This is a genomic window from Phyllobacterium sp. 22552 (genome assembly GCF_052044585.1).
Taxonomy (GTDB): Bacteria; Pseudomonadota; Alphaproteobacteria; order Rhizobiales; family Rhizobiaceae; genus Phyllobacterium; species Phyllobacterium ifriqiyense.
Window position 1 is genome coordinate 226,968 of the sequence record NZ_JBQENG010000002.1, and the last position, 112,306, is coordinate 339,273.

At 53.1% G+C, this 112,306-nt stretch carries 122 protein-coding genes and 2 tRNA genes (2 of these 124 only partly in view); 64 read left to right on the forward strand and 60 right to left on the reverse strand.

The annotated features are described in order from the left end of the window. On the forward strand, positions 1 to 177 hold the 3' portion of the coding sequence (locus ACTJI9_RS05215) for an MFS transporter (protein ID WP_440806468.1). It extends 1,038 nt beyond the left edge of the window; 177 of the gene's 1,215 nt are visible here — the last part of the coding sequence; the start codon falls outside the window, past its left edge; the stop codon is at positions 175 to 177. A gap of 6 nt (positions 178 to 183) precedes the next feature. Here ACTJI9_RS05215 and ppx read toward each other — a convergent pair whose 3' ends face one another. After that, a complete protein-coding gene (ppx, locus tag ACTJI9_RS05220) occupies positions 184 to 1,695 on the reverse strand; it encodes an exopolyphosphatase (RefSeq protein ID WP_115051744.1) in 1,512 nt (503 codons plus the stop codon). A 58-nt stretch (positions 1,696 to 1,753) separates the two neighbouring features. Then, on the reverse strand, positions 1,754 to 3,946 hold the full coding sequence (locus ACTJI9_RS05225; RefSeq protein ID WP_115051745.1) for an RNA degradosome polyphosphate kinase: 2,193 nt from the start codon (positions 3,944 to 3,946) through the stop codon (positions 1,754 to 1,756). A 181-nt stretch (positions 3,947 to 4,127) separates the two neighbouring features. Between ACTJI9_RS05225 and ACTJI9_RS05230 the strand changes: the two genes are divergently transcribed. Together ACTJI9_RS05230 and ACTJI9_RS05235 are read left to right on the forward strand one after the other, a co-directional pair. After that, positions 4,128 to 4,373 carry a zinc-finger domain-containing protein gene (locus ACTJI9_RS05230; RefSeq protein WP_115051746.1) on the forward strand — a complete coding sequence of 82 codons (246 nt, stop codon included), beginning with the start codon at positions 4,128 to 4,130 and terminating at the stop codon, positions 4,371 to 4,373. Next, a complete protein-coding gene (locus ACTJI9_RS05235) occupies positions 4,370 to 5,632 on the forward strand; it encodes an FAD-dependent monooxygenase (RefSeq protein ID WP_440806471.1) in 1,263 nt (420 codons plus the stop codon). Before ACTJI9_RS05230 ends, ACTJI9_RS05235 begins: the two co-directional genes overlap by 4 nt. A gap of 133 nt (positions 5,633 to 5,765) precedes the next feature. Here the strand turns inward: ACTJI9_RS05235 and ACTJI9_RS05240 are convergent, their stop codons facing one another. The 5 genes from ACTJI9_RS05240 to ACTJI9_RS05260 all read right to left on the reverse strand — a co-directional run bounded on the left by ACTJI9_RS05240 (position 5,766) and on the right by ACTJI9_RS05260 (position 11,228). Continuing rightward, positions 5,766 to 6,569: an amino acid ABC transporter ATP-binding protein gene (locus ACTJI9_RS05240; protein ID WP_115051748.1), complete on the reverse strand. Its 804-nt coding sequence runs from the start codon at positions 6,567 to 6,569 to the stop codon at positions 5,766 to 5,768. Positions 6,570 to 6,581: 12 nt separating this feature from the next. After that, positions 6,582 to 7,739, reverse strand: coding sequence for an amino acid ABC transporter permease (locus ACTJI9_RS05245; protein WP_115051749.1), 1,158 nt, complete (start codon positions 7,737 to 7,739; stop codon positions 6,582 to 6,584). Positions 7,740 to 7,741: 2 nt separating this feature from the next. Then, on the reverse strand, positions 7,742 to 8,935 hold the full coding sequence (locus ACTJI9_RS05250; protein WP_307284121.1) for an amino acid ABC transporter permease: 1,194 nt from the start codon (positions 8,933 to 8,935) through the stop codon (positions 7,742 to 7,744). A 106-nt stretch (positions 8,936 to 9,041) separates the two neighbouring features. Continuing rightward, positions 9,042 to 10,070, reverse strand: a complete 1,029-nt coding sequence (locus tag ACTJI9_RS05255) for an amino acid ABC transporter substrate-binding protein (protein WP_115051751.1) — start codon at positions 10,068 to 10,070, stop codon at positions 9,042 to 9,044. A 393-nt stretch (positions 10,071 to 10,463) separates the two neighbouring features. Then, entirely contained in the window at positions 10,464 to 11,228 is a 765-nt protein-coding gene (locus ACTJI9_RS05260) for a phosphatase PAP2 family protein (protein WP_440806475.1), read from the reverse strand. Between the two features lie 95 nt (positions 11,229 to 11,323). Here ACTJI9_RS05260 and ACTJI9_RS05265 point away from each other — a divergent pair, with 95 nt between their 5' ends. Beyond that, a complete protein-coding gene (locus ACTJI9_RS05265) occupies positions 11,324 to 12,493 on the forward strand; it encodes a cystathionine beta-lyase (protein ID WP_115051754.1) in 1,170 nt (389 codons plus the stop codon). A 77-nt stretch (positions 12,494 to 12,570) separates the two neighbouring features. Then, positions 12,571 to 12,957 (forward strand): CopM family metallochaperone, encoded by a 387-nt coding sequence (copM, locus tag ACTJI9_RS05270; RefSeq protein ID WP_354344873.1) that lies wholly within the window; start codon positions 12,571 to 12,573, stop codon positions 12,955 to 12,957. An 83-nt stretch (positions 12,958 to 13,040) separates the two neighbouring features. Here the strand turns inward: copM and ACTJI9_RS05275 are convergent, their stop codons facing one another. After that, a complete protein-coding gene (locus tag ACTJI9_RS05275; protein WP_115051756.1) occupies positions 13,041 to 13,379 on the reverse strand; it encodes a hypothetical protein in 339 nt (112 codons plus the stop codon). Between the two features lie 499 nt (positions 13,380 to 13,878). Here ACTJI9_RS05275 and ACTJI9_RS05280 point away from each other — a divergent pair, with 499 nt between their 5' ends. Continuing rightward, a complete protein-coding gene (locus ACTJI9_RS05280) occupies positions 13,879 to 14,211 on the forward strand; it encodes a hypothetical protein (RefSeq protein WP_162802409.1) in 333 nt (110 codons plus the stop codon). Between the two features lie 505 nt (positions 14,212 to 14,716). Beyond that, positions 14,717 to 14,869 (forward strand): hypothetical protein, encoded by a 153-nt coding sequence (locus ACTJI9_RS05285; RefSeq protein WP_162802410.1) that lies wholly within the window; start codon positions 14,717 to 14,719, stop codon positions 14,867 to 14,869. A gap of 8 nt (positions 14,870 to 14,877) precedes the next feature. Here ACTJI9_RS05285 and ACTJI9_RS05290 read toward each other — a convergent pair whose 3' ends face one another. Both ACTJI9_RS05290 and ACTJI9_RS05295 read right to left on the reverse strand, forming a co-directional pair. Next, on the reverse strand, positions 14,878 to 15,864 hold the full coding sequence (locus ACTJI9_RS05290) for an MlaD family protein (RefSeq protein WP_307284109.1): 987 nt from the start codon (positions 15,862 to 15,864) through the stop codon (positions 14,878 to 14,880). A gap of 19 nt (positions 15,865 to 15,883) precedes the next feature. After that, positions 15,884 to 16,150 carry a hypothetical protein gene (locus ACTJI9_RS05295; RefSeq protein WP_440806479.1) on the reverse strand — a complete coding sequence of 89 codons (267 nt, stop codon included), beginning with the start codon at positions 16,148 to 16,150 and terminating at the stop codon, positions 15,884 to 15,886. Here ACTJI9_RS05295 and ACTJI9_RS05300 point away from each other — a divergent pair. Together ACTJI9_RS05300 and ACTJI9_RS05305 are read left to right on the forward strand one after the other, a co-directional pair. Continuing rightward, positions 16,144 to 16,776 (forward strand): LysE family transporter, encoded by a 633-nt coding sequence (locus ACTJI9_RS05300; RefSeq protein WP_115051759.1) that lies wholly within the window; start codon positions 16,144 to 16,146, stop codon positions 16,774 to 16,776. The genes ACTJI9_RS05295 and ACTJI9_RS05300 overlap by 7 nt on opposite strands. Before the next feature lie 314 nt (positions 16,777 to 17,090). After that, a complete protein-coding gene (locus tag ACTJI9_RS05305; protein WP_115051760.1) occupies positions 17,091 to 17,333 on the forward strand; it encodes a hypothetical protein in 243 nt (80 codons plus the stop codon). A gap of 29 nt (positions 17,334 to 17,362) precedes the next feature. Here ACTJI9_RS05305 and ACTJI9_RS05310 read toward each other — a convergent pair. The 5 genes from ACTJI9_RS05310 to ACTJI9_RS05330 form a co-directional block, all read right to left on the reverse strand. Continuing rightward, a tRNA-Arg gene (locus ACTJI9_RS05310) sits at positions 17,363 to 17,439 on the reverse strand. Positions 17,440 to 17,452: 13 nt separating this feature from the next. Then, positions 17,453 to 17,758, reverse strand: a complete 306-nt coding sequence (locus ACTJI9_RS05315) for an ETC complex I subunit (protein WP_440806481.1) — start codon at positions 17,756 to 17,758, stop codon at positions 17,453 to 17,455. A 75-nt stretch (positions 17,759 to 17,833) separates the two neighbouring features. Next, positions 17,834 to 17,910: transfer RNA gene (locus tag ACTJI9_RS05320), tRNA-Pro, on the reverse strand. Between the two features lie 124 nt (positions 17,911 to 18,034). Continuing rightward, positions 18,035 to 18,727, reverse strand: coding sequence for a DnaA regulatory inactivator HdaA (gene hdaA, locus ACTJI9_RS05325; protein ID WP_115051762.1), 693 nt, complete (start codon positions 18,725 to 18,727; stop codon positions 18,035 to 18,037). A gap of 34 nt (positions 18,728 to 18,761) precedes the next feature. Then, a complete protein-coding gene (locus ACTJI9_RS05330) occupies positions 18,762 to 19,967 on the reverse strand; it encodes an AI-2E family transporter (RefSeq protein WP_440806483.1) in 1,206 nt (401 codons plus the stop codon). Positions 19,968 to 20,119: 152 nt separating this feature from the next. Here ACTJI9_RS05330 and purM point away from each other — a divergent pair, with 152 nt between their 5' ends. Both purM and purN read left to right on the forward strand, forming a co-directional pair. Further along, a complete protein-coding gene (purM, locus tag ACTJI9_RS05335; RefSeq protein ID WP_440806485.1) occupies positions 20,120 to 21,196 on the forward strand; it encodes a phosphoribosylformylglycinamidine cyclo-ligase in 1,077 nt (358 codons plus the stop codon). Positions 21,197 to 21,207: 11 nt separating this feature from the next. Further along, positions 21,208 to 21,819 (forward strand): phosphoribosylglycinamide formyltransferase, encoded by a 612-nt coding sequence (gene purN / locus ACTJI9_RS05340; RefSeq protein WP_440806488.1) that lies wholly within the window; start codon positions 21,208 to 21,210, stop codon positions 21,817 to 21,819. 25 nt (positions 21,820 to 21,844) lie between these two features. Here purN and ACTJI9_RS05345 read toward each other — a convergent pair whose 3' ends face one another. Further along, on the reverse strand, positions 21,845 to 23,953 hold the full coding sequence (locus tag ACTJI9_RS05345) for a molybdopterin oxidoreductase family protein (protein ID WP_440806490.1): 2,109 nt from the start codon (positions 23,951 to 23,953) through the stop codon (positions 21,845 to 21,847). Positions 23,954 to 24,046: 93 nt separating this feature from the next. Next, a complete protein-coding gene (locus tag ACTJI9_RS05350; protein WP_440806930.1) occupies positions 24,047 to 24,889 on the reverse strand; it encodes an EamA family transporter in 843 nt (280 codons plus the stop codon). 144 nt (positions 24,890 to 25,033) lie between these two features. On the opposite strand from ACTJI9_RS05350, the gene ACTJI9_RS05355 reads away from it, so the two are divergent. The 4 genes from ACTJI9_RS05355 to ACTJI9_RS05370 all read left to right on the forward strand — a co-directional run bounded on the left by ACTJI9_RS05355 (position 25,034) and on the right by ACTJI9_RS05370 (position 27,913). After that, positions 25,034 to 25,894 carry a 23S rRNA (adenine(2030)-N(6))-methyltransferase RlmJ gene (locus ACTJI9_RS05355; RefSeq protein ID WP_440806492.1) on the forward strand — a complete coding sequence of 287 codons (861 nt, stop codon included), beginning with the start codon at positions 25,034 to 25,036 and terminating at the stop codon, positions 25,892 to 25,894. A gap of 58 nt (positions 25,895 to 25,952) precedes the next feature. Further along, entirely contained in the window at positions 25,953 to 26,399 is a 447-nt protein-coding gene (locus tag ACTJI9_RS05360) for a hypothetical protein (protein WP_307286481.1), read from the forward strand. A 13-nt stretch (positions 26,400 to 26,412) separates the two neighbouring features. Then, a complete protein-coding gene (locus ACTJI9_RS05365) occupies positions 26,413 to 27,159 on the forward strand; it encodes a ribonuclease T2 family protein (protein ID WP_336441907.1) in 747 nt (248 codons plus the stop codon). A 157-nt stretch (positions 27,160 to 27,316) separates the two neighbouring features. Next, entirely contained in the window at positions 27,317 to 27,913 is a 597-nt protein-coding gene (locus tag ACTJI9_RS05370; protein WP_440806495.1) for a glutathione S-transferase N-terminal domain-containing protein, read from the forward strand. A gap of 73 nt (positions 27,914 to 27,986) precedes the next feature. On the opposite strand, the gene ACTJI9_RS05375 is transcribed toward ACTJI9_RS05370, so the two are convergent. Next, positions 27,987 to 28,631, reverse strand: a complete 645-nt coding sequence (locus ACTJI9_RS05375; protein ID WP_307284073.1) for an outer membrane protein — start codon at positions 28,629 to 28,631, stop codon at positions 27,987 to 27,989. A gap of 474 nt (positions 28,632 to 29,105) precedes the next feature. Between ACTJI9_RS05375 and ACTJI9_RS05380 the strand changes: the two genes are divergently transcribed. The 5 genes from ACTJI9_RS05380 (at position 29,106) to ACTJI9_RS05400 (ending at position 33,404) form a co-directional block, all read left to right on the forward strand. Continuing rightward, a complete protein-coding gene (locus ACTJI9_RS05380; protein ID WP_440806496.1) occupies positions 29,106 to 29,888 on the forward strand; it encodes an SDR family oxidoreductase in 783 nt (260 codons plus the stop codon). Further along, the gene (uvrC, locus tag ACTJI9_RS05385) at positions 29,885 to 31,963 is read left to right on the forward strand and encodes an excinuclease ABC subunit UvrC (protein WP_440806498.1); all 2,079 of its coding nucleotides are present in this window, start codon (positions 29,885 to 29,887) and stop codon (positions 31,961 to 31,963) included. Before ACTJI9_RS05380 ends, uvrC begins: the two co-directional genes overlap by 4 nt. A gap of 126 nt (positions 31,964 to 32,089) precedes the next feature. Next, positions 32,090 to 32,674, forward strand: coding sequence for a CDP-diacylglycerol--glycerol-3-phosphate 3-phosphatidyltransferase (pgsA, locus tag ACTJI9_RS05390; protein ID WP_115051772.1), 585 nt, complete (start codon positions 32,090 to 32,092; stop codon positions 32,672 to 32,674). A gap of 3 nt (positions 32,675 to 32,677) precedes the next feature. Continuing rightward, positions 32,678 to 32,932 carry a molybdopterin converting factor subunit 1 gene (moaD, locus tag ACTJI9_RS05395; protein WP_440806502.1) on the forward strand — a complete coding sequence of 85 codons (255 nt, stop codon included), beginning with the start codon at positions 32,678 to 32,680 and terminating at the stop codon, positions 32,930 to 32,932. Between the two features lies 1 nt (position 32,933). After that, positions 32,934 to 33,404 carry a molybdenum cofactor biosynthesis protein MoaE gene (locus ACTJI9_RS05400; RefSeq protein ID WP_307284064.1) on the forward strand — a complete coding sequence of 157 codons (471 nt, stop codon included), beginning with the start codon at positions 32,934 to 32,936 and terminating at the stop codon, positions 33,402 to 33,404. 131 nt (positions 33,405 to 33,535) lie between these two features. Here ACTJI9_RS05400 and ndk read toward each other — a convergent pair whose 3' ends face one another. Together ndk and ACTJI9_RS05410 are read right to left on the reverse strand one after the other, a co-directional pair. Then, entirely contained in the window at positions 33,536 to 33,958 is a 423-nt protein-coding gene (gene ndk, locus ACTJI9_RS05405; RefSeq protein ID WP_115051775.1) for a nucleoside-diphosphate kinase, read from the reverse strand. A 117-nt stretch (positions 33,959 to 34,075) separates the two neighbouring features. Next, complete coding sequence (locus ACTJI9_RS05410; RefSeq protein ID WP_440806504.1) at positions 34,076 to 34,768, reverse strand: glutathione S-transferase family protein; 693 nt, start codon at positions 34,766 to 34,768, stop codon at positions 34,076 to 34,078. Positions 34,769 to 34,833: 65 nt separating this feature from the next. Here ACTJI9_RS05410 and ACTJI9_RS05415 point away from each other — a divergent pair, with 65 nt between their 5' ends. Together ACTJI9_RS05415 and ACTJI9_RS05420 are read left to right on the forward strand one after the other, a co-directional pair. Continuing rightward, positions 34,834 to 35,346 (forward strand): DinB family protein, encoded by a 513-nt coding sequence (locus tag ACTJI9_RS05415; protein ID WP_115051777.1) that lies wholly within the window; start codon positions 34,834 to 34,836, stop codon positions 35,344 to 35,346. Positions 35,347 to 35,599: 253 nt separating this feature from the next. Next, entirely contained in the window at positions 35,600 to 37,495 is a 1,896-nt protein-coding gene (locus ACTJI9_RS05420) for an ABC-F family ATP-binding cassette domain-containing protein (RefSeq protein ID WP_115051778.1), read from the forward strand. Positions 37,496 to 37,595: 100 nt separating this feature from the next. Here ACTJI9_RS05420 and ACTJI9_RS05425 read toward each other — a convergent pair whose 3' ends face one another. Continuing rightward, positions 37,596 to 39,026, reverse strand: coding sequence for an MFS transporter (locus tag ACTJI9_RS05425; RefSeq protein ID WP_440806507.1), 1,431 nt, complete (start codon positions 39,024 to 39,026; stop codon positions 37,596 to 37,598). Positions 39,027 to 39,143: 117 nt separating this feature from the next. Here ACTJI9_RS05425 and ACTJI9_RS05430 point away from each other — a divergent pair, with 117 nt between their 5' ends. Then, positions 39,144 to 39,779: a helix-turn-helix transcriptional regulator gene (locus ACTJI9_RS05430; RefSeq protein ID WP_307284048.1), complete on the forward strand. Its 636-nt coding sequence runs from the start codon at positions 39,144 to 39,146 to the stop codon at positions 39,777 to 39,779. On the opposite strand, the gene ACTJI9_RS05435 is transcribed toward ACTJI9_RS05430, so the two are convergent. The 5 genes from ACTJI9_RS05435 to ACTJI9_RS05455 form a co-directional block, all read right to left on the reverse strand. Further along, positions 39,758 to 40,309 (reverse strand): GNAT family N-acetyltransferase, encoded by a 552-nt coding sequence (locus ACTJI9_RS05435; RefSeq protein WP_354344901.1) that lies wholly within the window; start codon positions 40,307 to 40,309, stop codon positions 39,758 to 39,760. The genes ACTJI9_RS05430 and ACTJI9_RS05435 overlap by 22 nt on opposite strands. Further along, the gene (locus tag ACTJI9_RS05440; protein WP_440806511.1) at positions 40,306 to 40,899 is read right to left on the reverse strand and encodes a hypothetical protein; all 594 of its coding nucleotides are present in this window, start codon (positions 40,897 to 40,899) and stop codon (positions 40,306 to 40,308) included. The genes ACTJI9_RS05435 and ACTJI9_RS05440 overlap by 4 nt, the downstream gene beginning before the upstream one ends. 77 nt (positions 40,900 to 40,976) lie before the next feature. Then, on the reverse strand, positions 40,977 to 41,426 hold the full coding sequence (locus ACTJI9_RS05445) for a DNA polymerase III subunit chi (protein ID WP_115051783.1): 450 nt from the start codon (positions 41,424 to 41,426) through the stop codon (positions 40,977 to 40,979). Between the two features lie 13 nt (positions 41,427 to 41,439). Beyond that, on the reverse strand, positions 41,440 to 42,066 hold the full coding sequence (locus ACTJI9_RS05450) for a glutathione S-transferase family protein (protein WP_336441927.1): 627 nt from the start codon (positions 42,064 to 42,066) through the stop codon (positions 41,440 to 41,442). Positions 42,067 to 42,068: 2 nt separating this feature from the next. Next, positions 42,069 to 43,559 (reverse strand): leucyl aminopeptidase, encoded by a 1,491-nt coding sequence (locus ACTJI9_RS05455; protein WP_440806513.1) that lies wholly within the window; start codon positions 43,557 to 43,559, stop codon positions 42,069 to 42,071. Positions 43,560 to 43,829: 270 nt separating this feature from the next. On the opposite strand from ACTJI9_RS05455, the gene lptF reads away from it, so the two are divergent. The 6 genes from lptF (at position 43,830) to rsmA (ending at position 51,463) form a co-directional block, all read left to right on the forward strand. Next, positions 43,830 to 45,035: an LPS export ABC transporter permease LptF gene (gene lptF / locus ACTJI9_RS05460; RefSeq protein WP_115051786.1), complete on the forward strand. Its 1,206-nt coding sequence runs from the start codon at positions 43,830 to 43,832 to the stop codon at positions 45,033 to 45,035. Further along, on the forward strand, positions 45,032 to 46,120 hold the full coding sequence (lptG, locus tag ACTJI9_RS05465; RefSeq protein ID WP_115051787.1) for an LPS export ABC transporter permease LptG: 1,089 nt from the start codon (positions 45,032 to 45,034) through the stop codon (positions 46,118 to 46,120). The genes lptF and lptG overlap by 4 nt, the downstream gene beginning before the upstream one ends. A 1-nt stretch (position 46,121) precedes the next feature. After that, positions 46,122 to 48,488: an LPS-assembly protein LptD gene (locus ACTJI9_RS05470; RefSeq protein WP_440806515.1), complete on the forward strand. Its 2,367-nt coding sequence runs from the start codon at positions 46,122 to 46,124 to the stop codon at positions 48,486 to 48,488. A gap of 135 nt (positions 48,489 to 48,623) precedes the next feature. After that, on the forward strand, positions 48,624 to 49,553 hold the full coding sequence (locus ACTJI9_RS05475; protein WP_307284024.1) for a peptidylprolyl isomerase: 930 nt from the start codon (positions 48,624 to 48,626) through the stop codon (positions 49,551 to 49,553). Positions 49,554 to 49,628: 75 nt separating this feature from the next. Continuing rightward, positions 49,629 to 50,645 (forward strand): 4-hydroxythreonine-4-phosphate dehydrogenase PdxA, encoded by a 1,017-nt coding sequence (gene pdxA / locus ACTJI9_RS05480; RefSeq protein WP_440806518.1) that lies wholly within the window; start codon positions 49,629 to 49,631, stop codon positions 50,643 to 50,645. Next, entirely contained in the window at positions 50,642 to 51,463 is an 822-nt protein-coding gene (rsmA, locus tag ACTJI9_RS05485; protein ID WP_115051791.1) for a 16S rRNA (adenine(1518)-N(6)/adenine(1519)-N(6))-dimethyltransferase RsmA, read from the forward strand. The genes pdxA and rsmA overlap by 4 nt, the downstream gene beginning before the upstream one ends. Here the strand turns inward: rsmA and gmk are convergent. From gmk to fabD, 7 genes are all read right to left on the reverse strand, one after another. Next, positions 51,460 to 52,077: a guanylate kinase gene (gmk, locus tag ACTJI9_RS05490; protein ID WP_307286473.1), complete on the reverse strand. Its 618-nt coding sequence runs from the start codon at positions 52,075 to 52,077 to the stop codon at positions 51,460 to 51,462. The genes rsmA and gmk overlap by 4 nt on opposite strands. Positions 52,078 to 52,109: 32 nt before the next feature. Beyond that, positions 52,110 to 53,000: a YicC/YloC family endoribonuclease gene (locus tag ACTJI9_RS05495; RefSeq protein ID WP_440806521.1), complete on the reverse strand. Its 891-nt coding sequence runs from the start codon at positions 52,998 to 53,000 to the stop codon at positions 52,110 to 52,112. 32 nt (positions 53,001 to 53,032) lie between these two features. Continuing rightward, on the reverse strand, positions 53,033 to 54,268 hold the full coding sequence (mltG, locus tag ACTJI9_RS05500; RefSeq protein ID WP_440806935.1) for an endolytic transglycosylase MltG: 1,236 nt from the start codon (positions 54,266 to 54,268) through the stop codon (positions 53,033 to 53,035). Between the two features lie 143 nt (positions 54,269 to 54,411). Further along, the gene (gene fabF / locus ACTJI9_RS05505) at positions 54,412 to 55,674 is read right to left on the reverse strand and encodes a beta-ketoacyl-ACP synthase II (protein ID WP_440806523.1); all 1,263 of its coding nucleotides are present in this window, start codon (positions 55,672 to 55,674) and stop codon (positions 54,412 to 54,414) included. Positions 55,675 to 55,782: 108 nt separating this feature from the next. Then, positions 55,783 to 56,019: an acyl carrier protein gene (locus ACTJI9_RS05510; protein ID WP_008128530.1), complete on the reverse strand. Its 237-nt coding sequence runs from the start codon at positions 56,017 to 56,019 to the stop codon at positions 55,783 to 55,785. Between the two features lie 278 nt (positions 56,020 to 56,297). After that, the gene (gene fabG / locus ACTJI9_RS05515) at positions 56,298 to 57,035 is read right to left on the reverse strand and encodes a 3-oxoacyl-[acyl-carrier-protein] reductase (protein WP_440806527.1); all 738 of its coding nucleotides are present in this window, start codon (positions 57,033 to 57,035) and stop codon (positions 56,298 to 56,300) included. Between the two features lie 26 nt (positions 57,036 to 57,061). Then, the gene (gene fabD, locus ACTJI9_RS05520; RefSeq protein ID WP_115052187.1) at positions 57,062 to 58,006 is read right to left on the reverse strand and encodes an ACP S-malonyltransferase; all 945 of its coding nucleotides are present in this window, start codon (positions 58,004 to 58,006) and stop codon (positions 57,062 to 57,064) included. Positions 58,007 to 58,522: 516 nt separating this feature from the next. On the opposite strand from fabD, the gene ACTJI9_RS05525 reads away from it, so the two are divergent. From ACTJI9_RS05525 to ACTJI9_RS05580, 12 genes are all read left to right on the forward strand, one after another. Next, complete coding sequence (locus ACTJI9_RS05525) at positions 58,523 to 59,263, forward strand: glycosyl transferase family 90 (protein ID WP_440806530.1); 741 nt, start codon at positions 58,523 to 58,525, stop codon at positions 59,261 to 59,263. A gap of 279 nt (positions 59,264 to 59,542) precedes the next feature. After that, complete coding sequence (gene rpsF / locus ACTJI9_RS05530; protein WP_106664746.1) at positions 59,543 to 59,968, forward strand: 30S ribosomal protein S6; 426 nt, start codon at positions 59,543 to 59,545, stop codon at positions 59,966 to 59,968. Beyond that, positions 59,968 to 60,216: a 30S ribosomal protein S18 gene (gene rpsR / locus ACTJI9_RS05535; RefSeq protein WP_008128538.1), complete on the forward strand. Its 249-nt coding sequence runs from the start codon at positions 59,968 to 59,970 to the stop codon at positions 60,214 to 60,216. The genes rpsF and rpsR overlap by 1 nt, the downstream gene beginning before the upstream one ends. 153 nt (positions 60,217 to 60,369) lie before the next feature. Next, positions 60,370 to 61,341, forward strand: coding sequence for a DUF2232 domain-containing protein (locus ACTJI9_RS05540; RefSeq protein WP_115051797.1), 972 nt, complete (start codon positions 60,370 to 60,372; stop codon positions 61,339 to 61,341). Between the two features lie 28 nt (positions 61,342 to 61,369). Further along, on the forward strand, positions 61,370 to 61,939 hold the full coding sequence (gene rplI, locus ACTJI9_RS05545; RefSeq protein ID WP_115051798.1) for a 50S ribosomal protein L9: 570 nt from the start codon (positions 61,370 to 61,372) through the stop codon (positions 61,937 to 61,939). 191 nt (positions 61,940 to 62,130) lie between these two features. Then, positions 62,131 to 63,411 carry a cyclopropane-fatty-acyl-phospholipid synthase family protein gene (locus ACTJI9_RS05550; protein WP_337353804.1) on the forward strand — a complete coding sequence of 427 codons (1,281 nt, stop codon included), beginning with the start codon at positions 62,131 to 62,133 and terminating at the stop codon, positions 63,409 to 63,411. 291 nt (positions 63,412 to 63,702) lie between these two features. Then, positions 63,703 to 65,196, forward strand: coding sequence for a replicative DNA helicase (locus ACTJI9_RS05555; RefSeq protein WP_115051800.1), 1,494 nt, complete (start codon positions 63,703 to 63,705; stop codon positions 65,194 to 65,196). Between the two features lie 14 nt (positions 65,197 to 65,210). Further along, entirely contained in the window at positions 65,211 to 66,368 is a 1,158-nt protein-coding gene (gene alr / locus ACTJI9_RS05560; protein ID WP_307283961.1) for an alanine racemase, read from the forward strand. Beyond that, on the forward strand, positions 66,368 to 67,768 hold the full coding sequence (radA, locus tag ACTJI9_RS05565) for a DNA repair protein RadA (protein WP_307283959.1): 1,401 nt from the start codon (positions 66,368 to 66,370) through the stop codon (positions 67,766 to 67,768). The genes alr and radA overlap by 1 nt, the downstream gene beginning before the upstream one ends. A gap of 35 nt (positions 67,769 to 67,803) precedes the next feature. Then, positions 67,804 to 68,403: a CvpA family protein gene (locus ACTJI9_RS05570; protein WP_115051803.1), complete on the forward strand. Its 600-nt coding sequence runs from the start codon at positions 67,804 to 67,806 to the stop codon at positions 68,401 to 68,403. A gap of 132 nt (positions 68,404 to 68,535) precedes the next feature. Then, complete coding sequence (gene purF / locus ACTJI9_RS05575) at positions 68,536 to 70,029, forward strand: amidophosphoribosyltransferase (RefSeq protein ID WP_115051804.1); 1,494 nt, start codon at positions 68,536 to 68,538, stop codon at positions 70,027 to 70,029. 9 nt (positions 70,030 to 70,038) lie between these two features. After that, positions 70,039 to 70,791: an SDR family NAD(P)-dependent oxidoreductase gene (locus tag ACTJI9_RS05580; RefSeq protein ID WP_115051805.1), complete on the forward strand. Its 753-nt coding sequence runs from the start codon at positions 70,039 to 70,041 to the stop codon at positions 70,789 to 70,791. Here the strand turns inward: ACTJI9_RS05580 and ACTJI9_RS05585 are convergent. Further along, positions 70,788 to 71,873, reverse strand: coding sequence for a helix-turn-helix domain-containing protein (locus ACTJI9_RS05585; RefSeq protein ID WP_440806539.1), 1,086 nt, complete (start codon positions 71,871 to 71,873; stop codon positions 70,788 to 70,790). The genes ACTJI9_RS05580 and ACTJI9_RS05585 overlap by 4 nt on opposite strands. 117 nt (positions 71,874 to 71,990) lie before the next feature. Between ACTJI9_RS05585 and ACTJI9_RS05590 the strand changes: the two genes are divergently transcribed. Next, entirely contained in the window at positions 71,991 to 72,698 is a 708-nt protein-coding gene (locus ACTJI9_RS05590) for a hypothetical protein (RefSeq protein ID WP_440806542.1), read from the forward strand. Continuing rightward, a complete protein-coding gene (locus tag ACTJI9_RS05595) occupies positions 72,643 to 73,788 on the forward strand; it encodes an alpha/beta hydrolase family protein (protein ID WP_440806545.1) in 1,146 nt (381 codons plus the stop codon). Before ACTJI9_RS05590 ends, ACTJI9_RS05595 begins: the two co-directional genes overlap by 56 nt. 18 nt (positions 73,789 to 73,806) lie before the next feature. Here ACTJI9_RS05595 and pssA read toward each other — a convergent pair whose 3' ends face one another. From pssA to ACTJI9_RS05620, 5 genes are all read right to left on the reverse strand, one after another. Beyond that, positions 73,807 to 74,655, reverse strand: coding sequence for a CDP-diacylglycerol--serine O-phosphatidyltransferase (pssA, locus tag ACTJI9_RS05600; RefSeq protein WP_115051808.1), 849 nt, complete (start codon positions 74,653 to 74,655; stop codon positions 73,807 to 73,809). Between the two features lie 3 nt (positions 74,656 to 74,658). After that, positions 74,659 to 75,357: a phosphatidylserine decarboxylase gene (locus ACTJI9_RS05605; protein WP_115051809.1), complete on the reverse strand. Its 699-nt coding sequence runs from the start codon at positions 75,355 to 75,357 to the stop codon at positions 74,659 to 74,661. 125 nt (positions 75,358 to 75,482) lie between these two features. Then, positions 75,483 to 77,300, reverse strand: coding sequence for an ABCB family ABC transporter ATP-binding protein/permease (locus ACTJI9_RS05610; RefSeq protein ID WP_370878861.1), 1,818 nt, complete (start codon positions 77,298 to 77,300; stop codon positions 75,483 to 75,485). Between the two features lie 71 nt (positions 77,301 to 77,371). Next, positions 77,372 to 77,731, reverse strand: a complete 360-nt coding sequence (locus ACTJI9_RS05615; RefSeq protein WP_115051811.1) for an ArsR/SmtB family transcription factor — start codon at positions 77,729 to 77,731, stop codon at positions 77,372 to 77,374. An 89-nt stretch (positions 77,732 to 77,820) separates the two neighbouring features. Then, a complete protein-coding gene (locus tag ACTJI9_RS05620) occupies positions 77,821 to 79,053 on the reverse strand; it encodes a LysM peptidoglycan-binding domain-containing protein (protein WP_337353800.1) in 1,233 nt (410 codons plus the stop codon). 162 nt (positions 79,054 to 79,215) lie between these two features. Between ACTJI9_RS05620 and ACTJI9_RS05625 the strand changes: the two genes are divergently transcribed. Then, positions 79,216 to 79,821, forward strand: coding sequence for a TIGR00730 family Rossman fold protein (locus ACTJI9_RS05625; RefSeq protein ID WP_115051813.1), 606 nt, complete (start codon positions 79,216 to 79,218; stop codon positions 79,819 to 79,821). Between the two features lie 120 nt (positions 79,822 to 79,941). After that, positions 79,942 to 80,832, forward strand: a complete 891-nt coding sequence (locus ACTJI9_RS05630) for a CorA family divalent cation transporter (RefSeq protein ID WP_162802415.1) — start codon at positions 79,942 to 79,944, stop codon at positions 80,830 to 80,832. Here the strand turns inward: ACTJI9_RS05630 and rarD are convergent. The 4 genes from rarD to cysS all read right to left on the reverse strand — a co-directional run bounded on the left by rarD (position 80,829) and on the right by cysS (position 85,436). Beyond that, a complete protein-coding gene (gene rarD / locus ACTJI9_RS05635) occupies positions 80,829 to 81,779 on the reverse strand; it encodes an EamA family transporter RarD (RefSeq protein WP_440806551.1) in 951 nt (316 codons plus the stop codon). The two genes, ACTJI9_RS05630 and rarD, sit on opposite strands and share 4 nt — an antisense overlap. A 101-nt stretch (positions 81,780 to 81,880) precedes the next feature. After that, positions 81,881 to 83,494 (reverse strand): citramalate synthase, encoded by a 1,614-nt coding sequence (cimA, locus tag ACTJI9_RS05640; protein WP_354344938.1) that lies wholly within the window; start codon positions 83,492 to 83,494, stop codon positions 81,881 to 81,883. Further along, complete coding sequence (locus ACTJI9_RS05645; protein WP_115051817.1) at positions 83,491 to 83,985, reverse strand: GFA family protein; 495 nt, start codon at positions 83,983 to 83,985, stop codon at positions 83,491 to 83,493. The genes cimA and ACTJI9_RS05645 overlap by 4 nt, the downstream gene beginning before the upstream one ends. Next, on the reverse strand, positions 83,982 to 85,436 hold the full coding sequence (gene cysS / locus ACTJI9_RS05650; RefSeq protein ID WP_115051818.1) for a cysteine--tRNA ligase: 1,455 nt from the start codon (positions 85,434 to 85,436) through the stop codon (positions 83,982 to 83,984). Before cysS ends, ACTJI9_RS05645 begins: the two co-directional genes overlap by 4 nt. A gap of 381 nt (positions 85,437 to 85,817) precedes the next feature. Here cysS and ACTJI9_RS05655 point away from each other — a divergent pair, with 381 nt between their 5' ends. Continuing rightward, positions 85,818 to 85,985: a hypothetical protein gene (locus tag ACTJI9_RS05655; protein ID WP_162802416.1), complete on the forward strand. Its 168-nt coding sequence runs from the start codon at positions 85,818 to 85,820 to the stop codon at positions 85,983 to 85,985. On the opposite strand, the gene ACTJI9_RS05660 is transcribed toward ACTJI9_RS05655, so the two are convergent. Beyond that, complete coding sequence (locus tag ACTJI9_RS05660) at positions 85,962 to 86,576, reverse strand: LysE/ArgO family amino acid transporter (protein ID WP_115051819.1); 615 nt, start codon at positions 86,574 to 86,576, stop codon at positions 85,962 to 85,964. The two genes, ACTJI9_RS05655 and ACTJI9_RS05660, sit on opposite strands and share 24 nt — an antisense overlap. Before the next feature lie 29 nt (positions 86,577 to 86,605). Continuing rightward, positions 86,606 to 87,370 (reverse strand): SOS response-associated peptidase, encoded by a 765-nt coding sequence (locus ACTJI9_RS05665; protein ID WP_440806555.1) that lies wholly within the window; start codon positions 87,368 to 87,370, stop codon positions 86,606 to 86,608. Positions 87,371 to 87,468: 98 nt separating this feature from the next. Here ACTJI9_RS05665 and ACTJI9_RS05670 point away from each other — a divergent pair, with 98 nt between their 5' ends. From ACTJI9_RS05670 to ACTJI9_RS05700, 7 genes are all read left to right on the forward strand, one after another. Next, positions 87,469 to 87,900 carry an NUDIX hydrolase gene (locus ACTJI9_RS05670; protein ID WP_440806938.1) on the forward strand — a complete coding sequence of 144 codons (432 nt, stop codon included), beginning with the start codon at positions 87,469 to 87,471 and terminating at the stop codon, positions 87,898 to 87,900. A 112-nt stretch (positions 87,901 to 88,012) separates the two neighbouring features. Further along, positions 88,013 to 88,348, forward strand: coding sequence for a TIGR02301 family protein (locus ACTJI9_RS05675; protein ID WP_337353946.1), 336 nt, complete (start codon positions 88,013 to 88,015; stop codon positions 88,346 to 88,348). Positions 88,349 to 88,450: 102 nt separating this feature from the next. After that, on the forward strand, positions 88,451 to 88,708 hold the full coding sequence (locus ACTJI9_RS05680; RefSeq protein ID WP_115051821.1) for a hypothetical protein: 258 nt from the start codon (positions 88,451 to 88,453) through the stop codon (positions 88,706 to 88,708). A 20-nt stretch (positions 88,709 to 88,728) separates the two neighbouring features. Next, positions 88,729 to 89,523 (forward strand): hypothetical protein, encoded by a 795-nt coding sequence (locus ACTJI9_RS05685; RefSeq protein ID WP_440806557.1) that lies wholly within the window; start codon positions 88,729 to 88,731, stop codon positions 89,521 to 89,523. Positions 89,524 to 89,613: 90 nt separating this feature from the next. Then, positions 89,614 to 90,069 (forward strand): carboxymuconolactone decarboxylase family protein, encoded by a 456-nt coding sequence (locus ACTJI9_RS05690; RefSeq protein WP_440806940.1) that lies wholly within the window; start codon positions 89,614 to 89,616, stop codon positions 90,067 to 90,069. Then, complete coding sequence (locus ACTJI9_RS05695) at positions 90,056 to 90,946, forward strand: sigma-70 family RNA polymerase sigma factor (RefSeq protein ID WP_440806560.1); 891 nt, start codon at positions 90,056 to 90,058, stop codon at positions 90,944 to 90,946. The genes ACTJI9_RS05690 and ACTJI9_RS05695 overlap by 14 nt, the downstream gene beginning before the upstream one ends. A gap of 30 nt (positions 90,947 to 90,976) precedes the next feature. Then, a complete protein-coding gene (locus ACTJI9_RS05700; RefSeq protein ID WP_336440991.1) occupies positions 90,977 to 91,765 on the forward strand; it encodes a PhzF family phenazine biosynthesis protein in 789 nt (262 codons plus the stop codon). Here the strand turns inward: ACTJI9_RS05700 and ACTJI9_RS05705 are convergent. Continuing rightward, positions 91,753 to 93,087 (reverse strand): dihydroorotase, encoded by a 1,335-nt coding sequence (locus ACTJI9_RS05705; RefSeq protein ID WP_440806562.1) that lies wholly within the window; start codon positions 93,085 to 93,087, stop codon positions 91,753 to 91,755. The genes ACTJI9_RS05700 and ACTJI9_RS05705 overlap by 13 nt on opposite strands. Before the next feature lie 74 nt (positions 93,088 to 93,161). Here ACTJI9_RS05705 and ygfZ point away from each other — a divergent pair, with 74 nt between their 5' ends. The 5 genes from ygfZ to ACTJI9_RS05730 are packed head-to-tail and all read left to right on the forward strand — an operon-like array spanning position 93,162 to position 96,659. After that, positions 93,162 to 94,010 (forward strand): CAF17-like 4Fe-4S cluster assembly/insertion protein YgfZ, encoded by an 849-nt coding sequence (ygfZ, locus tag ACTJI9_RS05710; protein WP_440806564.1) that lies wholly within the window; start codon positions 93,162 to 93,164, stop codon positions 94,008 to 94,010. Positions 94,011 to 94,023: 13 nt separating this feature from the next. After that, complete coding sequence (locus ACTJI9_RS05715) at positions 94,024 to 94,662, forward strand: HD family hydrolase (protein WP_307283892.1); 639 nt, start codon at positions 94,024 to 94,026, stop codon at positions 94,660 to 94,662. A gap of 3 nt (positions 94,663 to 94,665) precedes the next feature. Then, positions 94,666 to 95,187: a tyrosine phosphatase family protein gene (locus tag ACTJI9_RS05720; RefSeq protein WP_337353790.1), complete on the forward strand. Its 522-nt coding sequence runs from the start codon at positions 94,666 to 94,668 to the stop codon at positions 95,185 to 95,187. Then, positions 95,184 to 96,143 carry an NUDIX hydrolase gene (locus ACTJI9_RS05725; protein WP_336440987.1) on the forward strand — a complete coding sequence of 320 codons (960 nt, stop codon included), beginning with the start codon at positions 95,184 to 95,186 and terminating at the stop codon, positions 96,141 to 96,143. The genes ACTJI9_RS05720 and ACTJI9_RS05725 overlap by 4 nt, the downstream gene beginning before the upstream one ends. A gap of 9 nt (positions 96,144 to 96,152) precedes the next feature. Next, positions 96,153 to 96,659, forward strand: coding sequence for a cupin domain-containing protein (locus ACTJI9_RS05730; protein ID WP_336440986.1), 507 nt, complete (start codon positions 96,153 to 96,155; stop codon positions 96,657 to 96,659). Here ACTJI9_RS05730 and ACTJI9_RS05735 read toward each other — a convergent pair. After that, positions 96,656 to 97,540 (reverse strand): VOC family protein, encoded by an 885-nt coding sequence (locus tag ACTJI9_RS05735; RefSeq protein ID WP_435530185.1) that lies wholly within the window; start codon positions 97,538 to 97,540, stop codon positions 96,656 to 96,658. The two genes, ACTJI9_RS05730 and ACTJI9_RS05735, sit on opposite strands and share 4 nt — an antisense overlap. Before the next feature lie 186 nt (positions 97,541 to 97,726). Here ACTJI9_RS05735 and ACTJI9_RS05740 point away from each other — a divergent pair, with 186 nt between their 5' ends. Next, entirely contained in the window at positions 97,727 to 98,275 is a 549-nt protein-coding gene (locus ACTJI9_RS05740) for an RBBP9/YdeN family alpha/beta hydrolase (protein ID WP_440806568.1), read from the forward strand. A gap of 23 nt (positions 98,276 to 98,298) precedes the next feature. Here the strand turns inward: ACTJI9_RS05740 and ACTJI9_RS05745 are convergent, their stop codons facing one another. From ACTJI9_RS05745 to ACTJI9_RS05755, 3 genes are all read right to left on the reverse strand, one after another. Further along, positions 98,299 to 98,748, reverse strand: a complete 450-nt coding sequence (locus ACTJI9_RS05745; protein WP_440806570.1) for a thiol-disulfide oxidoreductase DCC family protein — start codon at positions 98,746 to 98,748, stop codon at positions 98,299 to 98,301. Positions 98,749 to 98,756: 8 nt separating this feature from the next. Then, positions 98,757 to 99,521, reverse strand: coding sequence for an aldolase/citrate lyase family protein (locus ACTJI9_RS05750; protein WP_115051834.1), 765 nt, complete (start codon positions 99,519 to 99,521; stop codon positions 98,757 to 98,759). 158 nt (positions 99,522 to 99,679) lie between these two features. Then, positions 99,680 to 100,000, reverse strand: a complete 321-nt coding sequence (locus tag ACTJI9_RS05755) for a DUF1476 domain-containing protein (RefSeq protein ID WP_115051835.1) — start codon at positions 99,998 to 100,000, stop codon at positions 99,680 to 99,682. A 292-nt stretch (positions 100,001 to 100,292) separates the two neighbouring features. Here ACTJI9_RS05755 and purC point away from each other — a divergent pair, with 292 nt between their 5' ends. The 5 genes from purC to ACTJI9_RS05780 all read left to right on the forward strand — a co-directional run bounded on the left by purC (position 100,293) and on the right by ACTJI9_RS05780 (position 103,213). Further along, complete coding sequence (gene purC / locus ACTJI9_RS05760) at positions 100,293 to 101,057, forward strand: phosphoribosylaminoimidazolesuccinocarboxamide synthase (protein ID WP_307283868.1); 765 nt, start codon at positions 100,293 to 100,295, stop codon at positions 101,055 to 101,057. A gap of 21 nt (positions 101,058 to 101,078) precedes the next feature. Then, positions 101,079 to 101,318, forward strand: coding sequence for a phosphoribosylformylglycinamidine synthase subunit PurS (gene purS, locus ACTJI9_RS05765; protein WP_115051837.1), 240 nt, complete (start codon positions 101,079 to 101,081; stop codon positions 101,316 to 101,318). Next, positions 101,318 to 101,986 (forward strand): phosphoribosylformylglycinamidine synthase subunit PurQ, encoded by a 669-nt coding sequence (purQ, locus tag ACTJI9_RS05770; RefSeq protein WP_115051838.1) that lies wholly within the window; start codon positions 101,318 to 101,320, stop codon positions 101,984 to 101,986. The genes purS and purQ overlap by 1 nt, the downstream gene beginning before the upstream one ends. A 78-nt stretch (positions 101,987 to 102,064) precedes the next feature. After that, positions 102,065 to 102,724, forward strand: coding sequence for a glutathione S-transferase family protein (locus ACTJI9_RS05775; RefSeq protein ID WP_440806575.1), 660 nt, complete (start codon positions 102,065 to 102,067; stop codon positions 102,722 to 102,724). Between the two features lie 72 nt (positions 102,725 to 102,796). After that, a complete protein-coding gene (locus tag ACTJI9_RS05780) occupies positions 102,797 to 103,213 on the forward strand; it encodes a hypothetical protein (RefSeq protein WP_440806577.1) in 417 nt (138 codons plus the stop codon). Between the two features lie 5 nt (positions 103,214 to 103,218). On the opposite strand, the gene panB is transcribed toward ACTJI9_RS05780, so the two are convergent. The 10 genes from panB to ACTJI9_RS05830 form a co-directional block, all read right to left on the reverse strand. Then, positions 103,219 to 104,034 carry a 3-methyl-2-oxobutanoate hydroxymethyltransferase gene (gene panB, locus ACTJI9_RS05785; RefSeq protein WP_354344959.1) on the reverse strand — a complete coding sequence of 272 codons (816 nt, stop codon included), beginning with the start codon at positions 104,032 to 104,034 and terminating at the stop codon, positions 103,219 to 103,221. A 21-nt stretch (positions 104,035 to 104,055) separates the two neighbouring features. Beyond that, positions 104,056 to 104,901, reverse strand: coding sequence for a pantoate--beta-alanine ligase (gene panC, locus ACTJI9_RS05790; protein WP_336440980.1), 846 nt, complete (start codon positions 104,899 to 104,901; stop codon positions 104,056 to 104,058). Beyond that, positions 104,898 to 105,767: a carboxylating nicotinate-nucleotide diphosphorylase gene (gene nadC, locus ACTJI9_RS05795; protein WP_115051843.1), complete on the reverse strand. Its 870-nt coding sequence runs from the start codon at positions 105,765 to 105,767 to the stop codon at positions 104,898 to 104,900. Before nadC ends, panC begins: the two co-directional genes overlap by 4 nt. Then, the gene (locus tag ACTJI9_RS05800; protein WP_440806580.1) at positions 105,767 to 107,326 is read right to left on the reverse strand and encodes an L-aspartate oxidase; all 1,560 of its coding nucleotides are present in this window, start codon (positions 107,324 to 107,326) and stop codon (positions 105,767 to 105,769) included. The genes nadC and ACTJI9_RS05800 overlap by 1 nt, the downstream gene beginning before the upstream one ends. Positions 107,327 to 107,343: 17 nt before the next feature. Then, positions 107,344 to 108,423, reverse strand: a complete 1,080-nt coding sequence (gene nadA, locus ACTJI9_RS05805; RefSeq protein ID WP_440806582.1) for a quinolinate synthase NadA — start codon at positions 108,421 to 108,423, stop codon at positions 107,344 to 107,346. Positions 108,424 to 108,649: 226 nt separating this feature from the next. Next, on the reverse strand, positions 108,650 to 108,871 hold the full coding sequence (locus tag ACTJI9_RS05810; protein ID WP_162802417.1) for a hypothetical protein: 222 nt from the start codon (positions 108,869 to 108,871) through the stop codon (positions 108,650 to 108,652). A 108-nt stretch (positions 108,872 to 108,979) separates the two neighbouring features. Beyond that, positions 108,980 to 110,158 carry a glycoside hydrolase family 5 protein gene (locus tag ACTJI9_RS05815; protein ID WP_440806584.1) on the reverse strand — a complete coding sequence of 393 codons (1,179 nt, stop codon included), beginning with the start codon at positions 110,156 to 110,158 and terminating at the stop codon, positions 108,980 to 108,982. Positions 110,159 to 110,279: 121 nt separating this feature from the next. Then, entirely contained in the window at positions 110,280 to 110,567 is a 288-nt protein-coding gene (locus ACTJI9_RS05820; RefSeq protein WP_115051846.1) for a PTS sugar transporter subunit IIB, read from the reverse strand. Positions 110,568 to 110,595: 28 nt separating this feature from the next. Then, complete coding sequence (locus ACTJI9_RS05825) at positions 110,596 to 111,057, reverse strand: PTS sugar transporter subunit IIA (protein ID WP_115051847.1); 462 nt, start codon at positions 111,055 to 111,057, stop codon at positions 110,596 to 110,598. A gap of 23 nt (positions 111,058 to 111,080) precedes the next feature. Further along, on the reverse strand, positions 111,081 to 112,306 hold the 3' portion of the coding sequence (locus ACTJI9_RS05830; protein ID WP_440806587.1) for a PTS galactitol transporter subunit IIC. 178 nt of this gene lie beyond the right edge of the window; the window shows 1,226 of its 1,404 coding nt (coding positions 179-1,404); its start codon lies beyond the right edge, outside the window; its stop codon occupies positions 111,081 to 111,083.

The window sequence follows — 112,306 nt, forward strand, 5'->3', positions numbered from 1 at the left end:
TTGATCGCATCCGGATCGAGCCTTATTGCCACCCTGTTCGCCATCGCTATAGGGAGCTTCTATGATGGTATGACAATGTATCTGGCGGCAGGATTCTTTATCGCTGGTATCAGTTCGCTCGCTTTGGCGCATTTCGCTATGAAAAGCGACGCTTCGCCGGTAGAGGCGGCGCGTTGAACAAGATTACTTGCCGACTTCCATTTTAAGCGGCTTGCCGATGAGCTTTGCCAATTGTTGCAAGCGTCCTTCGGTGACATCGCCGATGAGATCAGCTTTCGATTTATCCACCACAAGGCTGATGCCATCAGAGGTGTTTTTCCACGAAAGATACGGCACGACGCCGGACATGGAAGCCGAAAATGGATAGGTAATCCGCATGATGGCGGCCAGAAGACGCGAGAACTCCAAAAGTCGCGGGCTGGCAATCGCCGCAAGCTCCGGGTCCGGTACGCTATTGGCAACCCCTTCATGACGGAAGAAATTGGCAAGCGCTATATAGGCGCGGCCAGGATGATCAATGCCGACAAAAGCGGCATTGGAGATCATGTTCAGCGCCTGACTGCCGCGATAATCGGGATGCGCCCGCCAGCTTATATCTGCAATCAGGCAGGCCGCGCGCCGGTAGCGCTTCTCATCATCAGTCTCTTTATAACCCAGCGCCGCGAAAGCATCGCCGCTCCAGTCGGCAAGTTCACGCGCATAGGCAGGCGAACGTGCACGCAGTGTCGCCAGTTCCTCGGCGGCAGAAATGAGCGGGTCATTCAACTGCTCGCTCTCGGGCAAGAGCGAATAGAGAAAGCCCTCACGCACGCCAAGTGCCGAAAAGACTACTTTCGACGGCTTCATGATCTTGATTGTTTCAAGCAATGCAATGGCGCCGTAGGACAAGAGCGCCCGGCGGTTTTTTGAGACATCCTCAATGCCGCGCATATTGTCCACATCACCGACAGCAACGCGCTTGAGGAAGCGCTGGGCTTCTTCGAACGGAATTTCATAATGATGCATGACGTGGAGCGGATAATGTTCCGCACTCATATGCAGCTTGGCAAGGTTTCGCCACGTTCCTCCAACCGCATAAAAGGCCCTGCCCTTGCCATTGGCAAGAAGCTTGGCTGTGCCCAGGGTTTTTTGAGCGATGCTCAGCGCTTCGGTCAAATCGCCTTCAGACATATCCTGCAGGCGCAGACCACCAAGGGGCAAGGTTATGCCATCACCGATCTTACGGCCTTTGACGTCGACAAGTTCCAGACTGCCGCCGCCAAGATCGCCCGCAATGCCGTCAGGATCATGAAAACCGGAAATGATGCCAAGCGCCGAATAATAGGCTTCTTCCCGGCCCGACAGAACCTTGATGGGTTCTTCAAGGATGGCTTCCGCTTCGCGGATAAATTGCGAGCCATTTTCCGCCTCACGTGCGGCGGCAGTGGCAAGCACATCCAGCGACACGGCACCAGCCTGCTCGGCAAGCGCGCGAAACCGGCGGAGCGCGCGCAAGGCGCTCTGCACGGCTTTGGCATTCAGCTTTTTGGTTTTGACCAGTCCCTTGCCAAGTCCACACAATATCTTTTCATTGAAAAGAACCGTGGGCGAGCGCGTAACACCTTCATAAACCACAAGACGCACGGAATTCGAGCCGATGTCGATGACAGCGGCCGGTCGGCGTCCCTGCACACGTCCCTGTGCTGCCGATATCATAAAGTCTGGGTTCCCAAACCGGTATATCGGCAGTCACCAGAGAAAGTCGCAATTAAATTCATTTTTCTTTCGCCGCTTTCCGCTTGCGATGGGCAATCAATCGAGGCGCAGAAGATTTCAGCGACTTGCCACGGCCTGAAAGGCTAGGATTGGTCATGAAATATTCCTGCGCATTAAAAGCATCCTCCCCATCGGCGGGAGCGATCCGCCGCGAGGTTCCATCTGCAAGTAGCTCATAACTCTGCTGGTTGTCGAGAAGGTTTGCCAGCATAATCTGTGAAAGAACCTGTTGATGCACAGTTGGATTGGTGATGGGCACCAAAGTTTCAACACGGCGGTCAAGATTACGGGTCATCATATCGGCTGACCCGAAATAGACCAGAGCGTTTTCCGATGGGAGCGGCTTGCCATTGCCAAAACAGAAAATGCGGCTGTGTTCAAGGAAGCGGCCCACGATGGACTTTGCGCGAATATTCTCCGAAAGCCCCGGCACCTGCGGACGCAGGCAGCAAATGCCACGCACGACGAGATCAATTTCCACACCGGCACTGCTGGCTTCATAAAGCGCATCGATAATCTTCGCATCGACCAGCGAATTCATTTTCATCCAGATTGCGGCAGGACGGCCAGCTTTCGCATGGGCGATTTCCTCGGCAATATGCTGAAGAATGCGAGGACGCAGCGTGATCGGGGAAACGGCAAGCTGCATTTCGCCGGAAGGCGGCGTATAGCCTGTGATGTAGTTGAAGATTTGCGCCACGTCGCGGCCAATTGAAGGCTCGCATGTGAAGAACGACAGATCCGTATAAATCTTTGCGGTGATGGGGTGATAATTACCGGTGCCCAGATGCACATAGCTGCGCAACTTGTTTTCTTCGCGGCGCACGACCAGCGACATTTTCGCATGGGTTTTCAACTCGATAAAGCCGAACACGACCTGTACGCCAGCGCGCTCCAGATCGCGGGCCCAGCGAATATTGGCCTCTTCATCGAAACGCGCCTTCAATTCGATCAAGGCAGTGACGGACTTACCGGCATCTGCGGCATCAATCAGCGCACGCACGATCGGGCTATCATTTGAAGTACGGTAAAGTGTCTGCTTGATTGCAACGACATCCGGATCGGCAGCGGCCTGACGCAGGAATTGCACCACGACATCGAAGGATTCGTAAGGGTGATGGACGATGATGTCTTTCTCGCGAATCGCTGCGAAGCAGTCGCCACCATGTTCCCGCACACGTTCAGGAAAACGCGGATTGTAAGGAACAAACTTCAGGTCCGGGCGTGCAATGCTGACAATTTCCGAAATCATATTGAGCGCAAGCAGACCGCCAAGCACGCTGATGCGATTATCCGGCACACCCAGCTCCGTAGCCACAAAGCTGCGCAGGGATTCAGGCATTTCATCATCAAATTCGATGCGGATCACCTGACCGCGGCGACGGCGCTTCAGGGCACTTTCGAACAGGCGAACCAGATCTTCCGCCTCTTCCTCGACTTCAATATCGCTGTCACGGATGATGCGGAACGTGCCGGCACCCTTGACCTCATAGCCAGGGAAAAGCCGCCCGGTGAAAAGGCTGATCGCATCTTCAAGAGATAAGAAGCGGTAGCGACCGCTATCATCCGGTATCTGGATAAAGCGCTTGAGCGCCTGCGGCAGGCGCAGGAGCGCCGTCATTGGGCGGTTATCCGTGCTGCGGTTCAGCAGCATGGCAATGGTGAAGCCGAGATTCGGGATAAATGGAAAAGGATGCGCCGGATCAATGGCCAAGGGTGTTAGCACAGGATAGATGGTTTCGAGAAAATGATCCTCCAGCCATTCCTGCTCAGCTTTGGTCAAACGATCAGGCCGAACAATTTCGATATTCTCCCTGATCAATTCCTCGCGCAAGGCACTCAGACGCAGCTGCTGGGCGGCTTGAAGTTTGCCGACTTCCTCGAGAACGAATTCCAGCTGTTCCTGCGGCGTGCGTCCATCATCACTGCGACTGGAGACGTTTTCGCGCACCTGCCCGGCCAGACCGGCAATGCGCACCATGAAGAACTCATCCAGATTGGCAGCCGAAATAGACAGAAAGCGCAGGCGCTCAAGCAAGGGCTGATGGGTATTTTGCGCTTCTTCAAGCACGCGGCGATTAAATTGCAGCCAGGAGAATTCGCGGTTGACGAAGCGATCAACGCTGGTGTGCAGATCCGGCAGAGAGACATTCTCAACAGGCTGCGGAATGGTGGGCGATTGGTCGTTCATCAATATTCTCCAGCTAAAAAAATTTCCCGCAAAATGCGGACTTAAGAGCGCACCATAGACAAGTCTTTTGACAGTTTGATAGCAATCGTCTTGAAATCGTAATCAGGATGATACAAACCGAAGCGAAAGAGAAGTCAAATGCCAAATATGCGTATTTGACGAGACGATTCAGGAGCGAAAAATGGCTGGCCACAGCATCCCTCATTTCCAGAACAGCGCAGGACATGCGACCATTGCCATCGGCGTGAAGGAATTCATGTGCGTGGGTGCCAACCCGCCTTTCGACCATCCGCATGTGTTTCTCGATCTGGGCGATGACAATGAAAAAGTTTGCCCCTATTGCTCCACGCTTTACCGCTATGACGCTTCGCTGCATGCCGATGAGACCGTCCCAGCGGGTTGCACCTATGTGGACAGGGCCGCTTGAACGCATCGCTCATCGATTTAAAGACCGAACGAAACAGGCGCGATCCCAATCCTGACCAGATTATTATCGCCGGCGCTGGCATTGCCGGATTGACGCTGGCGCTTGCCTTGAGCACCAAGGGTTTTCCAGTTCAGATATTTGAGAAAAGCGCGACCCTGGCCGAAGCCGGTGCCGGAGTGCAGCTTTCACCCAATGCCACGCGGATATTGCAGCGGCTCGGTGTTCTCGAGCAATTAACGCCATCCTCGGTTGAACCGCAGGCAATTTGTCTTGCAGATGGTTCGAGCGGCGAAATGTTGCTTTCGCTTGATGTTGGTCATGTGGCCCGCACGAGATGGGGCTCACCCTATATTGTCTGCCACCGGGCCGATCTGCAAAATGCCTTGCTGGAACAGGCGCGAAGCCAGCCCAATATAGCTATCCAGCTGCAATCAGCGGTGACACAGTACAAGCCTGGCGCAGATGGCATTATCGTTCGCGTTCAATATCACGATCGTATCGAGGAACATCGCGGGGCTTTGCTCGTAGGTGCCGACGGCGTCTGGTCGAATATGCGCACTGCCATGTCCGACATGGAGCGCGCGCGCTATACATCGACGATTGCCTGGCGTTCGACCATCGCCGCTGACCAGTTGCCAAAGAGCTTCACGTCCCTGCTGCCTCAGGGCATCAATGTTGTTGCCTGGGTTGGTTCAAACGCTCATCTGGTCGCCTACCCGATACGTTCCGGTGAAATGTTCAATTTCATTGCTGTTGCCCCGGATCGCCAAGGCGGACGGCGATGGGACGCTGGGGCTGTGCCGGAAACGCCAAGCCAAAATTTTATCCGGGAATTCAATCTTTGGCATCCCGGTATTCGCGACATCATGCTGGCGGGAAGACCTTGGACTTCATGGCCATTGTTTGAGCAGCGTAAATGCCGATACCGGATAAAGGATCGCCTGGTGCTGATCGGGGATGCTGCCCACGCGATGACGCCATATGCAGCGCAGGGAGCGGCCATGGCCATCGAGGATGCGTGGGCGCTGGCATCTGCCTTGGGGGAAAATATCGCAGCATGGCCATCGGCTTTAGACGCGTTTGACAAGACCCGCAGCAAACGTATCAAAGCAGTGGTGCGGCGCGGCGCGATGAACCAGCTCGCCTATCATGCCAAGGGGCCAATCGCCATGGCGCGCAATATGGTTATGCGCAAACGCCCTGCCGAAAAGTTTATCGAAGGGCTGGATTGGCTCTATGGATATGATGGCCAGATTTGAATGCAAAAACCCTCGCCGAAGCGAGGGTCATGAGCGCCCAAAAGGGCTTGCAGGCCAAATATAAGAAAAATGGATTGCAGTATCAAACAGGCGGCCATAAGGCCGCCGTTTGGTAACATTGCAGAAAACTATCTCAATGAAGAATCTGGCTGAGGAATAGCTTCGTGCGTTCGTGCTGCGGATTATCAAAGAACTCGGCAGGGGCGTTCTGTTCAACGATCTGGCCCTGATCCATGAAGATAACGCGATTTGCAACCTGGCGCGCAAAGCCCATTTCGTGGGTTACGCAAACCATGGTCATGCCTTCTTCAGCAAGCTGCACCATTGTGTCGAGCACTTCCTTGATCATTTCCGGATCAAGGGCCGACGTCGGCTCATCAAACAGCATGATGCGTGGATTCATGCAGAGCGAACGGGCAATGGCTACGCGTTGCTGCTGACCACCGGAAAGCTGACCCGGATATTTATTGGCCTGTTCGGGGATTTTGACGCGCTCAAGAAAGTGCATCGCAATTTCGTCCGCCTTCTTCTTCGGCATCTTGCGTACCCAGATTGGGGCCAGCGTGCAGTTTTCCAGGATAGTCAAATGTGGGAATAGATTGAAATGCTGGAACACCATGCCGACTTCGCGCCGAACTTCGTCGATCTTTTTCAGATCGTTGGTAAGTTCGATACCGTCAACGAGAATCTTACCGCTCTGATGCTCTTCCAAACGGTTGATGCAGCGGATCATGGTCGACTTACCTGAACCGGACGGACCAGCAATGACGATGCGCTCGCCGCGCATCACCTTGAGATTGATGTCCTTCAGAACATGAAAATCCCCGTACCATTTGTTCATATTGATGATCTCAACGGCAACGTCTGTCGTGGAGACTTGCAGGAGCGAATGGTCGACGTGGATTTCTTCCGGGTCGATAATGTTTTCAGTTGTCATATACGTATGCTCCTAACGTTTGTGGCCAGTGTCGAGACGATTTTCCATGAAGATGGAATAGCGCGACATGCCGAAGCAGAAAATCCAGAAGACGAAACCGGCAAAAACCAGACCGGACATGGGGGTTTGCGGCGATGACCAATTTGTATCGTTGAAGTGCTGACGCACCGTCCCGAGCAAATCGAACATGCTGATGATCGAAACAAGCGATGTATCCTTGAACAGACCGATAAAGGTGTTGACGATACCTGGGATTACCAGTTTCAACGCCTGTGGCAGAATGATGAGGCCAGTTTTCTGCCAGTAACCGAGTCCAAGCGAATCCGCACCTTCATATTGCCCTTTCGGGATGGCTTGCAGACCACCACGCACCACCTCCGCCATATAGGCCGAAGCGAACAGCGCAACACCGATCAGCGCCCGCAGGAACTTATCGAATGAAACGCCCGGCGGCAGGAACAATGGCAGCATATAGCTGGCCATGAACAGGACCGTCACCAGCGGAATACCACGCACCATTTCGATAAAAATGACGCACAGCATCTTGATGACCGGCATTTTCGAGCGCCGTCCAAGTGCCAGTGCTATGCCGAGAGGAAGCGAGACGGAAATACCAACGAAGGAAATAACCAGCGTAACCAGCAGGCCACCCCAAACGGAGGTTTCGACATAGGGAAGGCCGAACCAGCCACCGACCAGCAGGAAGAATGCGACGATCGGGAATACGAAAAAGAAGACGATCGCATTCAGTACCTTGTAGGGCGCTTTTGGAATCAGAAGTGGAATCAGGAGGGCAACGAACATGATGCCCACAAGATTGACCCGCCAACGTTGGTCAATGGGGTAAGGACCATACATGAACTGGCCGAATTTGGCGTTCACGAAGGCCCAGCATGCGCCGGACCAGCCATCTGGCTGCAAACCTCCCTGTGCCACGGTCGCACATACCGACCTGTTCGGCCCGACCCACGCAGCTTGAATAAATAGCCAGTTGATCAGTGGCGGTAAAAACCATGCCAGAACGAGAAGTGCCAAGACGGTCAGAACAGCATCGACCGGCGTTGCAAGCAAATTAACCCGCACCCATCGCACAATGCCGCGTTCACCCAAGGGCGGAGTTTGACCCTGCAGCATTTCCTGACGAACGAAACTAATATTGGTGTCTGTCATGATCAGCGCTCCACCAGTGCCATTTTGGCGTTGTACCAATTCATGAACAGCGACGTCAGAATACTGAGGCTCAAGTAAACGATCATGAAAATAACGACCACTTCAAGCGAGCGGCCCGTCTGGTTCAGGATCGTTCCCCCGACGGCAAAGAGATCCGGATAACCGGCTGCAATCGCGAGTGAGGAGTTCTTGGTCAGATTCAGATATTGGCTGGCCAGCGGCGGCGTGATGATGCGCATTGCCTGTGGCACAACAACAAGCCGTGTTGTCGTGCCTGCACGTAAGCCGAGAGCATGGGCAGCTTCACTCTGTCCCTTGCCAACACCACGAATGCCAGCCCGGACGATTTCGGCGATAAAGGCCGCCGTATAGAACGACAGAGCCAGATAGAGCGAGATAAACTCAGGTCCGACCTGCGAGCCACCTTTCAGATTGAAGGCGCCAAGGATTGGATAGTCCAACGTCATAGGAAAGCCTTTGACGGCCAGCGCCAACAACGGCAGACCGACAATGAGGGCAATCGCTGTCAGACCAACCGGAAACGGCTGACCTGTTGCCATCTGACGCTTATGGGCCCAGCGTCGAACCAGCAAAGTCGCCACGACAGCTATCAGGAAAGCGACACCCGCCAGCCAGGCACCCTCACCCATAATCAATGACGGAACATAAAATCCGCGATTGTTCAGATATGTCCCAAAAGGCAGAGCTATGCTTTGGCGTGCCTGCGGTAACACAGCGAGCACACCAGAATACCAGAAGAAAATAACCAGAAGCGGCGGAACATTGCGGAAAAGCTCCACATAAACCGTACAAATCTTGCGGATAAGCCAGTTATGCGAAAGCCGGCCAATACCGATAATGAAGCCGATAATGGTTGCAGTGATGATACCCGCAATCGCCACAGTCAGCGTATTCAGAATGCCGACCAGAAGCGCCTTGGCAAAAGTGGAATCACTGGAATAGGAGACATACGGACTGCTGCTGATATCAAAACCAGCGCGGCCATCGAGAAAGCCGAAACCCGTAGCGAGCCGCGCGCGCTGAAGATTGGCGATGGTGTTGTTAACGATCCAGTACCCCAGCACAACGATGATAAGCAGTGCTAAAGCCTGAAAAAGATAACCACGGAATTTTGGGTCGTTTAAAAGCGAAACTTTGCCGCTATCTGTGCCAGGCGAAATATCCTGCGATGCCATTGGCCCCTCATTTCTGCTAAGTTCTTGTTCTTATTATTTTTATTATTATAGTAAATTGAGAGGAGGCCAGCGCCCCCTCTCCGATTTCATCATTAGCTATATGCGATTAGCGAATTGGCATCGCGTATTGCAAGCCACCCTTGGTCCACTGAGCATTGATGCCGCGAGCAATCTTGAGCGGGCTACCGGAACCGAGATTCTTTTCGAAAATCTCGCCGTAATTGCCAACTGCCTTGACGATGTTGATAACCCAATCATTGGTCAAACCGAGGTCTGTACCGAGCTTGGTATTGGCTTCCTGACCAAGGATACGCTTGACTTCAGGGTTTTCACCATTCTTCAACTCTTCGACATTGGCCTGGGTGATACCGAATTCTTCAGCAGTCAACAGGGCGTAATGAGTCCAGCGAATGATATCGGCCCATTGTGGATCGCCCTGACGGACAACCGGTCCAAGTGGCTCCTTGGAAATGATTTCCGGCAGAACAACATGGTCATCAGGAGCAGTCAGCGCCAGACGATAGGCATAAAGACCAGACTGGTCGGTCGTGTAAGCATCGCAACGACCCGAATCGTAAGCCGCGTTAACCTCTTCAACCTTTTCGAACACAACAGGATTGTATTCCATCTTATTGGTACGGAAGTAATCAGCAAGGTTAAGCTCGGTCGTTGTGCCGGCCTGAACACATACCGATGCGCCCGATAGTTGAAGCGCGGAGTTGATTCCCGAAAGCTTCTTCGCATTGATCATGAAGCCCTGGCCGTCATAATAATTGACGCCCGGGAAATCAAAACCCTGTGTATCGCGGCTGAGTGTCCATGTGGTGTTGCGAATCAACACGTCGATTTCGCCGGACTGCAGAGCAGGAAGACGATCCTTTGCAGACAAGGGCGTATATTTAACCTTGCTTGCATCGCCAAACACAGCAGCAGCAACAGCCTTACAATAGTCAACGTCAAAACCAGACCATTCGCCCTTGTCATTCGGCGCTGCAAAGCCAGGAAGACCTGTGTTAACGCCGCACTGCAAGAAGCCCTTCTTCTTTACATCTTCAAGCACTGTTGCTGAAGCGACGTTGGCAAGAAGGACCAACGCCGAAGCCGCCAGTACGCCCTTCAAAACAAGATTTTTCATAATTAATTTGCCCTTTGGTTGTTGTAGTCGTTCCCAGAGAGGTAAGTTTACATCGGTTTATTTACCCCAGCCCCGAAAAGGGCCCCAATGCCTCTCCCATTCACCTATCTATCGAAGGGCATTCTGAGGGTTTGGTCAAGGGAGAATATTTGCTCAATTTTGAAGCAAGAACGTCAAAATTGCTGCACGCGAAGCGAAAAACCGCTGATTTTCTACTCAGTTTTTCTTTTTTCGATGAAAACGGGCGCAAAATTTTCAAATTCGCGGCCAAAGCCGGAAATTCGGACTCAGTAGATCAGCACTGGATATTGCAAGCTCTCATTGGACCGCAAAGCACTCATGCCACGATGTATTTCCATGATGTTGTATGGAATCACTACTGCCGCAAAGTATTCACGAGCCTATAACCGGGAAAAATCGACCCCGTTCACAACGAAAAATAACGTGGCGGCGAGCAAGAAATCTGGCCAGCGTTATCGCGACGAGGAAGCCAATACTATAGCCCGCCACGGTATCGGTCGGATAATGCGCCTGTGCAACGATTCGGGTAAAAGCGATGAACATGGTGGCAAGGATGATCGGAAGCCGCCAGCGGGGAAACCATAAAGCCAGTATCGCCCCGACAGCCCCCATGGTGGTTGAATGGCCGGAAGGAAAGCTGGCAAGATCATCACCACCTGCAAATGGAGAAAAATGACCCGTGCCAAGCGTATCAATGAAGGGTGGGCGGGCTCTACCAATAAAGAATTTGGCGATAGCGGTACATGTTCCGGCCAGAGAGATTGCCCAAAAGGCATAGGTTGCCTGCGTGTAAGCGAGATGCAGCCGCTTTCGCCGAGGGACTGGCAAATGCTGCCAATCAATCGCGATCAGGCAGACAATGATAATGAAGGCCGGAATTACGTACCATTTTGACAGTCCGATATCTGTAATCAAGCGCAGATTGCGTAGATCACTGTCCGGCGATGTGAACATGCGCGACAAATATTCGTCATAAGGATGCAGTGACAGTACAAGAAAGACGATCAACGCGACCGCCATGGACATCGATCTCGTCCAAGCCGCCGCTCCATCCGGATGTGGACGCGCGGTGACGACATGCAAATAGCGGGCAAGAGAACGATTCAATCGTTGCGCGATGGACGATGTATCAGCCAATCAAAAATCCTTCTCCTGTTGCAACCGTCATGCAGTGCGATTATCGACGTAACCCTACAAGCCTAAAATTAAGCCGATAATTTGGAGGACCTGTCATGGATAAGCAATCTCGTTCAAAACTTGGGATAAATACGAGACTTGCACATGGCGGCTATGATCCCACCGACTATCATGGTTTCGTCAACCCGCCGGTCGTGCATGCTTCAACCGTGCTGTTTCCGGACGCGCAGACCATGGCAACGGGCAATCAGCCCTACACATATGCCACCCACGGAACACCGACCACAGACGCGCTTTGCCGCGCTATCGACGAGCTTGAGGGATCGGCTGGCACGCTGCTCGTTCCATCCGGCCTATTGGCGGTAACGCTGCCACTTTTGGCCTTCCTTTCGCCGGGTGATCATCTTCTGATGGTCGATAGTTGCTACGGCAATACACATTATTTTTGCAACACAACGTTGAAAAGACTGGGTGTTGAAGTCGAATATTACGATCCGCTCATCGGTGCCGGCATTGAAAAGCTGATTAAGCCAAACACCAAAGTGGTCTTCACCGAATCGCCCGGCTCAAACACGTTCGAGATGCAGGATATTCCGGCAATTGCCGAAAAGGCACACGCAGCCGGGGCCGTGGTTATGATGGACAATACCTGGGCAACACCGATTCATTTCAAGGCCTTGGACTATGGCGTTGATATTTCGATTCACGCCGTGACCAAATATCCCTCCGGCCATGCGGATATTTTAATGGGCACAGTCTCCGCCAATGAAAAACACTTCAAGACATTGGAGCAGACCTATACGGCGCTGGGTCTATGCGTCAGTGGTGATGATGCCTATCAGGTTCTGCGCGGCTTGCGGACCATGGGGCTGCGGATGGAACGGCACGCAGAAAATGCGCTGGCAATTGCCGAATGGCTGGAAAAGCAGGATGGCGTTCTGGAAGTTCTGCATCCGGCCCTGCCAAGTCATGCGGGACACGAAATTTACAAGCGCGACTTTACGGGCGGCGGCGGCGTTTTTTCGATTGTCATTGAGGGCGGCAAGGCACAGGCGCACGCTTTTCTGGATGCGCTTGAGATATTCGGCCTGGGCTATTCATGGGGCGGTTTTGCAAGTCTGGCTGTTCATGTCCGGCTCAACGACAGGCAGATCACCGGCAAGAACTATGCAGGGACCGTTATCCGGTTGCAGATCGGATTGGAAGACAAGGAAGATTTGATTGCCGATATTGCCAAAGGATTAGCAGCCGCGCGCGCCGCATAACCCGAAGTTGATTTCAATGTGATGAGTAACGGCTGTTATCAAACAGCGCCACTATCATTTAGATGAAAGACTGAATCATGACTTTGAAACTCATCCGAAATGCTGCCCTCATCTGCCTCGTCGCTTTTGCCTCGCCTGCTTTGGCGCAGGAGCATAGCGGGCACGAGGCCATGAAACAGGATTCCATGAAGGCGCAGAAGGGTGATCAGTCCCCCTCCTCAAAAGCGTTCGTGGAAGCCAATACGAAAATGCACAAGGATATGGCCATCGAGTTCACAGGCAATGCCGATAAGGATTTCGTTCGCGGAATGATTGCCCACCACCAAGGTGCGATCGACATGGCAAAGGTTGAACTCGAATATGGCAAGGACGCCGAAATCCGCAAGCTGGCCGAAACGATCATCGCCGCTCAAGAAGGCGAAATCAAAGATATGAAGGCCTGGCTGGAGAAAAATGGCGGCTAATAGCTGATCCTTTCAGCGACATAAGAAAACACCCGCTGGTCTGGATTGACCGGCGGGTGTTTTTACGCAAACTGTCGGTTAGCCTATTGGCGTATTTCATTGCTTGCAGCGCGCTTCTGCAGGCAGAGTTCCCAAAGGCTGTAGGCGGCATCGGCATAAGTCGATGTACCGGCTTTGAATTCGGCTGAACGCAAAGGCAAAAGATCCTCCACGACAGCCAGTGTGCGCGCTGGGAGTATATCCGTACAGGTTCCCAAACGCCGGAACACAGTGCTGATAGCAACCTGTCTCTCATTGACGTCTATTACGGGTTCGTCCCTGCCGAGTTCCCAGTCTTCCAAGGCGTCAATCGCGTCCTGAAAGGCGTTATGCAAGATGATAGGCGCATGGCCTTCATGAAGTGGGTGCAGCAAACCAGGCATTCCTGTCTCCTCACTTTTGTGTTGCACTGCCGGGGGCTCCCGGAAACAGAATCATACGTGCGACATGCCATGGACCGCAAGCCAAAACTGTTAATCCATACTTATTCAATCGAGTTTTTTAATTAAATCAAACGATAGCACTGGGCTTACTGTTCATTATTAATCTGCACTCTTATTTAATTTTGCCAAAAGCCTAATATTATTGAGTTTTCCTTCTCGACCCGCCAAATAATTCAATCGTTTAGACTGAGTGTGACGATGTTTAAAGAAATGCGGGGGCTTTATACTCTTGAGTTGACGGGTAAGCATCTGACCCAGCGAAGGATCAACCAGTGGCTTTCCGCTGCGGGATCGATTTATGCACCAAGCGAAGATGGTGTTTCCGGCACATACGCAACCATAACTGGTAATTTGATGCAGATTACCCGCGTTTCGCCTTGCCAAAACAAACTCATTGCCCCATTCATGTCCCGCTGCCCACCATCGAGGATATTGGCATATGAGAACGAGGCTCTTTCCAGTAATCATGTTCACCGCCCTGCTTGCAGGTTGCGGGAATATCCAGGGACAGCTTGATAACGAGAAAATTTCGTCGCTGCGCTATGACACGGTTCAATGCCCGGCCCTGATTGCACAGCGCAGCCAGGCCATGGCGGAAGTCAGCCGCCTTACCAATGGCCAAGGCTATCAGGACCCGGACGTGATTGTCGGTCTTGGTCCCGTCCTGCCGGATTATCGTACCGAAAATCAGAAAAAGGCCGGAGCGCTGCAAGGTCAGATTGAGTCGATGAGCCGTTCGATTGATCGCAGAAAGTGCGGAGCGCCAGCCTAAAGCTTCCCAGCCGTGTCTGCCTATACCGCTATCACAGCATGTTGAATGTATCGGCAGGCGCTGATCGATCCCTTATGTCAAAATTTATTGTGCCAATAATTAATTGGGCGTATTCTGCTTCTTCGGGTGGAGAGTACCGGCTTAAACCGGCTAATATTTACTCTTCTTCAGGGAGTGACAAACATGGGAGAAGTGACCCTTCATACGCCCCATAATGCAAGCTGCGCGACCCCACAAATATTGCAGAAGGTTCGCTCGGAAATGCCTACCAAGCCGGCTAGCAGCAATAAGCTGTCGGATATATTGAAACGCGCCAAAGGTGGTTTCACTCACCGGCGTTTCAAGCAGCATTCTAAATAATTATAGGTGCTTGTGGCGCATACGCTTCAAGGAGCATTGTGATATATTATAGAAGCGTGCGCTGTGCGGCTTGGTTTGCGCGGCGCATCTTTCTATTTCGACGTATTTGTTAGCTGTAATACCTACGGATAGGCAGCTTGAAGCCATGATGGACGAGGGTGACAAAGAAAAAGACGATTATGCGCCCTACCTGACGCCGGTTTGGGGCTATCTCATTCTTTTTCTTATTATCATCCCCATCGTATTATATCTGGGCCACCAATATGGCGGATACTGGAATTCTTTTAATCAGCCCTAACCTTTCGGTCAGCGCTTTGGTGTATATTCCGGAACGGTATCGTCCTCGCCAAAAAGCAACTTTTGCGGATCGTCCTGGAAGTTTGTAACGCCCCTCTCAATACGCTCAACAGCACGACGGCTTTCAGAAATTACTTTCTGGGCGTTGCGGAGCTTGTCACCGGTCAGAGTGTCAAGATTGCCTGCAATCGCTTGCAGGCGCGCATCCAGTTCCTTTGCCTGTTTCTGATAATCCTCAAGTTTGCCGCGTATTTCGCTGACCATGCTGTCCTTGTCATTGGAAAGCTGTTTATCAACCTTTAGCAAAGTCTCATCGACCTTCGTCGAAGCCTTGTTGACGCGCGAAATTACATCGCGTGCATCATGCATTGTTGTTTCCAGCTTTTGCGCCTTGCGGCCATATTCATCAATGGTTTCAGTGCTGCTGGCCAAATCTTCGGAAAAAGCCTTGGCGCTGCGAACGCTTTCAAGTAATGGGCCCCTCGCCTGTTCTATGTAGCGCTCGGTAACGTCAGTTGCCTTGTCCACACGCTCGATCCAGTCCTGCGCGGTCTGGACAAGCGTTTTCAACGAACTTGGATCGACATCGACGCGTGCAACCGTGTCCTCCTTGGCAGCTTCTTCAAGCAGCTTTGGCTCATAGGACTTGCCTCCGGTTAGCTCGATACGTGCAGCGCCAGCAAGTATTTCGAAAGCCAAGGTTGCCACTGTCGAGCGGGTGATCGGCGTCGTGGAAGCAATTTCAGTCTGAACGATAACCGCATCAGGATTTTCCTGATCAATAAAAAGCCTGCTTACCCCACCAACTTTCAGGCCATTGAAGAAAACCGGGCTTTTGACGGTAAGACCAGTCACAGAGCCTGGAACTCTGATTTCAAGCGTGCTCGTATCGCGCCGCTCGCCATAACGGCCGATCCAGTAAAAGAACCCCGCCGCCAGAAGCGCCACCACGACCGTAAAGACCGCCACGATAAAGTAATTGGCTTTGGTTTCCATGGATTATCTGGCAACTCCGTCATTCATCGGTCAGCATTACCGCTTTAAGCCGCGGCAAATCAATGGCGAAGGACCACCGAGCGCTTTCTTGCTCAAATAGAATCGTTCTGCCGGAGAGCTTGCGCACCCTGTTGAAGACTTCAATTCTCCCGATACCGATAAGTTCCGACATGGCAACGCTGGTGGTTTTGCGAACAGGAAGCGTTGTGGCTGGCTCAATTTTATGTTGATGGCGGGCAAGAATGAGGTCACCATGTTCTGACGTATGGGGGATAGATGATGACAAGTTTGACGATTTTGGCTTTCGCATTGGTGGCGTTCATAGGCATAGCCACGCCGGGGCCGACAGTATTACTGGCACTGACCAACGGTTCGCGCTACGGCCTTCGAACGGCAAGCGTGGGCATGGTGGGAGCAGTTCTTTCAGACTTCGTGCTCATCGGGGCAGTGGCCCTTGGCTTGGGCGCGCTTTTGGCTGCATCCGAGTTCTGGTTTTCCGTGGTCAAATGGATAGGCGTTGGATACCTGACCTTCCTCGGGATCATGCTTTTGCGGTCTAGAGGAACGCTCGAGGTTACGAATTCGCATAGGGAGGCTGGCGGAGGCCCCTCTTCCCGCTCGGTACTCCTCAAGAGCTTCTTTGTCGCTATTACCAATCCCAAGGGTTACCTGTTCTTTTCGGCGTTCCTGCCTCAATTCGTTGTGCTTGATCAGCCCCAATTTCCACAATATCTGGCGCTGGCACTGACCTTTGCAATGATCGACGCCATTGTCATGTTTGGCTATGCACTGCTTGGGTCACGCGCGGTCAAGCTGTTGAAGCAATCAGGCGCATTGTGGCTGGACCGGATTTGTGGCGGCGCATTGCTGGCCCTTGCCGGGTCTCTCGCCTTCTACCGACGCGCAAGCTGACGCGAAACGCCGTTTTCATGGTACTTCATAAAGGCGATTCCTGGGGAATGCGCTCTATAGCGCAGCAAGGCAAGGCGGCAGGACATTGTGAAAATGGGGTCAAATAAACCTCGACATGGAATGCATACAATTTTAAGTATTATGACAACAGCTTTCACCTCGCCTTGATATTCATCAAGGTACCCAGGAGGAAATTGTCATATCGAGGTGGGCGGGAGATCTGCGTTCGCAGGCAGACCGGTGCAATGACATCAATATCCGTGTCATGCGCAGAATCGATTATATTGGATAATGGATTTTCTCGGAGCCGTTATATGGGAATTATGCATAGCGAGTTTGTTGAAAGACTGAGAAAAGCCGTCCGGGAACACGAGGAGCGGATTATCCGTTTGGAAAGCGGCCAAGAAAAAGTATTTCGATCGTCTCGCGACGGGCAAAAAGAAGATATATCTTTACAGACAGCAGATCATTATCGGCGGCTATCGCATCATTTACGAGAAATAATATCGCGGCACGATCAGAAAAACGGCCTTATTGCCGAGCCCAAAGAAACCTGAACATCCATAAATATTGAATTTTGAAGAAGTGGCGATCCCGACTGGATTCGAACCAGTGACCGTCGGCTTAGAAGGCCGGTGCTCTATCCAGCTGAGCTACGGGACCAATCTGTTGTAAATCAATGCGTCCAAGGCTGCATGCGGTCGAATCGGAAGTTCTCCGAATAGGATACAACGCGACGGCGTGCTTCCTTCGGTTCCTGCACCGAATAGGCAATGCCATTCTTTTGGGCGTAAGCTATTGCCTCATCCTTGGTTTCAAAGGAAAGGCGGATCTGGCTCTTCATATCGCCCGATGAGGTATAACCCATAAGCGGCTCAACCTTACGTGGTTGTTCCGGCTCAAACTCAAGCATCCAGGCCTCGGTTTTGGCCTTGCCGGACTGCATTGCGGTTTTTGCGGGGCGATAAATGCGCGCGGCCATTGAAGAAATCCTTTTGTCTGCAATTCCGATATATTACAGGCTTTGCTTCAGTTCCAGCAGCAATCGTCGTTGAAGTGGTCGGAGCGGAGAGATTCGAACTCCCGACCCTCTGGTCCCAAACCAGATGCGCTACCAGGCTGCGCTACGCTCCGTGTTCTTCAACGGTTGCCTGACTAGAGTTTCCGGAGACGAGAAGCAAGCTATAAATTCAACAAATCCAATAAAAAACTGAACCGTGCCGGAACGTCGCAGGTTTGACAGCGGTTTTGGCAGCGCTCAGAGGTCGAAAGCCGCCTGCCCTTCGTCCAATGCTGTAACGACCCCCGCCGCCAGAGCGCGGGTTATCTTGGATTTTTTCTCAAGGGCGGCACGGTCGAGTCGCTCCACCACCCGATTCGCGGTCGAGAGCGACCGTTCAATGTGGCTGACCAGGAAACCAATGACATTCGGGTCCACGGCAATCTGGCGATCTGCGAAAAGCTTATAGAGTACGCCGGAGAGCAGCAGATCATCCGGCTCGCCAATCTCGACGGTGGTAGCAGCCTTCAGGCGCGATGCAAGATCCGGCAGGGTTACTGGCCAATTTGCCGGCCAGATGCGCGAGGTCATCAAAAGACTGCTGCCGCTTTGTCGGACATTATTGATCAAATGGAACAAAGCGGACTCATCGATTGGTCCTGTTCCTATATCATCGATCAAAAAAGGCCCGGTTTGACCAGCGGCGGCAGCGATATTGCGCGCATCGATGACCATTGCGTTCGATTCCGCCTTCCAGACAGCTGCAAGATGGGTTTTACCGGAGCCTGTCGGGCCCGCCAGTATGACGACCGGTGAAATCCAGTTTGGCCATCGATCCACAATGTCGACAGCGGCCATGTTGGTGCCGGAAACAATGAGATCGTCGCGGGAGTAGCCTGGCTCGTGACCAAGGTCCAGCGGCAGTTGGCGGGGCTTTGTCGTGTCATTCATGGCGCGAACAAATACAACCTAGCTCGGCGCACTGTCACCTGATTTGTTTTGTCTCGTCGGTTTTGCGGAAATCGCCTGTGTAGAGCGGGGATTGCTGATAACGATTGATGACAAACCGCACCAGCACACCAATAGCGGCGGCAGTTGGTACGGCAATCAGCATGCCTGTGAACCCCATGAGCGAGCCGAAGGCAAAAAGCGCAAACATCAGCCAGACAGGATGCAAACCAACAGACTGACCAACCAGCTTTGGCTGCAGGATATTGCCTTCGATGAACTGGCCGATACCAAATGCGATCGCGACACCGACGATACCGCCCCATTCCGGCCAGAACTGCACCAAGGCCACGCAGAGGGCCAATACCAGGCCAACCAGCGATCCAACATAGGGTATGAAGCTGATGAGGCCTGCGAAAAGCCCGATGAGCAGGCCGAAATTAAGACCAACAACAGTAAGGCCGACTGCGTAAATCATCCCGAGCAGCAGACAGACGGTGCCCTGCCCGCGCACAAAACCGGCAATAGCCTTGTTCATGTCAGTGGCGATGCCGCGCACTGTATAGAGGTGATCGCGGGGCACCAGCTGGTCGATCTTCGAAACCATGCGATCCCAGTCAAGCAGCATGTAAAACGCCACCACAGGCGTCACCACGAAGAGTGCAACAACATCAATGAGCGTCTTGCCCGAACTCCAGATCGATTGCAGCAAGGTAGTGAGGAAGCCAGCACCCTGCTGAAGCAGCGAATCGAGGCTGTTGCGAATAACGGAAGCATCAACGCCTATGAAATCCTTGAGCCACTGCGAATCCCGGCTGGCGATCAGCTCCTGGAGCCGCGAGACATAACTTGGCAGCCGCGCGATGAAATCGCTCATCTGCGATGCCAGGACGGGCACGAGAATGATCAGCAATACCGTGAACGTGACAATGAAGAGGACAAGGATAACAACGGTTGCAAGCAGACGCGACAGACCGAGGCGCTGTAACCTGTCAGCGACGGGATCAAGAAAGTAAGCCAACACCATGCCAGCAACGAACGGCAACAGGATTGAGGAAAATACAAATAGGAACAGCGCAAACACGACCATCGCAGCAGTCCAGAAAACGGCCTGACGACGGAAACTGCTGGTAAGTGAATTTAGCTGCACCTCGACATGGATATCCTTGTCGGGAATCTCCACGGGAACGGGAGGTTTTTTTGTCGTTACAGCCTTGCCCGGAGTCTTGCTCATAACCGCCATTCTCGTTGTTCAGTCTGGAGATAGGCAGTCAGTAGAGGTGCGGTCAAGGCTCTAACTGTCAATAAGTGGCGTTTTATAGCCCCTTGCGGCACTCAGACCTTGCAGCTTGGGCAGAGTCGTGTCATTTCGCGGGCAATAATCTGGAGTTGACCATGAGCACCGAAGAACAGCCCGGCAAGAATGGCCTTACCTATGCGCAGGCCGGTGTCGACATCGATGCAGGCAATTTGCTTGTCGAAAAAATCAAGCCGCTGGTGCGTTCAACACGCCGCCCGGGCGCAGATGGCGAAATCGGCGGCTTTGGCGGTCTTTTCGATCTAAAGGCCGCGGGTTTCAAGGACCCTGTACTGGTTGCAGCCAATGATGGCGTGGGCACGAAGCTCAAGATCGCCATTGATGCGGGTGTTCATGACACTGTGGGGATAGATCTCGTCGCAATGTGCGTCAACGATCTGGTCGTACAGGGAGCCGAACCGCTTTTCTTCCTCGACTATTTTGCCACGGGCAAGCTCGATCCCGATCAGGGCGCAGCCATTGTTGGCGGTATAGCTGAAGGCTGCCTGCAAGCTGGATGCGCGTTGATTGGTGGTGAAACGGCGGAAATGCCGGGCATGTACCGCGATGGCGACTATGATCTTGCAGGCTTTGCTGTTGGCGCGGCCGAGCGCAACCAGCTTTTGCCGACCGGCGATATAGAAGAAGGCGATATTATACTCGGCCTCGCCTCTTCCGGCGTTCACTCCAACGGCTTTTCCCTGGTGCGGCGCATTGTTGAGCTTTCCGGTCTTGGTTGGGATGCAGATGCACCATTCGAAACCGGCAAGACGCTGGGACAGGCACTGCTGACGCCAACGCGCATCTACGTGAAAGCGCTGCTTGCAGCGATCCGCGAGACCAATGCGATCAAGGCGCTGGCGCATATTACCGGTGGCGGTTTTCCAGATAATATCCCACGCGTGCTGCCGAAGAATCTGACGGCGAGCATCGATCTTTCTGCGATTAACGTGCCTGCGGTATTTTCATGGCTGGCAAAGACCGGCGGCGTGGAACGCGATGAGATGCTGCGCACATTCAATTGTGGCATCGGCATGATAGTCGTGGTTTCGCCGGAACATGCCGATACTGTATTGGCCGCATTGAACGCACAAGGCGAAAAGACAGTACGGCTAGGCACAATGATTGCACGCACTGATAGCGGCGTTGTTTATCAGGGCTCATTGGCGTTGTGATCCAGGGCGCTGTGACCAAGAAACGCGTTGCAGTGCTGATTTCCGGGCGTGGCTCCAATATGAGCGCGCTTATGGAGGCAGCCAAACATGACGACTATCCGGCGGAAATCGTTGCGGTCATCGCCAACAAGGCGGATGCTGGTGGGCTGGAAACGGCCCGGGCAGAAGGCATCCCTGCAATTGCCATTCCTCACCGCGACTATGCGTCCAAGAGCGAGCATGAAGCAGCTGTCTGCGCAGCGCTTGTCGAAGCCAAAGCGGATATTGTCTGTCTGGCAGGCTATATGCGGATTATCTCACCCGAATTTGTCGCGCAATGGGAAGGGAAGATGCTCAACATTCACCCTTCTTTGCTGCCACTCTTCAAGGGCCTGCATACGCATGAGCAGGCGCTTGAAGCAGGCGTGCGCGTGCATGGCTGTACGGTGCATTTCGTCACTGCCGGTATGGATGACGGCCCAATCATTGCCCAGACCGCAGTGCCTGTGAAAACCGGCGATACACCGGATATGCTTGCTAAGCGTGTGCTTTCCGTAGAGCACGAGACCTATACCCGCGCGTTGGCGCTGGTTGCACAAGGCAAGGCCGTGATGAAAGATGGGCGGACGGTTTTTAGCGATTAGAAGACCAAAGCTCTGTAGCAGGGCCTTATGTCGCCGCCTTCACCCAAACTTTGTTGTCATGAAACGCCGCGCCGCCATAGGGTGCTGGTGCATCGGCGCCAGTGAGCACATTGATCCCTTCGCCGCGCTCAAAGGACGAATTGGCGAAGATTCCTTCTGAAATCACCACGCCGCGTTTTGTCAAAGGTTGAACACGCGCGTGAAGAATGACTTCACCGCGAACATTGCCAACTTCCACACGGTCGCCCTCATGAATGCCGAGCATTTCCGCATCTTCCGGATGGATCAATAATTCAGGCCTGCGTTCCTTTTGAAGGGATGTCGGCGTTTCGGCAAAAGTCGAGTTGAGAAAATTATGCGCGGGCGATGTCGCCAGGCGGAACGGATGTTTCTCGTCGGCCAGCTCGATAGATTGGAAATAATCGGGCCATTGCGGCAAGGTTTGATATGGCCCTTGCGGTCCCATGGATTGGGGTGGCCTGTTTGGCGATAGCGTTCCGGTCCAGTCAGGCTTGAAGCGGAATTTCCCATCGGGCCAGCTGAAACCATTCTGATAATGCGCCGTTTCAAAATCCGGCTGCATATCGAGCCAGCGCAATTTCTCGAGCATATCAAAGCCCGGCAGATTGCTGGAATGCATCATATTATCGATCAACGTCTTTTCGTCGAGGCCAAAGCCGGGGAGATCGCCAACGCCAAGACGATTAGCCAATTCATTGATAACAAACAGATTTGGGCGCGCTTCACCGGGTCCGTCAATCAGCTTTGGGCCAAGCACAATGTGCTGCTGGCCGCCGCCGCGATAAATATCGTCATGCTCCATGAACATGGTCGCAGGCAGTACAACATCCGCCAGCTTCGCAGTGTCGGTCATGAATTGCTCATGCACAGCCATGAAGAAATCGTCGCGCAGCATGCCTTGACGTACCAGACGCTGCTCCGGGGCGACATTGGCCGGATTGGTATTTTGGACAAGCATCGCCATGACGGGCGGACCACCATAAAGCGCGCTCGGATCGCCGGTCAGCGCAGCGCCAATACGGCTTTGATCAATATGGCGGATGGAAGGGTCGGCAAAGGCGCGGCCTTCAATCTCCCGCTTGTCCATGCTGTAAATGCCGCCATTCGAATAAAATGCGCCGCCGCCTTCATATTTCCATGCGCCAGTAACAACCGGAATTGACAAGGCAGCATGCATGTTAACGGAACCGTTACGTTGCCGGGTGAAGCCAAAGCCTAGCCGGAAGAAGGTCTTCTTGGTCGTTCCAACAAGTCTGGCAAATTCTTCAATTTCAGCGACTGCAAGCCCTGTGATGGCTGCCGCCCATTCGGGCCCGCGGCTTTGCAAATGACGCTCCAGACCTTTTGGATCATCTGTATAAGCGTTTAGATAGTCCCAATCCGCCATGCCATCGCGGAACAGAATGTGCATGACTGCGCATGCCAAGGCACCATCTGTGCCGGGTTTCAGCACAAGACCAAGATCAGCCTGCCGAACCGTTGCAGTTTCATAAATATCGATGGCAACGATCTTCGCACCGCGATCCTTGCGGGCACGGACGGCATGGGTCATGACATTGACCTGCGTTGCCGCAGCGTTCGTACCCCATATAACCACGCAATCGGATTTCGCCATCTCGCGCGGATCGACACCGGCTAGCTTCCCCGTTCCGGCATAAAATCCGGTCGTCGCGAGATTGGTGCAAATACTGTCGAATGTGTTGGTGTATTTCTTGGCGTGGCGAAGCCGGTGTACACTGTCGCGTTGTACCAGCCCCATTGTTCCAGCATAAATATAGGGCCAGATGCTTTCCGAGCCGTATTCGGTTTCAGCTTTGAGGAAGCGCTCCGCAATCAGATCAAGCGCTGCTTCCCAACTTGCCTCTTTCCAGATGCCCTCACCTTTTGCACCGCTGCGAACCAGCGGCTTCAACAGGCGATCCGGATGATGAATGCGCTCGGCATAACGTGCAACCTTGGCGCAGATTACGCCAGCCGTATAGCTGTTGTCCTTTGCACCGCGCACACGTCCAATCATGCCTGAATCGAGTATCTCGATATCAAGAGCGCAGGTTGACGGGCAATCATGAGGGCATGCGGAATGCCCTGTACGAAGAAGGACTGGTTTGTTCATAGCCCTAGGCATAGCGCAAAAATTCAACGACAGAAATGCAGCTTTTTGTCTTGGTGACAAACTTGCAATCACAGTGCGCGGATTTGGTGTAAATCAGGCAATCCGCATTACGGCGGCACCCGCAGCGATGAACGCCACTGCGGCGAGACGCTTGGAGCCGATTCGCTCTTTCAGGATAAATGCAGAAATGGCGACTGCGAAGAGAATCGAGGTTTCCCGCAATGCCGCCACCGCAGCAACCGGGGCCATGGTCATTGCCCAAAGAGCGAGGCCATAAGAACCGAGTGTACCGACACCGCCGATTGTTGCCAGGCGGGTACGTTTGACAAAATGCGGCCAGAGCTCGCCGCGCCGCATGATAAGCGTCCAAACCAGAAGTGGAACAGCATTCAACACGAATACCCACATTGTATAGGCGGCGGGCGCACCGGAATGGCGTACGCCCAAGCCATCAATCAACGTATAGGACGCAATGACGACTGCGTTGACCAAGGCGAGAATAGTTGTGGCGCGATTTGCCCCTACGCGACGGCGCGACTCCAATGCGAGCGCAAGAACACCGGCGCAAATCAGGGCTATTCCTATCCATTTTTGCAAGGAAAGAACTTCCCCAACCAAAGGTCCGCTGGCAAGTGCAACGATCAAGGGAGCGGTGCCACGCATGATAGGATAGGCCTGGCTCATATCACCGCTGCGATAGGCAGCGGCAACCAGCGCAAGATAAATAACCTGTGCAACGCCTGACGCCGCCAAAAATGGCCAGCTTTCCGGTGCGGGGGCAGGCAAAAACGGCAGGCAGACAGCTGCTATCAATCCTGCCGAGGTGACAACCACGACTGTATTGAGAAATTTGTCGCCCTCGGATTTGACGACGGCGTTCCAGCTTGCATGCATGAGCGCTGCAAAAAGCACAACGAGGACTACAGTTCCGGACATTGATGCATCTACCTGCCGGCATGCTGCGGAATGGAGCATGCTGATCTGCTCTATGACAGAACCATGAAGGCCAGCAAGTCGTATAATTTCAACTTTAACATCAACCATCTTGCGAGAGCGCGAACATCATGAAACAAGCGGCGCATGAACTATCGTCACGCCTATCATGCCGGCAATTTCGCCGATGTGGTCAAACACGTCATCCTGACGCGGATTGTCCTTTATCTGCAACGCAAGGAACAGGCGTTTCGTGTGATGGACACGCATGCGGGCATTGGCCGATATGATTTGAAGGGCACGGAAGCTGGCAAGACCAGCGAATGGGTAAACGGTGTCGGGCGGCTTATGGGAGCCAAGCTCGATCCACAGGTAGCCGAATTGCTGGCGCCCTATCTTGATATTATCCGCGCCGAGAATGTCGATGGCCAGATGCGCCATTATCCCGGCAGTCCGCTTATTGTACGGCATTTGCTGCGCAAACAGGACAGGCTTTCAGCACTGGAGCTGCACCCTCAGGATGCAAAACTGCTGGCAGAGGTTTTTGAAGGCGATTTTCAAACCCGTGTCACCGAGCTTGATGGCTGGCTGGCGCTTGGAGCCCATCTTCCGCCCAAGGAAAAGCGAGGATTGGTGCTGATCGACCCTCCCTTCGAGGTTGGCGGCGAATTCGACCGCCTGGTTGAGGGGCTGGCGCGGGCGCATAAGCGCTTTTCGGGCGGCACATTTGCATTGTGGTATCCTGTAAAAGATATCCAGCAGCTGCGACGCTTTACGGACATGCTGGCGGATACTGGTATTCCCAAGATATTGCGAACCGAGCTGATGATTCGAGCGCCGTCAGCAGAACCGCGACTCGACGGAACGGGGATGATCATCGTCAATCCGCCCTTTACACTGGAAGCTGAGTTGCAAACCATCCTTCCGGCGTTGTCAAAAATCCTCAGTGATGAACCGAATGCGGGGTTCAGGGTCGATTGGATAAGGGGTGAGCAAGTTGACGCTTGACCTGACGCTATCCCTGGTTGAAATTGCACACATAAAATATGTCCCGGAGAATATATCCATGTCACGCTTCTCGTCATTGATTGCTGCAAGCTTCGCCGTTGGTGTTGCCCTGTCATCTGCCGCCCCTGCCATGGCCGCAGATTACGTCGAAGGCCCGGCTCAAAGCTATGACGAGACCTGCGGACAGGCCCGCGTGCTTAACCGCATCGTCAACAAATTTTCTTATCAGGTAAGGCATGTTCCAAACCTGCCGCAGGTTGGTATCGACAATTTTACCGATGTGCAGCAGACACGCCACGAACCCAGTGCTGATCCTGAAATGGATGCAGTTGAACGGCATTATTGCCGCGCTACGGCTCATCTTTCCGACGGAAGCCAGCAGCCTGTCTGGTATCTCGTGGAGCACGGTCAAGGGTTTGTCGGGGTTGGAGACAATGTCGAATTCTGTCTTGCCGGTTTTGATCGCTGGCATGTTTATAGCGGAAGCTGCCGTACACTGCGCTGATTGAATTCAGCTGATGCCAGCTGGAAAGATTGCCCGCTATCTTCTGTTTGCGGCGCTGATCGGCATCAGTATTCTGACCTATTTGCGAGAACAGGACGTTCCGGCACCTCGCCCTGCAACGCAGGATAGGGAGAATGTGCCAGCCAGCCAGTTGCCCAAACAGCCTTCGGGCGAGAAATTGGCGACGGGAAGCGGATTTGATTTTTATGTTCTCGCGCTCTCCTGGTCTCCAAGCTATTGCGCGGCAGAAGGCGACCGCGCTAATGGGCAGCAATGCGCCTCCGGCAGACCTTATGGTTTTGTAGTTCACGGACTTTGGCCGCAATATGAACAGGGGTTTCCGCAGGATTGCGATAACTCGCAACCTCGCAATGTACCTTTTGCCCAAGCCAAGCAGCTCTCCGATATAATGCCTTCGACAGGCCTCGTCACTTATCAGTGGCGCAAGCACGGCTCTTGCAGCGGTCTGACGCAACGCGATTATTTTGCAACGATGCGTCAGGCAATGCAGCGGGTTTCCATTCCCTCCGCATATCGCCAACCAAGCCAGCGCAGCCCGATTAACCCGCTAGTGCTTGAACAGGCTTTTACAGCCGCCAATCCGGGTATGCAGAAAGATGGCATAGCAGTGACCTGCGATCGTGATTATTTGCGGGAGGTGCGCATCTGCCTGACAAGGGATCTGAATTTCCGTTCCTGCCCGCAGGTCGATAGGTCCTCGTGCCGTAGACGCGCTGTTGATATGCCGGGAGCGTTTTAGCTTGCACTAATGTTCTTGCATGGTTCGCCCTTCGACAAGGTATGTTTTGAAAAGAAAACACGCTTGCCGTCTTGCAACTCACTTTATCAATGCGCGCTTTTCATAATCCCACACGAAGTTTACCGTTTCACATCGAGTCGCAAAATCGGAGTTCATCGTGACTAAAGTTCTTTATTCACCCGCATCGCCCTATAGTACCAAGGTGCGTATGGCGGCGCATTATGCGGATATTCCGCTTGAAACCGTTCTCGTTGACAGCAATGCTCAACCGCCGGAATTGGTCAATGCCAATCCGCTTGGTAAAATTCCAACCCTGATCCTCGATGATGGCAAGGCGATTTTCGATAGCCGCGTCATTACGCAATATCTCAATCGCCTTTCCGGCAACAAGCTCTTCCCGCGCAACGCGGAAAAACGCCTTGAGGCAGAGCAGCTTGAGTCTATCGCCGATGGACTTTGTGATGTTTTGCTGGCGCATGTTTATGAGCGCCGTTTCCGCCCAGAAGAAAAAATCTACGAGCCGTGGCTGGATCGCCAATGGGTCAAGGCAGTGCGTGTGCTTGATGTTTTGAACGCGGCACCTCCCCGTCTTGGCAAGAAACTGCATGGCGGCCATATCGCGTTGGCGGCAGCCCTCGCCTATGCAAGCTTGCGGTTCGAAGGAAAATGGGAAAAGGGGCGCTCTAAACTGACACGCTGGCAAAAGCGATTCGAGGAATTGCATCCCGAACTGGCGGCATTGTTGCCGAAGTAATTTTGCGGAAGGCCTGAAACGAAAAAAGCCGGACAGTCTCCTGTCCGGCTTTTTTCGTTAAATCACCCTGGTATTAGAACTTGTAGCCAACACCCAGACGAATTTCATTCGTTGTGATCTTGTTCGATACATCGTCGATACCACCGAGATCGTAGTTCTTCTTGCCGAAATCGGTGTAACGATATTCAGCACGGCCAACGATATTTTCAGTGATTTTGGCTTCTGCACCAACACCGGCTGTCCAGCCGACATGTGTCTTGGAATCGCTGCCATCAGGACCGCTAAGCTTGCCTTCAGTCATGGCAACACCGCCTGTACCGTAAAGCAGGACCGGATCAAGAGCGACACCGGCGCGGGCACGTACTGAACCCTCTACGCCCTGCTTGGCTCTATAACCAAAACTGCGTTCCTTGGCACCGGAGTAACCAACGTCGCCTTCAACACCGTAAACAAACTGGCCATTCTGAAGGTTGTAACCGCCGTAAACGCCGCCCTTCATGCCATCGGCATCAAGCTTGCCTTCGGATGTCTTGTTCTTGTTCCAGCCATAGCCGCCATAAGCACCGACGTAAGCACCATCCCAGCCGCCAACTGGCTGTTCAAACGGTGCAGCCTCAGGAGCTGGCGCCTGTTCGACGATAGCATCAGCAGCGAGAACCGGGGCGGAGAGCGTAAGCACAGCCGCCGAAGCGAGGATCATTGTTTTAAGAGTGCGCATCGCAATCTCCTTTTTAAACTCTATTTACACGCAGCGGGCCTTTGGTCGGGGGGGAAACCAAAATTACGTCCGCTTGACGAGAATGACATTCGCTCTTCAATGTGGCGGGACTCGTGCCGGACTGTGAAAAGAAACTGTCAGGAAAATGGCCGAAATGCGATGTGGTTTTTCAGCAACAATTAGAATTTCCCTGCAAATTCAATCATTTATAAATAAGCTTACAAAATAGAAATCGCACACTATTTGAATCAAATTTCATTCAAAGTCATACAATATTGCCGGTCAATATAGTATACTTAACACTTGCTTAAGATTTACATTGGACTTGGCGATAATGATGATTTTCTGTCTCTATCAGAGTTTTCCGTGTTTGATTTCCAATCCGCGTTAAAGTTCGACTAGAACTGTTCATTGCTGACGTTAGCCCCTCGCGCTTTATCGGGCTCATGCCTATATTTAGCGTTGAATCACCCCATGAAGGAGAAAACTGTGACGCTTGATCGACCGATTGCCCTTGTAACTGGTGGTGCCAAGCGCATCGGCAAGGCAATTGTTGAAGATTTGGCCGGTCACGGGTTTGCTGTTGCAATTCACAGCAACCATTCACGCGCTGAGGGTGAGGCCCTACTTGCCGCAATCGAGAGCAAAGGCGGCAAGGGTTGCGTTGTTGAAGCTGACCTAACTGATAGCGACGCAACAAGGCGGCTTGTTTCCCAGGTGCAGCACGAGCTTGGGCCGGTACAGCTTCTGGTCAACAACGCTTCGGTTTTTCAGGAAGACGCAATTGGCAATCTCGCAGATGATGTTGTTTGGAACAACCACTTTGCGGTGCATGTGAAGGCGCCGGTGCTGCTTGCGGACGCCGTTGCCTCGTTGCTGCCCGATGGACAGGATGGGCTGATTGTTAATATTATTGACCAGCGCGTCTGGAAACTGACCCCAAAATTCCTGTCATATACTTTGTCGAAGAGCGCCCTATGGACTGCTACCCAAACGCTGGCGCAGGCATTGGCTCCCCGTCTTCGCGTCAATGCGATTGGACCTGGACCGACCATGCCGAGCGACCGACAGGACCAGCATGATTTCAATCAACAAGTCAGCAGCCTCCTTTTGGAGCGAGGCCCGGACCTTTCAGAATTTGGCCGTACCATTCGTTATCTTTGGGAGACACGCTCCATTACGGGGCAAATGGTCGCCCTTGATGGCGGACAGCACCTGGCCTGGAAAACCGCCGATGCGACGGGAATCGCAGAATGATCGCACCGGCAAAACAAGCGACTAACCTCGAACGGGACGACCTCGATTTCGACATGGCGGAAAACACTGACGAAACGGCCAGAGTGGCCAATGAACCGGTGCGGAACGTTGCAGCGCTGATTAGCGCTATCGAATGGGATTCAGCAATTGTCAGCGACGGCAATAGTGGCGCCGATGTCATTGCCGAACTTGTCAAACGCCTGCCCAACAAACCTGGCGTCTATCGCATGTTCAATGAAGCAGGCGACGTGCTTTATGTTGGCAAAGCACACAGTCTGAAAAAACGCGTTTCGAACTATGCACGTGGACAGGGCCACAATAATCGCATTGCGCGCATGATCCGCGAAACCATGAAAATGGAGTTCGTGGTTACCCGTACCGAGACGGAAGCCCTGCTGCTGGAAGCGAATCTTATCAAGCGCTTGCGTCCGCGCTTTAACGTGCTGATGCGCGATGACAAGTCGTTTCCCTATATTTTGCTGACAGCGCCAAAACCGGGAGAGCGGCGCATTGCCCCCGGCATTTTCAAGCATCGCGGTGCGCGGTCGAGCAAGGGAGACTATTTCGGCCCATTCGCTTCTGCCGGTGCAGTGGGCAGAACAATCACCGCGCTACAGCGTGCCTTTCTGCTGCGCACTTGCACGGATTCATTTTATGAGAACCGCACGCGCCCCTGCCTGCTCTACCAGATCAAGCGTTGCTCTGGCCCTTGTACCGGCGAAATTGACGAGCGCGATTATGATGAGCTCGTTGCCGAGACGAAGGCGTTTCTTTCGGGCAAGAGTCAGGCGGTGAAGACGCATCTTTCAAATGCGATGCGGGATGCCTCTGCCGATCTCGATTTCGAACGGGCAGCAATCTATCGGGACAGGCTTTCGGCCCTATCCCATGTGCAATCCCATTCAGGCATCAATCCGCAAGGTGTCGAGGAAGCAGATGTCTTTGCGATCTACCAGGATGGCGGCGTCACCTGCATTCAAGTGTTCTTTTTCCGCACCGGGCAAAACTGGGGTAATCGCGCTTATTACCCCAAGGCGGATTCATCCTTGTCTGGTGCGGAAGTTCTGGGGGCATTTCTGTCGCAGTTCTATGATGACAAGCCCTGCCCTTCAATGATCCTGCTTTCCGAAGTAGTGGAGGATCAGGAATTACTGGGAGTTGCGCTGACAGCCAAATCCGAACGCAAGGTCACGATCCTTGTTCCACAACGCGGCGAAAAGAAAGATCTGGTCGAGCATGCCTTGAGCAATGCGCGAGAAGCTCTAGGGCGGCAATTGGCAGAAACATCGTCGCAATCGCGCTTGCTCAAAGGTGTAGCGGAGACATTCGGACTGGAAAAGACGCCGCGCCGCATCGAGGTCTATGATAATTCCCACATTATGGGCACCAATGCGATAGGCGCCATGATTGTTGCCGGACCCGAGGGTTTCGTCAAAAACCAGTATCGGAAATTCAATATCCGCTCGACAGATATTACGCCCGGCGATGATTTCGGCATGATGCGTGAAGTGATTGAGCGCCGCTTCAGCCGATTGGTCAAAGAACATGGCTCGCCCGAAAACAAGGATATGCCGGCACAAGACGTCGAAATCGATGAATTCGATGATGATTCAGATGCCTTCCCGGCTTGGCCCGATATTATTCTCATCGACGGCGGGCAAGGTCAGATGACCGCGGTGCGCGGTATCCTCAACGAAATGGGTCTTACCGACAAGGTCACTGCCATTGGTGTGGCGAAGGGCGTGGACCGCGATGCGGGCCGCGAGCGCTTCTTCATGGAAGGCAAACCAGCCTTTACCCTGCCCCCGCGCGATCCGGTACTATATTTCCTCCAGCGGCTGCGTGACGAAGCCCATCGATTCGCGATTGGCACGCACAGAGCGAAGCGCAAAAAAGAGATGATAAAGAACCCGCTCGACGAAATTGCAGGCATCGGACCATCACGCAAACGCGCGCTGCTGCATCAATTTGGTACTGCCAAGGCCGTTTCCCGGGCTGCTGTCGAAGATTTGATGAAGGTCGACGGTATATCTGAAGCGATGGCTATTACAATTCGCGATCATTTCCGTACATAGGAAGGAAACTGGTCGGAGCGAACTTTGCTCTGCTATCAGACATAATTGCGCCTGACTTGGCCATGATGAGCTTGACGTAAGGTGCTTAAGTCCCTTTGATCGGTAATGATTTGAATGGTTGGAAATATGCCCAAGAACAACGCCTACTCACTACCGAATATCCTGACCTATGCCCGTATCATTGCTGTGCCGCTGGTTGTCCTGTGCTTTTTCATTGAAGGAAGCCTGCAATCAAGCGATACAGCCCGTTGGGCCGCGCTTGCCATATTCATCATTGCCAGCGTTACCGATTTTTTTGACGGCTATCTGGCGCGCATCTGGAAGCAAACATCAACAATAGGCCGCATGCTTGATCCTATCGCTGATAAGTTGCTCGTCTCCGCTTGCCTGCTTCTTTTGGCAGCAGATCAAACTATCGCCGGTTGGACACTCTGGGCTGCAATCATCATTCTTTGCCGCGAAATTCTGGTCTCTGGCCTGCGTGAATATCTGGCAGAGCTTAAAGTCAGCGTGCCTGTGAGCCGTCTGGCAAAATGGAAAACCACGATTCAGATGGTCGCGGTGGCTTTTCTCCTTGCGGGCCCGGCTGGCGACAAGATCGTGCCAATCATCACAATTCTTGGTATCGTGCTCTTGTGGAGTGCCGCACTGATAACTCTCTATACCGGCTGGGATTATTTCCGCGCTGGCCTGAAACATGTGGTGGATTGATCAATGACCAAACTCGTCTATTTCGCATGGGTGCGTGAGCGGATCGGAAAAGGCGAGGAAGTGATTGAGCTTGACCCGGAAATTGTCACAGTCAGCGATTTACTGGCTCATTTGAAAACCCGCGGCGAAGAATATGCCGCGGCTCTCGAATATGAGAATGTGATCCGCGTTGCCATCAATCAGGAACATGTGGAACACGACGCTTTTGTAAAAGGAGCAACCGAAATCGCCCTGTTCCCGCCGATGACCGGGGGATGATATGGACGCGGTGCAGCCACGGATCATAGTTCAGCGTGACGATTTCGATATCGCCGCTGAGATGAGCCAGATTTCCGGACAGAACCGGAATATAGGCGCTGTGGTAACATTCAGCGGTCTTTGCCGCGACGAAGCTGGAACGCTGGCGGCGCTTGAGATTGAACATTATCCCGGCATGGCGGAAGCAGAAATGACCCGCGTTGCAGCCGAAGTGCTGGACCGCTGGACACTTACCGGCCTCACAATCATTCATCGTTTCGGGTTGATCAAACCCGGAGAGAACATTGTTCTTGTCATGGCGGCATCAATCCATCGCGAGGCGGCATTCAATGCCGCTTCATTCCTGATGGATTATCTGAAGAACACAGCCCCGTTTTGGAAAAAAGAACATTTGAATACGGGCGAAGAACGCGGCTGGGTCGAAGCCAAGACCAAGGATCAGGACGCATTCAAACGTTGGCATAGCCTGTGAACCGGCTCGCAACAGGTTCGCTGATTGTTGGGTTTATCGCAGTGTTGGTGCTGGTTATCCTGTCAATCGTGGCATAAGGCCAATAAAAAAGCCGGGCGAACCCGGCTTTTTTATTCATCAGCTTTTAAGAATCAGCCGACGATTTCTGTACCGGAAAACCAGTAAGCAATCTCTTCTGCAGCTGTCTCAGGTGCATCGGAACCATGAACCGAGTTTTCACCGATCGAAAGGGCGAAAGTCTTGCGGATTGTGCCTTCGTCAGCATTGGCTGGATTGGTGGCGCCCATGACTTCGCGGTTGCGAAGGATAGCGTTTTCGCCTTCAAGAACCTGAACGATGGTCGGAGCGGAAGACATGAATTCTACCAGTTCGCCAAAGAAAGGGCGATCCTTGTGCACTGCGTAGAAGCCTTCAGCTTCGCGGCGGCTCATCCAGACGCGCTTGGAAGCGATAACACGAAGACCGGCTTCCTCAAGCTTGGCGGTGATGGCGCCAGTGAGGTTGCGGCGTGTCGCGTCGGGCTTGATCATCGAGAAAGTGCGTTCAATTGCCATGGAAATGAAACCTTGTCATTTTGGGGAGATTGGATGGCGGGTCTATAGCGGCAGGCAGTGCGTTTGCCAAGAGACCTTTTACCCGATGCGCTTGAATGCCCCTCCTGAACTGCCCTCTTATGCCGCAGCCAATACCTTACGGGCTATGCCGCCATGCAGATCGAGACACCGCTCGAACCAGTCTGCAACCGGATCTCCCTCATCAAACAGCTTGTAAGGCGTCAACACTCTTGCCCATTGGAATGCGCCGAAAATAATGTAATCGCCAAAGAGCGGCGTTTCACCGCCAATGAATGGCTGCGAGAGCAGCATCTTGCGGATCGGAGCCAGGCTTTTGGTAAATGCGTCGCGCTTACTATCGCGATCAGCGGCGACATCTTCAAGCTTGCGGCCAAAAATCTGTTCGCGGCTTTCGCGAAAATAAGCCTGGTTTGGTGTGTCCAGCACATCGTGTACCGGCATCAGCACGACCAGATTGAGGAAGGGATGCAGGATCATTTGCGAATACCCCTCGACAAAACGAGCCATGGCGCGGCCGCCCTCGCCTTTGAAAAGTGAAGGACGGTCCGGATAATGATCCTCCAAATAGAGCGCGATGTCGAATGAATCAGCAACGAGCTTCTCGCCATCCCTTACCACCGGGACCTTGGTGGAATAGCCGTTTTCAAGTTTCGGAATATCAATGAAAGAGACCGCATTCCTGTCAAATGGCAGGCCTTTATGAGCGAGTGACATCACTGTCTTCCAGCAATGAGGACTAAATGGGCGGCTCTTGTCAGTACCGACAAGCTCGTGCAGAACAATTCCCATGGCAAATTACCTCGCTCGATATAATATGTCAGCAATACTGACTCTTGTAATGGAGAAGTCAACGGATGGAACAGCATTTTCAGATGCTGGCGGCATATAACCGCTGGGTAAATGAGCGGCTTTATATGGCAGTGGCCGAGCTGGAGGACGAGGAATATCGCCGTGACATGGGCGCTTTTTTTGGCTCGTTGCACAGGACGCTAAACCACCTGCTGGTGACTGACCGCATCTGGATGTTTCGCTTTAGCGGCGAAGGGGATGCTCCCAAGGCTCTCGATGCGATACTCTTTGACAGGTTCAATGAGCTGAAAGCGGCGCGGGAGCAGGAAGATGCCCGCATTTTAAACTGGGTACGGAGCTTGGATAGCAAGGCAATCGCCTCTCGTTTCACCTATACAACCGTGAGTGACATGCGCACCATCAGCCAACGGCTGGCACCAGCTCTGGCGCATCTTTTTAATCACCAAACTCACCATCGCGGTCAGGCTCACGGTATTTTGACGAGTCTTGGAAAGACCTTGCCTTCGTTTGATCTCGCTCAATTTCAAAGGACTGAGGAAGGTAGGCCTTATTCTTGAACTCTTCCTTCAAACTATTGAAAATCTTTGCAAGAACGCAATAGCGCCCTTCGACAAACTCAGGATGAGGAAGGTGGTGGGTTGCAGGCATCAAGAATTGCAGCTTCAGTGATATTATTGCGGAGCATCAACCTTCGTCATGGTGAGCCATCCTGAACTTGTCGAAGGGCGAACCCCGCATAGCAGCCGTGCAATCTGACTTTTAAACACGAATACCTTGCGGAAATGAGATTTCCCGTGCAAAAGCGCGGCCATGCTTATTCTCGACGATATATCCGTGCGGATGGCCGGCCGTTTGCTGATCGATCACGCCAGTCTCAACCTGCCATCCGGCACAAAAGCCGGGCTTGTGGGCCGCAATGGTGCGGGCAAATCCACACTGTTCAAGGTCATCACGGGCGAACTTCACGCTGAAACCGGCGATTTCTTCCTGCCGAAGAATATCCGTATCGGTCAGGTGGCGCAGGAAGCGCCCGGCACAGAAGATTCATTGATTGAAATCGTGCTTGCTGCCGACAAGGAACGTACGGAACTGCTAGCGGAGGCGGAGACTGCAACCGATCCGCATCGTATTGCCGATATTCACATCCGACTGGCCGACATTGACGCGCATTCGGCTGAAGCCCGCGCCGGAGCAATTCTTTCTGGCCTTGGTTTTGATGCGGAAGCGCAAAAACGACCGGCATCGTCTTTTTCCGGCGGTTGGCGCATGCGCGTTGCCCTGGCGGCGGTGCTGTTTGCTGAGCCGGATCTTCTGCTGCTCGACGAGCCAACCAACTATCTCGATCTGGAAGGCACCTTATGGCTGGAAGATTATGTGCGCCGTTATCCGCATACCGTCATCCTCATCAGCCATGACCGCGACCTTTTGAACTCCGCCGTCAACTCCATCATTCATCTGGATCAGACCAAGCTGACACTTTGGCAGGGCAATTACGATCAGTTCGAACGTCTGCGTTCGGAAGCACTGGAATTGCAGCAGAAGGCGCGTACCAAGCAGGAAGCGCATCGCAAGCACATGGAAGCCTTTGTGGAGCGTTTTCGCGCCAAGGCATCCAAGGCCAAGCAGGCGCAATCACGCTTGAAAGCCTTGCAGAAGCTCAAACCGATTTCCGCGCACATTGAGGATCATGTGATGCCATTCCATTTTCCGGAACCGGAAAAGGTCGTGGCCTCTCCTATTATCGCGATTGAAAGCGGTGAAGTCGGCTATACGCCGGGCAAACCCATTCTCAAGCATTTGAACCTGCGCATCGATGCGGATGACCGCATTGCGCTGCTCGGGTCGAATGGCAATGGTAAGTCCACGCTTGCCAAGCTGATCAGTGGCCGCCTACCTTTGCAAAAAGGCAAGATCACGGTTGCTTCGAACCTGAAAATTTCCTTCTTTGCCCAACATCAGCTGGACGATCTCGTACCGGAAGACAATGCCATCGAGCATGTCCGCAAGCTGATGCCGGATGCACCAGAAGCGAAGGTGCGCGCGCGCGTCTCGCGCATGGGTCTTGCTACGGTCAAGATGAATACGGCGGCGAAAGACCTCTCTGGTGGTGAAAAAGCCCGACTTTTGATGGGACTTGCGACGTTTGAAGGGCCAAATCTGCTGATCCTCGACGAACCGACCAACCACCTTGATATAGACAGCCGCGAAGCCTTGATGCACGCGCTAAACGAGTTCGACGGCGCTGTCATCCTGATTGCCCATGATCGCCACCTGATCGAAGCGACAATGGACCGGCTGTGGTTGGTGCGCGATGGCGCAGTTGCGCCTTACGATGGCGATCTTGATGCTTACCGCTCACTGGTTCTGGCTGATGCCAAGGCCGAGCGCTCGGGCAACAAGATCGTGGTCGAAGAAGGCCAGAAGCTCAGCAAAGCAGAACAGCGGAAGCTGGCTGCCCAAAAGCGCGAGGCATTAAAGCCGTTGCAGAAAAAGATTCAGGAAGCCGAAGCACAGGTTCAGCGCTTCCAGAAGAAGATCGACTCGCTGCAAGTCCAACTCGCGGACCCGATCATCTATTCCCGCGAACCTGCAAAGGCGACGCAGATCGGCAAAGAGATTGGCTATGCCAAATCTTCACTGGCGCGTGCCGAGGAAGAATGGCTGGCGCTCTCCAGCGAATATGAAGAGGCCATGGCTGATTTATAATTAAGAACATCGCAAGAGAGGGAACGTGCAGGTCGAAACCGTCCCCTCTCCTGGATTTTTCAGAGTTTCAGAGCCAAGACCCTAGCCCTCCGAAAGTCGGTCAAAGCTTGGGCACATCGATTGCAAGCATTGTCTTTTTGCGCAGCGGCAAAGCATAGCCGGCCAGCAGTGCGCCGAGGCCGATAATCGTCGATACGGCGAAAATGATTATCGATGCATGCCGTAAGGCATCGGGCGTCGTTGCGAGCGGATAGCCGACAGCATTTGCAGCCAGTCCCGCTATGGCGGCCCCAATCGCATAGCCGGCAGATTGCAGGGTTGGCAGCAAGGCAGAAGCTCGATCACGCTCGCCGCTCTTGGCAGCTTCCATCACCGTTTGGCTGAGGAAGCCCCAGCTTATGCCAAAGCCCGTGCCGATCAATATTTGCCCGAGCATGACCACCAGAGGTTCGTCCAGCGAGAAACCAAAGACGATGATCGCAAGACCGCTGACGAGCAGCGTTGGTCCAAGGCGGATCATCCAGGCACGGCGGCGCGGATCCTGAATATTTGCGACAAGAATGGCAAAAAGGCTCCATGCAATTGCAAAAGTTGCGCTGAAAGCACCAGCTTTGGTTGGACCATAACCCCAAAGGTTTTGCAGGGTCATAACCAGATAGACCGAGGTGGAAGCTTGCGCGACCGGCATAAGCAGCACAACCCAAAGGCCAATGCCAACCGTGGAATTGAGCGAAAAGGCATCTGACGGAAAGAGTGGTGTGTCGCTGCGACGATCAATTAGGATGACCGAGGCAAGGACTATGGCTGCACCGGCCACGAAAAGCACTTCCATGGGCACGCTCTGCATGATGCTGGCTAACGCAACGAGCATGATACCGGCACCGATGGCGGATAGCCGAAAAAATGGTACGCTTAATCGCTGTATCTCGCCGGAAAAGCGCGGAACGATGCGGAATGTCAATGCGATGAAGATCAGCCCCAAGGGAACATTGATGAGGAAGGCTGCGCGCCACGAAAGATGCTCGGTCAGCATGCCGGACACCAACGGACCACCGAATGCCGCAATAGCCCAAACGACCGCTTCAGCACCAAACACTTTGGCGACAAGCCGGGACGGAAAGAGTTCCGGGATCAGCGCGTAACAGGTGGCAGCAATAATGCCCTCGCCCACGCCCTGAAGGGCCCGGCCTATCAGGACTTCGGTCATGGATGAGGCAAAGGCCGCAATCAATGTACCAGCCAAAAATACCAGGGCCGAACCGACAAGCGCGGTACGAGAGCCGAAGCGGGCTTTCAGCAAGGCACCGCTGGCGCCGCCGACAATAGAAAACACCAGATAAAGGGTAAATGCCCAGGATATCAGCTCAATACCGCCAATTTCGCCCACGGCAGTGGGAAGCGATGTCGACACCAGAAAACCGTTAAAGGCGAAAAGGGCAACGCCCAGACAAAGTGTCGTTGTGGCTGCCGAATAGTCGGCGGTTAGCAGTTCCGACCAGCGGGCATCGCTGGGTTGAGCATGGTCACTCATGGCATTTCCTCAATTTAATTAGTTTTATGTTTTTATATTCCGCTTTATAAAACAAGCAATAGCTTTTTTAATTTTTATACCTATATTGGCATCATGCAGGATCGCACGACAAATCGCATGCTATATTCCTTGAAAGTGACCGGGGCTCAAACGGCTGCGGCATTAGCGGAACGTCTGGATATTACCGCGGTGGCTGTTCGCCAGATGCTGGGGCGACTGCATGAAGCCGGCCTTGTCGAGTATGAAGACAGCCGTGAGAGCGTGGGAAGACCCAAGAGGTTTTGGCATTTGACTGAGGCAGGAAACGCCCAGTTTCCGGATAACCATGCCGGGTTAACCAGAGATCTCATCGCTTCAATCTCTGCGGTTTTCGGGGAGTCCGGACTGGATCAACTGATTTCTCATCGCGAACAGGCGACGCTTAATCAATATCAGCTTGCACTTGAACCAATTGAAACCCTTGAAGCCAAGGTGGAACAGCTTGCAGCCATTCGCTCAGCGGAAGGATATATGGCCACCAGCACCCGCAACGCAGAAGGCAAACTCGTCCTTGTCGAGAATCATTGCCCTATTTGTGTTGCTGCAAAGGCCTGTCAAAAACTCTGCCGCTCCGAGCTTGAAGTGTTTCAAGCAGCACTTGGGCCTGATGTTGAAGTTACACGTTTCGAGCACATCCTCAAAGGTGCGCGGCGTTGTGCTTATACAATTGCAGCAAGGCCAAAACAAAGCGATCAGCTTGCGATGAAGCTGTAGACCATCGGACTGATGAAACGATCCCCTACCCGCCAATAATCGCGAAGGGGTCCGCCTTCGAGTGCAAAGTCCAGTCTCGTCGCCAATCGGATTGAAGGTGCATTATCCGGATGGATAATCGCCGCAATGCGCCGCGTTTTCAGCTCATCAATGCAGTGGGTCATGATTTTTCGGACAGCCTCCGTCATCAGGCCTTGGCCGTGATATTCGGCCCGAAGAATATAGCCAATCTCAAGCTTGCGGCTGTAGGCTTCGCGATGGTGATAATTGACCATTCCGATACATTCATCTGTCTTGATATCGGCCACGGCCCAAGCAATGGCTGTTTCCGGCTGGGCTCCCTTCGCAAGAGCCCTTACCCAGCCCCGCGTTTCTTGGATATTCCTACAAGGCGCGAAATCCCAATACTGCACCAACTCCTGATTGCCGAGGCAAGCATGGAGACCCTTATCGTCCTTCGGCTCAAACTGACGCAAGCGCAGTCTTTGCGTGACCATAACAGGAAATTTTGTGGCCTGACTGGCCATCATCTGCCCCATTTCGACTGCGGCGGAACCGAAACTGGCGTTGCCCTGCGGCGGCGACGCAAAAATAAAAGCCCGGCTATGCTGATTACGATCAAGGCAATGCCAGCGGGCATGATACGCCAATCGACAATTGAAGCGTTTTTTCGCAAAACCAGATCGACATGAGCCACTTCCAACCCATCAAAATCGCCTGGCCCTAACATGAAGAGATAATCTCCGTCTTGGGCAGGGTTGATATCGCCAATCTCATCGCGATAGATCTGCTGCCCTTGTGGCGAACCTTTATTGGTGGCTTTTGAGCCGGTATAGTTCAATGTTTCAACAAGAACGTCTTTGCCATTATGGGTCACAACTGCTGTTAAGGCGGTGCGGCTTACCGTCGGGATAAAATTGCGAAGTGTTTGCATATCGACAAAGGCGCGCACGGGCGCATCTTCAGCTTTCAAGGCAACCGTGACAGGCTTGTATGGGCCGGGCCGGTCATAAACACGCCAGGTTCCGATCTCCTCTCCAGAGAAATTCAAGGCTGCCCAAGGCCCGCCAATGCCGAAAACAACACCTAGAACAAGCAGAAACAGGAAAACGAAACGCATCGGCGCCTCCCCTCAAAAGCAATTCCAATTTACGCAATTTCGGACGGAAAACCGGTGTCCACTTTTCCTGAATTGCTTTAAGCCTTCTTTTCCCAGCGCCCCTCGGCATTCTGCTGCCAATAGGTCAACGCATGGCCCTGATCTTTCAATAATTTCCATTGGGCCCGAGCCTGCTCAAGCTGCTGCTGATCATGGCCATCAAACATCAAAATAAGGCGCTCATAGTTTTCGGCATCACTTGGGACGGCCCCGTCAACGAGAAACCGGACCGTTGCCGCATTGGGATTGGCATCCGTTGTCGTCAGGATAACCGGCTGTTCTTCAGGATTGGCCTCCTGATCCGTGCCATGGGCAAGAAATGACGAATCCGACCAGGTCCATAAATGATTATCCAGACTGTCGCGCCGTTCCTGCGAGCCAGTCTGGATGACAACTCTCCACTTCCGGTCAAGCGAGCGCTCAACGAGCCCGGGCAACGCATTTTCCAGGGTCGATTCAGTCAAGTGGTAGAAGAGAATTTCAGTCATTTCATTCCGTATGTCAGAATTTCATGCAGTCCGGTCGTGTCTCGACCATACTGGCGGATACACGCATCGAATCCCACCATTCCCGCAAGCGTGGCCTCTCGTCAATCAGCGCGGCCCCTGGTTCCACTGTATCGGCAGCGGCAAGAGTGCTCATCATATAGAATGTGGCAAGTGTTGGCGTTGTGAAGCCGCAGGCAGGTGACTTGTCAAGAATTCCCTCGATAACACCCAGCACCTGTCGGGATTGGGTAATTGCCTCGTCCGTCGGTGCAAGTCCATCACGCCAATAGATCGGAACGTAAAGCCCCCAGACCAATGGCCGGTAGGCATATGCATCAACAATTCGCATGAGCTGCCGCATGCGTGCTGCATCCTTTACAGATGACGGTATCAATGCAGGCTCGTCAAAAACTGCGTCGATATAATGCACAATGGCATCGGTCTCATAAAGACCGAAACCATCTATTTCTATCGCCGGGATTTTTCCGAATGGATGCAGCTGGTCATAGTGAGCCGGGAGCTTTCCTCCCTCGAAAGGGTCAGCCTCCACCATTGAAAATTTGGCTCCCTTAGTGAGGAGGACAAGTCTGACAATGCGTACATATACGCTCTCAAGCGTTCCATAGAGGTTGATCTCCACGGTCAACCCTCAAAATTATCCTGAACAAATCTGTCCAGAAGCCGCACCCCGAATCCTGAAGCCCAGGACTGGCTGTATTCATTGGTGGGAGCGCCTATCGCCGTGGCAGCGATGTCCAGATGCGCCCAAGGCGTATCGCCGACAAAGCGCTGCAGGAATTGTGCAGCTATGATCGCGCCGCCATAGCGCCCGCCAATATTTTTCATGTCGGCATTCTTGGTATCGAGAAGCTTGTCATATTCCGGTCCAAGAGGCATGCGCCAGAGTTTTTCTCCCGTAGCCTGTCCGGCCTCCAAAAGTTGCCCCGCAAGCTCGTCATTATTGGAGAATAGACCCGCATGATGAAGACCGAGCGCTATCATGATCGCGCCGGTTAGCGTGGCGAGATTTATCATGAGCTTTGGCTTGAAACGATCATTGCAGTAGTAAAGCGCATCCGCCAGAACAAGACGTCCCTCGGCATCGGTATTGAGCACTTCTATGGTTTGCCCCGACATAGAGGTCACGATATCGCCCGGACGTTGTGCATCGCCGTTGATCATGTTTTCCACGATGCCGATCACGCCGACGACATTTACTTTTGCCTTGCGCGTGGCCAAAGCATGCATCAGACCGGTGACAGCAGCAGCGCCGCCCATATCGCCCTTCATCTCCTCCATGCCACCCGCGGTTTTGATGGAGAGACCGCCGCTATCAAAGGTGACCCCCTTGCCGATAAATGCGATCGGCTGGTCCTTGCCCTTGCTTCCGTTCCAATGCATCACGGCCAGACGCGCCGGGCGGGTAGAACCCTGTGCAACACCGAGAAGCGAGCCCATGCCCAGCTTTTTCATATCTTTTTCGGACAATATTTCGACCTTCACGTCGAGCTTCTTCAGCTCCTCAATGCGTTCAGCAAATTCGATGGGTCCAAGCATATTGGCAGGTTCATTCACCAGATCACGCGCCAGCACAACGCCTTCTGCGACCGCTTCGGCTTGAGCAAAAGCTTTTTTTGCCGCTTGAGGATCTGCCACGTGAATGGTTATGCGGGCTGAGCGATAATCCTTTTCGCCGTCCCTGTTCTTTTTCGTTTTGTATTTGTTGAAACTATAGGAGCGCAGCAATATGCCGAGTGCAAAATCAGCGGCGCTTGTGGCCGAAATTTGCGTATCTGGAAGCGCCAGAACAATCGATATGTCTTTCACACCGGCCACTTTCGCAAGAGCGGCACCGCCCATTTTCAGCCAATCATCGGCCTTAAGTTTGTCTGGATCACCCGCTCCTATCAATACCAACCGATCAAGTTGCGTATCCGCAGGAGCGATTGTGGAAATACCCGAAGCCAGTTTACCTTTAAAATCCGAAACATTGATGATACGCGACAGCGCATCGGCACCGATAACAGATTCGGCCTCTGCAGAGATCTTACCTTCAGCATTGGCCAGCAAAATGGCAGTCTTGCCTTCGATTGGCGCGTGCTTCGCAAAACTGATGGATGGGCGTTTGGACATGATATCTCCAGATTGAACAAAACGTGATTTTCTTATTTATCAAACGTGATGAAATAAGGGACTCAACGAAGTATGTGGACTAACACCTTGTTAACCAGCTTTCTTCGCCTATTTTTAGCCAAGCCTGACTAGATTGAACTAAAGTCGATATATAGAACACGTAACGGGTTCGTCCCAAAATTCCATGGGCTTCATGGGATAAACTGAACAGCCGGTCTTTCCGGTCCGGTGGTTAAACAAGGTGGCGGAACTCTTCTTGCGAAACATGACATGCGCCTGATTGAGATATATATCTTGCGACGGATCGTCGTCATGTTTTTTGCTGTGCTGCTTTCGGCAGTCGGCGTGACGTGGATTGTCCAGGTGCTGGGGCGCATCAACTTCCTGACGACCAGTGGGCAAAGCTTTTTCTACGTTCTCAAATTCAGTTCCAACCTGCTTCCATCCGCCTTCCCGCTTGTTATGCCATTTGCGCTGGTGATTGCTGTTACGCAGACGCTTTCGACAATGAACCAGGATTCAGAGCTTGTCGTTATCAATGCCGCGGGCGCGCCGCGCTCGGCGGTAATCCGCCCCGTTCTGCTTTTTGCCGCCTTCGTTTCGATATCGTCATTCGTGATCGCAAATTTCATTGCGCCCTACTCCACGCTCAATATGCGCCAGATGATTGCCGACGCGAATGCTGATGTCGTTAATCTTGTGGTGCAGCAAGGCGCTTTTCAGGAACTGGCGGACAATCTCTACATTCAGATCGAAGCACGCGATTCCAACGGCTCCATCAAGGGACTATTTGTTTCCGATTCCCGCGATCCAACGACAGACCTCATTTATTACGCCAAGGAAGGACTGGTCGTTGAAACGGGAAACCAGAATCTGCTGGTCATGAAAGACGGTGAAATCGATCGCCGCGATGTCCAGACCGGGAATGTTTCCATCATCAAGTTCAATACATATGCGCTTGATCTTGCAGCATTTTTGGCGGCAGATGAGAAAGAGCCGACCATTTTTGCGAAAGACCGCCCTCTGGATGAACTGTTGAATCCTGATCCGAACGACAAGCAATATAAGAGCAACCCACTGCGCTACACGTCTGAACTATACAAGCGATTCACTGAGTGGAGTTATGCCTTTGTGTTTGCGTTGATTGCGCTGGCGGCGGCTGCCGATTCACGCTCCCATCGCGAGGCCCGGATTTCGGCCTCGTTTACCGCTATTACGCTCAGCCTCATCGTATTCTGGATGGCCTATTCGACGGGGCAAAACACCAATAAAAATGCAGACCTGCTGCCACTGCTGGTCGCGATACCACTGTTTGCGGGTCTGGCTGCAACCTATGCTTTGGTCACAAACCGGCAAATCGGTTTGCCTGATAGTTGGACGAAGTGGCTGAAATCAAACCTGGCAGCCCGGCAGGAAGCTTTTGCCGGCGTAGGCACGAAGCTGTTCAGTCGCAAACGCGGAGGCAACCGCAAATGATAGGTTGGACTCTGGGTCGCTATTTCTTTTTGCGCTACGTGACAATCACGGCATATTTTTTGCTGGGCAGTTTCGCGCTGGCACTCATTCTCGATTTTACGGAGCTGTCGGGCAAATTATCGGCATTACCCGACTATTCGCCACTTGCCGCATTCGGCATATCGGCGATGCGCATCCCTTTCATCATGCAGCAGGTCTTTCCATTCATCGCCCTGTTTTCGGCAATGGCAACGTTGATTTCCCTGAATCGCAAGTACGAACTTGTTGTCGCTCGTTCAGTTGGGGTTTCAGCGTGGCAGTTCCTGTTGCCAGCCTGCGCAGGTGCCCTGCTTTTTGGTCTTATTGCCATATTACTGGTCAATCCCCTCGCCGCTCACGGCTATGAGCGAAGCGAGCAAATCACCTCCGCCTGGCGTTCCGGCAAAGCCAATGATGTTGGCACGAACCGCGTTCCGTGGCTCCGCCAAAAGACTGAAGATGGCGAAACCATCATCGGTGCCAAATCTATCGTCAATCGTGGTTTACGATTGGTTGACGCGACTTTCATTCGGCTGGACAAGAATCAGGACATTCGGGAACGGCTTGATGCGCGAACCGCTGACTTGAAAGATGGCTATTGGGAACTGAACAATGTGACCAAATTTGTGCTTGGCGAAACCCCGGTTCCGTTGGATTCAATACGTATTCCGACGCATCTTCGCCCTGAATTCGTTGAAGAAAGCCTCGCCAAGCCTGAAACAATTCCTTTTTTTGAGCTGCGTAACAAAATTGCCGCAGCCCGTTCTTTTGGTTATTCAGCCAACAGTTTTGACATGCATTTCCAGTCTTTGCTGGCTTTACCGGCTTTGTTGATGGCGATGACTTTGATCGCCGCGACAGTTTCGTTGAAATTTGTTCGCTTTGGACAATCCGGAACGATGATTCTGGGTGGCGTCCTGGCGGGCTTCGTGCTTTATGTCGTCACTGTTGTGGTCAAGGCATTTGGCAATGCGGGATTCGTCCCGCCTTTCATAGCCGCATGGACACCCGTGTTGATTGCAACATTTTTTGGGGTCTCCTTTCTGTTGCACAAGGAGGATGGTTAGAGTGGGATTGAATGTAACGCGCTCGGTGTTACCGTCGTGGCTCGCACGTTTGTTGTGCGGGACGGCAGTGCTATGCCTAGCGGGCGGGATTTCGCTCCCAGCCTATGCCCAGACAAATGATGCACTTGTGGGCACTGTCCAGACTAATCCAAATGCACAGCTTCTTCTGGAATCAGACGAGCTTGTCTACGACATCAATGCCAAGACGATTTCCGCCGTTGGTGGTGTGCAGATTGACTATGATGGAAACCGGCTTGTCGCGCGTCAGGTCACGTATGACCAGAATACCGGCCGCCTGAAAGCCATGGGCAAGGTTGAGATTGTCGAAAAAGACGGCAATCGGATTTATGCCGAGAATCTCGATGTCACCGACGATTTCCGCGAAGGCTTTGTCAATGCCCTGCGCGTTGAGTCCGCTGACAATACGCGGTTCGCAGCCGAAAGCGCCGAGCGTATTGGCGGCGAAATTACAACCTTTAACAACGGTATATATACTGCCTGCGAGCCTTGCCGGACAAAGCCGGACAAAGCTCCACTCTGGCAGGTCCGTGCGCAAAAGATCATTTGGAACGGCAAGAAGAAGACCATTCGTTTCGAGCGTGGCCGTTTTGAAATGTTCGGCATGCCATTGGCGTTCCTGCCAGCCTTCGAAATTGCAGATCCGACAGTCAAGCGCAAAAGTGGCTTTCTCATTCCAAGCTACAAGCATGAAACCAACCTCGGATCAGGCGTTTCCGTGCCGTATTTCTGGGCCCTTGCACCCAATTATGATCTGACGCTTACCGGTACTTATTACAGCAAGCAGGGTTTCCTCGGTGAAGCTGAATGGCGCCATCGCCTGAATAATGGCGAATATTCGATCAAGGTCGCCGGTATCAGTCAGCGCGATCCGGAGGCGTTTAAATACAATGACTATCGTGACAATCTAGACGACTTTAATGTCGATCGCGATAATCACGGCCGCGGCATGATCGCGACGAAGGGGGCTTTGCGTATCAATCCGCGATGGACTGTCGGCTGGAATGTTATGGCCCAATCGGACAAGGCGTTTGCCTATCGATATGGCATTGATCAATATGACAATTACGATATCACCAATGAGGTTTATCTGACGGGCATCAATGATCGAAACTTCTTTGATCTTCGCTTCTATAATTTCCTTGTTCAGGAATCGATTGGTAATGATAATTCCAGCGCCCAAGAAACGAAGCAACCTTGGGTAATGCCAAGTTTGGATTACGCCTTCACGCCCACACAGTCGGTTGCAGGCGGCGAACTGAATTTCGATGTTAATTTGCAAGCGCTTCATCGCGACAGGCAAAGTGGTACCGGATTCAGCGACCTTACACGTGAAGGCTATATTTCTGGCATCAAAGGCAATGATGGGCGTCTGACCGCTGAGGCGGAATGGAAACGCACATTCATCGCGCCTAACGGTCTGGTTATTACACCCCTTCTCGCTCTGCGCGGTGATGGCATGTATGTGGATTCCGACACAGCCGGTATTGTGCGGTCTGAAGCCTTCCGCGGCATGGCGACAGCAGGTCTTGAAGCCAGATGGCCTATCCTGTTCTCAACGACCAGTTCGACGCATGTGCTGGAGCCGACTGCTCAGCTATTCGTTCGTAATAATGAGCCCTATGCGGGCGAGATGCCGAACGAAGACGCACAGAGCTTTGTTTTCGACGCATCCAGCCTGTTCGAGCGTGACAAATTCTCCGGTTATGACCGGGTTGAAGGTGGCACGCGCGTCAATCTCGGCGTTCGCTACTCCGGTACGTTCAGCAATGGCCTGTCGCTCAATGGTATTGCTGGCCAGTCATTCCATATCGCCGGAAAAAATTCGTTCAATACGAATGACTTCGTGAATGTTGGCGCAGAGTCTGGCCTTGAAGATGACCGTTCAGACTATGTTGCGATGATCGGTGCCAATTATGGCCGGTTCAACGTGACAACTGGCGGGCGCTTCGACAAGGACACATTTGAGGTTCGCCGCGCCGAAGTTGCCAGCACAGCGGATGGCAAGTATGGCTCAGCCTTTGTCAAATATGCATTCATTGACAAGCAGGAGACTTACGGGTTTCCGACAGACCGCCACGAGGTGACGGTAGGCGGCTCTGCCAAGCTAACACCGAACTGGCGTGTTCTCGGCTCAGGGACCTATGATCTCGTATCCGAGACGTTGGTGAAGCGCACCGCAGCGCTGGCCTATGATGATGAATGCTTCACATACAGCATGTATTATCAGCAAGAGCAGCCTGTGACCGTTAATGGCGCAGAGGGCGACAAGACGACGAAATTCGGGTTCAATATCTCGTTCAGAACGCTCTGGGGCGTTGGTGAGCCAGTTGATATTGGCGGCATCTAACCATCACGTTTGACGACCGCTCTTGCGGTCAGTCACGCTTTTGCCTTAGTAAAGCGACAGTAATTACGCTACTACACCAAAGCACTAAGGCTACAGCCCGCTTATTACATGCGGACAATGATTGGATAATTAGGAATGATGGCGAGGAACCATATTATTGCAGCGGCTTTGTTTGCCGTAATCGGCTCGAGTCTCACGGCGGGAACAATTCTACCTGCAGCCGCAAGCGAAATCAAAGTTGTTGTCAATGGTGCTCCTATCACCGATTACGATATTTCACGGCGCGCCGCCTTCCTGAAGTTGCAGCGTAAAAAGGGCGATGCCAAAGAGGAATTGACCGAAGAAGCATTGAAGCGCCAGGAATTGCGGCGGCTCAACCTTCTTGTTGGCGATGGCGAAGTCAACGATGCTTTCGCCCGCTTCGCAACCAATAACAAGATGACATTGGCTCAGCTTAATAGCGTCCTGGACAAGGCTGGCGTTACCGCCCAGCACTTTAAGGAATATATCCGCATTCAGATGAGCTGGGGCCGCGCATTGGCGACCCGCAATCGTTCGCAGGGCGGCGCTAAGTTTACCGAGCAGGATGCAGTTCAACGCATGCTCAAAGATGGCGGCAAGAAACCTGTTTCTACTGAATATCAGCTTCAACAGGTGATTTTCGTTGTACCGGCAAACAAGCGCGACAGACTTGCAAAGCGTCGCAGCGAAGCCAATGCAATGCGCGCCAAGTTCAACGGCTGCGATGGCACGCGCGATATTGCCAAAGGTACACTTGACGTGACCGTGCGTGACCTTGGCAAGTTTATCGAGCAGGAACTTCCCCCTGAATGGGCAGCTCAGGTAAAATCGACATCAGTTGGCCACGCCACCGCTACGCTTGATACCGATAAGGGCGTTGAATATCTGGGTGTCTGTGCAACACGCCAGGTCTCCGATGACCGCGTAGCCCGTATGGTATTCGCGCAAGAACAAAATAGCGGCAAAGGCGATGCGACAGCAGAGGCCGTTGATAAGAAATACCTTGATGAACTGCGCGCCAAAGCCAAAATCACCAACGAATAGCAGTGTTCGCCTTCGGCACGATGCCGCGTCGAATAAATAAGACTTGCTCTACCTCATAGAAGACGGGGCGTGCCCATGACTGCCATCGCTGTAAGCTGCGGCGACCCTTCGGGCATCGGTCCTGAAATTGCCATTGCCTGTTGGTTGAAGCGCAAGCAATTGGGTCTGCCGCCGTTTTTTCTGCTCGCCGACCCGGCGCTGATTGAAGCGCGCGCAAAGCTTACAGGGCAGAATTGCACGATTGCTATTTCAACGCCGGTGAAGGCCGAAGGCCTATTCGCTGATGCGCTCCCCGTCGTGCCGCTTGAAAACGCACAAATTGACCAGCCGGGAACACCGCTGGTCGAGAATGCCCCGGGAACGATGGAGGCTATCGAGCGCGCAGTTGCATTAAGCCTGTCAGGCGAAGCGCGCGCTGTCGTTACCTGCCCCATTGCAAAGAAACCGCTTTACGATGCTGGATTTCGTTTTCCGGGCCACACAGAATTTCTTGCACATCTTGCCGCTCAACATCTCGGACATGACGTCACGCCCGTCATGATGCTTGCCGGGCCACTGCTTAGAGCGGTTCCCGTGACCATACATATAGGCATTGCTCAGGTTCCGGTTGTTCTGGATATCCCAACCATCGTTGCAATATGCCGTATCACCGCCGCAGCGCTTAAAAACCAGTTTGGTATCGCCGAACCTCGGCTTGCAATAGCCGGGCTTAACCCCCATGCGGGCGAAGGCGGCAGCATGGGTACCGAAGATGAAATCATCGTCGGGCCCGCTATCCAGATTCTTCGTGCCGAAGGTATTGACGCACGCGGGCCCCTGCCAGCCGATACGATGTTCCATCCGGCAGCCAGAGCAACATATGATGTTGCGATATGCATGTATCACGATCAGGCACTGATACCGGCAAAGACACTTGGATTTGACGACAGCGTCAATGTTACGCTTGGTTTGCCCTTCATACGCACCTCGCCCGACCACGGCACTGCGTTTAATATTGCGGGGACCGGACAGGCTAAGCCCGACAGCCTGATCGCTGCAATCCGCCTTGCCGATGAACTCGCATCGAACAAAGAAGAAAAGAATATCGCATGAGCATCGACGACCTTCCCCCCTTACGCGAAGTCATCGAACGTCATGAACTGATGGCGAGAAAATCACTCGGCCAAAACTTTCTGTTCGATCTGAACCTGACCGCAAAGATCGCCCGTCAAGCCGGGGATCTTGAAGGGCAGACTGTTATTGAAGTTGGCCCCGGCCCCGGTGGTTTGACGCGCGCGCTTTTGGCACAAGGCGCCAATGTCATCGCCATCGAACGCGATGAGCGCTGTCTGGCTGCTCTTCAGGAAATTGCCGACCATTACCCGGGCCGTCTTCGCGTCATCCCGGGCGATGCAATGGAAACCGACTTTGCGGCTCTGGCAGGCGACAGCAAGATAAAGATCGTCGCAAACCTGCCCTATAATGTTGGAACACCCCTGCTGGTCGGCTGGCTATTGGCAGAGCCCTGGCCGCCATTCTACTCTTCGCTGACCCTGATGTTTCAGCGCGAAGTGGCCGAACGCATCGTCGCACGACCGGGATCGGACTCCTATGGGCGACTTGGTGTGCTTGCAGGGTGGCGTACAGAGGCGAGAATAACCTTTGACGTGCCGCCGCAGGCCTTCACCCCGCCGCCAAAGGTTACCTCATCAGTGGTGCATCTGGTGCCACGGGAGGCACCATTGTCCTGTGATGCTACGGTTTTAGGCAAGGTTACGCAGGCTGCCTTCGGTCAGCGCCGCAAAATGCTACGGCAAAGCGTCAAATCGCTGGGTGGCGAGGCTCTGCTGGCAAAGGCGGGAATTGATCCCACCCGGCGCGCCGAAACATTGTCTATCGATGAGTTTGTGGCGCTTGCAAATTCGCTCTAGTCCAGCTTTTCTTCCAGTAGTCCGTTGACGAAATCAAACAGGCCGGGCGAGCGATCACGGCGCAGACGCTCCGCGGTGACGATAGACTGGACCTGATTATAGGCACGGTCGAGGTCCTTATTGACGATAACGTAGTCATAAGAACGCCAACGCTCGATCTCATTGCGCGCATTTCGCAGGCGCATCTCGATCACTTCTTCCGTATCTTCGGCACGGCGATGCAGACGCTGCTTCAGATCGGCCATGGAAGGCGGTAAAATGAAAATGCTGACAACATCCCCCTTCATCTTTTCCTGAAGTTGAAGAGCACCCTGCCAGTCAATATCGAACAGCATGTCCTGACCATCGGCGAGCGCATTTTCGGCAGCCTCGCGAGGCGTGCCGTAAAAATTGCCGTGAACCTCTGCCCATTCGATCAACTCGTCGCTGTCGCGCAACCGTTCGAACTCACGCACCGAAATAAAGTGGTAATGGACACCCTCGATCTCACTTGGGCGGCGTGTTCGTGTTGTAACGCTGACTGACAGCGCCAATTCGAGCTTTTCTTTATCGTTCAGCAGCAGGCGGGCGATCGTCGATTTACCGGCACCGGAGGGCGATGAAAGCACCAGCATGAGGCCGCGTCTTTTGATAGCGTTGAGCATATCTACTCCAAATTCTGTATCTGCTCGCGCAATTGATCTACAACGGCCTTAAGGTCAAGACCTATGGTTGTAATTGATGCGGCGTTTGCCTTTGAGCAAAGTGTATTTGCTTCCCGGTTAAATTCCTGTGTCAGAAAATCCAGCTTTCGCCCAGCGCCGTTTCCATCCGCCAAAAGAAGCCGCGCTGATGTCACGTGCATTTCAAGACGATCAAGCTCTTCCTGAATGTCCGCCTTTGTTGCCAGGAACGCCGCTTCCATATGCAACCTTGCCTCATCGAGCGCTGGTGCGGCATCAAGCAGAAGGGCGACCTGTGCGGAAAGCCTGCGCTTTATCGCTTCAAGCGAGCGGCTTGGATCGCGCTTTGCCCGTTCAACCAGCGCTTCAACGGCAGACACTTGCCGCGACAATATCTCGCCGAGCGCGCTTCCCTCTGCCCGGCGATCCTGCTCAAGCCTTACAAGCGTCTCTTCGAGAACCGCTAGCGCTAAATCATCCAGCTTTGACTGATCTTCCGGTGTGACAATATCCTGCGGCACTTCAAGTACGCCGCGCAGCGCCATCAACCCTTCCGGCGTTGAGGGCGCGAGATTGAATTCTTCACGCAACCGCCCGGCGATTGATGCCAATTCCTCAAGCAATGGCCGGTTAACCACAGTCCTGGCAGAAGCGCCTTCCGTTTTGTCGACAGTCAATGCGGCCTGAAAATTGCCTCGCTTGAAATGCTGTCCGAAAAGCGCCCGGGCTTTTTGATCAATCGCTTCAAAGCCTTGCGGCAGCCGAAAGCGTACATCGAGCCCTTTGCCATTGACCGATTTGATTTCCCACGAAATCTGCACTCCGGGAAAAGTCCGGAGGTGACGGGCAAAACCCGTCATACTCTGCAATGACATATGCTTCCCCCTTGGCCCGGCATTCTTTCCGGTTAATTTGCGACGCCGCCCTCAACCGGCACGGCATTCTCGTCCCCCGTCGCGGCTTTTGCGGCTTCATCAAGCCTGTTCTTTTCGACTTCGCGCCACCGCTTTACGTTCTCATTATGCTCTTCCAGAGTCGCAGCAAAGACATGGCCTCCAGTGCCATCGGCAACGAAATATAGATCTTTCGTCTGCGAAGGATGGGCAACAGCCTCAAGGGCGTCACGACCAGGATTGGCAATAGGACCAGGCGGGAGACCATTAATTGTGTATGTATTATATGGCGTGGGCTTTTCGATATCCGACTTCAGGATTGCGCGGTCCGCAGGGCGGCCTTTTCCTCCAAAGAGACCATAGAGGATCGTCGGATCAGACTGCAGGCGCATGCGCTTGTTCAGCCGGTTGATGAATACGGAGGCAACACGCGGGCGCTCATCAGCCTTGCCGGTCTCTTTCTCGACAATAGAAGCGAGCGTGACAAACTCTTCAATGGTTTTTAGCGGCACGCTTGGATCGCGGCGCTCCCAAATATCTTCAACCAGCTTCTTTTGGTCCGCCTGCATTTTCTTCACGAGTTCTTCGCGGGTCGTGCCACGGGAAAACCGCATCGTATTGGCAAAAAGCGAGCCTTCCTTTGGCATAATAGTTGGTAAATTGCCGGTCAGAACGTCATCCTCGCTGATACGCTGGAATATCTGCTCGACAGTCAGACCTTCCGGTATGGTGAGAGAGTGCAGAACAGATTTTCCGCTGCGCAGCAGGTCCATGATCTCGCGCATGGATGCGTGCGCCTTGATCTCGTATTCGCCGGCCTTCATGTTACCCTGATGGCCATAGGCCTGTACGCCATATTTGAATATGCGTGCGTCAGAGATAATCCCACGGCGCTCAAGTCCGTCGGCTATTTCAATAATACCGGAGCCACTCTTGACCACGTAATTGGTGGTCACATCATTTGGGCCGGGTTCGTTAAATTCGACCTTGCCAAAATAAACAACAGCAGCCGCGGCGAGCACAACCAGCACAACCAGTGACAGCATGAAGTTTGCAAAAACGACGATCTGGCTTCTGGCGCGGCGTGAGCGGCGTTTCGGCGCTGGTGGAGGCGTGCCTGGTTCTGGACGCAAAGCTTCAGATGCCGACTGCGGGACAATAGGCTTACGCTCCGGCGTACCGGAACTATTTGTCTCTCCAGACTGCTGATCTGAACTCACGCAAGCACCTCGGGACGAATTAGCGGTTATTTTGCCGTTCACCCAGTGAATGAAGGAACGGCAACTTTGCAGATGGCGCATAATACAGCTCAAATCAAAGCTGATTCAGCCACTATGCGGTAAAATCGACTGTAATATGGCGAAAGCGCCGAGCGCCCTCGCCATAAGTCCGATCATTGTTGATAACGCCGCAGAACAAGCGAAGCATTGGTTCCGCCAAATCCGAAAGAATTGGACAAGGCGATATCAATCTTCCGTTCGCGTGCTTTATGCGGAACCAAATCGATTTTGGTTTCAACAGATGGATTGTCAAGATTAAGCGTCGGTGGCGCGACGTTGTCGCGAATCGCCAATACGCAGAAGATTGCTTCCGTGGAACCTGCAGCACCGAGAAGATGCCCAATCGACGATTTCGTTGACGACATCGAAATTTTTGACGCAGAATCGCCGACAACCCGCTCCACCGCACCAAGCTCAATGGTATCAGCCATGGTCGAAGTGCCATGCGAATTGATGTAATCGATATCCGACGGGGTAATGCCCGCACGCTTGAGCGCCATTTCCATTGAACGCTGTGCACCCTCACCGCTCTCGGAAGGCGCGGTGATATGGTAGGCGTCGCCCGACAGGCCATAGCCTATGACTTCGGCATAAATCTTGGCGCCGCGAGCCAATGCGTGATCCAGCTCTTCAAGAACAACGATACCGGCGCCCTCACCCATGACAAAGCCATCGCGGTCTCTGTCATACGGGCGGGAAGCAGCTGTAGGATCGTCATTTCTTTCCGTGGAAAGCGCCTTGCAGGCCGCAAAACCGGCAAGCGAAATACGGCTGACTGGAGATTCCGTTCCACCAGCGACCATCAGATCCGCGTCGCCAAAAGCAATCAAACGGGCCGCATCGCCAATGGCATGCGCACCGGTGGAGCAAGCGGTGACGACCGAATGGTTTGGGCCACGCAGCTTGTGTTTGATGGAAACTTGACCGGAAGCGAGATTGATCAATCGTCCGGGAATAAAGAAGGGCGAAATGCGGCGCGGGCCTTTGTCACGCAGGGTGTAACCTGCTTCGACAATCCCTTCGAGACCACCGATACCTGAACCGATGAGCACACCAGTGCGAATCTGGTCTTCATCGCTTTCAGGTGCCCATTTGGCATCAGCAAGCGCCTGATCGGCAGCTGCCATTGCGTAAATAATAAATGGATCAACCTTGCGCTGTTCCTTCGGCTCCATCCAATCATCAGGATTGAAAGTGCCATCGGACCCGTCGCCCACCGGAATACGGCATGCGATCTTGCAGGGCAGATCTTCAACATCAAATTCTGTAACGCGCCGGGCACCGCTCTGGCCGGCCAAAATCCTTGACCAAGTGAGCTCAACACCCGATGCGAGAGGAGAAACCAGCCCAAGGCCGGTTATGACAACGCGCCTCATGGCCGATCCTTAATTATCATATGCGACATGGTTGTATCCCTCGAACGCATGAATGAGAAAGGCCTTACGCCACTTCATTCACTCATGCGCCGCCAGGCATAACAAAAATTAGGCTTGTGCTTTGTCGATGAATTTGACGGCATCGCCGACAGTCAAAATCGTTTCAGCAGCATCATCCGGAATTTCAACGCCGAATTCTTCTTCAAAAGCCATCACGAGCTCGACAGTATCAAGGCTGTCTGCGCCCAGATCGTCGATGAAGCTCGCACCATCGGTGACTTTCTCGGCATCAACGCCCAGATGTTCAATAACGATTTTCTTGACGCGTTCTGCAGTATCACTCATGTGGAAACCTCAACCTGTTTGTTTTTCCCTATGCCTTGGTTAGCGGCACGGATGACTCTAATCAAGCAATAAGATGATGGTTCAGCGCTGTTTAACAGCTAAAACACCAACCCCTGCGGCTTATTCCTTGCGGAATTTCTTGGGCATCTAATCGATTTGGCAAATCCATTTGATGTCACAACTGGTGCGCGACTTATCACGCTTTATTCACGGCCTCAATCTCATAAATGTGATTGTTTCCTATACTTCACTAGATCGCAGGATGCGTGAGTGATTAATCAGATCATCGCCATGCCACCGTTTACATGGATCGTCTGGCCAGTGACGTAGGCAGCCTCACTGCTGGCAAGATAAACCACTGACGACGCGATTTCCTCGCCTGTGCCCATACGGCGCATAGGAATGGCGGACATGATGCCTTCCTTCTGCTTGTCATTGAGCTTGTCGGTCATGGCTGATTCGATGAAACCGGGCGCTACACAATTCACGGTAACGTTGCGGCTGGCGATCTCCTGCGCAAGCGACTTGGAGAAGCCGATAAGGCCGGCCTTCGAAGCCACGTAATTTGTCTGGCCGGGATTTCCGGTAACGCCAACGATTGACGTTATGTTGATGATGCGGCCATAGCGCCGGCGCATCATGGGATGGGTTAATTCGCGGGTGAGACGGAACACGGCGGTCAAATTGACCTCCAGAACATTGTCCCAGTCGGCGTCGCTCATGCGCACAAACAAACCGTCTTTGGTGATACCGGCATTGTTGACCAATATCTCCACGCCTTCAAGATCCGCTTCAGCCTTCTCACCCAGCGCCTTGACTTCATCGCGATTGGAAAGGTTTGCCGGGAAAATCTTGACGCGATCGCCAAGTTCGCTTGCCAAGGCTTCCAGCTTCTCGATGCGCGTACCGTGCAAACCGACAATTGCACCCTGGGCATGCAGCGCGCGGGCAATCGCTTCACCGATACCACCTGTTGCGCCCGTAATGAGAGCCTTGCGGCCAGTAAGGTCAAACATTGCGCGTTCCTCTATTCCAGTGTTTATCAAGCATTCAGGGCGGCTACAGCCGCTTCAATATCTTCCGGCGTCCCAACTGCTACACCGGAAATGTCTTTATTGATACGGCGCGCAAGCCCTGTAAGCACTTTGCCTGCGCCAATCTCATAGAGCGTCGATACCCCATTGGCACCAAACCACTCAACAGTTTCGCGCCAGCGAACCCGTCCGGTCACCTGCTCAACTAGCAAGGCTGCAATTTCATCGGCGGAACTAACCGGCGCCGCTTTGACATTGGCAATAAGCGGCACGATGGGATCATTCTTGGCAACGGCTGCAAGAGCTTCCTGCATCGCATCAGCAGCAGGCGCCATGAGAGCTGAATGAAAAGGAGCGGAAACAGGCAGCATGATCGCACGCTTTGCACCCTTGGCAGAAGCCAGCGCAGCGGCCGCCTCGACCGGAGCCTTTGCACCCGAGATAACCAGTTGTCCGCCGCCATTATCATTGGCGATCTGAACCGATCCTTGCGCCGAGGCCTCGGCGCACACGGATTCGACGTCCGCATATTCAAGACCGATAATGGCAGCCATAGCGCCCTGACCCGCTGGAACTGCTTTTTGCATGGCGTTGCCGCGAATACGCAAAAGCCGCGCGGTATCGGCCAAGGAGAACGTACCAGCCGCGCAAAGCGCAGAATATTCACCTAGCGAGTGGCCAGCTACAAAGGAAACCTTGTCCTTAAGCGAGATGCCCTGGGATTCCAGCACGCGGATCACCGCAATGGATACGGCCATCAAAGCCGGCTGCGCATTGGCAGTAAGCGTCAATGTCTCTTCAGGCCCTTCCCATATGATGGAGGACAGCTTTTCACCCAAAGCCTCGTCCACCTCATCAAAGACGGCCTTGGCTTGTGCAAAATTGTCGGCAAGCGCCTTGCCCATGCCGACGGACTGACTCCCCTGTCCGGGAAAGGTGAATGCTATGGACATAGAAATGCCTCCAAATGAAACCGGGCTCAATGTGCCGCGCGGTGTGCCTATCAGCAAGCGCGAAGTCAAGCTCTCTCATGGGCCTTTGAAAAAACTGACTTGCATATCACACCACTGCAATGCACGATGTTGCCAATATCGCAGGGTTCAATCCCACCTTACATATTATAACGCAATACATTTTCAGCTAACCATTTCAACCTCAGACGCCCCAATGCTACTCCGGAATTCAGCAAGCTTTTTCGGCTGTAGACGGTTGGTTCGGTTGCCAATTTTTTGAAGCCAATGTCCATCACCAGATCAATAAAGAAGATCGAATATTACTCCAGAAACATTATCAGAGACCTGTTGCCTCAGCATTTATTCCGCAGGCAGCTGAATGTTCTATGTGAAGATTTCCAGATATGCGAACGGGACCATCTCAGATCCCGCCTGAATTACTACAACAAGATTGGAGAACGATCACCGCGCATTGAAGCAAGCTCCAAAATCTCCAATTTACCGAGAAACCAGAGCATGTACTATTACGACCTGAAGGAACATGCCCGGTACTTCCCTGCTGAGTTGGAAATAGCACATGTTTTCGGCGATGTGACTTCCGTTCCTCCCGTACCGTCCATTGTGAAAAGCCGCCCGATCCACGGAGACAATAAAGAATCGGTTTTACTGAAGCTCAACAAGCTTCGCCATTTTCAAAAATTGGATGTTCCCGTAACCTTCGCCGAAAAACAGCCATTAGCAGTATGGCGAGGTGGCAACAATAACGAAAAACGCTCTTCCTTGGTTAAACGTTATTTCGACCATCCACTGTGTGATGTTGGAATGGCGAGTCATGATGCCTCCTCCCCCTGGGGCAAGCCATTCATGTCGGCGGTGGAGCAGATAAGGCGATTCCGCTACATAATTTCGGTGGAAGGGCGTGATGTGGCGACAAACCTGCAATGGATAATGGCGTCCCAATCACTATGCATGATGCCAGACCCTGTCTACGAAACCTGGTTTATGGAAGGGTGCCTGATACCAGGACATCATTATGTGCAATTGCGCCCTGATTTTGCGGATCTGGAAGATAAGATTTGCTATTATAACAAGCATGCCGACGAAGCAGTTGCCATTATCCGAAATGCCAATGCCCATGTCAGCCAATTCGATGACCAGACACAAGAAAAATTGTTATCACTCCTTGTGCTCTACAAATATTTCGCAATGAGTGGGTCATTGGAGCCAACTCCAAAGATCGCGACCCTATGGGACTAATTTTCCCAAGCCGGGCTTGAAGCCAAACCATTAAAATTGGCGAACGGGTTGCTTCTTTCACGTTTTGCCCGTATAGAGCGCCCGTTCATTGCTCGGCGTCAGCTGGGGGCTGAACGGAGGGCCGGATTTAAATCCGTCGGAGCGAAAAGCTTCAGCCTCCCGTGTCTCCTCTCTCGATCGTCTCCATACGCGTCCTTTCTTCGCCGTTCACCGGCCTGAGAGATTCGCAGAGGTTCATCCGTTGATCCGGGCAATACTAACGAAGAAAGGCAAAGACAAATGGCTCTTTATGAACATGTGTTCCTTGCTCGACAGGACATTTCGCAGCAGCAGGTCGATGCGCTTGTAGAACAATACAAGGGCATCATCGAGACCAATGGCGGCACAGTCGGGCGTATCGAAAGCTGGGGGCTCCGTGCTCTCACATATCGTATTAACAAGAACCGCAAGGCGTATTACTCGCTGCTCAACATCACTGCTCCTGCAGCGGCTGTTGCAGAGCTCGAGCGTCAGCAGCGCATCAACGAAGACGTCCTGCGTTTCATGACGATCCGCGTTGACGAACACGAGGAAGGCCAGTCGGCCATGCTCGCTCGCCGTGACGATCGCCGTGATCGCGATGACAACAAGTTCGGTGGCCGTGATGACGACCGTCCGCGTCGCCCACGCCGTCCACGTGACGAAGCCGGTGAAGGAGCAGAATAATGGTTGACATCAATCAGATCCCGACCCGCCGTCCGTTCCATCGCCGCCGCAAGACCTGCCCGTTCTCGGGTGCGAATGCGCCGAAGATCGACTACAAGGACGTAAAGCTTCTGTCGCGCTACATTTCTGAGCGTGGCAAGATTGTTCCTTCGCGTATCACAGCTGTGAGCCAGAAGAAGCAGCGCGAACTCGCTCAGGCGATCAAGCGTGCACGTTTCCTTGGCCTTCTGCCATACGTCGTGAAGTAATATTGATTAAGGCGGCGATCTGATCGCCGCCTTAATCTACCGTTTAGTACACCAGTCGCGATGGGCGCGGAGTTGGTGAAAAATAAAACCCAAGTTGAGGCATCGGTTTAAAAACCACCTCTAACTGCTTATGCAAGCAGGACAGCGAGCGAAATGTTACCTACAGCAAAAGATTTTGGCGTTGGAGTATTAGCGGGGCTTGCAGCCGCGCTGCTCTCGATTGGCGTTATCGCGCAGTCCACCCTTGCCATGACATTGCTGCTGTTCTCCCCCCTCCCCATTTTTGTCGCTGCTCTCGGCTGGGGCACTGCCACCGGCTTTATCGCAGCGCTATCCATGGCGGTGATCGTATCGGTGCTGGCTGCCCCTACGGCAGCACTCGTCCTCGTTCTGATTATCGCGCTTCCGGCGGCCGCTGCAGCCTATTTTACAGGACTTGCGCGCCCTGCCTCCGAAGTTGGCGGTCCCAGCGACGCATATGTCTGGTATCCGCTGGCAGATACACTCCTGCGGCTTACGCTGATTGTAGCGGCGGCATTCATCGCAATCGGCATGTTGATTGGCTATGGCGACGAGTTTGCCCAGGCTTTGATCAAATCCTTGGGGCAGCAACTTGTAGCGACCAACCCCCAACTCGCACCCAATGCGGAAGTTGCGCAGGGACTGGCTGAATTTGTTGTGCGCGCGCTTCCCGCAATTCAGCCTGCAGTATGGGTCATCCTCATCGTCGGCAATCTCTATATTGCCCTGCGGTTGACAGCAGCATCGGGCAAGCTTCGCCGCCCGAAAGATGATTGGCCACGGGCATTACGCATGCCGCGCCCTGGCCTTTTTGTATTTGCGATTGCATGCGCCGCGTGTTTTCTGCCAGGCGGCATCGGATATGCGGCAACAGCAATTGCCGGGGCGCTTGGTGCCGGATTCCTGATGGCGGGCTTTGCAATCATGCATGCCAGGACGCGCGGTGCAACTTGGCGGCCGGTCGCTTTGTGGCTGGCTTACCTTGCCGTCATCATTTTCACATTCACACTTTTCTTCTTTCTTGTAGCCGGATTGTTCGACACATCGCGCAGCGCACCGGTTTCGAAGGCAGGAAATAATACCCCACCCAGCAATGATAATTGAAGACACTAACCTATAAGGAAAAACTCAAATGGACGTCATTCTACTAGAACGCATTGGCCGCCTCGGCCAGATGGGCGATACAGTCAAGGTCAAGGACGGCTTTGCCCGTAACTTCCTTCTGCCACAGGGCAAGGCTCTTCGTGCAAACGAAGCCAACAAGAAGAAGTTCGAAGGCCAGCGCGCACAGCTTGAAGCGCGCAACCTCGAGCGCAAGACAGAAGCTCAGGCAATTGCTGACAAGCTTGATGGCAAGTCATTCATTGCTGTTCGCTCCGCTGGTGAGACCGGCCAGCTATACGGTTCAGTTTCGACCCGTGACATTGCTGACCTGATCACAGCTGAAGGCTTCTCAATCAACCGCAACCAGGTTGAATTGAACACACCGATCAAGACAATCGGCCTGCACAAGATTGTTCTGTCGCTGCACCCTGAAGTTGAAGCAACAGTAACCATCAATATTGCTCGTACAGCTGATGAAGCTGAGCGTCAGGTTAAGGGCGAAGACCTTACTTCTGCCGAAGCAATTTACGGCATTGAAGAAGCTCCGCTTTCGGACGAATTCTTTGATGAAGACGAAGACGGCGAAGAAAACGCCTGATTTAAAGAAGATACAAAGCACTCGAAAGAGTTGTTTTCATTTGGTAAAAGTACCCGGTAGCAATGCCGGGTACTTTTTTGCTTTTCAGATTGAAAAAATCAATTAAATTTACTGAGTCCACCCACGCCCGACCAAGACTCCCTTTGAGTCGCCTTATGGCCGAGCTCTATCGTCTAAGATGGAGATTGTTCATGAATGCACTTCTACGCGCCGCCCTTACGCGCATGATTCACACTGGTACTTTGAAAATAACCGATTCCGGCGGAAAAACCCGCATGTTTGGCGACGGGACCGGCGAGGAATATCACTTCCGCATCAATACTGCCGCGGCAGAACGCAGGATCGCGTTCGACCCATCCTTGCATTTTGCAGAAGCCTATATGAACAGCGAGATTGATGTTCTGCAGGGCGACATCTACGATATTTTGAAACTTATCTTCGAAAATACCGGAGCTACGGCAGCCAAGGAACCCTGGATGCTTGCGCTTGAGGGCATACGGCGCGCTACCCGGCGTTTACACCAGATGAACAATCTGACCCGTGCATCAAGCAATGTGCAACGTCACTACGATCTGTCGGAGGATTTGTATCGGCTCTTTCTCGATACCGACATGCAATATTCCTGCGCTTACTTCGAAAGGCCAGATGCGACCCTCGAAGAGGCTCAGCTTGCAAAAAAACGTCACATAGCTGCAAAACTGCTTATCGAAAAAGGTCATAAGACCCTCGATATCGGCTGCGGCTGGGGTGGCATGGGACTATATCTGGCAAGGCACCTTGAGGCCAATGTCACAGGCGTCACCCTCTCGCAAGAACAGTACGGCATTGCTAATAAGCGTGCTTTTGAGGAAGGACTGTCATCACAGGCTCAATTCAACCTGCAGGACTATCGTACAATCGATGACAGTTTCGACCGGATTGTTTCGGTCGGCATGTTCGAGCATGTAGGCATTGGTCATTTCTCCGAATATTTTCAGCACACAGCGCGCCTGCTCAAGAAGGATGGCGTCTTCCTGTTGCATTCGATCGGGCGTTCAGACGGGCCGTCCTACACCAATGCCTTCATTCAGAAATATATCTTCCCGGGAGGTTATATACCTGCCCTTTCGGAAGTCATTCCACATATCGAAAAAGCCGGCTTGGTCATTACTGATATCGAAATTCTGCGTCTGCACTATGCTGATACATTGCGCATCTGGCGCGAACGTTTCATGGCAAATCGCGATAAGGCAAAAGCGATCTATGATGAAAGGTTTTGCCGGATGTGGGAGTTTTATCTGGCGGCATCAGAATCAGCATTCCGCTGGCAGAACCTGATGGTGTTCCAGATTCAATTGGCTCATCGACAGGAAGCCGTGCCGTTCACGCGCAACTATATCGAACAGGAAGAAAAGCGACTAAAGCGCCTTGAGTGTGAACGCAGCTCAGCCAATAGCCAAGTGAACGCAAAGGAATCGATTGCCGGGCGGTGATTGGACCTTAGTGCGATGGTACTTTAACGCATACTTCTCCGTCATCCTCGGGCTTGACCCGAGGATTCAATCTTCATTGGCGAGCAGTGGTCCTCGGGTCAAGCCCGAGGATGACTGAGAAGCGGTTGTGCTGCATCGCCTTTTCCACCCGACTCGGCTTATAGTCCGCCGTGAGAGTCAAGCAGGAGGTTTTCTTATCCGCAGTTGTGTGAATTGTGGTGATAAGGACAAATCTGCCACGCCATAATTATCTGTGCTGGGCCATAGTGGTGGCGAACAGGAAAATACAAAATGGCTGAAGCTACGGTACGCAAGATCAACGAAGCGCAGGGCACGCTCTATCGCGAGGCCCCCAACAATATTGAGGCCGAACAGGCTTTGCTTGGCGCAATTCTGGTCAATAATGATGCGTTCTATCGTGTTTCCGACTTCTTGAAGCCCACCCATTTCAATGAGCCTCTGCACCGGAAAATCTTCGAAGTCGCATCCGACATGATTCGGATGGGCAAGATGGCCAATCCCGTGACGCTTAAAACATTCATGCCCGCCGACGCGAAGATCGGCGACATGACCGTCATGCAATATCTGGCACGTCTTGCAGCGGAAGCTGTGACCGTCATCAATGCCGAAGACTATGGCCGCGCGATTTATGATCTGGCGACACGCCGGGCGCTGATCACCATTGGCGAAGATATGGTGAATATCGCCTATGACGCACCGGTCGATGTAGCGCCGCAAGGCCAGATCGAGGATGCGGAACGACGCCTGTTCGAACTGGCTGAAACCGGGCGCTATGATGGTGGCTTCCAGACATTTACCGATGCGGTCAAGAATGCTGTGGATATGGCCAACGCTGCATTCATGCGCGACGGACATCTTTCCGGCGTATCAACGGGTATCCGTGCGCTCGATGCGCGTATGGGTGGATTGCAGCCTTCAGATTTGATCGTTCTTGCAGGACGTCCTGGTATGGGCAAAACCTCGCTTGCGACCAATATCGCCTTCAACATCGCCGCAGCCTACGAGCCTGAACAATTGGCCGATGGCAGTTTTAAAGCTAAGAATGGCGGCGTTGTCGGCTTTTTCTCGCTGGAAATGTCGTCTGAACAGCTGGCAACGCGTATCATTTCCGAGCAATCGGAAATCAGCTCTTCAAAAATCCGCCGCGGTGAAATCAGTGAAGCTGATTTTGAAAAGCTCGTTGCCTGTTCGCAGCATATGCAGCGTGTGCCACTCTATATCGATCAGACGGGTGGTATATCCATTGCTCAATTGGCGGCTCGTGCACGCCGCTTGAAGCGCCAGCGCGGCCTCGACGTGATTGTGATCGACTATATTCAGCTGATGCAGGGATCATCCAAGCGCGCATCGGAAAACCGCGTGCAGGAAATTACCGAGATTACCACTGGCCTGAAAGCTCTGGGCAAGGAGTTGAATACACCGATCATTGCTCTCTCGCAGCTCTCGCGTCAGGTGGAAAGCCGCGAAGACAAACATCCGCAGCTTTCTGACTTGCGCGAATCCGGTTCGATCGAGCAGGACGCCGACGTTGTATTGTTTGTGTATCGCGACGAATATTACATCAAGAACAAAGAACCGAAGCCCGGAACCGAAGAGCACTTCAAATGGCAGGCTGAGTTGAACGAAGCAATCGGCAAGGCAGAAGTCATCGTTGCCAAGCAGCGTCATGGCCCGACAGGAACTGTGCGGCTCGCTTTCCAGGCGGAGTTTACCCGCTTTACCGATCTTGCCGAGGATTCGCATCTTCCTGAACGTTTCGAGTAAGGATGACTGCTAAAATGCAACATATTGCTACGACGGGCGCTGATCCACGGCTCGCTGGCGGACGTTTAACCATTGATCTTGATGCCTTGGTTGCAAACTGGCTTCTGCTTGCCGAGAGGTCCAAGCCTGCCCGTACGGCGGCTGTGGTCAAGGCTGACGCCTATGGCCTTGGTATTATCCATGTCGTTCCGGTTTTATGGAAAGCTGGATGCCGCACATTTTTTGTGGCTCTGGCCGAGGAAGGATTGCGTGTAAAGGCTGTCGCGCCTGATGCGCAAGTTTTTGTGCTTAACGGCTTCTTCGCTGAGGCTTTTCCGGTCTACGAACAATCCAACCTCACTCCAGTGCTTGGGTCGTTGCAGGAACTTGCCAGCTGGAAGGCACTCAATGCCGGTCGCACCGAAAAACTGCCCTATGCTCTGCATGTCGATACGGGGATGAACCGCCTCGGCCTCACCGTTAACGAAGCCATCCGTTTTGCCGGTGAATCCAAAGATGACAAGCCGATCCTGCTGATTACCCATCTGGCAACGGCAGATGAACAAAAACATGAGCTTAGCCAACGGCAATTTGAATCATTTCAAAAGCTTCGCGAACATTTCTCTGGAATTGAATCAAGCATCGCCAATTCACCCGGCATCTTTCATAGTTTGAACGCTGGCTATGAGTTGAGCCGTCCCGGCGTCGCCATGTATGGCGGCGAGCCTGTTTCGGGCATTGCCAACCCAATGCGGCCGGTGGTCACGTCAGAAGCACGGATAGTTCAGATTCGCACAGGCCTTAAAGGCGAGACGGCGGGCTACGGCGCTACAGCGAGACTGACCCGTGATACGCGTATTGCGATCTGCTCAGTTGGCTATGCAGATGGCTATTTGCGCTCGGCGTCGGGCAGCGGCGTCCCCCTGCGGCAAACGCTCAATAATGGTGGTTGTGGTTTCATTGCAGGCAAGAAAGTTCCAATCATCGGGCGCGTGACAATGGATCTAACCTCGTTCGATATTTCCGAACTGGACGAAGGCGAGGCCAAGGCCGGTGACTATATCGAACTGTTTGGCAGCAATATTTCGCTTGATGATGCTGCGCGCGCTGCAGGCACAATCGGATATGAGTTGCTTACCAGCCTTGGAAACCGCTATCACCGCCGCTACCTTTACAGCGGAAATGAGATTTAATGGCCAAGGCTAGAATTCAATTCATCTGCCAGAATTGCGGTGCCGTTCACACACGCTGGGCCGGCAAGTGCGATGCATGCGGCGAATGGAATACACTTGTCGAAGAAGGCACGTCCGGCGGAATAGGCAGCGGACCCGGTAAGCTTTCTAGCCGCAAGGGCCGTGCCGTTGCGCTGACCACCTTATCGGGTGAAATCGAAGACGCCCCACGCATCCAGTCGGGAATTGGCGAGCTTGATCGTGTGACGGGCGGCGGCTTCGTACGCGGGTCGGCCATTCTGATCGGCGGCGATCCGGGTATCGGCAAATCGACCTTGCTGACACAGGCCGCCGCTGCCTTATCGCGTCAGGGACACCGCGTTATATACGTATCAGGCGAAGAAGCAGTAGCACAGATACGTCTGCGTGCGCAGCGGCTGGACGCCGCCGATACAGATGTGCTGCTGGCGGCAGAAACCAATGTTGAAGATATACTTGCGACCATCTCGGAGGCGAAACGCCCGGATCTGATCATTATCGATTCGATCCAGACGCTTTGGACAGATGCCGCTGATTCTGCACCCGGCACGGTGACCCAGGTTCGCGCCGGAGCACAGGCGATGATTCGCTATGCCAAGCAAACAGGTGCAGCCGTTGTTCTCGTCGGACATGTGACCAAAGAGGGCCAAATTGCAGGACCGCGTGTCATCGAGCATATGGTCGATGCCGTGCTTTATTTTGAAGGTGAAGGTGGCCACCATTACCGTATTCTTCGCACCGTCAAAAACCGGTTTGGGCCGACTGATGAAATCGGCGTGTTTGAAATGTCGGATAAGGGCTTGCGTCAGGTCGCCAATCCCTCCGAGCTGTTTCTTGGCGAAAGGAACGATAAAGCGCCGGGCGCCGCTGTTTTTGCCGGTATGGAGGGAACGCGGCCTATCCTCGTTGAAATTCAGGCCTTGGTCGCTCCATCAACGCTCGGCACGCCGCGCCGCGCCGTTGTTGGTTGGGATGGAAACCGCCTTTCGATGATTCTCGCCGTGCTTGAAGCCCATTGCGGCGTTCGGTTTGGACAGCATGATGTGTATCTGAATGTGGCTGGTGGATACCGGATAACCGAGCCCGCCGCTGATATTGCTGTTGCATCTGCACTGGTTTCCTCAATTGCTGGTATTGCCCTTCCCGCCGATTGCGTCTATTTCGGCGAAGTCAGTCTATCTGGTGCTGTTCGCCCTGTGGCGCATGCAGTGCAAAGACTGAAAGAAGCAGACAAGCTTGGGTTCAAGCAGGCTGTTCTTCCCAAGGGAAGCAACGATGTCGCAAAGAACGGCAATGCTCGTCTGACCGAGACCGCATCACTGCCGGACCTTGTGGCCCGCATAGCAGCATCCGGACCGGGCAAGAGACAACGCGAAGACTGATCAAATGGTTGGTTTTGATATGAGGACCAAATAAAATGCCGATAACGTTGCTTGACGGAATACTATTGGGCATAACCCTTGTCTCGGCGGTCCTGGCCATGGTTCGTGGCTTCTCGCGCGAAGTATTGTCTGTCGTATCATGGGCCGCCGCTGCCGTTGCCGCCTATGTTTTTTACAAGCCAGTGGTTCCCTTTTTAGCCCCTTACATCAGCAATGACACAATTGCGCAGATTGCGGCTGCCGGTCTGGTTTTCATCATCACGCTCATCGTTGTTTCCATCATTACGATGAAGATCGCCGATTTTATCATCGATAGCCGCATCGGCGCGCTGGATCGCACACTCGGCTTTCTATTCGGAGCAGCACGCGGTGTTCTGCTCGTCGTGGTTGCGATGTTGTTTTTCAACTGGCTCGTTACCGAAAATCAGCCGGCATGGGTGGCACAGGCCAAATCAAAGCCGATGATCGACGAGCTAGGTGCAAAACTGGTTGCGCTTTTGCCGGAAGACCCGGAATCAACCATTCTGAAGCGATTGAAGCCCGGTACGCCTGCGGCAACGGATACTGCGCCAGACGGAACGACAACGGTTGAACCGAAGGAAGACATTCCTCCGGAAGGCACAACACCAGAGTAACCGGACAATAACATGAACTGCGTCAATACCGCTCTTGGGGTTTCCTTGGTAATACCCCATATAGTGTGGCATAATACAACTAGGCACAATTGACTCGATCCCAATGATCTTGGGGCGAAAGGGCTGGCGGCAATGACCGACATTTCTCGTGACGATAACCAATTGATGTCCCTTGATGATGACACACTGCATGAAGAGTGCGGTGTGTTTGGCATTTTGGGCCATCCTGATGCGGCCACACTGACAGCCTTGGGACTGCATGCATTGCAGCATCGCGGGCAGGAAGCTGCAGGTATAGTCTCATACGATGGCAACCAATTCTGCTCAGAGCGCCGTATGGGCCTTGTTGGGGACCATTATACCAACCCGGCTACATTGGCTCAGCTGCCCGGTGACCGCGCTATAGGCCATGTCCGCTACTCCACAACAGGTGACGCTGCTCTCCGCAATGTGCAGCCGCTTTTCGCCGAGCTGGAAATCGGTGGCATTGCCATTGCCCATAACGGCAATTTCACCAATGGCCTTACCATGCGCCGCAAGCTTATTGCCGATGGTGCTATCTGCCAGTCCAATTCCGATACGGAAGTTGTGCTACATCTCATTGCCCGCTCGCGCAGCACATCATCGAGCGATCGCTTCATTGACGCGATCCGCCAGATGGAAGGCGGCTATGCAATGCTAGCCCTCACCCGCACAAAGTTGATCGCCGCACGTGACCCAATCGGCATTCGTCCGCTTGTGATGGGCGACCTCAATGGCAAGCCGATTTTTGCTTCCGAGAGCTGCGCGCTGGACATTATTGGTGCCAAATTCGTTCGTGATATCGAAAATGGCGAAGTCGTGGTTTGCGAGATTCAAGCTGATGGTTCCATCAGTATTGAGACGTTCAAGCCGCAGAACCCGAAACCTGAGCGGCTTTGCCTGTTCGAATATGTATATTTTGCCCGTCCTGACTCAGTTGTTGGTGGCCGCAATGTTTATACCGCCCGCAAGAATATGGGTATCAACCTCGCCAAGGAAGCACCGCTTGAGGCTGATGTTGTCGTGCCCGTTCCCGATGGCGGTACACCGGCTGCGATAGGTTTTGCGCAGGCGAGCGGCATCCCCTTCGAGCTTGGTATCATCCGCAACCATTATGTCGGCAGAACCTTTATCGAGCCGACGCAATCCATTCGTGCGTTCGGCGTCAAATTGAAACACTCAGCCAATCGCGCAGTCATCGAAGGCAAGCGCGTTGTTCTGGTGGACGATTCCATTGTGCGCGGAACGACATCCGTCAAGATCGTGCAAATGATCCGCGATGCTGGCGCAAGCGAAGTGCATATCCGCGTTGCCAGCCCGATGATTTTCCACCCGGATTTCTACGGCATTGATACGCCCGATGCAGACAAGCTGCTGGCAAACCAATATGCTGATCTTGATGCGATGTGTGCGTATATCGGCGCGGATTCATTGGCGTTTCTGTCGATAGACGGGCTCTACAAGGCCGTAAGCGGAGCTCCGCGAGACCCGCGTTCGCCACTCTTTACCGATCACTATTTCACTGGCGACTACCCGACGCGCCTTCTCGACAAGGACGGCCCGGACAATGTCCGTCAGTTCTCACTTCTGGCAAATAACGGTTGAGTTCACTTCATGATTTCTGACGGCAGTTTTCGGCTGGATGGCAAGCTTGCGCTTGTCACCGGCGCTTCGCGCGGCATTGGCTATCACCTTGCAAAAGAACTCGCTGGACGCGGCGCGCATGTTATCGCTGTTGCGCGCACGGTGGGCGGCCTTGAAGAACTGGACGACGAAATTACAAAGGCTGGTGGCTCGGCAACGCTGGTTCCACTCGACCTGACCGATCTGCCAGCCATTGATCGCCTCGGCGGCTCAATTCACGAGCGTTGGGGCAAGCTTGATATAATGATCGCCAATGCTGGTGTGCTCGGTACCATTTCGCCTATCGGCCATGTCGAGGCAAAGGTCTTCGACAAGCTGATGACTGTCAATGTTTCCAGCGTTTGGCGCCTTATTCGGACCACAGACCCTTTGCTGAAGCTTTCCGACGCTGGCCGTGCATTGCTGCTTTCGTCGAGTGTTGCCCACTCTGCCCGCGCCTACTGGGCTCCCTATGCCGCTTCGAAAGCTGCCGTGGAAGTTTTCGCGCGCAGCTGGGCGGAAGAGACCAAACAGACAAAGTTGAGGGTGCATTCGGTCGATCCCGGTGCAACGCGTACTGCAATGCGTGCTCAGGCTGTGCCGGGGGAAGATCCGGAGACATTGCCAACACCGGCAGAAGTGGCTGCGAAGATCGCCCTGCTCTGTGACCCCGCTATTGATGAAACCGGAAAGCTGTACAAAGTGCAGTCAGGCAAACTGCTGAGCTATAACAACCCCAGTTAAACGGCGAGACGAATGACGTTTCTCTCGTCCACCTTATTGTTACGCGTGCGCCATGCTTTCGGACTCATGCCGGTGACACGCAGAAACTCGCGGTTAAAGTTTGATTTGGTCTGAAAACCAGCGTCGAACATGATGCGCGTGATTGGCTCATCGGTCTGCGTGAGAAGGTTGCAAGCGTCCCTCACCCGGTAATCATTCACATATTGTGAAACGCTCATCCCTTTGGCGCGGTTGACCGCATTGGATATCTGCCTGACTGAGAGCCCCATTTTTCGGCCCAGTCTGTTCAAATTGAGATCCACATCGCGATATGGCTGACGCGACTGCATAAACTCATCCAACGCCAAGGCCACTGCAGCATCGTCAGAGGTAGGCTGGCTGGACAATGCAGGCTCATCGCTGCTTTCATCCGCCAAAGGTTGGCTGGCACCAGCCACAGTAGCCGCAGTTCCAAGAACAAGAAGGCCGATAATATTGGCGATAGCGACAATACGGCCCGAATGAAGTCCGCCCGTTTCCGCGAAATCGAAAGTTACCAGCAGGTCGATCACCGCGGAGCCGACAGTGGAAATCGCGGTAAGCTGCAAGGCCCGATAAGACGTAATGACGCCATCCAGCCGCGATGCGCCCAAGATATTGGGGCCAGCCCAAGCGAGCCGGGCAAGCGCAAACCCGTACCCGAGAAAAATGAGAATGATCGTCAGTGAGATGGGGTCGGGCCAAAAGGCGACAAAACCGGCGACCGCCAACGTCGGAAGGAGATGGAGCAATAGAAAAGGCCGCTCAGACGGTGGTCGTTCAGTTCGCAAACTATCAAAACTGAGCCATGCCAATGTGGGAGCTGCGGCCGCAAGTATTGCCTGAAGCGGCAATATCTCAAGGAAGTCATAACCCCAGCGCACGCCTATAACCACCGCTTGCACGGCAGCAATAATCAGCCATGCGAAGAAGAACGTATTTGACGCTCCCTCTTCCTGCCGCCGGATCATTTGGACGAGCAGGATAAAGAGCAGAAGCGCAACGACGAAAGGTAAAGGCACAAAAAGCATTTTCAACATTATCCGAATGAGTTTGAGGCTCAATATGTCCTCAATCGTGATCGCGGACGACCTGAATTGTGATCAAGGTCGAAAATATCTGAACAATGCCGCTCCCTGATGCTGGCGCTAATCCAAGCGCCGCATTTCAAGGAGATCAACATGCCAGGATTTTTTGCTTCGCTTATTCTGCTCTTTACCACTCTTACGCCTGTCGCCACAAAGGCCGAGACCGCAGCTCAGCTGGATATGACGAGGATCAAGCAGGTGACGATAACCGGCGAGAGCAGCCGTTTGGATTTCACCACTCTAGACACGGTTCCCTATGCGGCGACTATCACAGGGACCAGGACAAGCTGGCTTGCCAGTTGGTATTCGAATTGGTTCTCGAACCGCTGCGAAACGAAAACGACCACTGAAATCAAAGATCAGACATTAACAATCGACGTTACAGAATCTCCTCTTCTCAGCCTTTCTGATTGTGAAGTTGGGATTATCGTCAATCTGCCCAAGGGCGCTGATATCAGCATTGAGCAACACGCTTTGCTTGCGCGTTTTTCCGGTGAGTATCGCAGCATTCGCATCAATGCAAATGCAGCCGATTTTTCGCTGGACGGTTATGCCTCCAGGCTCGACATCAACGGCGATGCAGTGCGCAGCGACGTTCGCTTTGAGCGAAGCAGCAATAACGAGACCATCCGTCTGGAGTCCCGCGCGCTTGATGCCGCGTTCAGTTTTTTGAAGGACACGCCGATCAGCTATGCGGTTGATGCCAAAGCATCTTTTATCGATAGCAAACTTATGAACACCCCCGGTGCAAAACCCTCCATCGATATCAAGAGCGATTATGTCCGCGCGACAATTCGCTGAGGCCCGAAATCATTTTCAGATATCCAAAACAAGGAGTTTCACTATGAAGAAATTTGTGTTTCTCACCGGGCTCGCTCTCGTTACAACACTGCAAATCGCTCATGCTGACGACATGAATGTCGGGGTACGTGAATTCTTGTCCCCGTCAAAAGAAAGAGGCATCAATCTTCATGTTACAATCTGGTACCCAGCACAGATTGGCGGCGAGGAAGCGCTGCTTGGCAATACCCCGTTTTTTAGCGGCACCACCAGCATGCGGGATGCGCCAATACTGAAGGGCAAATTTCCACTCATTCTGCTTTCCCACGGCACAGGTATTGCAGGGAATGCAGGAGCCACAAGCTGGATTGCCGCTTCGTTGGCGAAACATGGTTACATTATTGCCGCGCCAAATCATCCCGGCAACCAGAGTGGAAATAGATCGGCGGGTGAGGCAATGAAGCTTTGGCTACGGCCCGCGGATTTTACGTCTACGTTGGATGCCCTCAAAATAAGTACAGCGTTTCAGAATAAAATTGACTGGGAGAAAGTCGGGGCGCTTGGTCTCTCCATGGGCGGATATACGGCCCTTGCAGTAGCCGGAGCCAAGGTGAACCAGCAACGGCTGGCATCTTATTGCGACAACGGCTCGAGCAACAACTCTTTGTGTGAATGGATCAAACAAAGCGGCGTCGACCTTCACACGATGAATCTGCAGCCCGCAGGCCAAAACTACCGAGACAATCGAATTCGATCAGCAGTCGCAGTTGATCCCGCAATGGTGGGGACGCTAACCACCGAAAGCATTGCCAGCATCACAATTCCGGTCGATTTGATAAACCTGGGACGTAGCGGAGAGGTTCCACCAACGGTAGATGTGTCACAAACGGCGAAGCTCATCCCTCACGCACGTTACTCGACGATTGATGGCGCTAATCATTTCAGTATGTTTGCGGAATGCAAAGCCGGTGCATCCGAAGCTTTGAAAGCTAAAGGTATCACCGAAGCACTTTGTGACAATGTCGAAGGACGACCGCGCGGCGAAATTCACGCGCAGTTAATCAACATGGTTGCTGCCGCCTTCAAACGGACTTTTAACACTGAGCAGTAGAGGTGAGTGGCTCCGACATCAGGATTGGATTTCGGAACCATCCTTTTCGGCATCTGTGCTGGTACTGGCAGCATCCGCCGCTTCAAAACGTTTCCATGCCCTGTAGCTGAACGGCAAGGTCAGGAAGAAGGCGATTGTCGTCAATGTTAGCGTTTCCCATGTGTAACTCATCAGGAATGCCACATAGACCACGATAAACAGGAAGGTCGGCATGACCCAATCTGAACGAAGCTTGGTGCCTGCTGCCTTTCCGCTATAGACCGGTAAGCGGCTGATCATCAGCACCGCCACACCCACCGTATAGGCTGCTGCTATAAAGGCGAATGTACGCGTGGGAACAAGACCGAGGAAGCCCAGATAAACCGGCAACATGACCAGCATGGCGCCTGCAGGAGCAGGAACGCCTGTAAAGAAGTTATTCTGCCATAGCGGTTTGCCGACGACGTCAAGCATGACGTTAAAGCGGGCGAGCCGCAAACAACAGGCAATGCAATAAAGCAGCGCCGCAATCCAGCCGAAGGATCGCGCCTGATCAAGCATATAGGCATAAAGGACCAAAGCCGGTGCAACGCCGAAATTGACGATATCAGCAAGCGAGTCCATCTGAGCGCCGAACTTGGATGAACCCTTCATCATGCGGGCGATGCGCCCGTCTATGCCGTCAAGGAACGCAGCCAGCAGAACCATTGAAACGGCCAGCTCGAATCTGTTTTCAAATGCCAGCCGGATACCGGTCAGCCCGGCGCAGATGGCCAGAACTGTGATGACGTTGGGCATGAGGTAACGCAGGGGAATGCGCGTGCCTTTCGGTTCGGCATTCTGATGTTTCTCGTCAAACAACGGGTCTGTTTCTTGCTCCAACGGCATTGATTAGCTTATCCGGACCAGAGGTGCGCTTGGCGCGCCACCAAATTCAGCAACAACCGTTTCGCCGCCGACAGCCGTTTGGCCGACTGCAACACGCGGCACAAATCCCTGCGGCAGATAGACATCGACGCGAGAGCCAAAGCGGATCAGGCCAAAGCGCTCGCCGATTGAGATTGAGTTGCTTTCATCGACCCAGCACACAATGCGGCGGGCAACCAGACCGGCAACCTGCACAACGGCTACCTCGCCATTGGGGCTTTCGATAACCAGACCATTGCGCTCATTTTCCGCACTGGCTTTGTCGAGTTCCGCATTGAGGAACTTGCCGGGTTTATGGACGATAGTGGAAATTCGGCCGCGAACCGGAGCGCGATTGATATGGCAGGAAAAAACATTCATGAAGACGGAAATTCTGGTCATTTCCGCATCACCCAATCCAAGCTCGCGCGGTGGCACTGCAGGCCCAACAGCCGAAACGAGGCCATCCGCCGGGCTTATAACCAGCTTGTCATCGGTGGGGGTTACGCGCTGGGGATCACGATAGAAATAAATGCACCAAGCGGTCAGTATCAGGCCGATCCAGAACAATGGGCCCCAAAGATAACCAAGAATGAGTGTGGCAACGGCGAAACCCGCAATGAAGGGATAGCCTTCCTTATGGATGGGCACAAAAGTATTACGGATCGTATCAACAAGGCTCATTCATCTATCCCTGATTATGCCAGCATCATATGTCGCGAAACGCCGTAGGCTATGTCGTTACATGACGGCTATTTTTCAACGAGTTTTCGCGTTCTTATCGGAGATTGGCCGCCGGGGCAAACCATTCACGCGGGCATTGCAGGCTTTCCACGGACAACCACTCCAAGATCGTCCTCGGCCTGTACGCGGCGCAACCGCTCTTCGGCCTCGGTTGCCTCGCGTTGGCGATTCCACATTGACGCATAAAGGCCTTTAATTTTCAGCAGCTTGGTATGTGTACCACGTTCAGCAATCACGCCATCCTTCAAAACAATGATTTCATCTGCGCCGATAATGGTCGATAGCCGGTGGGCGATAACAAGGGTCGTCCGGTCACGACTGACCAAATCAAGTGCCGACTGAATTTCATGCTCGGTGGCGCTATCCAGAGCAGACGTCGCCTCGTCAAGTATGAGGATGGGGGGCGCCTTGAGGATCGTCCGAGCAATGGCAACACGCTGCTTTTCGCCGCCGGAGAGCTTTAGCCCGCGTTCACCGACCATGGCTTGATAGCCCTCAGGCAAAGTGTTGATAAATGGCCCGATCTGCGCAAGCTCGGCGGCATTACGCATTTCCTCGTCGGTAGCGCTAACTCGGCCATAGCGGATGTTGTAGGCAATAGAGTCATTAAAAAGCACAGTATCCTGCGGCACCATACCAATGGCTGAGCGCAAGCTTTCCTGCGTCACATCGCGGATATCCTGCCCATCAATGCTGATCGAACCACTTTGTATATCGTAGAAGCGGAATAGCAGGCGCGACAGCGTTGATTTGCCCGCGCCCGATGGACCGACGATAGCCACGGTCTTGCCTGCTGGCACCTCAAAGCTGACACCCTTCAAGATCGGGCGCTTTGGATCATAGGCAAATTGCACATTGTCAAAGCGGACCGTGCCACGATCAATCTGCAAGGCCTTTGCATTAGGCTTGTCTTTCACTTCCTGCTCGACATCAAGCAGATCAAACATCTGTTCAATATCAGTCAATCCCTGACGAATTTCCCGATATATAAAACCAATAAAATTCAACGGGATGGAAAGCTGCATCAACATGGCATTGATGAAAACAAAATCGCCTATTGTCTGGGTGCCTGCCATGACCTCCCTGCCCGACATGATCATCATGACCGCCATGCCGATACCGAAAATCACCGCCTGACCGAAGTTCAACCAACCGAGCGAAGTCCAGATGCGCGTCGCGGAAACTTCGTATCGCGCCATTGCCCCATCAAAGCGGGTTGCTTCCATGGTTTCATTGCCAAAATATTTAACGGTCTCGAAGTTCAACAGCGAGTCGATCGCCTTGGAATTGGCATCGGTGTCGGATTCGTTCATGTCGCGGCGAATATTGATCCGCCAGTCACTGGCGCGCACTGTGAACCAAGTATAAAGCCAAACAGTAGCTACGACGACCGCCACGTAAGACAGGCCATAGGTGAACGCAAATATCACTGCGGTCATCAGGAATTCGATGATCGTCGGGGCTGTATTGAGGATTGTAAAACGGACAATGGTTTCAATGCCCTTTGTTCCACGCTCGATGATGCGCGACAGACCACCGGTGCGGCGCTCGACGTGGAAACGCAGGGATAGTTCGTGCATATGAACAAACGTCTTATAAGCGAGTTTGCGCACGGCATATTGACCGACACTGGCAAAGAGCGCATCGCGCAACTGGTTAAGCCCAGCTTGAACAATACGCGCCAGATTATAGGCAGCAACCAGCATCAGAGGGCCGATGAGCAAGACTGGCAAAAGTTCGGAAACTTCCAGTTTGCCGTTCAACGCATCGGTTGCCCACTTGAAAAAGTAAGGAACCAGGATCAATACAATTTTGGAAATGATGAGGTAGACCGTAGCCCATACGACCCGCATGCGCAGATCTGGACGTTCAACCGGCCACATATAGGGCCAAAGGTTGCGGATTGTCTGGAAAGTTTTTCCAGACTCGGATGATACGGTCTTTTCGGGCACGTCTAATCCTCAAGCATGTTTTCGCGCCAGACTTGCGGCTGCGGTGGAATGATTTTTTGTGGTGGACAGCAGAGCTCTGCCATTTTGTTTACAAGCATTGCAACGTGAGCGAATGCTGCCGGGTCAATGCTGTAATGCGAGCTTTGACCGGACTGGCGATAACGAACCAATCCAGCTTCAACCAAAATCTTGAGATGCTGCGAAACCGTCGATTGAGCAAGGTCGAGACCAGCGACAATATCCTTGCAGCACGATGCATCCAGACATGACAGCTGACGGACAATGCGCAGACGAGCCGGATGGGCAAGCGCGGCCAGGATACGGGCGTTCTCAATGTCTTCAAAAGATTTTTGGCAAGTCATCGTATATCGTCGATAAACGATATATATCGCAAACGCAATCCTACCCGCAAATCTTTTGCGTAAAACCGCCGGAATACAGCAGATATTTTCTATTGGACGGCGGGTTTATCCGTTTCAGGCAAGGCGAACACTTGTCCAGGAAAAATCCGGTTTGGATTGCGTATCTGCTCTTTATTGGCAAGATAGATGGTGGTGTAACGCATTCCCTCGCCATAGGTCCGGCGCGAAATCCGCCACAGATTATCACCCCGGCGAATAATGACCGAGCCCTCAACACTTTGCAGTGGTGCGGCAGCATCACCTGTTGCAGCTTGCGCTGTCGCGCTCTCGGCCTGTACAGGCTCATCGGCTTTCGGCGCGGCTGCGACGGCCGATACTCGCTCGCCTGCCTCACGTTTGAAAGGTACGGCGGATCTGGCAAGAACGGTAACACCGTCAGCCGCAAGCATATCGGCGCGAACGATATAGTCGCCAACTGCCAGCTCCTTTACGGTCTGAACAAGAAAACGCCCTTCCGGCGTTGTCATTGTTGATCCCAGCAAATCGCTGTTTGCGTAAACCTTCACGGTCAAGCCTGCTTCGGCAGTGCCAGCGATGAAGAGCTTGTTGCCTTCGATCTCGACAGCTTCCACAGCAATACGGGCTTTAACGGCTGGCTGAACAACGGGCTTGTCGCCCTTCGGGGCAGCAGTGACCACTGCCTGTGCGGCATCGGGCGCGGGCGTGGCCGCTGGTGTCGTGATCATGCGGCTTGGCTGGCCCGATTGCTCGACAAGAGCCAACACCTGTCCGGTTTTGGATTCAGGAATTGATACGATTGCGGTTTCAATCGAAGTCATGGCTGTCCCGCTGGCTCCGGTTGAACGCAGCACAAGCTGATAATCGCCGGGCTTCAACGGATCTTCGAGAACAATAACAAAGTCGCCACTTTCATTGGATTTTGTAGTGCCAATGACTTTAGAGCGTGAGAGCAGATCAACAGTGGCATTGGCCGACGCCTTGCCCGCAATGACAATCGACCCGGTCGGCTCGACACGCAATACATCAAAAGTGGGTGCGCCAGAGCTTGGTGGAACTGTTGTCAGTTCCGGTTGCGGCATTGCTGCTTGCTGTGTCAGGGCAGTGCCCGTGGAAGGCACCGAAGCAGCCGGTTCGGCCGCTGGCTCTGTTGGTGCCGCAGGCTTCACCGAAGTGTCAATATTAGCAATTGCGGCTGGTTTATCAGCGTCTGTCTGACCCGAAATATCTGCCAGATAAAGCGCAACCAACCCCGCGGCAACAACGGCGCTGACCCCCAATAATGCAATTCGTGTGCTGAGCATTGTTTTTCTACCCTCTTGTTCTTTTTTGCTCTAGCGCCTTTTATGCTCCTCTACAAGAAACGACGCAAATCCGGCCTACTATACTTTTAATTCAGCCAAAGCGGTAGGGTGTCCCGATTTGTCGCGCTTGACTGTCAGCAAAGCAAAAGGCACCAAGAATATATGAGCAAGATTCGATCCATTTGTGTTTACTGCGGTTCCTCGCCGGGCCGTGATCCAATTTACAAACAAAGCGGCAAGCTGCTTGGAAACTCTATAGCCGAGCATGGCCTTGAGTTGATCTATGGCGGCGGCACAAAAGGTATTATGGGTGCAGTCGCCGATGGCGTCATGTCGGCAGGCGGCAAAGTGACCGGCATTATTCCGAAATTCCTTATGAACAAGGAAGCCACCGAGCATTCACTGCAGCAGCTGTCAGAGTTGATCGTCACTGAGGACATGCACCAGCGCAAACACAAGATGTTCGAGCGTTCCGATGCTTTTGTCACCCTCCCCGGTGGTATTGGAACTGTCGAAGAAATTGTCGAGATCATGACCTGGGCGCAGCTTGGCCGTCACAAAAAGCCGATGGTTTTTGCGAACATCAATGGATTCTGGAATCCGATGCTGGCTCTACTTGATCACATGAAAGCCGAGGGGTTCGTGCACACGTCACATTTGGTCAATCCAATTGTGGTAGACAGGCCCGAAGATATTGTACCCGCAATCCTCAGCGCTGCGTCGAGGGGGGATCGGGAAGGCAATGAAGCGATCATCGAACGCCTCTGACGGAATGAAAGGGTCAGCATCATCGACACGCTCGATCCCAAACATTTATCGCCTCGAACCGACGATTTTGTCATAGTCCATGATTTTGATACCGGCGGCTGCCTGATTACGAAATCTGCAGTGGATAGTAGCTGGTCATGGAAAAGTTACGCGCTGGTAGATGTACGCGCCAAACGTAACTTGGAAAACGACGACGACCTCCCGGAAGCGGTCAAGGAAACCTTGCTCGCTGCGGGCGACCAATATCAGATAAGCTATGAAGACGGCTGGCTTTTCGGCGAACTTCCCGACCTGCAGCACGAGCATTATGGCGATGCACGCAAACTGGGTTATTTCCGCTTCGCTTTAAACGAGAAACTATTCATTAGCGGGCGCAGATACCCTCTGCAGTCGGTCGATGATGTCCGGCAGTTCATATTGCGGGACAAGATCAGACTTGAAACTCCGCTGGATCTGTTCCACGCCATATTTCGGCGTTTTCTTGAATTGTTGAAAGCTGAAATAGCAAAACTTGCCGAGACGCTCGACTCAATCGAAGATCATATCGTCGGCGATAATTGGCAAGGCGAACGGGAGCGGCTTGTACCCGTAAGGCGCCAGATCGTACTGTTTCATCGCCATTTAACCGCGGCCACCGGCATTTTTCGCCATATCGACCATGCTGACCGGCGTGCATTTCCCGAGAACCTCGATGATCTGATCGAAGGCCTGTCTCGCAGAGCCGAAACGCTGCATGCAGAGGGAGAGCAATTGCAACAGCGGGCTCGGCTTTTGCAGGACGAACTGATGGCAAAGCTATCCGACCAGTCCAACCAGTTTCTCTATATTTTGTCGATCATGACCGCCGTCCTGTTGCCCACAACAGTGATCAGCGGCTTGTTCGGCATGAATACCGGTGGATTGCCATTTCTGGAAAGTCCGCACGGTTTCTGGATCGTGGCTTTTGTAGCGCTGTTTATTTCAGTGATGGTTTATCTGTTTGTTCGCAAGATTGGCGGTTCGCGGCGCTAGGCCGCCGTAGCGGGGCGAGCTTTGCGCGCTTCGTGCAACATGGACCACGTATAGATGGCCAAAGCCGACCAGATCAAAGCAAAAGCGATGAACTGGATGTGTGAAAATGGTTCGCCAAATACAAAGATTGCACTCAGAAACACAATAGTCGGCGCAGTATATTGCATCAGGCCAATCGTGGTGTATCGGAGCAGTTTCGCACCAAAGGCATAAAGGATAAGTGGAACGGCGGTTGCCGGACCGGCGAAAAGCAACAGAGCGATATCATGCGTATTGCCCTGCATGAAATGGCTAGTGCCCTGAATGATAGTCCAGCCGATCAGAGCAAGCGATGGGATCGACAAGATCAAAACTTCCAGCATGAATCCCTGCGTCGGGCCAATAGGTAGAGTTTTGCGGAAGAACCCATAGAATCCGAAGCTGAATGCGAGGACCAGCGATATCCACGGCAAGCCACCTGAATAAATGGTGAGGAGCAGCACGGCGCAAGCTGCCAGCGCAACGGCCACCATTTGGGGCTTGGATAGACGTTCGCCGAGAAACACTGCACCCAGAACGACATTGACCAGCGGATTTATATAGTAACCCAAGGCCGTATCGATCGCATGGCCAGAGCCGATGGCCCAGACATAAGTGCCCCAGTTAACAGTGATCAGACTGGCGGTTAGTGTAGCCATCGCCAGCATGCGCGGAGTTGTCAAAGCGACCTTGAGATCGCCAAACAGGCCAAGCCACCAGAGCAGGATACCGGCAATCGGCACAGACCAGACAATACGATGTGCGACCACTTCCAGCGCAGGAATATGAGCGACGGTCTTCAGATAAAACGGAAGGACGCCCCAAAGAAGATATGCTGAGAGAGCAAAAAGAAAGCCTTTCTTGCCATCGGACATTCCCGGCAAAGGCACGGATTGCATTGCATCATTCATTTTTGCTTGTTCGCTCATGGAGCGAAGTCCTAGACTTCAGCCTGCACTGCGTCCATTGAATTCGAATGATCGTAACATCAACCCATTTGATGTTTTGGCTCTTTTCTAGTCAAATCAATCTATTCCGCGGCAATTTTTCCTGCAAGATCGCGATTTTTCATCAATTTATAGACCACAGAGTCCATTAATGCCTGAAAAGACGCATCTATGATGTTGTCGGAAACCCCGACTGTCCACCATCTGACATTGGTGGAATCTGTCGATTCTATCAAAACCCGGGTAATCGCTTCCGTACCACCATTGAGAATACGGACCTTGAAGTCCGCCAATACGAGATCGTTGATCTCATGCTGATAGCTGCCCATGTCCTTGCGCAAGGCAAGATCGAGAGCGTTGACCGGCCCGTGCCCTTCGGCCACCGACATACGCATTTCGCCGTCGACTTCCATGCGAACCACAGCTTCGGAGACAGTTTTTATATTTCCATTGGCATCGAAGCGGCGCTCGACCATACAGCGGAAGGAATCCACTTTGAAAAACTCAGGCACTGTGCCAAGCGTGCGCCGGGCCAATAGCTCGAAGCTGGCATCGGCACCCTCATAGGCATAACCTTCAGCTTCGTGTTCTTTGACGAGCGAAATCAGCGTATCAAGACGCGGATCGGTTTTGCTGACAGAAATGCCGCGCCGCTCCAGTTCGTTGATGAAATTGGACTTGCCGCCTTGGTCAGAAACCATGACCTTGCGGCGATTCCCCACCGTTTCCGGCGGAACATGTTCGTAGGTCGCTGGCTCTTTGATCAGCGCAGAAGCGTGAATTCCCGCCTTTGTGGCGAAGGCGGAAGAGCCTACGAAAGCGCCCTGCGCGTTTGGCGCACGGTTAAGCAGTTCGTCGAAACTGCGCGACAAGCGCGACAGCCCCTTCAGCTTTTCGAGGCTGATACCGGTCTCGAAGCGATCCGCCCATGCGGGCTTGAGCATCAATGTCGGGATGATAGTGATTAGATTGGCATTGCCGCAGCGCTCTCCGATACCGTTAAGCGTGCCCTGCACGTGGCGGACGCCAGCATCAATGGCAGCGAGCGAGTTTGCGACAGCTTGTTCCGTATCATTATGCGCGTGAATGCCCAAATGGTCACCCGGAATGATTTTCGTGACCGCCTTGACGATCGCCGTCACTTCAGCAGGTTGCGTACCGCCATTGGTATCGCAAAGAACCACCCAGCGAGCACCAGCATCATAGGCGGTCTTGGCACAAGCCAACGCATAGTCAGGATTTGCCTTGTAACCATCAAAGAAATGTTCACAGTCGACAATGGCTTCCTTGCCCGCGCTGACAGCGGCTTTCACTGACGCGTCGATGGACTCGAGATTTTCTTCGTTCGTGCAGCCGAGCGCAACGCGAACGTGATAATCCCAACTCTTGCCAACGAAACAAACCGTATCAGCCGAAGAGCCAATCAGCGCTGTGACACCGGGATCATTTGAAACAGAAACGCCGGCGCGTTTTGTCATGCCGAATGCGGCAAACTTTGCATGGTTTGTGCGTTTTTCGGCAAAGAATGCTGTGTCGGTCGGATTCGCTCCGGGATAGCCGCCTTCAACATAGTCGAAGCCAAACTCGTCCAGCATAGCCGCGATTACTTTCTTGTCTTCCACCGAGAAATCAATGCCAGGTGTCTGCTGGCCATCGCGCAAGGTGGTGTCGAAAAGGTAGATGCGTTCTTTGCTCACTTGTGCGTCTCTTCCGCGGGCCATCTGTCTGTATCGAAATCCGGATGCTGATACGAAATCATGGTTTTCAGGAAATCGATGGATTCCGGATCGCCTTCGGACGTATATCCGGGCAAAGACGAGAGATCATCGACATAAGGCAATTTGCCTTCGAGTCCCCATTGAACAGTCGGCGCTAGTTCTTCCGGTTCATCAAAGGCGCCGATGGCAAGAGCTATACCATCGGGCGCTTCATAGGTCAGCGGTGTTCCGCAGTCGGCGCAGAATCCCCGCTTGACGTGGTTGGACGACTGAAACCGTTTTGGTTCGCCTCGCGTCCATGTCAGATCGGTATCCGTTACCGAAACCAGCGGCGCAAAGAAATTGCCGAATGCTTTCTGGCACATGCGGCAATGACAGATCGATGGGCTCCCCAACGCGCCAGTAGCGCGGAACCGTACGGCCCCGCATTGACAGCCTCCGGTGTAGACTGGCTTGTTATCCAAACTCACCGCTTCACCTCCCAGCTTGTCACACGTTCACCCGTGACCGCATCCTTGCCATCTTTGAGCTGAATGCCCTTTTCCAACAATTCATAACGGATAGCGTCTGCTTCAGCAAAATCGCGTGCACCGAGCAGTTCCAGCCGTTGCATTACCTTAGCTTCAATCTCTGCGGCGAATTCAGACGACACTTCGTCGGCATCACTACTCAAATCAATGCCGAGTAATGCAAATATTGCCTTATAAGCTGCGGGATCCAGTGACCGGGATTTGCGGACTGTAGCCAGCCAGTTGATAAGGCCCGGTGTTGCAAGATCATCAGACAATATCTCCAAAGCCTCATCGGGCACCCATCCGACAGCGGCAGAGCCTGCATATTCCCGCGCTTTGGCGAGGATATTCTCAGCTTCTTCTAGCCGATTGATGGTGAAATCAATCGGCTCGCGATAATTGGTCATGAGCATAGCCAATCTCAAAACATCGCCCGGCCATTTGCGATCGCCAAATGTCGTCGTCTCCAGCAATTCGTTGATGGTGAAAAAATTTCCGACGCTTTTCGCCATCTTCTGGCCCTCAACCTGGAGGAAACCATTATGCATCCAGATATTGGCCATCCGATCCGTGCCGAATGCGCAGCATGACTGGGCGATTTCGTTTTCATGATGAGGGAAAACGAGATCAATGCCACCTCCGTGAATATCAAAGATATTCTTCATCGGATCATCGCAGCGCAACCCACCGCCGAAGGGCTCAAGCAGCTTGGCCATAGCCATGGCAGAGCACTCTATATGCCAGCCGGGACGACCGAGACCATCAATCCCCGCCGGTGACGGCCAACCGGGCTCACCTTCCCTGGAAGGCTTCCACAAAACAAAGTCCATCTCGTCGCGCTTATACGACGCAACGTCGACGCGGGCACCTGCGAGCATGTCATCTGCGGAGCGCCGTGCCAAAAGCCCATAGCGCGGGCCCCTCGCCGCATTCATCGCAGAGGGTGAGAACAGCACATGTCCGTCAGCAACATAGGCAACGCCGCGCTCTACCAGCCGGTCGATCATCGCCACCATTTCGGCAATATACTCGGTCGCCCGCGGCTGCGCCGATGGCTCCAGATTGCCAAGCGCAGTCACATCGGCCTGAAACTGAGCGTTCGTAGCTTCCGTCACCTTTCGAATAGCTTCGTTCAGTGGCAGATTCGGAAAATCCCGGGCGGCACGCGCGTTAATCTTATCGTCGATATCCGTGATATTGCGAACGTAAGTGACATGATTTTCGCCGTAGGTGTGACGCAAAAGCCGAAACAGCACATCAAAGACAATGACAGGTCTGGCATTGCCGATATGGGCGTAGTCATAGACTGTCGGGCCGCAGACATACATGCGCACATTTTTAACGTCGATTGGCTCGAACTTCTCCTTCGAGCGTGTCAGCGTATTGTAAAGGCTAATGTCATGCGGCATGGGTCATCTCAATTTCAGGTTCAAGGATGTACAGAATATCAACAGACGGGTCGCTTGACCGGCATATTTGCATCTTTGGTACTGGAAATTTGAGATGAAAACGACCGGGCCAGCAGGAGCTAGCTGATAATGGTCCGACAGGTGATAATAATCGTAACTGACAACGTTTTCATGATGTCTTTATGATTGAGCGCAAGCCAATCGTCAAGCACCGGCAATTGGAAGCTGGTGTGGCAAATTTGTCGGGATCACATTGGTTAATGCAAATTAACCGGAAAGCCTAAAATCCTCCCGGAAAGTGCCTTTTTTCCGGCCAATTTGAACGGGATTCCTGTCTCTTATGCGAAAGGGGAATAGGCCCCGCCCAAAAGGACCAGACCCATGATACCGACACAACAGACTGCAAAGCCGCGAGAGAGTATCTTTGCCGACCACCTTGCCCTGCAATACCGCGCCATCGGCCCGGCAGCCATTCAAGCCGCAGTACTCAACACTGTCCGTCAGCGTCCGCCTTTGAAGCTCGCTTCAATTGTTCAGGAAACGGACTAAAAGACTAAGCGCGATCCCCGCCATGACAAGGCCGATGATAACATCGAGCACGCGCCAGGCAGCCGGACGGGCGAACACCGGTTGCAGCAGCCTCGCACCATAGCCGAGGCCGAAAAACCAGACGAAGGATGCAATCGCCGCGCCAGCGCCATAAGCCGCGCGGTTAGCCCCTTCGAAGCGGGCCGAGAGGCCCCCAAGCAAGACAACTGTATCCAGATAGACGTGCGGATTGAGGAATGTTAGCGCCAATACGGTGCCAATAGCAGCCTTCAGCGAGCTACTGCCAAACCGTGCAGCCTGCATTGCCTCTGGGTGCAATGCACGCCGGAATGCTACCGAGGCATACCAGAACAGGAACAGAGCGCCTCCAAGCGTTACGAATGAAATGAGTTTGGGCGACTGGGCTATCAATGTGCCAAGCCCGGCAACACCTGCTGCAATGAGCAACGCATCGGACAATGCACAGATCAGGCTGAGAATAAACACATGCTCGCGCAACAATCCCTGACGCAGTATGAAGGCATTTTGAGCGCCGATGGCAATGATCAGCGATCCGCCAAGAAGAAAACCGGAAAGTGCGGCTGAAAGCATTCGAAGATATCCTGATAAACCTGGGCGAATTAAAAAAGCTTCATCTGCGTATCAGGTTCTTCGGGTTTGTTGCGAGCGGATTTTTTGGGCTCGCTCAATTTTTCAAGCACCCTTTCCTGAATATCCGGCCCGGTATTGGCAACCTTGTTGACCTTGTCGGATACGGGAATGGCTTCAAAAAAGTCCGCTTGCGCTGGCTTCAATAAATCCGAAACATGGCGTGGCTCCTGTGTCTTGCAATCGAGCCAGCGAGCAAAATCCTTTTGCTCGATGATCACAGGCATACGATCGTGAATGTGACGAATATCGTCATTGGCACGCGTCGTAAGTATGGCTCCAGTGTCCATTTCCGAGCCTTCGGCATTAGCCCAAGGCTCATAAAGTCCGGCAAAGGCAATGATGCCGCCATTGCGCGGTCTGATCCAGTAAGCTTGGGATTTTTTGTCCCCGCTGCGACGCCACTCATAAAAACCTGATGCCGGAATGAGAGCCCGGCGATGGCGCATAGCGGTCTTGAAAGAGGCCTTCTCGATTGCAGTTTCCGACCTCGCATTGATCATCAATGGGTAATCGGCAGTATTTTTCACCCAGCCCGGAATAAAACCCCAGCGGACAAGCAGCGCTTTGCGATCCGAACGATTGCTGCCAGGGGGCGGAGTTTCGCCGCTTATCACCATGAGGATTGGCTGCGTCGGGGCAATATTGAAACGTGGCGGAAAATCTTCAAGCTCCATGAGCGCAAGATAGGCCGCTATTTCTTCAGGTGTCCCAAGGAGTGAAAAACGTCCGCACATATTAACCTGCTTCCACGCTGCCGCGACCTTCGTCAATGCACCACTTGCTCAACTACCGCCATCTTGTCAAACGGACTTGCAAGGCTTACCGCTTGGATATGGACCAAATTCCACTTTCCCCAACTGTCGATGGCGTATCGGTCGTATGCATCCGCGACGGTGCATTTCTTCTGGTTGAGCGTGGGCGCGATCCTTCCAAGGGCTGGCTCGCCTTTCCCGGCGGAAGACGAGAGGATGATGAGACGCCGCAGGAGGCGGCAATTAGAGAATTGCACGAGGAAACCGGCCTCGCTGCGGCGATGGTCACCTATCTTACGACAGTGACATTCGATTACTCCACGCCTGAATTTCCCTCCCCCAGACCATTCCGCCTTGCTGTTTTTCGAGCCCATGATGTTCTTGGGGAAGCAATTGCTGCCGATGACGCGGCAGCAGTTCATTGGTTGCGGTATGAAGAAATGACCGGATTTGACGTTACGGAAAGTGTGCTTGACGTTGCACGGGAACTTGCGCGGGACTTCGAAAGCTGAGGGTATCCCACCAAACTGCCTTGAAGATGCCTTGCTTTCAGGACACAAGGGTTTGGGGAATTCAGCTCAAGGCAATTTTGTGCGTCGAACAGCGTTTATCATATTGGCATTGATGGGAATTTCGTGCGCTGTTCCAGCCTATGCAGTCGATCCTCTTTATGAAACCAAATTGATAAGACTGGCGGAAGTGTTGGGCTCGATCCACTCTTTGCGCAATATATGTGGTGAGAACAGCAGCCAATGGCGCGACAGAATGGATGCACTGCTTCTGGCCGAAAATCCAGATCCAGTGCGAAAGGCGCGTTTGATTGCCAGTTTTAACCGGGGATACAGGACCTTCAACGAGACCTATTCGGCCTGTACAAGCCAGGCGATTGCGGCGATTGACCGCTATGAACAGGAAGGAACAAAGCTTTCTTCCGAAATCGTATCGGGATATGGAAATTAACCGGGCTTTAACTGTTGAAGCCAATGAACCGCATTTTAAGCAAAACCTATGGTATTGTTTAGTGGCACTTTAAGAATTGGCTTCGGCCAAGGATGGTACATCATGAACATGACCTCGACAGATATTGATAAATTGGTTGCTGAAGAGAAAAAACTCGTAGCGATCGAATATCAGAATGAAGTCTGGGCTGATGGCACGCTTGAAGGTATCGAACCGGAGATCATGGCTGAAGCAGCATTTGCCACCGCGCTGATCGAACTTATCCGCGATAACGGGGAAGTGTCCGCGTTGGCCTTGCTCGAAGCCTTGCGCGAACGTATCTCTGCTGGCGAGTTTTCGACGAATCGCATTCTGCAGTAGTTAAATTCCGGGTGACATTCATGCTTGAAAAGCATCTTTCCGCTTATCCTTTCGCCAGAACCATCATGCTGGCGACAGCGGTATGCGCATTGAGCCTACCTGCATGGTCTGCAAATTCAGGTGCGTCGGTGCAACTTGCATTGAGCGAAATCAAAAAGGAAGAACTGCCCAAGGCGGCAGAGCCTGCAAAGCCTGACGCGAGCCAGCCAACTGGCGAAACACAGACACCCCCGCCCGCATCATCAGATACGCCAGGTGCAGCGCCCACCGAGCCTACGGCGGAAGATGGCGCCGAGGGTGCCAAGGCTACCAATCCAGCAATGCCCAATGCGAAGGATGGAGCGGAAACACCAGAGGTCCAGTACGATCTCACCAAGCTACCCTTCCCCGTACAAAAGATGCATCAGCTTATTCTCGAGGCTGCGAAATCGGGCAATATTGAAGCGCTGCGGCCACTTATCGGGTCTGGTGACGATGTAACCATGCTTTCGCTAGCCGAAGTCGATGGCGACCCGCTGGCCTATCTGAAAAGTCAGGCAGGCGATCCGGATGGGCAGGAAATACTTGCAATTTTGGTTGATGTGCTGGAATCAGGATTCGTGCACATCGATGCAGGTACAGCAGACGAATTATACGTTTGGCCCTATTTCTTTGCCTATCCGTTGGATAAGCTGGATGCAAAACAAAAAGTTGAGCTCTTTCAAATCGTTACTGCTGGCGACTATGATGAAATGAAGCAGTTCGGCACGTATGTATTTTATCGTCTGGGTATCACTCCGAAAGGCCGCTGGCGCTTTTTCGTGACCGGCGACTGATTTTTCAGATTTATTTTCATTGGATGTCACATCCGGCAATGCTGTCTCGTCTCGTATTCAGGCAACTGAATGCCACACAGGAGACAGATGATGAAAGCCAGATTAAATCCTATAAGTTTTGACGCTCTCAAGCCGATGCTTGTCATGAGTGAAGGCGTTGAAGGTAACGGCCTTGAAAAAAGCCTGCAAGAACTCGTCAAGATGCGTGCATCCCAGATCAATGGCTGCGCCTATTGCCTCGATATGCATTCCAAGGATGCGCGTAAGCATGGCGAAACCGAGCAACGCATTTATTTGCTGAACGGCTGGAGAGAATCTCCATTATATAGCGATCGTGAGAGGGCTGCCTTGGCCTGGACAGAGGCGTTGACTCTGGTCTCGCAAACCCATGCGCCCGATAGTGATTATGAAGCCCTGAAGCTGCACTTCACTGAGGAGGAAATTGTGAAATTGACGATGCTCATTGTCACCATCAACGGTTGGAACCGTATTGCCATCGGGTTCCGCTCCATACATCCGGTAGCAAAAGCCAGTGTCGCAGCCTGACGACACGCTAGAAGCGTTCAACCGCCTGAGGCCTCGGCTGACCCGGATTGCATATCGCATGCTCGGGTCAGTCGCAGAGGCAGAGGATATTGTTCAAGAGAGCTTCATTCGCTGGCACAAGACCAACAAGTCGAGTGTTCGCAGTGAAGAAGCTTTTCTTGTCAGCATAATTACGCGCCTTTGCCTTGATCATCTGAAATCGGCGCGTGTGCGCAGGGAAAGATATGTAGGAGATTGGCTGCCGGAACCGATATTCAATCCGCTCGAAGAAGAGACCGAAGGTGACATTACGCTGACCCTTATGATGGCACTAGAACGGCTGTCGCCCCTCGAACGTGCCGCTTTTTTGCTGCATGACGTGTTCGGCCAGGATTTCAAGCAGATTGCCCAGACTATCAATCGGGATGCTGCGACTTGCAGGCAGCTCGCAAACCGGGCGCGCAATCATATACAAAAGGCCAAGCCGCGGTTTCCAGTTTCGGATGAACAAGGCAGTAGAATTGCCGCCGCGTTTTTTAATGCGTCACGCACTGGCGACACACAGACACTTCAAACCCTTCTGGCAGATGACGTCGTTATGTATGCTGATGGCGGTGGAGTTAGGCTTTCGGTGGTCAAGCCAATTTACACAGCTGAGAACATAATGCGCTTTTTCGAGGGCGTTTCACGCCGTGCAGATTTCGAGCTTCCAACTCTGCTATTTGAAGGCCTGATTGATGGCTTGCATGGCTTTGCTACGATGGAGTCTGATGACCTGCCACAAACAACCGCTCTGGAAATCGAGAACGGGAAGATCAAGGCCATCTATGTCGTGCGCAACCCGGAAAAACTTGGACATTTGCAGTTTGCGAAATTCCCGGCAAAGGGTACAGCTTGAGGCCACTCTTTTTGAATTCACAGGTGCCCAATGAAGACGCTGACAATGTACCAGGTGGATGCATTCACCACCGAGCTTTTTCGCGGCAATCCGGCAGCAGTGCTTGTTCTTGACGAATGGCTGCCGGTTGAAACCATGCAGAACATTGCCGCCGAGAATAATCTTGCAGAAACTGCCTTTGTCAAACGCAACGCAACTGGCTGGGATTTACGCTGGTTTACGCCAGTTCACGAAGTGAATTTCTGTGGTCATGCCACCCTTGCCTCATCCCATGTGCTGCTGCATGAGCTGGGCATAAAAGGCGAATTGGTTTTTGAGACAAGGGTCGGAGCCCTGCGCGTCAACAAAAAGCAATCAGCCTATCAGCTCGATTTTCCAAGCTTTCCGCCAGAGCCAGTGACCAATCTCCTCCCCGCGCTAAAAGATATTACCGCACGGGAAAATATCACGGCATTTCAGAATTTCGAGAATGTCTTCATTGAGCTTGAAAATGAGCAGGCGGTGCTTGATTTTGTTCCCGACCTGCCGAAAATTACAGAACTTGACCCGTTCGGACTGGTGATTACCGGCAAAGGTGAAGAGCATGATTTCGTATCGCGCTATTTTGTACCCCATGCCGGCATTCCGGAAGATCCGGTAACCGGATCAATACATTCAACGCTTGTGCCGTATTGGGCCGCGAAGCTTGGCAAAAATCATTTGTCCGCGTTTCAACGCTCAAAGCGTGGCGGACACTTGCTCTGCGAGCTTGCTGATGATCGTGTACTGATCAGCGGTGCAGCGGTGACGTTCATGAAGGCAGAGATTTATCTGCCTTGAAGTGCCTCACCAAATAGCACCGGCTCGCCTTGTGAGGGAGTGACGATCTCCCCCTCCCACATGACTTTAATGCCGCGCACAATAGTGCCTACAGGCCAGCCTGTGACGATCTTGCCGTCATAAGGAGTCCAGCCAGCCTTTGAACCCACCTGCTCATTGGTAATAGTCTCGCGGCGCTTCATGTCGACAATTGTCAAATCCGCATCATAGCCTACGGAGATGCGACCCTTGCGAGCCATACCGAACAGGCGATTTGGACCATGCGAGCTAAGATCGACAAAGCGTTCAATGGAAAGGCGTCCGGCATTTACGTGGTCGAGCATGATCGGCACAAGTGTCTGCACGCCGGTCATGCCGGATGGTGACGCAGGATAGGGTTTGGACTTTTCTTCCAATGTGTGGGGCGCATGATCTGAGCCAAGCACGTCAACGATTCCCTGCCCGATTCCTCTCCAGACACCATCGCGATGACGGGCGTCGCGCACCGGTGGATTCATTTGAAGCAAGGTTCCAAGCGTTGCATATTGGCTGGCATCAAGCGTCAGATGATGCGGCGTTGCTTCACAGCTCGCCACATCCTTGTGTTGAGCAAGGAAGTCAATTTCCTCAGCGGTGGAAATGTGCAAAACATGGATACGGGCACCGGTTTCACGGGCAATCCGTACCAGACGCTCGGTGCATTGAAGAGCTGCAATCTCATCGCGCCAGACCGGATGCGAGGACGGATCATTCGGGACGCGGAAGCTTTCGCGCTCACGCAGCCGGAACTCGTCCTCGGAATGGAATGCAGCGCGGCGGCGGGTATTTCTGAGGATTGAACGAACACCCTCATCGTCTTCAACAAGAAGATCACCGGTAGAGGAACCCATGAAAACCTTGATGCCTGCGGCACCTGGCAGACGCTCCAGTTCAGGAACATCATGCGCATTGTCACGCGTACCGCCAACCCAAAAGGCGAAATCGCAATGCATGCGATGCTTGCCGCGACGGACCTTGTCTTCGAGGGTTTCGGCTGAAGTCGTCAACGGCTTGGTATTGGGCATTTCGAAAACCGCCGTGACACCGCCAAGAACGGCCGAACGGGATCCACTTTCCAGGTCTTCCTTGTGTTCGAGGCCGGGCTCACGAAAATGCACCTGGCTGTCGACGACGCCGGGAAGAATATGCAGGCCAGTCGCATCGATGATTTCGCCCGCCGATGCGGTGCCCAGATTGCCGATGGCCGCAATTCGCCCATTGATGATACCGATATCGCGCAAACCGACGCCATCCTGATTGACAACCATGCCGCTTCGATAAATCGTGTCGAATGTTTGAGCCATTTGCATCTCCTTCACCTTGCGAACCCGTCCCGAGCGGATTACGTAACAGGAACAGATAAGGCAAGGATAATGCAATGCCATCGGCACTTTTAAACGGAAGAGCGATCCTCAACGTTACAGGCGAAGAAGCAGAGAGCTTCCTGCAAAACCTGATCACCACAGATCTCGATAATCTGCAAAGAGGCAAACTCAGACCTGGGGCCCTTCTGAGCCCTCAAGGCAAGATCATGTTCGAGTTTCTGATTTCACGATCGGCCGATGGCTTGCGTCTCGACATTTTGCAGTCTGTGATCGATGATTTTGCCAAGCGTCTGAGCCTCTATAAGCTGCGCGCCAAAGTACAGATTTCCATTGATTCTGAATCGCTTGTGGCCGTTTCATGGGGAAGTGAGTCAAGCGTCTCAGAATCTGATTCTACGGTTCGGGATGAGCGCTTTCCTGGCGACCTCAACGTTTGCCGCCACTATGGCGATACCGCTATCAATGGCGATGTCGACGCGTGGACGCGTCTGCGGATTGCTCATGGTGTGGCCGAAGCACCTATGGACTATGCGCTGGGTGATGCCTTTCCGCATGACATCAATTTCGATCAGATCAATGGTGTTTCGTTCAAGAAGGGCTGCTTTATCGGCCAGGAGGTCGTTTCCCGGATGCAGCATCGCGGAACTGCACGACGGCGAATCCTTATTGTCGACAGCTTGATGGACCTGCCCCCAACAGGAACATCCATAACGGCAAATGGACGTGAGCTGGGTACGATGGGAAGCGCTGTCGGACCGAGCGGATTGGCGCTTGTCCGTATCGACCGCGTTAAAGATGCGATCGATAGTGGAACTCCCATTTTGGCAGGAGATATTGCTATCGACCTTGCCATTCCACCCGAACACCGGTTTACATTTCCCGTGACTGCGCAGGAAGCGTAACCAGGGAATTATAATGTCAGAAAGGGCCGCGCCCAGACAGGACCATTCAATCGAGCCGGAAATGCGGGCTTGGCAGCGCATGTTGTCGGGCCGACGCCTAGATTTGCTTGATCCATCGCCACTGGATATCGAGATTGAAGACATAGCACAGGGCCTCTCACGGGTAGCCCGCTGGAACGGCCAAACGACAGGCGAACATGCTTACTCCGTCGCTCAGCACTCGCTATTGGTGGAGGAAATATTTGGCCGCCTCTTCCCGCAGATAACAACCGAGCAAAGACTGATCGCACTTTTGCATGACGCCCCGGAATATGTCATTGGCGATATGATTTCGCCGTTCAAAGCCGTGGTCGGAGGCGATTACAAGGCCGTTGAGTTGCGATTGCAGCACGCCATACATTTGAGGTTTTCGCTCACTCCGATCATCAGTCAGGAGCTTCGCAGGCAAATAAAACGCGCCGATGCCGTGGCCGCATATCACGAAGCGACACTGCTCGCGGGTTTTTTGCCCGATGAAGCAGTCCAGTTTTTCGGACGCCCGCGTGGTATTGACCCGCAAGGTCTGGACTTGACACCACTTCCCACACAAAATGCCCAGAACGCGTTTTTATTGCGCTTTGCTGCGTTAGATCAACAGCGCATCAAAGGATAGACTATGCCGCATCTCATTGTATCACCCGTCTCGCGTATCGCTGAAACAGCGTCACGTTTTGGTGTTAGGGATATGCTCACTCTCATGAATGTCGGCTCGCAATTCAACCGACCGGTAGAGATTGAGGAAACACGCCATTTATTCATTGGTTTCAATGACATCACAGAGCCATCTGATGGAATGATTCATCCCTCTGTCGATCATATCAGTCAGTTTATCGAGTTTGGGCGGCGCTGGGATCGAGAAGCCCCCTTGCTCATTCATTGCTATGCCGGGATCTCGCGTTCTACTGCTGGAGCTTACATTACTGCACTCGCACTCAATCCGGATTTGGACGAAACCAAATTGGCGCAAACACTCCGCCGCAATGCTCCATCTGCAACGCCGAATGCTTTGCTGGTTGCGCTTGCTGACGATCTGCTGGATCGCAGAGGACGCATGGTGGACGCGATAAAGGCCATTGGCCGCGGCGAAGACGCCTTTGAGGGCACCCCCTTCATTCTTCCGCTAACGGTAGACACATGACGACCGCGCTCAATGCAGTTGAAATCAATCTGAGTGCAGCAATCGCTGCTGTCGCCAATAATGATCCTCTTATCTTGACGACCTCTTCCAGTGGCCAACCGGAAAGAGATGAATTGCCCTTCGGTCCATTCAACCCACTTGAACATCGCACTTTTGAAACCGGCTTGCGCGAATGGGTGGCCGAGCAAACGCCGCTCCAACTCGGATATGTCGAGCAGCTTTATACTTTCGGCGATCGGGGCAGGCACAAAACGGTCGAAGATCGCGGATTGCACGTTGTTTCTGTCGGATATCTTGCACTTACCCGCATTTCCGAAAATAGCAGCGAGCAACTTCGCAAATCAGGCGCACGCTGGCGAAACTGGTATTCCTTTTTGCCGTGGGAAGACTGGCGCGGCGGCAAGCCCGCCATGATCGACGAAGAAATTCGCCCTGCCTTGCAGGAATGGGCGGAGGCAAACGCATTACCGTCTCGGCTAAGCCGTTTTCGCATGGCCTTTGGTGATGAGAATATAGCTTGGGATGAAGAACGCGTGCTTGAGCGCTATGAGCTTTTATATGAGGCGGGACTTATCGAGGAAGCGATACGCGACGGGCGGGCTGACAGAACTCCTGCACGCTGCCTGCCCGGCCTCGCCATGAGCTTTGATCACCGCCGCATCTTGGCAACGGCGATCTCCAGACTGCGTGCGAAGCTGAAATATCGTCCAGTAGTCTTTGAACTGATGCCGCCCGCCTTCACCTTGACGGCACTGCAAGAGACCGTTGAAGCTATTTCCGGACGTCATTTACACAAACAGAACTTTCGACGGCTTGTCGAAACCACGGAATTGGTGGAGCCGACCGGTGCTGAGCAGATACAAGCACGGGGGCGTCCCGCCGCACTTTACCAGTTCCGGCATAACGTTCTTGAGGAGCGAAGTGTAGCGGGCCTCAGGGTTGGTAACCGGTCATAGGAGCTGCAAATGAATGACAAGCCTACATCCATGAACGCCGACGGCATTTTCGAGCCATTTTCCTCGGAGGACGTTCCGGTTGAAGAGTGGTCGCAAGGCACACGCTTCGGCAGCACCTATCGGTATTTATCAGGATTTGGCGGCTCAACCCATGTTGGGGTTCAGCTTGAAGAACTTTCACCGGGAATGGAATCGAGCCTCAACCACTATCACATGCTTGAGGAAGAGCATGCCTTCGTTCTCGAAGGTGAAATGACTTTGAAGCTTGGCGATAAGACATATGTCATGAAGGCAGGGCACTATGTCTGCTTTCCCGCCGGTCAAAAAGCTGGGCATTCATTTTACAATCACAGCGATGCACCCTGCCGTTTCCTGATGATCGGAGAGAAAAACCCTAATGAGGTGTTGTTCTATCCGGAAAATCAACGTGTCGGCGTCCGCCTTATGGGCGAAGGCTATGTGCGATCCTCCCAGATTGAATACTGGGAGCGTGTCGATACGGATAAGCCGGGTTAAGCTTTGGCCGGAACAATACGGATAACATTGCCCCAAGGGTCAATGATCTCACGCTCTTCCTTTGCATCCGCCGAGCTGAACTCAGCCCAGGCCAAGCCGGATCGATCATTGTCACGGCGTCCGGCTCCCCGGCTCTGCCAGGCATTTGCAGCCACGTGGTGATGATAGCCGCCTGTGGACATGAACACAGCACCGGCACCATAGGCAGCAACGGTTTGAAGACCAAGCTCCTTATGCCACCATGCTTCAGCTTCCTTGGCGTTGCCGACCCGCAAGTGGAGGTGGCCGACCATGGTTCCATCTGGAGCAGCTGTCCAAGGCTGGGCTGTGGCTTCGGTCAGGAGATTGCCGACATCCAGCGGTTCCGTTGCCATTGTCACAGCAGAGCCATTCCATGTCCATTTTTCATGCGGGCGGTCAGCGTAGATTTCAATGCCGTTACCTTCAGGATCGGTCAGGTAGATCGCCTCGCTGACCAGATGGTCCGATGCACCGACAATAGGTGTGCGCTGATCAATCGCGCGCCTCGCCCATCGCGCCAGATCAGCCCGCTCCGGCAGCAGAAAAGCTGTGTGATAAAGTCCGGCGCTTTGCGGATCATCGGCACGGACGGTGGCCTGTTCTATTTCAAGCAGCGGCGTTTCGCCGGCACCCAGTATGATCGATTGTCCCTTGCGTGAGATTTCGCGCAGGCCCACCACATCCTGATAATAGCTTGAAAGCAGATCAGCATCCTTGGCTTTTATGCCAATCTTCGACACATAAGTCGGGGCTGTTGCAGCAAAAGATACGTCCGTCATTTTTGCCTCCGCGCGCGTACTGGCCACCGTTCCGACAAGGGCTAAAGTTCCACCAACCAGTTCCCGGCGTGTAAATTGCATCGTACTTCGCATTGTTCGTTTCGTTGTGATGAAAATCGGCTTTCACCCCCTCCTGCACAAGAGCCGTGGCGGCGAACAGGCTGTTCGCAAATAGTGAACTATGAAGCGAACATTGTTTACCGGATCGAGAGGGATCCCGTTGTGTTCGATATTGCGAAATAGGCGCAACTTTCCTAAATACGGCACATGAAAGTTAAAGATACCGATATTCTTATCATTCCCGGCTACACAAATTCCGGTCCTGATCATTGGCAAAGCCGTTGGGAAAGCAAGCTTTCCACAGCGCGCCGGGTCGAGCAGACCGAATGGTCAAAGCCGGTTCGTGAAGATTGGGTTGCAGCAGTTGCCAAGGCAATAAATGAGGCAACACGCCCCGTCGTGGTGGTCGCTCATTCTCTCGGCGTGCCCACATTTATCCATGCTCTTCCTCATGTCGGCGATAAGGTCAAAGGCGCATTTCTGGTTACGCCTCCAGATGTTTCCAATCCGAAAATCCGGCCGAAGCATCTCATGACCTTCGGCCCCTACCCTCGCGAGCCCTTCACATTTCCGTCGATGGTGGTTGCAAGCCGGAATGATCATTATTGCAGCTATGAAGTTGCCGACGATCTGGCGGCGGCTTGGGGATCAGTGATTGTGGATGCTGGAGAGTCCGGTCATCTCAATTCGGAGTCCGGTCATGGGCCTTGGCCGGAAGGAACGATGGTCTTTGCGCAATTCCTCTCCAAGCTTTGATCAATGAAATGACCTATTGCTGATCATCCTAAAAATCGATCAGCGTCGGATGGGTCGGGCGCGTAGCAGCTATTGCGAATGCCGAACCAGTTGAGGCGATTTCGGGCTATATAATCGTAAAGCCAATCGCGAAACAAACGCGGGGCAATTCGGGCAGCACAAGCCATCGACCAGGGAAATCCCAAGATCTCTATTGCTCGCAGCGATCCATCCGACTTGATCCGGATCATCCCCTTCTCGAGCAAAATGTTTGACTCATAGTCCCTAGAAACGAGCCCATAGTGCCGAAAAAGAGCACTGCCAAGCGAAGATTGCGCCGACAGGAACCGGAAACGCCGCTTCTTGTCGGCACGCAAAAGGAAATTGACGAAGCCGGAGCATAGGACGCAGTTTCCGTCGAAGATCAGGATGGGGTGATCGTCAGGGAAGTCAGGTACCGAGGGATCTGCGCGATAGCTGAAGGCCTTGCGCATGGCTTGGTTTACACTTCTATCTCGTTCAATAGGCTTTGCACGCCATCAGTTAGATAGGTTGTGTCCACAGCAAGCGGCAAATAGGTAAATCCCAGACCGGAAAAACGTTTCGCCAATGCTGCATTACCGGCATAGATTCCGGCAAGTTTGCCAGCGGCTTTGGAGCGCCTTGCGATTTCGGTCAAAGGTTCAATGATCGCTTCGGAACCAGCATTGACTTCCGTGCCATTGCTCCACGCAATTGAAAAATCCGAGGGGCCAACGAAAATACCGTCGATTCCGTCGACAGCGAGAATATCGTCCAAGGCTTCATATGCTGCGCGGGTTTCGATCATGGCAAAGGCCAACGTGTCCGTGTTGGTCTGTTCGAGGTATCCGCCGGAACCGCCCGAGACATAGCCACCTGGGCGACCGCGCAATTGGCCCCAGGAACGTTCGCCCAATGGCGGATATTTCATCGCTGCGGCAAAAAGCTTTGCATCAGCCACTGTGTTGATCATGGGCGCAATAACAGCTTCAGCGCCTATATCCAAAGCCCTGCTTGCCATGTCAAAGCGGCCAACCGGCACGCGAACTGCGGTGTGCTTTCCGGCACTGCGCAACACGCCGGTCAATGCAACAACGCTGGCGGTGTCATGTGCGCCATGCTGCATATCGAGCAGGACAGCGGAAAGCCTTGTGCGGCAAAGGGCTTCCATCACCAGGGTATCGGTCATGCTGGACCAGCCGGAATAAATTGTTTCTCCGGCTCTGAGACGCGACGCTAATGACATGATTCTTACCTTCCCTGTGACCATTCATATTGCAAACGCAGAACAATGCCGGTCAAGGTCAAAGAAAACAAAAATCCTTCGCGGATTGTCGCAATTATCGCTGCAATAAAAAACCGCCCCGTAGGGCGGCTTGTATAAATAATCAGTATCGGCTCGGCTTACGAAGCGCTTTCGATCTGGCGAATAGCCTCGATCATCAGTTCTTCCATCGTCCGGCGGATACGATGATCGGACTTGTCGACGCCTGCGGCATCAAAATCTGCCCGGATCTTGCGGAACACATCTTCGTCACCAGCTTCATGAAAATCTGCAACGATGACTTCCTTGGCATAGGCTTCGGCTTCCTCGCCGGTCTTGCCCAGCTTTTCCGCAGCCCAAAGGCCAAGCAGCTTGTTACGCCGTGCTTCTGCGCGGAATTTTACTTCGGCATCATGCGCGTATTTATTTTCAGCTGCGTTTTTGCGATCTTCCATGCTCATCTTTTATTGCTCCCGCAAATGGTTGGGTAATCCCTATATATCTGGTCTTGCGGCGTTTTTCAGGCAGAACCACATATAGATCGTGTCCAAGTCTCCTATAAACACTTCGCAAAAAATCGAAAGTCTCAATTCAACTTCATTGCCTATAGCGTCTTAGCAGCGCTTTATAACCCATAAAACAGGGGAGCTCTACAATGCATCATTGTGAAATGCTTGCTTTTGCGATAGTTAGCGCGCCAACATGACGGCTTGGACCAAGGCCGACCGATAACTCCAATACCAGAGATTTTAAATGAACCGTCGCCGCCGTGTCTACGAAGGCAAAGCCAAAATCCTTTATGAAGGACCAGAACCAGGCACTCTGGTGCAGCACTTCAAAGATGATACAACAGTGCTCCATCCGAAGAAAAGCGAAGTGATTGACGGCAAAGGTGTCCTCAACAACCGCATTTCGGAATATATCTTCACGCAATTGAACCGTATGGGGATACCGACGCACTTCATCCGCCGCCTTAACATGCGCGAGCAGTTGATCAAGGAAGTCGAGATTATTCCGCTGCAGGTCGTTGTGCGCAATATCGCCGCCGGATCGCTCGCCAAGCGTCTGGGCATCGAAGAAGGCACCGTCCTGCCGCGCTCGATTATCGAGTTCTATTATAAAAATGATGAACTCGACGATCCAATGGTTTCCGAAGAGCACATTACGGCGTTCGGTTGGGCAGCGCCGCAGGAAATTGATGACATCATGGCACTGGCCATTCGCATCAATGACTTTCTCAGCGGATTGTTTCTTGGTGTGGGAATTCAGCTTGTCGATTTCAAAATCGAATGTGGCAGGCTATATGAAGGCGAAATGATGCGCATAGTTCTCGCCGATGAATTTACGCCGGATTCCGCAAGGCTCTGGGACAGCCAGACCGCCGAAAAGATGGATAAGGATCGGTTCCGCCGCGACATGGGCGGACTTATCGAAGCCTATCAGGAAGTGGCGCGCCGTCTGGGCATCATGAATGAAAACGATCAGACGCGCCCGAGCGGGCCGGTTCTGGTTAAATAGCACTCGACGGAGAAACAGGTAATGAAGGCACGTGTCACTGTAACCTTGAAGAATGGCGTTCTTGATCCACAGGGCAAGGCAATTGTTGGCGCGTTGGGCAGTCTGGGCTTTGACGGCATCGGTTCCGTGCGTCAGGGCAAGGTATTTGACGTCGAACTCGATGGCAGCGACAAGGCGGGTGCTGAGACAAAACTCAAGGCAATGTGCGAACAGCTGCTGGCCAATACTGTGATCGAAGATTATTCGGTGGAGCTTCTTTAATGAAATCAGCAGTCGTTCTCCTTCCCGGCCTCAATCGTGACCGCGATATGATTGCGGCGCTGACAAAAATTTCCGGCGTTGAGCCTCAGACGGTCTGGCAGACGGATACCGAAGTGCCCGATGTCGATCTGATCGTTATCCCAGGCGGTTTCTCCTATGGCGATTATCTGCGTTGCGGGGCAATTGCAGCGCGCATGCCTGTCATGCAGGCTATTCGTGAAAAGGCCAACAAAGGCGTCATGGTAATGGGCGTCTGCAACGGTTTCCAGATTCTCCTGGAAGCAGGCCTTCTGCCGGGAGCCTTGATGCGTAACGCTTCGCTGAAGTTCGTTTGCCGTCAGGTGAAGCTCGAAATCACCAATGCCAATACGCCATTTACCCGCGGCTATTCGCATGGTCAGATCATCAGCAGTCCGGTGGCGCATCATGACGGCAATTATTTTGCCGATGCAGAAACGCTTGCCCGCGTCGAAGGCGAAGGCCAGGTGGTTTTCCGCTATGCCGAAGGCACCAATCCAAATGGCTCCATCAATAACATTGCCGGCATTATCAACAAACAAGGCAATGTTCTGGGCCTGATGCCTCATCCGGAAAATCTGATTGAGGCCGCCCATGGGGGAACCGATGGCCGTGCGTTGTTTGCTGGTATTCTCGGGGTTGCCGCCTGAGTAGAATCCTATACGTTTGGTGAATGCTGTTTCAGCGGGGAGTGCGTTGAAACAGCGTTTCAAACGGAGGAACCAGACATGAAACTTTATTCGCGGCCGCTATCCCCCTATTCCTCCATCGTACGCTGCATCGCCTACTACAAGAAGGCTCCAATCAAGGTTGTCGCCCCGCCCCCGGGTTTTCCAATCCCGGAAGAATTCCGGGCAATCTCGCCCTTTAATCGTATTCCGGTTTTGATAACCGGTTCGGGGCTTACAATTGTTGAGGCCTCCGTCATTGCAGAATATCTGGAAGAGCATTTTCCCGAACCATCATTGCTACCTGCCGATTCGCGCGATCGCGCCATCGTACGCATGACGACACGCATCGCGGAACTCGAAGTTCTGGCGCCAGTCATGGAATTGTTCGAGTTGTTCCACCGGAAGTCCAAAGACGATGCCCGTATAGCCAAGCTGTTCAAACAGATGGAAATCGGTTTAACCGAACTTGAGAAGTTCTTGAGCGATGGTCCTTATGCACTCGGCAATGAAATGACATTGGCAGATGCCTGGCTGACCCCGACCCGATTCGTCTTCAACAATTTCCGGAAAGTATCGGGCCGGGAAGATCTTCTCAGCGCTTTTCCAAAGTTCGATGCCTATCAGCAACTGATTCTTCAGGATTCGGACCTATCACTGGTCTGGTACGAGATGTCGGATGGCCTCAAAGTTTTCCTGAACGAACTTGAGCCTGCCTGAATCCACGAGAATTAGACCCATATCCTGCCCGTGAGCGGCAGCCGGTACATGACCGGGTACTGGAGAATGAATATGAAGATACCGGGATTCGGCGTTGCCGTAGTTGTCATCCTTGCAGCACTCGCCGGATGCCAGTCCACCAGCAAGCCCGGTCCAGGCGGCTTGGCATTCTCCTCCAGCAAGGCAGCGCTTCCAACAATGGAACGCGTTGCGCTTGCCGCAAACAGCTGCTGGTTCAAGTCCGGCGATTCAAGCTTCAAGCCTTATCGTCTTGCTCCCGAGCTTAACTCGTTTTCTGGCCGCCCGCGTATTCTGGTTGTACCCGGCAACAATCCTGGCGGACGCCCTCTGCTGGTGGTTCATGCAGAAGGAAATCCTGCCAAAGTGGAAGCATTTGGTCCGCTGATGAGCAATTCGCTAGGCAATCGTATCGCATCGGATGTTCGCCGCTGGGCCGATGGACAATCGGATTGCAGCGCCAAAGGCTAGCCGCGCTATTTCAGCGGATAGACGTTTTCATCGCCCGGGAACTGGCGTGAGCGAACGTCGTCCGCATAGGCCTTGACCGCTTGGTCAATTGCATCACCCACCGCGCCATAGACTTTCACGAAACGCGGTGGCTTCGGGTTATAGCCAAGCATGTCTTCCAATACCAGAATTTGGCCATCGCATTCGCGCGAGCCGCCAATTCCAATCGTAGGAATTGCTATCTCGCGGGAGATTTCGGCAGCAAGCGGCTCAACAACGCCTTCAATAACGACCGAAAATGCTCCGGCTTCAGATACGGCCTGTGCGTCTGCCTTGATAAGCGGCCAAAGCGCGGTATCGCGACCTTGAGTTTTGAAACCGCCAAGAGTGTTGATTGACTGCGGTGTCAGACCGATATGCGCCATGACCGGAATGCCGCGCTGGGTGAGGAAGCGGATGGTCCCAGCCATTTGCACGCCACCCTCAAGCTTCACCGCACCACACCCGGTTTCCTGCATGACGCGTGATGCGCTACGAAAAGCAGCTTCAGGGCTTTCCTCATAGGAACCGAACGGCATATCGACAACAACCATTGCCTTTTTCGAGCCGCGCATTACGGCCTTGCCATGCATGATCATCATGTCGAGCGTCACGCCCAGCGTCGAATCCATTGCATATAAAACCATGCCAAGGCTGTCGCCGACGAGAAGGATATCTGCATGTTCATCAGCAATACGAGCAGTTGTAGCGTGATATGATGTCAAAGCAACGATGGGTGTCGCACCCTTACGGCTCTTGATTTCCGGCGCAGTTATGCGGCGTGTGATGACTTGCTGGCTCATGATAATCCCCCCAACCCGATTTCAGCCGATAACCTGCTGATCGATTAACCGCACTTTGCCAAAGCGAACGGTTAAAAGCACAACGACGGGCTGCTTAAACTTACCTGACACAGGATCCAGTGTTTCGGCATCGCGAATATCGACTGATTCAACGATCCCGCGCTTTTCCGTCTCAAGTACCGCGCGAACGGCATTGCGTATTGCCGGCACTGAGCGCTGGCCCTGCGCCACCATCTCTTCTGCTTTTGCAAGCGACTTTGCCAAGACAACCGAGGCCTTGCGATCTTCAGGTTTCAGCATTGCATTGCGGGACGAGCAGGCCAGTCCGTCATGTTCACGCACCGTTGCAACACCTGTAATTTCAATCGGCATATCCAGATCAGCCACCATGCGGCGTATAATGGTCAGCTGCTGATAGTCTTTTTCACCGAAGAAGGCATGATCCGGCTGCACGATGTTGAACAGCTTAGTGACGACTGTCGTTACGCCACGGAAATGTCCCGGGCGGATTTTCCCGATCAGGATTCGCGAGAGCAGCGGATTATCAACAATCGTGTGTGCGCCCGGCCGATAAATTTCAGCAACTTCCGGGGTGAAAACATAATCCACACCTTCCGCTTCAAGCTTGGCGAGATCGCCCTTCATGTCGCGTGGATAGGCAGCGAGATCTTCATTCGGGCCGAACTGGGTGGGATTGACGAAAATGGACACAACCGTAATGTCACAAGCTCGCTTGGCCTCATGAACCAGCGCCATATGACCGACATGCAGATATCCCATTGTCGGGACCAACCCAACGGATTTTCCCTGCTGGCGTTCAGACTTCAGAGCAGCCCGAAGCTCCGCAGTTGTAGCAATGACTTTCATGTCAGTACAATATCCAGTCCAATATCCAGCGTTGGCGCTGCCATAGTGATTTTTGATGTCGATATGTAATCAACACCGGTTTCCGCAACAGCTTTGATCGTGTCGAAGGCAATATTGCCGGAAGCTTCCAGCTTGGCACGCCCTGCGTTGATTTTCACCGCCTTTTCAAGCAGTTCCGGCCGCATATTATCAAGAAGAATCACATCGGCATTCACGCTGAGCGCTTCCTCGAATTGATCGATGCCGTCTACCTCCACCTCAATTTTTACCAAATGTCCCGCATAGGCCCTCGCCGCGAGAATTGCCTTGGCTACGCTACCAGCCACAGCAATATGATTATCCTTTATCAAAACGGCATCGTCGAGACCAAAACGATGATTTGATCCGCCGCCACATTTCACCGCATATTTAGCAAAGGCACGCATGCCCGGAATGGTTTTTCGCGTGTCGCAAACCTTTGCATTCGTGTGAGCAATGAGATCGGCAAATTTGGCCGTATAGCTGGCAATACCGCTAAGATGCATAAGAAAATTCAACGCGACACGCTCGGCGGAAAGAATGGATCGCGCATTTCCCTCTATCCGCGCAATGTCCTCACCGGGCTTTACACGCGTACCATCCTTTGTGAGAATTATAAAATTCAACGAAGGATCAATCAGCGCAAAGGCCGTGCGGGCAAAGCCCATGCCGCAAATGGTTCCTGCCTCACGGCTCGACAGAACTGCTCGCGCAGTCGCATCTTCCGGCAAGGTAGCATTGGTGGTGATATCGCCCGCCCTGCCCAAATCTTCGAGCAAAGCAGAACGCACGGCTTCGTCCACCAGCAATTGTGGCAGCGATGGTGGATAGGCGAGCTGCGAGACCATCAGGCGAACTCCATCAATTCATTTACCGTCAATTCGGCATCAGCAAGTGTCAGAAACGTCCTGTGCTGCCATTCAGGACGTTTCTCGGGGAAATCGGTACGGAAATGCCCGCCGCGGCTCTCGTGGCGTCTGAGGGCGCTTACGGCGACGAGCTTGGCCGTCGCGAGCACGTTGCGGAAAGCGGCATCCCGATTGGAGCGCTCCAGTTCTACGATGATCCTCAATCCTGCCAGCATGCCATCTCTGTCGCGGACCACCCCAAAACTCTCGCTCATTGCCTTGCGCAGGATCGTCATCGCTTCCGTATCATTTTCGGCAGTCAGATCGTCGCGATCAACTGACCCCTTAGACCAATCCTGCGACTTCCCATCATTGGCTGCACCAATCTTGGCGGCAATGCGTGCAGAAAAGACTACAGCTTCAAGCAGCGAATTGGAGGCGAGCCTATTGGCACCATGCGCACCCGTGGACGTGCACTCGCCACAAGCCCACAGACCATCAATGGATGTTTGCCCATCCGCATCGGTCAAAATTCCGCCCATGAAGTAATGGGCTGCGGGAACAACGGGTATGGGCTCCGTTACCGGATCGATACCGGCGTCGCGGCAATATTTGTAGACGGTGGGAAACTCCTCAGCAAACGAAGCACCAACGGCCTTGGTGCAATCCAGCCAAGCGCCTCGCCCACTCATGACTTCGGCGTATATTCCCCGCGCGACAACGTCGCGCGGCGCAAGTTCGGCATCTGGATCAATTTTAAGCATGAAGCGCTCGCCATTACGATTGATCAGCGTGGCGCCGTGACCGCGCAAGGCTTCAGTAGCCAAAGGCGCCGGGTCTTTGTTCACATCCAAGGCAGTCGGGTGGAACTGAACGAACTCCATATCGGCCATCATTGCACCGGCGCGGGCAGCCATACCAATGCCCTCACCCCGTGCTTCTGACGGATTGGTTGTCACAGCATAAAGGTGCCCGATCCCGCCCGTGGCAATGACCACTGTTCGCGATTGCAGCTTAACCTGTGCACCCCGACCGGCCTCTGTGCGCGCTATGACCCCTGAAACTGAACCGTGGCTGACCATGAGATCTTCCACGACATAGCCTTCCATCACGCGGATCGAAGGCGTGTTTTCGACGGTCTTGACCAGAGCCTGCATAATAGCGCGCCCTGCCATGTCGCCGCGAACCCGAACGATCCGGCTTTCGGAATGAGCGGCCTCGCGGGAAACCTGAAGCTTCCCTTCCAGATCGCGATCGAACGGCACACCATATCCGAGCAAATCATGAACGCGCGAGGCGGCTTCGCTAGCCATCAGCGAGGCGATGACCTCATCAACGATGCCATCACCTGCCGCAACTGTATCAGCGACGTGCTTATCCTTGGTGTCTCCTTCCGATACGGCAGCGGCGATACCTGCCTGTGCCCAGGCAGAAGATGCCCCCCGCCCAATCGGCGCCGCCGCAAGAATCGTGACTGGCCGGGGTGCCAGCTTCAACGCGCAAAACAAGCCCGCTAGTCCGCCGCCAATGATGATGACGGGATCGGATTGAGTTGACATGGGTGTCGCCTCCGGCGTCAGTTGTTCAGATTGACCATGCGTTCGACAGCAAGCCGCGCACGCGCGCCTATCAGCGGATCGACATGAATTTCGTCACGCATATAGACAAGGCTTTCAAGGATATTGGGCAGGGTGATGCGCTTCATGTGCGGGCATAGATTGCATGGCTTGATGAACTTCACCTCCGGCACTTCCGACTCGATGTTGGACGCCATTGAGCATTCCGTAACGAGCAGCACTTTGGCTGGACGATTATCCTTGACGTAATCGATCATACCTTTCGTCGAACCGGTATAATCCGCAATCGCAACAACTGATGGTGGGCATTCAGGGTGAGCTATGATCTGGATTTCCGGATCAGCAGCGCGATAGGCAAGAAGTTCGTCCGCTGTGAAGCGCTCATGTACTTCGCAATGCCCTTTCCAGGTGAGAATCTTTACATCAGTTTGCGCTGCTACGTTTTGCGCCAGAAATTCATCGGGAATGCAAAGAACGCGGTCCACGCCGAAGCTTTCGACAACCTGCACTGCATTTGCCGAGGTGCAGCAAATGTCGCTTTCCGCTTTCACCTCAGCCGAGGTGTTCACATAGGTAACAATCGGAACGCCTGGGTAAGTTTCACGCAATAGCCGCACATCGGCACCCGTGATCGACTCCGCCAGCGAACAACCCGCCTTCATGTCGGGGATCAAGACTGTCTTGGAAGGATTGAGCAGTTTCGATGTCTCGGCCATAAAGTGGACGCCGCATTGGATAATGATTTCGGCGTCGACCTTCGTGGCTTCCTTGGCAAGTTGCAGCGAGTCGCCAACAATATCCGCTACGCAATGGAAAATTTCCGGCGTTTGGTAATTATGGGCAAGGATTACTGCATTGCGCTGCTTCTTCAGCCGATTGATTGCAGCCACGTAGGGCGCATAGACCGGCCATTCGATGTGGGGAATGTGATGCGCCACACGGGCATAAAGATGCTCAGTCTCGGCAGCAACCTCAGGCGTGTAAGTAAGGTCCGGCATTTCGAGGATACCAAAGCGGTCCGCTGCGGACTGGCTCACGGAACTGCTTGCTGCAGCTTTGGTGCGGATAGTGTTGGTCATATCCATATTCCTCCTGGACATCCAATCCGGCGTAAGCCTCTCGGCACCGCCACCGATCATTTATACTCAATATGAGCATATTTATGATCAAAAGAAAAACGGCAAGGCCGCTGCGTTCTAGATAGTGGATTATTTTGTCGGCTTCAAGTGCATGATTTTTAAACTTTAGTCGAAAAACCTACGGGCGTATCAGAATATCGTCTCATACGCCGCGCAATCGAACGTTCTAACTGGATGTTTTATAGTAACGATTATTGTAATAGCGTCGGCTTTCCCGCTCACGCTTATATGGGCTGTCGCCACCCACACGCTGCGTGCAATTGGTGAACACAGTTGGGTTCATGTCAGTCGGTCTATCGCACCATACGAGCGGACTTACACTACCCGAATTCGCACAACCTGTGAGGGTGATGGCTCCCAGAACCAATGCTGACAGAGCTAATTTCATTTCATTTTCCTCGGATACTTATAATGTGCAGAACGTTCGGGATTGATACATCATCCCTATTTAGAACCTAATCACATCTGTTCAACTGCTTGGGATCATTATTACGCATCAGGGTTGCAATCGTTTGCGAATGGGTTCGAATTCGGCCGTTGGTTGTCGTTTTAATGGATCAGGCTTGTTTGCTTCGATGGCATCCCAGTATTTCCAGTTTACTTTTCCGGATCCCAGCTCGTAATCCATGCCGTCCCAGCTATCCTCTCGAAAGCTATAAAATGCCCAGTGCAGCTTGTTTGCTTCCAAAGCAGTGAGAACATCATCCAAATAGGATTTGCAGCCCGCAAGGCGTCGCATACAGCCAAACTCTCCAGCAACCAGCCGATTGAGCGGTACCCCTCGCGCCTTTGCCCAATCTACCGGCAGTGCAAGATATTGCGATACTTTTTGTGCGTTCCATTCAACTTTCTCGCCACCAAACGGAACCGTCCCCGGATAAGAATAGGGTTTCTCCCGCTTCATATTGGGTGCGCTGGTTGCTTCATAAGGTTCATACATGTGAAAGCTGTAGAGCACCCTCGTGTCGGCAAGTGCAGACGGCCAGTAGCCGAAAGCATCCGCGGCGCCATACCAACCCGCATCCACCATTATAGGCGTAGCAGGATCGACCTTTCTGATTTCTTTTATCAGGAACTCATAGAAGGCTGGCAAATCGCGAGCACTACCCTTTTGTTGATCGTACCAAGCTTGCATCACATTTGCAGGAGCATGCTCATCCACACCGCCCATCTTTTCCGGAGCAGGTTCGTTGATCAGATTATAGGCCGCTATGGATGGCTCGTCTTTCAGCGCCGTAGCGAGTTCTCGCCAAAAACGCGCAGCATCCTGCCACTTCGCTTTGTCCTGCCAGAGACGGTCATCAAACTTTCCATCATTATTCTGCGCCCATCGCATCCAAGGCAAAGACAGGGGCGCAATGACAACCTTCAGCCCGGCCTTATGAGCGCGAGATAATGTTTGTTTCAGATTTGCCAAATCTCCCGGTGGTATCCCCTCGTAATGATCAGCATTTCCAATGAGAACGTCGCGCTGGGCGGGTTTCCACTTGTCATAAGACAGCCGAACCCAGGTCGCCCCATACTTTCGCAAAGCATCGAAATAGGCTTGGTCCGGAGGAAGACGATTAAAGCTATTGCCGCCATGCTGGGGATGATCCCAGAAGCCAATGAGATCGGCAGCTCTCGAATTGCCCGCCAAGCTTAGAAAAAGCAAAATTGCCGCCAGAATACGCATACAAACACCGCCTCCATAATCAAAAGCGTCGATTGCGCGAAGAGTGAGGCTTTATTTTGCCGAATACTCGCAAAACCATCGCCCGGATTAATGGGCGGCGGCTACTCCGATTGCGTTAGAATCAAGCTTTGAGAATGGCTTCAATTTTGTCGAGGACGTCGTCCTTGCCAATGCCCGTGAGGAACGCCAGTGTTGTAATGGCTGGCTTACCCAAGTCTTTTGGCAATTGCGCTGTCGATACGACAAGATCGACATCTGCGACATGACTGGCAACTTCGGTGGTTTTGCATTGCCGCGTTGCGATGCTTATGCCGCGCTTTTTCAATGCGTCTTCAACCGCATGAGCAACAACGGTCGACGTGGCAATGCCGGTGCCGCAAGCAAATAGTACAGTCTTTGGTTTAGTCATTTATGCCCCCCTGATTCACGCCTGCAACTTAGCCGAGTAAGCGTGAGACGTCTTCCACGGATTTCGATTGAATCAACGCCTCAATGGTTGCGGGCGATTGAATTGCACCGGCGATTTCCTGCAGCATTTCCACCTGCTTGTCCTTATCATTGAGGGCCATGAGGAAAACCAGCCTGACGGGCAGCTTCTCATCCGGATCTTCCATATTGGCGAATGCCACAGGTTGGATCAGTGTCGCAAATGCCAAACCAGGCTTCAAAACATGTTCTGGATCTGTGTGCGGAACGGCGACATTGTTCACGCCGCCAAGCGGGAGCCCGGTCGGCAACTGGGATTCCCTGGCCAGCACCGCATCTGCAAAGCTTGGTTTGACATATCCCAGGGCATGAAGTCGCTCGGCCAGAAGGCTGATAACCTCACGGTCGGTTTCGGCCCTGACCCCGAGTATAATTGCCCCGGGGTCAAGATAGTTCATCAAGGCTTGCGCCATTTGGTTACTCCACTCAATGCAGTTCAGTTGGTGTCCGGGATATCGTCTTCCGCTCCAGCGGCCCGTTCCCAGGCAGCTGTGTTGCGGCGGTAAGCCCAGAATGCACCGGCGATAATCAGGGCCAGAACCGCAAGGCCGATTGCACCCAGATTGTTGATCAGCGCCATGACGACATAGGGTATCCAAAGGAACCCATCGACCACGCTTGTGATCTGAACAGCGTTTGCGGGCATTTGGAAACCAGACGACTGTGCCGCTGCTGTAAAGAGCGGTGCCAGCGCATTGGCAACATAGAAGCCTACTGCCAGCGTGAACGTGCCAACAATGACCATGCGGAAGACATTCCCCTTCAACAGCGGGGCTGTCATCGCAACGATAAAGGGAATGACCGCCAGATCAGCAAACAGAATCACGCGGTTACCGGGCAAAATAACGGAAAGGATGATCGCGATCGGCACAAGGATCAGCGACGATGAAATTGCCGCCGGATGTCCGATCAAAATTGCCGAATCGAGGCCAACAAGCAATTCGCGATCGCCCGTCCGCTTACGAACAAACTCCTGCGCTGCATCTGATACAGGGAGCAAGCCCTCCATCAGGATTTTGACCATACGGGGCAAGAGCAGCATCACCGCTGCCAAAGTCATTCCTGTCTGCAAGACCTTTGTGAGAACGACGCCAAAATCACCGGCATTGTAGTACGCGATGATACCGAGCACCAAACCAATGATCAGGCCGAGAATGACCGGCTCACCGAAGACGCCAAAACGCCTTTCGAATGTTTCAGTATTGAGTTCAATCTTGTTGATCCCCGGAATGCGATCCATGATCCAGTTGAGCACAATAGCGATTGGCAATATCTGCGCAGATGCCAGATGCGGCACGGAAATGCCTGGAATGCCATAGAATTTTTGCACGGCCTTTGCCGACCAATCAGCAAATAACAGGCAAAGCGCAACCATGAGCGCAGCTACGATCAACCCATAAACAAGGCTATTCGTGGCCGCGACAGCAAGTGAGCCGATAAAGGCAAAATGCCAGAAATTCCACACATCGACGTTCAGTGTTCGCGTCATGCGGGTCAAAAGCAGGATGATGTTGACGGCAATTGCAATCGGAATCACCCAAAGTCCCACCGACGATCCAAAGGCGATGGCCGCAGCCGATGGCCAGCCCACATCAACAATATCCCGCTGAATACCGGTATTGGTCACGATGGCCTTTGCTACGTCGCCAATGGATGTGAGCA

Coding starts and splice junctions, on each gene's coding strand:
- ACTJI9_RS05680 (WP_115051821.1), top strand. CDS start 88,451: ATGAACATGACCTCGACAGATATTGATAAATTGGTTGCTGAAGAGAAA.
- radA (WP_307283959.1), top strand. CDS start 66,368: ATGGCCAAGGCTAGAATTCAATTCATCTGCCAGAATTGCGGTGCCGTT.
- rpsF (WP_106664746.1), top strand. CDS start 59,543: ATGGCTCTTTATGAACATGTGTTCCTTGCTCGACAGGACATTTCGCAG.
- panB (WP_354344959.1), bottom strand. CDS start 104,034: ATGAGCCAGCAAGTCATCACACGCCGCATAACTGCGCCGGAAATCAAG.
- copM (WP_354344873.1), top strand. CDS start 12,571: ATGACTTTGAAACTCATCCGAAATGCTGCCCTCATCTGCCTCGTCGCT.
- ACTJI9_RS05740 (WP_440806568.1), top strand. CDS start 97,727: ATGAAAGTTAAAGATACCGATATTCTTATCATTCCCGGCTACACAAAT.
- pssA (WP_115051808.1), bottom strand. CDS start 74,655: ATGCCGTTGGAGCAAGAAACAGACCCGTTGTTTGACGAGAAACATCAG.
- lptG (WP_115051787.1), top strand. CDS start 45,032: ATGATAGGTTGGACTCTGGGTCGCTATTTCTTTTTGCGCTACGTGACA.
- purM (WP_440806485.1), top strand. CDS start 20,120: ATGAGCACCGAAGAACAGCCCGGCAAGAATGGCCTTACCTATGCGCAG.
- ACTJI9_RS05350 (WP_440806930.1), bottom strand. CDS start 24,889: ATGTCCGGAACTGTAGTCCTCGTTGTGCTTTTTGCAGCGCTCATGCAT.
- ACTJI9_RS05625 (WP_115051813.1), top strand. CDS start 79,216: ATGAGCAAGATTCGATCCATTTGTGTTTACTGCGGTTCCTCGCCGGGC.
- ppx (WP_115051744.1), bottom strand. CDS start 1,695: ATGATATCGGCAGCACAGGGACGTGTGCAGGGACGCCGACCGGCCGCT.
- ACTJI9_RS05415 (WP_115051777.1), top strand. CDS start 34,834: ATGGAACAGCATTTTCAGATGCTGGCGGCATATAACCGCTGGGTAAAT.
- ACTJI9_RS05420 (WP_115051778.1), top strand. CDS start 35,600: ATGCTTATTCTCGACGATATATCCGTGCGGATGGCCGGCCGTTTGCTG.
- uvrC (WP_440806498.1), top strand. CDS start 29,885: ATGATCGCACCGGCAAAACAAGCGACTAACCTCGAACGGGACGACCTC.
- ACTJI9_RS05230 (WP_115051746.1), top strand. CDS start 4,128: ATGGCTGGCCACAGCATCCCTCATTTCCAGAACAGCGCAGGACATGCG.
- ndk (WP_115051775.1), bottom strand. CDS start 33,958: ATGGCAATTGAACGCACTTTCTCGATGATCAAGCCCGACGCGACACGC.
- pgsA (WP_115051772.1), top strand. CDS start 32,090: ATGCCCAAGAACAACGCCTACTCACTACCGAATATCCTGACCTATGCC.
- ACTJI9_RS05815 (WP_440806584.1), bottom strand. CDS start 110,158: ATGCGTATTCTGGCGGCAATTTTGCTTTTTCTAAGCTTGGCGGGCAAT.
- ACTJI9_RS05455 (WP_440806513.1), bottom strand. CDS start 43,559: ATGTCCAAACGCCCATCCATCAGTTTTGCGAAGCACGCGCCAATCGAA.
- ACTJI9_RS05410 (WP_440806504.1), bottom strand. CDS start 34,768: ATGGGAATTGTTCTGCACGAGCTTGTCGGTACTGACAAGAGCCGCCCA.
- ACTJI9_RS05700 (WP_336440991.1), top strand. CDS start 90,977: ATGAAGACGCTGACAATGTACCAGGTGGATGCATTCACCACCGAGCTT.
- ACTJI9_RS05495 (WP_440806521.1), bottom strand. CDS start 53,000: ATGTCATTGCAGAGTATGACGGGTTTTGCCCGTCACCTCCGGACTTTT.
- ACTJI9_RS05705 (WP_440806562.1), bottom strand. CDS start 93,087: ATGGCTCAAACATTCGACACGATTTATCGAAGCGGCATGGTTGTCAAT.
- rarD (WP_440806551.1), bottom strand. CDS start 81,779: ATGAGCGAACAAGCAAAAATGAATGATGCAATGCAATCCGTGCCTTTG.
- rsmA (WP_115051791.1), top strand. CDS start 50,642: ATGAGCATCGACGACCTTCCCCCCTTACGCGAAGTCATCGAACGTCAT.
- ACTJI9_RS05800 (WP_440806580.1), bottom strand. CDS start 107,326: ATGTCAACTCAATCCGATCCCGTCATCATCATTGGCGGCGGACTAGCG.
- ACTJI9_RS05355 (WP_440806492.1), top strand. CDS start 25,034: ATGAACTATCGTCACGCCTATCATGCCGGCAATTTCGCCGATGTGGTC.
- ACTJI9_RS05745 (WP_440806570.1), bottom strand. CDS start 98,748: ATGCGCAAGGCCTTCAGCTATCGCGCAGATCCCTCGGTACCTGACTTC.
- ACTJI9_RS05610 (WP_370878861.1), bottom strand. CDS start 77,300: ATGTGGCCGGTTGAACGTCCAGATCTGCGCATGCGGGTCGTATGGGCT.
- nadC (WP_115051843.1), bottom strand. CDS start 105,767: ATGGTCTCGCAGCTCGCCTATCCACCATCGCTGCCACAATTGCTGGTG.
- fabG (WP_440806527.1), bottom strand. CDS start 57,035: ATGTTTGACCTTACTGGCCGCAAGGCTCTCATTACGGGCGCAACAGGT.
- ACTJI9_RS05690 (WP_440806940.1), top strand. CDS start 89,614: ATGAAAGCCAGATTAAATCCTATAAGTTTTGACGCTCTCAAGCCGATG.
- ACTJI9_RS05435 (WP_354344901.1), bottom strand. CDS start 40,309: ATGATGGCCAGTCAGGCCACAAAATTTCCTGTTATGGTCACGCAAAGA.
- ACTJI9_RS05275 (WP_115051756.1), bottom strand. CDS start 13,379: ATGCCTGGTTTGCTGCACCCACTTCATGAAGGCCATGCGCCTATCATC.
- ACTJI9_RS05430 (WP_307284048.1), top strand. CDS start 39,144: ATGCTATATTCCTTGAAAGTGACCGGGGCTCAAACGGCTGCGGCATTA.
- purF (WP_115051804.1), top strand. CDS start 68,536: ATGACCGACATTTCTCGTGACGATAACCAATTGATGTCCCTTGATGAT.
- ACTJI9_RS05570 (WP_115051803.1), top strand. CDS start 67,804: ATGCCGATAACGTTGCTTGACGGAATACTATTGGGCATAACCCTTGTC.
- ACTJI9_RS05670 (WP_440806938.1), top strand. CDS start 87,469: ATGGACCAAATTCCACTTTCCCCAACTGTCGATGGCGTATCGGTCGTA.
- ACTJI9_RS05590 (WP_440806542.1), top strand. CDS start 71,991: ATGCCAGGATTTTTTGCTTCGCTTATTCTGCTCTTTACCACTCTTACG.
- ACTJI9_RS05755 (WP_115051835.1), bottom strand. CDS start 100,000: ATGAGCATGGAAGATCGCAAAAACGCAGCTGAAAATAAATACGCGCAT.
- rplI (WP_115051798.1), top strand. CDS start 61,370: ATGGACGTCATTCTACTAGAACGCATTGGCCGCCTCGGCCAGATGGGC.
- ACTJI9_RS05725 (WP_336440987.1), top strand. CDS start 95,184: ATGACGACCGCGCTCAATGCAGTTGAAATCAATCTGAGTGCAGCAATC.
- gmk (WP_307286473.1), bottom strand. CDS start 52,077: ATGCTGGTGCTTTCATCGCCCTCCGGTGCCGGTAAATCGACGATCGCC.
- ACTJI9_RS05400 (WP_307284064.1), top strand. CDS start 32,934: ATGGACGCGGTGCAGCCACGGATCATAGTTCAGCGTGACGATTTCGAT.
- ACTJI9_RS05255 (WP_115051751.1), bottom strand. CDS start 10,070: ATGAAAAATCTTGTTTTGAAGGGCGTACTGGCGGCTTCGGCGTTGGTC.
- ACTJI9_RS05780 (WP_440806577.1), top strand. CDS start 102,797: ATGAAGATACCGGGATTCGGCGTTGCCGTAGTTGTCATCCTTGCAGCA.
- ACTJI9_RS05360 (WP_307286481.1), top strand. CDS start 25,953: ATGTCACGCTTCTCGTCATTGATTGCTGCAAGCTTCGCCGTTGGTGTT.
- purQ (WP_115051838.1), top strand. CDS start 101,318: ATGAAATCAGCAGTCGTTCTCCTTCCCGGCCTCAATCGTGACCGCGAT.
- ACTJI9_RS05775 (WP_440806575.1), top strand. CDS start 102,065: ATGAAACTTTATTCGCGGCCGCTATCCCCCTATTCCTCCATCGTACGC.
- ACTJI9_RS05660 (WP_115051819.1), bottom strand. CDS start 86,576: ATGCTTTCAGCCGCACTTTCCGGTTTTCTTCTTGGCGGATCGCTGATC.
- ACTJI9_RS05665 (WP_440806555.1), bottom strand. CDS start 87,370: ATGTGCGGACGTTTTTCACTCCTTGGGACACCTGAAGAAATAGCGGCC.
- ACTJI9_RS05265 (WP_115051754.1), top strand. CDS start 11,324: ATGGATAAGCAATCTCGTTCAAAACTTGGGATAAATACGAGACTTGCA.
- ACTJI9_RS05555 (WP_115051800.1), top strand. CDS start 63,703: ATGGCTGAAGCTACGGTACGCAAGATCAACGAAGCGCAGGGCACGCTC.
- nadA (WP_440806582.1), bottom strand. CDS start 108,423: ATGACCAACACTATCCGCACCAAAGCTGCAGCAAGCAGTTCCGTGAGC.
- lptF (WP_115051786.1), top strand. CDS start 43,830: ATGCGCCTGATTGAGATATATATCTTGCGACGGATCGTCGTCATGTTT.
- cysS (WP_115051818.1), bottom strand. CDS start 85,436: ATGCCGCATGACATTAGCCTTTACAATACGCTGACACGCTCGAAGGAG.
- ACTJI9_RS05750 (WP_115051834.1), bottom strand. CDS start 99,521: ATGTCATTAGCGTCGCGTCTCAGAGCCGGAGAAACAATTTATTCCGGC.
- ACTJI9_RS05605 (WP_115051809.1), bottom strand. CDS start 75,357: ATGAGCCTTGTTGATACGATCCGTAATACTTTTGTGCCCATCCATAAG.
- ACTJI9_RS05300 (WP_115051759.1), top strand. CDS start 16,144: ATGACAAGTTTGACGATTTTGGCTTTCGCATTGGTGGCGTTCATAGGC.
- ACTJI9_RS05380 (WP_440806496.1), top strand. CDS start 29,106: ATGAAGGAGAAAACTGTGACGCTTGATCGACCGATTGCCCTTGTAACT.
- ACTJI9_RS05365 (WP_336441907.1), top strand. CDS start 26,413: ATGCCAGCTGGAAAGATTGCCCGCTATCTTCTGTTTGCGGCGCTGATC.
- ACTJI9_RS05345 (WP_440806490.1), bottom strand. CDS start 23,953: ATGAACAAACCAGTCCTTCTTCGTACAGGGCATTCCGCATGCCCTCAT.
- panC (WP_336440980.1), bottom strand. CDS start 104,901: ATGAAAGTCATTGCTACAACTGCGGAGCTTCGGGCTGCTCTGAAGTCT.
- ACTJI9_RS05615 (WP_115051811.1), bottom strand. CDS start 77,731: ATGACTTGCCAAAAATCTTTTGAAGACATTGAGAACGCCCGTATCCTG.
- fabD (WP_115052187.1), bottom strand. CDS start 58,006: ATGTCCATAGCATTCACCTTTCCCGGACAGGGGAGTCAGTCCGTCGGC.
- purS (WP_115051837.1), top strand. CDS start 101,079: ATGAAGGCACGTGTCACTGTAACCTTGAAGAATGGCGTTCTTGATCCA.
- moaD (WP_440806502.1), top strand. CDS start 32,678: ATGACCAAACTCGTCTATTTCGCATGGGTGCGTGAGCGGATCGGAAAA.
- ACTJI9_RS05675 (WP_337353946.1), top strand. CDS start 88,013: ATGGGAATTTCGTGCGCTGTTCCAGCCTATGCAGTCGATCCTCTTTAT.
- ACTJI9_RS05425 (WP_440806507.1), bottom strand. CDS start 39,026: ATGAGTGACCATGCTCAACCCAGCGATGCCCGCTGGTCGGAACTGCTA.
- ACTJI9_RS05290 (WP_307284109.1), bottom strand. CDS start 15,864: ATGGAAACCAAAGCCAATTACTTTATCGTGGCGGTCTTTACGGTCGTG.
- ACTJI9_RS05285 (WP_162802410.1), top strand. CDS start 14,717: ATGATGGACGAGGGTGACAAAGAAAAAGACGATTATGCGCCCTACCTG.
- purC (WP_307283868.1), top strand. CDS start 100,293: ATGAACCGTCGCCGCCGTGTCTACGAAGGCAAAGCCAAAATCCTTTAT.
- ACTJI9_RS05475 (WP_307284024.1), top strand. CDS start 48,624: ATGATGGCGAGGAACCATATTATTGCAGCGGCTTTGTTTGCCGTAATC.
- hdaA (WP_115051762.1), bottom strand. CDS start 18,727: ATGAATGACACGACAAAGCCCCGCCAACTGCCGCTGGACCTTGGTCAC.
- alr (WP_307283961.1), top strand. CDS start 65,211: ATGCAACATATTGCTACGACGGGCGCTGATCCACGGCTCGCTGGCGGA.
- ACTJI9_RS05525 (WP_440806530.1), top strand. CDS start 58,523: ATGTACTATTACGACCTGAAGGAACATGCCCGGTACTTCCCTGCTGAG.
- pdxA (WP_440806518.1), top strand. CDS start 49,629: ATGACTGCCATCGCTGTAAGCTGCGGCGACCCTTCGGGCATCGGTCCT.
- ACTJI9_RS05620 (WP_337353800.1), bottom strand. CDS start 79,053: ATGCTCAGCACACGAATTGCATTATTGGGGGTCAGCGCCGTTGTTGCC.
- rpsR (WP_008128538.1), top strand. CDS start 59,968: ATGGTTGACATCAATCAGATCCCGACCCGCCGTCCGTTCCATCGCCGC.
- ACTJI9_RS05655 (WP_162802416.1), top strand. CDS start 85,818: ATGATACCGACACAACAGACTGCAAAGCCGCGAGAGAGTATCTTTGCC.
- ACTJI9_RS05730 (WP_336440986.1), top strand. CDS start 96,153: ATGAATGACAAGCCTACATCCATGAACGCCGACGGCATTTTCGAGCCA.
- ACTJI9_RS05715 (WP_307283892.1), top strand. CDS start 94,024: ATGTCAGAAAGGGCCGCGCCCAGACAGGACCATTCAATCGAGCCGGAA.
- fabF (WP_440806523.1), bottom strand. CDS start 55,674: ATGAGGCGCGTTGTCATAACCGGCCTTGGGCTGGTTTCTCCTCTCGCA.
- ACTJI9_RS05810 (WP_162802417.1), bottom strand. CDS start 108,871: ATGAAATTAGCTCTGTCAGCATTGGTTCTGGGAGCCATCACCCTCACA.
- ACTJI9_RS05720 (WP_337353790.1), top strand. CDS start 94,666: ATGCCGCATCTCATTGTATCACCCGTCTCGCGTATCGCTGAAACAGCG.
- ACTJI9_RS05825 (WP_115051847.1), bottom strand. CDS start 111,057: ATGGCGCAAGCCTTGATGAACTATCTTGACCCCGGGGCAATTATACTC.
- ACTJI9_RS05225 (WP_115051745.1), bottom strand. CDS start 3,946: ATGAACGACCAATCGCCCACCATTCCGCAGCCTGTTGAGAATGTCTCT.
- ACTJI9_RS05245 (WP_115051749.1), bottom strand. CDS start 7,739: ATGACAGACACCAATATTAGTTTCGTTCGTCAGGAAATGCTGCAGGGT.
- ACTJI9_RS05375 (WP_307284073.1), bottom strand. CDS start 28,631: ATGCGCACTCTTAAAACAATGATCCTCGCTTCGGCGGCTGTGCTTACG.
- ACTJI9_RS05685 (WP_440806557.1), top strand. CDS start 88,729: ATGCTTGAAAAGCATCTTTCCGCTTATCCTTTCGCCAGAACCATCATG.
- ACTJI9_RS05315 (WP_440806481.1), bottom strand. CDS start 17,758: ATGGCCGCGCGCATTTATCGCCCCGCAAAAACCGCAATGCAGTCCGGC.
- ACTJI9_RS05240 (WP_115051748.1), bottom strand. CDS start 6,569: ATGACAACTGAAAACATTATCGACCCGGAAGAAATCCACGTCGACCAT.
- ACTJI9_RS05820 (WP_115051846.1), bottom strand. CDS start 110,567: ATGACTAAACCAAAGACTGTACTATTTGCTTGCGGCACCGGCATTGCC.
- ACTJI9_RS05510 (WP_008128530.1), bottom strand. CDS start 56,019: ATGAGTGATACTGCAGAACGCGTCAAGAAAATCGTTATTGAACATCTG.
- ACTJI9_RS05305 (WP_115051760.1), top strand. CDS start 17,091: ATGGGAATTATGCATAGCGAGTTTGTTGAAAGACTGAGAAAAGCCGTC.
- ACTJI9_RS05735 (WP_435530185.1), bottom strand. CDS start 97,540: ATGCAATTTACACGCCGGGAACTGGTTGGTGGAACTTTAGCCCTTGTC.
- ACTJI9_RS05580 (WP_115051805.1), top strand. CDS start 70,039: ATGATTTCTGACGGCAGTTTTCGGCTGGATGGCAAGCTTGCGCTTGTC.
- ACTJI9_RS05540 (WP_115051797.1), top strand. CDS start 60,370: ATGTTACCTACAGCAAAAGATTTTGGCGTTGGAGTATTAGCGGGGCTT.
- ACTJI9_RS05330 (WP_440806483.1), bottom strand. CDS start 19,967: ATGGCGGTTATGAGCAAGACTCCGGGCAAGGCTGTAACGACAAAAAAA.
- ACTJI9_RS05440 (WP_440806511.1), bottom strand. CDS start 40,899: ATGCGTTTCGTTTTCCTGTTTCTGCTTGTTCTAGGTGTTGTTTTCGGC.
- ygfZ (WP_440806564.1), top strand. CDS start 93,162: ATGCCATCGGCACTTTTAAACGGAAGAGCGATCCTCAACGTTACAGGC.
- ACTJI9_RS05550 (WP_337353804.1), top strand. CDS start 62,131: ATGAATGCACTTCTACGCGCCGCCCTTACGCGCATGATTCACACTGGT.
- ACTJI9_RS05250 (WP_307284121.1), bottom strand. CDS start 8,935: ATGGCATCGCAGGATATTTCGCCTGGCACAGATAGCGGCAAAGTTTCG.
- ACTJI9_RS05445 (WP_115051783.1), bottom strand. CDS start 41,426: ATGACTGAAATTCTCTTCTACCACTTGACTGAATCGACCCTGGAAAAT.
- ACTJI9_RS05280 (WP_162802409.1), top strand. CDS start 13,879: ATGAGAACGAGGCTCTTTCCAGTAATCATGTTCACCGCCCTGCTTGCA.